This window comes from Streptosporangium sp. NPDC053982 (assembly GCF_055585205.1).
The window spans coordinates 275,103-384,502 of record NZ_JBVJKQ010000005.1; the positions used below are offsets into that span (position 1 = coordinate 275,103).

Sequence of the window (109,400 nt, forward strand, 5' to 3'; positions counted from 1 at the left end):
GCGGCCTGCTGGCCCGCACCGCGGCCGGCACGGTCTCCGCACTCGGCGGCTGGCGGACGATCTACTGGCTCAACGCGGTCCTCGTCGCGATCGCCGCCGCCCTGCTGTGGCGGTTCCTGCCCCGCCTGCACACCCCCCTCGGGCTGTCGTATCCGGCGCTGCTGCGCTCGACGCTGGCGATGTTCCGCCACGAGCCGCTGCTGCGGTGGCGGGCCGGAATCGGCGCACTGTCGTTCGCCGCGTTCAGCGCGCTGTGGACGGCGCTGACCTTCCTGCTGACCGGCCCGCCGTACGGCTGGCACGAGGCGGCCGTCGGCGCCCTGGGCCTGGCCGGCATCGCCGGAGCGATCGCCACCCCGATCGCGGGCCGGCTGGCCGACCGCGGACGGGTGCAGCAGGTCAGCGGCATCGCCGCCGCGCTGCTGACGCTGTCGTGGCCCCTGATCGCCGCCGGGGCCCTGTCGCCCGTCCCGCTCGTCGCCGGGCTCGTGCTGTTCACCGCGGCCCAGCAGGCGCTGCTGAACGCCGGCCAGAACGTCATCTACGCCCTCGCCCCCGAAAACCGCAACCGGCTCAACTCCGCCCTCATGACCGCGTTCTTCCTCGGCGGCGCCGCCGGCCCGCCCCTGGCCTCACTCGCCTGGACCCACGCCGGCTGGAGCGGCGTCAGCCTGCTCGGCGCCGCCCTGTCGGCCGCGGCCCTCACGCTGTGGGCTCTGGAACGCCTCCGGGCGGCAGCCGGGCGGACAGGCTCCGACCGGCCCCGGGCCTGACCGCGGGGGTGCTGAACGAGATCCAGACGTCAGGAGGCAGGTCCGGCCGGCCTGGTACCCGTCTGCGTTCCTCAGCCCATGCGTCACCGGCGATCTTCGTGGCGACGCGACACCAGAAGTGCACCGCGGCCGTACCAGAAGTGCACCGCGGCCGTGTTGGCGTCCTGAAACGCGACTTCCCACGAACCCGGGTGCCTGGCCACGATCTCCTGGACGGCGTGCAGCCCGATCCCCGCCCGCCGTGCGCCGCGCACCACGAAAAAGCTGTTCAGCACGCGCGTCGGGCCGGTCGAACCGCGGACGAACGCGAAACCGGCAGGGCTGTCACCGCTCGTCAACAGGTACGGCGCCCAGTCGGGCTCGGAGAAGGCCATATGGAGCCGATCGTTGCGGAAGGTTCCGTCGGCGTCGGGCAGCAGACCATGGAACTCCGACATGTCATGGCGGAACATCAGCCACAGCCGCTCCACCACGGGACGGTCGGCGATACCTGCGAGGCGAACGGACACATCCGGCACGAGACTCCTTTGCAGGGGTGGTCAACTTTGCAGGGGTGGTCAACGAGCGAGCGCCGCATGCCCGGATCGGCGATGCCCGGTCCCGGGAGGACACCCGTATGATCAGCGCCGGTCCCGGATGAGCGGCCCCAGAGCATGAAAAAGCCTCCCCGGCGGATGGTCGTATCCGGGCCGGGAAGGCTCACTGCTGACGGAGATCTCAGCAGGTGGGTGCGCGGACCCGCCCTTCACGTGCCCACGGGCACGAGTCCGGGCGCGGGGGAGCTGACGTGAGGCCGCCTGACATGCCCGGCTAAGCGTTGATCGACGCGGCCGACCTGGCGGCCTGCTCGACCTTCGCGCGGTAGGCCGCGCGGGCCTCCTCGTCGATCCGCCCCTCGTGTTCGGGGCGCAGCCCGGTCCGGCCGTCGAGTCCTTCGCGCAGGATGTCGGCGTGCCCGGCGTGCCGGGTGGACTCGACGAGGACATGGACCATGATGGCGAACAGGTTCGTGTGCCGGGCCGGCGTCGACTCCGGCCACCACGGCACGCGGCCGGGGGCGTCGAGGGGAAGGCCGTTGATCGTCGCATCCGAGTGTTCCCAGGTGCGCCGGTAGAACCCGATGATCTGTTCGCGGGTCTCGTCCCCGGCCGCCCACAGATCGCCGCCGTCGGAGTCCTGCCACCGGGGCAGGGGTTCCGGGGACGGGCGGTCGAAGACCTCGCCGAAGTACCTGGCCTCGATGGTGGCCATGTGTTTGACCAGGCCGAGGAGGTTGGTCCCGGTCGCCGTCAGAGGCCGGCGGGCATCGTATTCGGACAAGCCGTCGAGTTTCCACAGCAGCGCCCCGCGGTCCCGCCGCAGTCTCTCGTGCAGGTTGTCCTTCGCGAATTCACCGATCATGCGGCGTGAGCCTACCCTCACCAGGGTTCGATCCCCGGCCGCGCCGCTCGACGACGCCCTGGCGATCCCGGCACGGCGCAAGACCCGCCGCGAGTACGTGAACCGCGTCACCGCCCTCGGAACCCCGGCCTGACCACGATCATCTGCTCGGCGTCAACCGCCGTGCCGACGTTCCCCGAGCCGGCCTCCGCCTCCGCCTACGCCTCTTTCCCCGTCTCCAGCCCCAGCAGCTCCGCCAGGGCCCGCCGCCCGCCGCCGGTGACGCGCAGCGCCCGCCCCGAGCCGATCCGCACCACCCAGCCGCGCTCCAGCAGCGCCGAGCACAACGCCGCCCCCGCGGCGCCGGCCAGGTGGTGACGCCGCTCGGTCCAGTCCAGGCACGGCCGGGCCAGCGGCCGCCGCCCGGACCCCGGCAACCCCACCCCCAGACCGGTGACGAACCACTCCAGCCCCTCCCGGGTCAGGGCGAACCCGGCGTCCTGGCACAGCAGGCCCCGCGCGGTCAGCGCGTCGGTGACCGCCACCCCCAGCCGCCCGGCCAGATGGTCGTAGCAGGTGCGCGCCCCGGCCATCGCCCGCGCCGCGGCCGAGGCCCGCAACGTCACCGGCCGCCCCCCGCCCGGCCCGCCGGCGTGGGCGGCCAGGTCCTCGATGAGCTGGGCCACACCGGGATCGGCCAGCCGCACGTAGCGGTGACGGCCCTGACGCTCCTCGGCCAGCAACCCCGCCTCCACCAGCCGCGACAGGTGCTCACTGGCGGTGGAGGCGGCCACCCCGGCGCCGCGGGCCAGCTCCCCGGCGCTCCAGGCCCGCCCGTCCAGCAGCGCCAGGCAGAACCGCGCCCGGGTGGGATCGGCCAGCAGCGCGGCCAGTGCGGCGAGCGGGACGGGACCGGTGACGGTGACACTCATGCCCCCATCATCGACGGCCGGACGCCGTTACGGCGAACCCGCCCCCGCCGCCCGCCGCGACTTCCCGGCCGCCTCCGCACCGGCGCCGGCCGCGACCGTGACCGTGACCGTGACACGACCATGACACGACGCGGACGAACCGGGGACCCGGCCGCCCGACAGTGGACGGGACCGGCGACGGACGGCGGCGGACGGGGACGGACGGGGACGGGGACGGCGGGTCCCCGGCCGGGCGGCGAAGCCCGGCGGCATGCCGTGCGCGTCGCCGCCCGGCAACGGCCGGCCCCCGAACCGGCCCGGCCCGGCCGCCGCCGTGGCCGTCCGCCGGGCGCAGGACCCCGGCGAAAGCGATCACGAAAAGGAGAATGCCTTGGTCAACGACGGAGGATGGGATCGGCGCTCGGTGCTGCGGGGCGCCGCCGCACTGGCCGGTGCGGCCGCGGCCGTGCCGCTGCTGGGCAGCACGGCCGCGGCCGCCGCGACGACCGGAAGCGGCGACGCGGACGCGCTGTTCAAGGCCGGCAAGTTCGAGCAGGCCGCCCGCGCCTACGAGGAGATCCTGAAACAGGACCCCGCCAACCTGCACGCCGCGCGCCGGCGCGGCCACATCGCACTGCTGTCCAACCGGTTCCCCGACGCCGAGAAACACCTCAAAACCGCCGTCCAGCTGGCGCCCGGTGACAAGGAGGCCAACCGGCTCCTGGCCGACTGCTACATCCGGCAGGACAAGCTCTCCCTGTCGGCGCCGCACTGGCGGGCGGCCGGCGAGGAAAGCTACGCCACCTGGTTCGCGGCCTTCACCGGCGAGCCGTACCGGATCCACGGCGACACCGCGCGCCTGCCCTGGCAGCAGATGGACCCGATACCGCTGGTAGAGGCCTCGGTCAACGGCGGACCGGCGAAACGCTTCACCTTCTACACCGGCGCCCCCTACCTGCATGTCTCAGCGACGGTGGCCCGCGAGGCCGGGCTGAACCCCATCGTCAGCGAGAAGATCGACTACCTGGACGGCGTCGTCTGGGCGCACTACGGAGCGCTGGACTCACTCAGACTGGGCGGCATCGAACTACGCGACGTCCCCGTGAGCTGGTCGTCGACCGAGTCGGGCGCGGACGTCGACACCGACTCCGACGGCATGATCGGCATATGGGTCCTCTACCACCTGCTGACCACCTTCGACTACGCGGGCCGCCAGCTGATCCTGCGCCGCCGGACCCCCGAGACGGCCGCCGAGGCACGCGCCGCCGCCGCACGGGCGGGCGCCGGACCCCTGCCGATGTGGCTGACCCGTGAGAACTCGCTGCACAGCCGGGGCAGCCTCGCCGGCCTCACCGCCTCCGGCCCGCAGGTGGTGGGCACGCTCTTCGGCGGGCAGGGCGAGGTCGCCGCGGTCGTGCTCGGCGATACGTCCGAGCGGCTGCGGATCCGCACCGACCGCGACCGCCCGGTCGAGACCTTCGCCGGCAGCCACCCGGCCGTCGCCTACCCCTGCTACCCCAAGGAGATCCGCCTCGGCGACGCCACCGCCAGGGAGGTCTACTGCTACGCCAACCCGGACGCGCCGCTGGCCCCCAACGGGTTCGACGTGCCGGTCGCCTTCTTCCACTGCTTCCACAAACCCAGCACCGCCACCCTCGACTTCACCGACATGAACCTCTACTACATCGCCCGCGGCAAGGCCGCCTGAGCACCCCGACCGCACGCAGCGGCGCCTCCTGCCGGTTAGCCCCCCCGGGGGGAGGGGGAGGGAGGGCCGGTACGGCCTCCCCCTCGAGGAGGCCGTACCGGCAAAGAGCGGGAGCCACTCCCGATGCCGGCCACTGTCACCCGGCTCCCCGGCCCGGCCACGGCCGGTCCCGGCCCCGGCCCCGGCCCCGCGGCACGCCGGCCACCGCCGCCGGAGAGCCGGGCGACCCCGGGGCCGAGAGGTCCCTGCCCCCTCGGCCCCGGTGGCGGCTCACCCCGCCGCGGCGCGCCGCTCGTAGCGGGCGCGGGCCAGCCGGTGGGCCTGCGACAGCAGCTCCCGCAGCACCCGCGCGGTACGGGGACCCGGGTTCACCACCGCCAGCCACGACTGGGCCCCGTAGAGCGGGTGGGCGATCACGGTGTCCTCGGCGTCACCGCCACCGCCATCGCCGCCCGGGCCCTCACCCCCGCCGGACCGGGTCCCGCCGCCCGGTCCGGAGTCCGCCCCGGACCGGGCGGCGGGACCCGGCTCGCGCGGCGCGTGACCGCTCCAATGGACGAACGCCTCCCTGCCGGCGGCGACGTTCACCCGGAAGGCGCCCGGCCGCTCCAGGCGGGAGGTCTCGTCCTCGGGGTAGTTCTTCGTCACGATCGTCGCGAAGGGCTGGACGGTCGTCGGCACGACGCCGTCGGGGGAGTAGTAGAAGAACGCATCCCCCCAGACCAGCTCGGGGGTGCCGTCGCCGGGCTGCGGCCTGACGGCCAGGACGCCCTCCAGGCCGCTCACGAAGTCGATGATCTCATCCATGGTCATGCCTTCAAGCGTCACATTAAAGTGCTTGTGGAGACTTCACCGCATGCCACCAGGGGTTCCACGATGCCAAGCCGCGAATCACCCGAAATGCGTACCGTGGACGTCGCGCGGCGCTGCGGCTACTCCGTCCAGCAGGTGCGCAACCTCGAGCGCGACGGCGTGCTGCCCCCGGCGGCCCGCTCGGCCGCCGGCCACCGCCTCTACAGCGGCGTCCACCTCGCCTCGGCACTGGCCTACCGGGCCCTGGCCGCCGGCGCGGGCCCCGCCGAGGCCAGGAGAATCGTCCGGGCCGCCCACCGCTCACCCGCCTCGGAGGCGCTTGCCCTGCTCGACGCGGCGCACGCCCGGCTCGACGCCGAGCGCACCCGGCTGAGGCGGGCCCGCGAGGCCGCCCGGGAGATCTCCGCCGAACCGATCGGCGACGTGCGCGCCGGCGACGCGATGAGCGTCTCCGAACTCGCCGCCGCCCTGGGCGTGCGGGCCTCGACACTGCGGCACTGGGACGCCGAGGGCCTCGTCGTGCCCGACCGCGACCGCGCGGCGCGCCGCTACACCCCCGCCCAGGTCCGCGACGCCCGGATCGTCCACCAGCTGCGCGCCGCCGGATACCGCATCGCGCCGCTGCGGGCCCTGATGCCGCAGCTGCGTGAGCCGGGCGGCCGGCAGGACGTCACCGCCGCGCTGGACGCCCGCGACGCCTCCGTCACCGCCCGCTCCAGGGCCCTGCTCGACGGCGCGGCCGCGCTCGTCACCCTGCTCGCCCCCACCGGGACGCCGCGCACCCTGCCCGCGTGAAGTGCACGCGGACCGAAGGAGCGTGCACTCACGCGTAACGACAGACAGCACCGCGGCAGGCAGCCTTCGAAGGAAGCAGGAGAAACGTTCCGCAAAGGAGAACCGCCCATGTCGCAGCGAACGCAGGCCCGCTCCGCCCGCCGTCTTCCCCGCAACGGGGGAATCCACACGAAGGCCGTCACACCGAGGCGTCTGGCCGCCCTCGGCGCCGCGATCGCGCTGATACCCGTCCTGGCGGCCGGCCCGGCCCAGGCGTCCTCCGCCGGCGCCGCCCGCCACGCGGCGGCGGTCCGTGGCGTCCACGTCTACGACGACACCGGCTTCTCCGGCCCGAACACCTGGCTCAACGGGGACGTCGGCAAGTGCTACTACGTCGGGTCGGGCTGGAACGACAGGATCAACTCCGCCCGCACCGAAAGCAGCCGCCTGGTGGAGCTGTGGGACAACTACGACTGCACCGGGGGAGCGATCGTCGTCGACAGAAGCGGCTACGGATCCATCGGCAACTGGGTCAGCGCCTACCGCATCCGCTAGCCCGGGGATCGGCCGGCCTTCGAGGAGGATCGCACCCGGTCCTCCTCGAAGGCCGCAGAAGGCGCACCGCGCACCGGGGAGCGCGGCCGGGAGGGCGGCGCGGACAGGACGCGGGCCGCACCGCGGCACCGCCGCCGGTCTACCCGCCGGTCAGCCCGGCGGCCCTTCCGCGCGCACCGCGGCGCACCGCTGCCGGAACCGGCGCGGGGACACACCGTAGGCGCCGCGGAAGGCCTGGCTGAAGTGCTGGAGGTTGGTGAACCCCCACCGGGCCGCGATCGCGGTGATCGTGCGCTCGGCCAGCAACGGCTCAGCCAGGTCGCGCCGGCACCGCTCCAGGCGCCGCTCACGGATCCAGCCGGCGACGGTGTGCTCCTCATCGCGGAACAGCTGATGCAGGTAGCTCACCGAGATGTGATGGGCCGCGGCGACCGCGGCCGGGGTCAGACGGGCATCGCCCAGGTTCGCCAGGATGAACGCACGGATCCGGGCGAGCAACACGCGCCGCCGGCCGCCCGGAGGCACCGCGCCGCGGGCCTCCAGGGCGCCGGCCAGCGCGGCGGACACGACGTCGAGGGTCAGGGCGGAGACCCGCATCGCCTCGGCCGGGCTGAACTCCTCCAGGCGCCGGGCCAGCTGCAGCAGGAACTGCGAGGCCAGCGCGCCGACACCCCGATCACCCCGGATGCGCAGCGGGCCGAGCCCCCGCAGGTCCCGCTCGGGCAGCGCCAGCGCCGAACCCGGGAACTGCAGCGACAGCACCTGGCCGCCCGCGGGGCCCTCCGCCCCGAACCCGGTCAGGTAGGGGTGCGAGCTGTCACGGAGCATCAGGTCCCCGACCCGAAGATCCGCCTGCCGGCCGGCCTGCTCGGCGACGGCGTGACCGCGCACGACGCAGGTCACCAGAAAGGTCCCGGGATCGGACCGGCGGATCAGCCGGGGCGTGCGCCGGATCGTCAGCGACGGCGCGGTCAGCACGCTCACCTGAAGGGGCCCGAACCCGCCCAGAGCGACCCGCGCCTGGAACGCCCCTTCCAGACCCGGTTCGCAGTGCGCGTCCAGCGGCATCCACGTCTTCGCGCTCATCTCACGCCAGAAGGCGAACCGCTCCTCCACCGGGACCTCGGCGAAGCCGACCACGTCCATGGTTTCTCCCCATCGAAGCGCCGCTGCGGATCCGACCCAGCATCACCCGGCCAAGCCCCCGCGCACAACACCCGCCTGCGACGCCCGCCACGGCCGTCACGCGGAAAGGCCCGGCCGCGCCCACCCCGCCGGAGCCGATGACACCCGGCCACACGGCCACACCGACAGCCGGCACCGTGGCCCACGACAGCCATCCACGACAGCCGGCCCGGCCGCCCCCCCGGCGGCACCCCGCCGGGGGGCGCTCACACCGGCAGCTCGAAGATGTGATCCAGCGCCGTCACCTGGAACAGATGCCGCAGATACGACGTCAAAGCGACGATCCGCAGACCCGCCTCCTGCTCCCGCGCGACGTTGTAGACGTTGATCAAAGCGGCCAGGCCGGAGGAGTCGATGAAGTCGAGCCCCGACAGATCCAGGTCGAGCCGGCCCACCCCGCCGCCCAGCGCCTCCTGCGCCGCGGCGACCAGCTCGGCCGCGGTGTCGTAGTCCAGGTCGCCGGTGAGCGCCAGCAGCACGGCGCCCGGCTCGCGGCTTCGCACCTCGGTGCGCAGCGGGGTCTTCTCCAGCATCTGGCGTCAGTTCTCCAACTCGCTGTGGCCGCCGTCCGCGGCGGCGATACCGCACCGCAGGATACGGCGGGCCCGGGGAAAGTCTCGCAGCTCATCGTGGAACAGGCGCAAGCCGCCGCTCAGCGCCCGCCCCGGCACCCCCCGCGCCCCCAGCACCCCGGCCGTCCAGGACACGAACCCGGCGAACAACTCATCGTCATCGACGTACAGGGCCGCCCCCAAAAAGTCCAGGATGTGGGCCAGATCGTCGGCGGTGGCCTCCAGCTGCGCCGGATCGTAGGCCGCCATCGGCGGGAAGGCGGCCACCATCTCGCTCATCACCGTCTGCAGCAGCTGCGCCCGCCGCCGCGTCAGATGCGTGTACTCCTCATCGTCCAGGTGGGCCAGCGCCACCGCGGGGGAGGGGAACGACGGCAGGCCCCCCTCGGCCAGCAGGTCGGCCGCGGCGTCGGCACTGGGCGCCCAGGCGTCGGCGCCCAGCAGCCGCGCGAACCGGCCGTCGGCGCCGAACCCCGCCCCGCCGGCCAGCACCGGCACCCCCACCGCCTGGCAGGCGCCGATCATGGCGTGCGCCCGCGGCAGCCGCAGCGCCAGCGCGCACCCCAGCGCCACCGCGTCCGGCCCCGTCTGATGCAGATGGGTGATCAGATGCGGGCCCGGCACCGACGCGCCCAAAAAGTCGACGTGCCAGCCGCGCAGCCGCAGCACCTCCGCCAGCAGCCGCGTGGGCAGCGCGTGGTACTCGCCGTCGGTGCAGGCCACCGTGATGCGCCCCAGGTGCGGCCGGGGCCGCACCCGCGCGGCGACCGCCGCCACCGCCCGCTCGCTGATCGCCGTGGCGGCGTGCTCACGCGCCACCGACCAGTCGTTGGCCGCCCACAGCTCACCCACCCGCCGCTGCGCCGGGGCGATGAGGTCCAGCAGCACCCGCTCGGCCGGCACCCCGGCCTCCAGCAGCTCCAGCACCACATCCACCGCGCCGAACTCGTCGGCGCGGCCGATGTGGCCGAAATAACGCTCACCCGCGGCCCGCAGACCGGGAAAGACGGCAGTGGTGCTCATCGCGGGCCCTCCGCTCGTACGGCCAGCAGAGCCCGGTCGTCCTGGACCCGCCCGGCCAGCCACTCGGTGCTCAGCTGCTCCAGCCGCTCCACCACCGCCGAGGCCGGCATGCCCGCGCACCCGGCCAGCGCCGCCTTCAGCCGCTGCCCGCCGTACATCTCCCGGCCCGACGGGCCGCCGAACGCCTCGGTGATGCCGTCGCTGTACAGCAGGCACACCTCACCCGGCGCCAGCTGCACGGTGACCGGCTCCAGCAGGATCCGGCGCATCGCCCCCAGCATCGAACCGCGGGAGACGACCTCGGTGACCGTGCCGTCGGCGCGCAGCACCAGCGGCGGCGGATGCCCGGCCACCGCCAGCTCCAGCCGCACCCCGCCGTCGCCGTCGGCGGCCAGGGAGCCCAGCACCAGCGTGACGAAGGAGTTCGGCACCGGCGAGGCCAGCAGGCAGCGGTTCAGCAGCTCCACCAGAGGCCCGGGCCGGCGCTCCAGCAGCGCCAGCGCCCGCAGCGACTGACGCACCTGCCCGGCCAGCACCGCCGCCCGCGGCCCCTTGCCGCACACGTCCCCCAGCATCAGCAGCGCCTCACCTCGCGCCGTACCGGCCGGCTCCCCGCCGGGTGCGGCGTCCTCGGGCGGGCAGACGTCGTAGAAGTCACCGCCGACCAGGCTGGTCTGCAGGGCCGCCCGCAGCGACCCCGCCAGCTCCGCCCCGGGCGGCTGCGGCAGATGCGGCGGCAGCAGCCCCCCGGTCAGGATCGCGTTCGTCGCCCCCTGCTCCTGGTACAGCGCCGCCGCCGAGATCGCCGCGCCCGCCCGGGAGGCGAAGACCCGCACCAGCGTCTCGGTCTCCTCATCGAACGGCTCACCGCCTGCGCCGCGGGCCAGGAGCAGTGCCCCGGCCGGGACCCCGTTGCCCGGCAGCGGCGTCACCAGCAGGTGCGCGGCGGCGCCGAACCCCTCCGGCAGCAGCCACTGCGGCACCTGCGCCGGATCCAGCCACCGGCTGGGCACCGGCGGGAAACCCGCCAGCGCCTCGGTCAGGCCCGGCACCTGGGCGACCTCGGCCGCCCCGATGACCCCCTCCTGCAGGACCGGCCGGCCCGGCACCGACCGCAGCCACGGCGCCTGACGCCGCGCCGCGGGCGGCAGCACCACCATGGCGACGTCGGCCAGGAACGGCGAGGCCAGCTCCACCGCGGCGCGGGCGCAGCGGCGCGGATTGAGCGAGGAGGCCAGACGGCGCCCGGCCTCCAGCAGGAAACCGGTGCGCCGCCGCTCGGCCAGCAACGCCTCGGTGCGGTCACGCTCGACGGTGACGTCCCGCAGATACCAGGCGCGGTGGCCCACTCCGAAGGACTCGCGCCGCACCAGCAGCCGCCGCCCGCCGTGCACCGCCTCGCGGCCCTCGCCCTCGGGACATCCGGCATCGAACAGGCCGGCCTCCGTGGAGGCGGCCTCCGTCCCCGGCAGTACGGCCGGCAGCAGCCGCGCCGCCGCGGCGTTGCGCGCCACCACCGTCCCCGCGGCGTCGCACAGGACCACCCCTTCGCCGCAGGCGTCCACGACGGCGCGCAGCAGCGCCTCATCCGGCGCCCGCGCCGCGACGTCGTGGAAACCCCCCGGCGGATCGCCGCACACACCGGTGCGCAGGCCGCCACGGGCATCACCGTGCGCGTCGCCGTACAGGCCGGCGGAGGCCTCACCACCTGCGGCGCCGGCGCCCCGGCCGGCGGACCGAGCTGCGGTCATCACCCAGACCTTCCGACAGACCTTCCGAATCGAGCGGTCAAACCACCCTATCCTCCGCACCGTCCCGGCGGGCCCGCCGGCCACCCTCCGTCACCGACCGCCGCACCACCGCGGGCCCCTGTGCACCCCCGCGCACCGTCTCGGCCCCGTGCCCCCGTCACCGTACGGAGACGCCCGCCGCCCTCCACCGATCTTCTGACGGATCGTCGGCACGATATTGACTCCACGAAGTGACGTAAACGTGACCGAACTCGGCTGAACCAGGCAACCGTACTGCGCATCACCTACTAAAGTTTTGAACGCACCTTGCTGCTATGGGGGAGAAAGTCGTGCTAGACGTGGAACGCCGCAGCCTCCGGACGCCACTGGCCGCCATGGCCATGACGACCGCCGCCCTTCTGGCGACCTCCTGCTCCGGTGGAACGGCGGCGCCCGACCCCGCCGCCGAAGGACAGAAGGCACCCGCCAAAGAGACACCCGCCGGGGCCGCCATAAAGATCACCCCGGGACAGGGCAGCGGCACCGTCGCCCCGAACCGGAAGATCGTCGTCACCGCCGCCGGCGGCCCCCTCGAGGAGGTCACCGCCGAAAGCGACGGAAAACCCGTCGAAGGCACCTTCGACACCGGGCGCACCAAGTGGGTCTCCAAGCGGGCACTGAAGCCCTCCACCGCCTACACCGTCTCGGCCCGCGCCGGCGCCACCACCGCGCAGAGCAGCTTCACCACCCGTAAACCCAAGGTCGAACTGAAGGTCTCCGACGTCACCCCCGCCCTCAAGGGCGAGAAGGTCGGCATCGGCGCCCCCATCATCGTGACGTTCAACAACCCCGTCACCAACAAGGCCGCGGTGGAAAAGGCCCTGCACGTCGAATCCGAGAAACCCTCCCAGGGCGCCTGGCGCTGGACCAGCGACACCACCGTCATCTACCGCACCGCGAAATTCTGGCAGCCCCACCAGAAGGTCACCTTCCGCGCCGACATCACCGGCGTCCAGAGCGGCAAGGACGCCTACGGCGTCGAAGACTTCACCAAGACCATCCGGATCGGCGCCGCCCAGACCGCCGTCGTCAACGCCCGCACCCACAAGATGGTCGTCAAACGCGACGGCAAGGTCGTCAAGACCATGCTCATCAGCGCCGGCAACGGCTCCACCCGCGAATACACCACCACCAGCGGCGTCCACCTGACCATGGGCAAGGCCAACCCCGAACGGATGATCTCCCCGGGCCGCAAGAAGGGCGACCCCGGCTACTACGACCTCATGATCAACCACGCGGTGCGGTTCTCCAACAGCGGCGAATACGTCCACGCCCTCAACAACGTCTGGGCCCAGGGCCGCCAGAACGTCAGCCACGGCTGCATCAACGCCCGCCCCGACCAGGCCAAGTGGTTCTACGACCAGGTCCAGCGCGGAGACGTCATCACCATCACCGGCACCAGCCGCAAACTGGAATGGAACAACGGCTGGGGCTTCTGGCAGATGCCGTTCAGCCAGTGGAAGAAGGGCAGCGCCCTGACCGGCGCCGACAGCTGACCCCCTGCCCCCGCGCCGGCCAGACGACCACCGCAAGGCGCAGGCGGGGGAGAAGGACCCCTCCATCAGGGCCCCGCGCGCCGCACCGGCGCACGGGGCCCCGGCCTTTCTCCGCCCTCCCGAGCCCTCTGTACCCGTGTGCGAGCATCGGACGTACCGGCCGACGCGCCACCACCCCCGGCCCCGGCGCTCTCACCGGACGGGCGACGGGCGGCATACGGCGTGATGCCCGGCAGGGCCGCCCAGATCACCAGAGCAGACCAGGACGCGCCACCGGCGAAGCCGGGGGAGGGGAGGCGACCCCACCCGAGCGCCCGGCACGTTCACCTCCGCCCCGGGGGAGCGCCGCATCTCACAGCAACGGCAGCTGCCGATGACCCGGCAACGCCAGCGGCAAAGGCTGCTCCGGCCGCTCGGCCCCCAGCCCGTAACGCGCCGCCAGCTGCAGCACCTGAGCCGTCACCGCCCGCACATACCCCTCCTCGGCGTCCGCACCCCGCGCGTACAGCTCGCCGTAACGCTCCACCAGCCGCGGATGACGCTCACCCAGCCACGCCAGATACCACTCCCGCGCCCCCCGCGGCAGCCGCAGCACCCGCGGCTCCACACTCACCGCCCCCGCCGCCGCGACCCGCCGCACCGTCGCCGCCAGCTGATCCGCCGAATCGGTCACCAGCGGCAGCACCGGCGCCATCGCCACCCCGCACGCCACCCCCCGCTCACCCAGCTCCGCCACCAGCTCCAGCCGCTTCTGCGCGCTCGGCGCCCCCGGCTCGGCCCACCGCCGCACCTGCTCGTCGACGAACGCGATCGACACCACCACCCCCGCCCCCGGCGCCCCCGCCAGAAGCCCGGCGTCCCGCAGCACCAGCGGGCTCTTGGTGAACACCGTGAACGGCGCCCCCGCCTCCCGCAACGCCGCCACCACCTGCGGCATCAGCCGGTAGACCTCCTCAGCGGGCTGGTAGCAGTCACCCCCCACCCCCACACTCACATGCTCGCCGTCCCACACCGAGGCCAGCTCCGCCCGCAACCGCCGCACGATGTCGGGCCGCACCACCACCGTCGAGTCGAACCCCGCCCCCGCATCCAGCCCCAGCCGCCGATGCGCGCCCCGCGCCGCGCAGTACCGGCACCCCAGCTCACACCCCCGGTACGGGCTCAGCGACCACCCGCCGCCCGAACGCTCCAGCGCCACCCGAGCCGGAGCCTCATAACACGTCAGATCCCCCAGGACACGCCGGACGGCGCTGCGCCCGATCCGCGGCCCGCCCCGCGGCGGCGGCTCCTCCAGCAACGCCGGCGACTCCCATCGCATCCGATCAGTGGAACACGCATTCGACACCACCCGCAAGTCGCCTCCGTCCCCTCCCGCCCCGCCGCCCGCGCAAATCCACTGGCCCGGCATCGCCCGCCACCCCTACGCTGAGCGGATGCTCAACCCCTCCTACCCGCTGCGCACCGAACGCCTCATCCTGCGCCCCTTCACCGAAGACGACCTGCAGGCCCTGCACGCCATCCACCGCCTGCCCGAAGTCGCCCGCCACCTGTACTGGGAACCCCACGACCTGGAGCAGACCCGCACCTCCCTGAAGAAGAAGATCACCTCCTCGGCCCTGACCGACGAGGGCCAGGCCCTCAGCCTGGCGGTGGAGCTGACCGCCACCGGCGAACTCATCGGCGACGCCACCCTGTTCTGGCACAGCCGCACCCACGAAAGCGGCGAGATCGGCTACATCTTCCACCCCGGCCACCACGGCAACGGCTACGCCACCGAAACCGCCCGCATGCTGCTGCACCTGGGCTTCGGCGAACTGGGCCTGCACCGCATCACCGGCCGCCTCGACGGCCGTAACCACGCCTCGGCCCGCGTCCTGGAACGCCTCGGCATGCGCCGCGAAGCCCACCTGGTGGAAAACGAGCTCGTCAAAGGCGAATGGACCGACGAGGTGATCTACGCGATGCTGCGCCGCGAGTGGGACGCCCGGCCCTGAGGCAAGGAGACGCGATGACCATCCTGCACCTGGCCCTGGCCGCCGACTGGGACGCCGCCCGCCAGGCGGGGGAGTACCGCGTCTCCACCCTCGGCCGCACCCTGGAGGAGGAGGGCTTCATCCACGCCTGCGCCGACGAGGCTCAGCTGCACGCCGTCGCCCGCCGCTACTACCGCGACGTCACCGTCCCGCTGCTGCTGCTGACCATCGACCCCACGGGCCTGGACGTCCGCCTGGAGGTCCCCGCCGGCGCCCAGGAGGCCTTCCCCCACCTGTACGGGCCGCTGCCGCTCACCGCGGTCGTCTCCGCCGCCCCCTACAGCCGCCCCTGACCCCTGACCCCTCACCCGCCGCGCGCCGGCGGCCGGAACCGCAGGGCGGGGGCGGCCGGAACCACGATCCCGCCGCCCCCGCCCGCGCCTCGCCCCCGGGGGAGGGGGGGACACGCCCTCCCCCGGCGACGATCCGCCCGCCGTCCATCACCACCAGCCGGTCGCGCAACTACTCGGCCTCGTCCATGTAGTGCGTCGTCAGCACCAGCGTCACCCCCTGCCTCCGCAGGCGGAACAATCGCTCCCACAGCAGGTGACGCGCCTGCGGGTCCGGCCCCGTGGTCGGCTCGTCCAGCAGCACCAGCGCGGATCGCCCACCATTGGGACCCAGGAAACCGAACGCCTCACCCGGCGCCACGTCCAGATCGGTCCCATCGACCGCGGTGAAATCCCCGAAACGTTTGACCAGGCCCCGCGCGTGAATAAGAGACTGCACAGCCACGAACCCGGACCGTAACAAAAACCCCCGACAACCCCGAAAGAACCGAACCCCCGCCCACCGGCCCGCCCCCCGAGCCCCCGAGCCCCCGGCGACCCACCCGCGAAGGACACCCATGTCGGACTCCCTGCTCATCCCTGCCGTGACGATCCTGCTCGCCCTCATCGCCATCGCTCTCATCATCTGGGCCGTCCGCATCACCCAGCGCCCCCGCAACGCCCTGCTGCACGGCGGCCTCAGCCCCGAACTCCTCGCCCGCGCCCTCGAACTCAAAACCACCGGCCACACCGACCAGGCCGTCTTCCTCGTCCGCGGCGAAACCGGCCTCAGCCACCGCGCCGCCACCCGCCTGGTCAGAAGGCTCAAGGCCTGAACGGCGACCCGGCGACCGGCCACGTCGACGAACCCCGCGGACCGATCACCCGCCGCACCCCCGGCGAAGCCCCCCGCGTGAGGTGAAGACCCCTCCACGGCACCAGCCCGCCACCCACCTCCGGGACGGAGAAAGGCACCCCGATCACCCGCCTTCCGGAAGGCGCGTTCGTGGACGTCCTGCTCGGCGGTCCCCTCCGGCGCTCACCGGCGAGCAACGGCGCGAGGTCCCGGCCTTCACCCTCGCCGCCCAGGAGCCGGCCAGGACGGGCTGCGCGGCCACCCCCGCCGCGACGGCCGAGCCCAATGGGCCGGCCGCCAGGTAAGACAGACGTGACATCTCATGCGGGCGGCGCTTCAATGGCTCGATTATGGACGATGCCGAAATGGCGGTGGAGCGGGTGGTCTCGCCCGTCCTCGTCGGCCGGGACGCGGAGATGTGGCGGCTGCGGGCGGCGGTGCGGCGTCCCCCGGCCGTCGTCATGATCGAGGGCGAGGCCGGCATCGGCAAGACGCGGCTGGTCAGCGAACTGGCCGCCGAGCTGCGTGACCGCCCGCCACCCGCCGCCGAGCAGCCTGACCGGCCGCCGCTCGTCGGCGGGTGCCCGCAGATCCGGGAGCCGTTCCCGCTCGGGCCCGTCATCGAGGCGTTGCGCGGCGCGGCCGGGAGGTTGCCCGAGGGCGGACTGTCGCCGGTGACCGGCGCGCTGCGCCCGCTGCTGCCCGAGCTCGCCGCCGTCCTCCCGGCCGAGCCCGGCCCGCTGGACGACCCCGCCGGGCTGCGGCATCGCGTGTTCCGCGGGCTCGCGGAACTGCTCGCCGCACTCGGCCGGGCCGTCCTGGTGCTGGAGGATCTGCACTGGGCCGACGAGCAGACGGTCGAGTTCCTCGGCTACCTGCTCGCCGACTCGCCGCCCGGGCTCGTCCTCGTGCTCACGTTCCGCGGTGAGGAGGCCGGCCCCGGGCTGCGAGCGCTCACCGCGCGGTTACGTCCTGAGCTCGCCCATGCCCACCTCGTGCTGGCCCCGCTGGACGCCGCCCGGACGAACGAGCTGACGGCCTCGATCCTGGGCACCGCGCAGGTGTCGGACGAGTTCGCCGCCTACCTGTGCGAGCGTACGTCGGGCCTGCCGTACGCCATCCAGGAGCTGGTCGCGCTGCTGCGGGCCCGCGGCGTCCTGGTCCAGCGCGGTACCAGGTGGGCGCGCAAGACGCTCGACGCGCTGGGCGTACCGGCCGGGGTACGCGACTCCGTACTGGAACGGGTGCGCGGCCTGAGCGCGAACGCGCAGGCGGTGGCGGAGGCCGCGGCGGTGCTGCGGGTGGCCGTGCCGGTGCCCGATCTCGTGGCCACCTGCCGCGTACCGGAGCAGGACGCCCACGAGGGCCTGGACGAGCTTCTCGACCGCGGCCTGTTCGCCGAGCACGCCGGCATGGCGGGCTTCAGGCATGCGCTGGCCGTCCAGGCGGTGTACGGGAGCATCCCGCTGCCCAGACGCCAGGACCTGCACGTCCGCGCCGCCAAGGCGGTGGCGCGGCAAAATCCCACGCCGCTCGGCCAGATCGCCCACCACCACCGTCACGCCGGCCGGCACGACGCGTGGGTGGACGCCGCGGAGAAGGCGGCCGACCAGGCCGTGGCCCTCGCCAACGACGCGGAGGCCGAACGCCTGCTGGAGGCGGTCCTGCGGCACGCGCCCCTCGACCCGGAACGCGAGGGCAGGCTGGCGGCGAAACTGGGCTGGGCGGGCGGATACGCGCTGGGCGCCGACGAGCTCATCGGCCTGCTGCGCGCCGCCGCCGCCCGCCAGCCGCCCGGACCGGTGCGCGGCGAGCTGAACTACCTCATCGGGCTGAAGCTGGAGGCCGGAGGCGCCGCGCCGGAGCTCACCCGCGGGGCCATGATCGAGGCGGTCGCCGATCTCGCCGACCGCCCGGTGCTGGCCGCGTACGCGATGGTGGGCCTGGGCATGCCGAGAACCCCCGGTGTCCCGCTCGCCGAGCACCTGCGCTGGCTCGACCTGGCGCTCGAACGGCTGCCCGAGATCGCGGAGCCGGAGCGGCGCATCTCCGTGCTCGGCAAGGTCGCCATGGTGCTGACCCTCGTCGGCGACCCGCGCGGGGCGAGCCTGACCGGGCAGGTCGTGGCGCGGACCGGCGGCCGGCCGACGAACCGGTGGGAGGTGGTGGCCTACGACTCGATCGGCGAGGTCGCCTGCCTGGCCGGGCATCACGACACCGCGTACCGCCTGCTGGACGCCGCGCTGGCCGAGGCGGCCGAGCACGACGTCACCGGCCTGATCGAGTCCAGGTGCCGGTTGAACCTGGCGACTCTGGCGTACTGCCGGGGTTCCTGGGACGGCGTGGCGGACGAGCTCGAAGCGTTGCGGGTGCGTTTCGCCGACCTGCCCAGTTTCCGCCTCACCGCGGACACCGTGTCCGGCTGCCTGGCCCTCGCGCGCGGGCGGGCCGACGCCGCGCGGCTCGACGACCTGGTACGCGCGAACCTGGAGACGGGCGCGGCCGACGTGCTCGCGCTGCCGGTGAGCGCGCTGCTGCGGCTGGCCGCCGCACAGGACCGGGCAGGGGAGGCCGTGGCGCGTACCGGCGAGGCGTTCTCGTTGTGGGCGGCCAAGAGATTGTGGCCGGTGGGTGTTCGGGCGGTTCCCGCACTGGTCGAAGCCCTGATGGGGCTGGGCAGGGCCGATGAGGCCGGGGAGCTGGTGTCACGTCTCGAAGGCGAGCTCGCCGCGCTGGACGCGCCGCTCGCGCGGGCGGCGCTCGGCCATGCGCGGGGCCTCCTGTCCGCCGACGCCGTGCGCTTCATGGACGCGGCGGCGTCGTACGACCGGCTGGGGGCACCGTACGAGGCGGCACAGGCGCGCGAGCACGCGGCCGGGCTGCTGCTCACCGCCGGTGACGAGCGGGGGGCGCCGATGCTGGAGGCCGCCCTGCACGCCTACGGCGGGCTCGGCGCCGCCTGGGACCTCGACCGGGCCGGCCGGCTGAGCAGGCGCTGGGGCCTGCCCGTACCGGCCCGGCATCGCGGCGGCCCGCGTGGTTACGGGTCCGCGCTCTCCCCCAGGGAGGACGCGGTGGCCAGGCTGGCCGCCACCGGCCTGACCAACAAGGAGATCGCCAAGGAGCTGTTCCTGTCGGCCAAGACCGTGGACAAGCACCTGGGGTCGGCCATGCGCAAGCTGGGCCTGCGGTCCCGCGCTGGGCTGGCGCACCGCCTCGACGCCTGACTATTGGGGTGTTTGCCCCATAGGTAGCCATCTATCGCTCCTGTGACGCTAGGCGCATGCCCGAAGAACCCGATCCGAAGGACGAGCACGACACCCCTCAGGACACCCCCGAGCCCGAGGCCGAACCCGAGGACGAACTCGAAGAGGGCTGGGTCGACGCATGAGGAAAGAGGCAGAACCCCCGATGCCAACCACCAGAAGGCGGCCGTGGCCGCGCGTGTCAGCGGCCGCGGCCGTAGCGGCACTGGCCTCGGGCCTGCTGACCCCGGCGACGGCCCTCGCCGCGCCCGACGAGGGCGACACCGGCGTCGTCACGCTCCCCGGCACCGCCGGCGGCGCATGGAACCTCACCCTGATCACCGGCGACACCGTCCACCTCACCAGGGACGCAGACGGGCGCTACACCGCGACCCCCGAGGCCGCCCGCCGCCCCGACGGTCACATCCCGCTGTTCCGCAGCGAGGCCGGACCGGAGGGCATCTTCGTGATCCCGGACGACGCCCAGCCCGCCCTCGACGCGGGCCTCCTGGACCTCAAGCTGTTCGACGTCCGCTACCTGGCCGAGAACGGCTACGCCGACGGCACGGCCGACCGCCTGCCGCTGATCGTCCAGTACCAGGGCGCCCGGAAGAGCGCCGCCCGCGCCCTGCCCGACAGCACCGCCACCCGATCCCTGCCGAGCATCCACGGCGCCGCGCTCACGGTCGACAAGGCGAAGGCGGACGACTTCTGGGCCACCCTGCGCGACTCGGCCAACGGCAGGACGAAGCTGGCCGGCGGCGTCGGCAAGGTCTGGCTGGACGCCAAGGTCAAGGCGGACCTGGCCGAGAGCGTGCCGCTGATCGGCGCCCCCGAGGCGTGGAAGGCCGGCTTCGACGGCTCCGGCACGACGGTCGCCGTACTGGACAGCGGCGTCGACGCCACCCACCCCGACCTGGCCGGCCGGATCACCGACAGCCACAGCTTCGTCGAGGGCCAGGAGGTGACCGACCACCACGGCCACGGCACCCACGTCGCCGCGACCGTGGGAGGCTCGGGCGCGGGCTCGGACGGCACACGCAAGGGCGTCGCCCCCGGCGCCAGGCTCGTCATCGGCAAGGTGCTGGACGACTCCGGCTCGGGCGACGCCTCCGACATCATCGCCGGCATGGAGTGGGCCGCCACCGAGGAGAAAGCGAAGATCATCTCGATGAGCCTCGGCGGCAACCCCACCGACGGCACCGACCCGCTGTCCCAGTCCGTCAACGACCTGAGCGCCTCGACGGGCGCGCTGTTCGTCATCGCCGCGAGCAACAGCGGACCCGGCAAGGAGACGATCGGCACACCCGGCGCCGCCACCTCCGCGCTGACGGTCGCCGCCACCGACAAGTCCGACCGGCTCGCGGACTTCTCCAGCCGCGGGCCCAGGGCCGTGGACGGCGCGCTCAAGCCGGACATAACCGCCCCAGGCGTAGGCATCATCGCCGCCCGCGCCGCCGGAACCTCACTGGGCAGCCCGGTCGACACCCTCCACACCAGCCTGAACGGCACCTCGATGGCGACCCCGCACGTCGCGGGCGCGGCCGCACTGCTGGCCCAGGAACATCCCTCCTGGGACGGCCAGCGGCTCAAGGCGGCACTGATGTCGACCGCCAAGGACGCTGGATACTCCGCCTACGAGCAGGGCGCCGGCCGCGTCGACGTGGCCAGGGCCGTCTCCCAGGCCGTCGTCTCCACCACGCCGAACCTGGACTACGGCATCATCCCCGTAGACGTGAACGACACGGTGGACAAGACCGTCACCTACGCCAACGACGGCGCCGCCGAGGTGACGCTGACCCTCACCGCCACCCTGGGCGAAGCCAAGGACGCACTGACGTTCAGCACCCCATCGGTCACCGTCCCGGCGGGCGGCACCGCGTCCGTCACCGTCACCCTCCGCCCGGACGGCCTGCCCAAGGGCGGCTACACCGGCGCCGTGGTCGCCACAGGCCCGTCCGGTACGCACGTCACGACCCCGGTGGGGCTGCGCCGAGGGCCCAAGAAGGTGCCGCTGACCGTGCACCTCATCGACAGATACGGCAACCCGGCCTCACCGACGGTGACCTGGGTGGCCGCGAGCGCGGTCGACGTCCCCGACACCTACGGCATCAGCTCGGGCGACTTCGTCAGCGACGGCGTCTACCGCTTCATGGTCGAGGCGGGCACCTACAGCGTCCAGGTCGGCGTCCAGCACAACACGATCGACAGCGGGCCCGGCCCGGTCGCCCTCCTGTTCAACCCCGAGGTGGCCGTGCCGGACGGGGGAGCCGAGATCACCCTCGACGCGCGCGAAGCCGCGCTGCTGAGCGTCAAAACGCCCAAGCCGATCGACTGGCGCCACGCCAGAGGCACCTTCTCCTTCGTGCGCACGGCCTGGGACGGCACCCCGCTGACGACCGGCCACATGGGCGCCATCGGCATGAACGACTGGTACATCAGCCCCACCAAGAAGGTCACCAAGGGCAAGCTGCTGTACTCGATGCAGGCCACGGCCGCCAACCCGCAACTGGCCGTGCGCGCCGTGTCCCCCCGGAAGTACGCGATCGACGCCAGAACCTATGAGTACTTCGACCGCGGGCTGAGCTTCGACCTCGGCTGGGACATGCCGTTCCCGGCCGGCACCCACCGCTACAACCTCGCCTATGTCGGCGGCGGCGCGAACCCGCAGGGCGACCTGCGCGGCAAACTCGCGCTGATGACGATCGATCCCGATGACACCTGCCTCATCGAACTCGACCGTCTCCAGGCGCTGAAAGCCGCGGGCGCCGCCGGGGTCGTGCTCTTCGCCGACCGCGTGTACCCCGGCTGCTCGATCCCCACCTGGCCCGGCGGGGACGGAAAGCCGGCACTGCCGGTGATCCAGATCTTCAAGGCCGTCGGCGACCAGCTCCGCGCCCAGCTCGCGAACGGCCCGGTCACACTGGAGATCACCAACAACCCGATCGTCGACTACACCTACCAGCTCCAGGAGTACGAGGACGGCCGGATCCCCGACCCCGTCTACCACTTCACCAACGACCGCCTGCGGACCGTGGACACCGCGTACCACACGCCGATGAGCCTCGACGACCAGATGGAGATCTGGCACAGCCGCAAGCCGCTGGAGCGGGTCACGTTCGCGACGGCGTTCCACTTCGCCGCCCCCTCCAGGCGGACCCAGTACTTCAGCCTGTCCTCGGCGGACACGCTGCGGCAGGGCAGCGTCAGCGGCACCGACGGAAAGACCTGGGAACTGGACACGACGATCGACAAGCCCGGCAAGGAGACCAGGCGCTGGGGCACCGGCCCGGCCACCCCGGGCGCCATGGTGATCCCGGAGATCCCCGGCGTCGAGAACAAGGTGCTGTGCGCCATGTGCCGGCGCGGCGACACGTTCCTGCCCGCCTACACCTTCGTGACCGGCGACGGGCGGCCGGCCATGCCCGGCGGCAGCGTCAACACCAACGCCAAGCTGTTCAAGGACGGCAAGGAGATCCCCCGCGTCGCCGGCGCCGCGTTCCCGATGTTCACGCTGACCAAGGAGGAGGGCCTCTACCGGCTCGAACAGAGCGGCTCGGGCTCCGTCAACGCCTGGACCTTCCACTCCAGGGCCCGCGACGAGGACACCGTCCCGCCCACGACCGACTGCCACCCGATCATGGGCTCGTCCGGTTCGTGCAACCCGCAGCCGCTCGTGTTCGTCGGCTACGACCTGGCTGACACCCAGGCCCCGGACACCTCCGTACGGGCCGGTGGCCGGCACACGTTCCAGATCGACGTGACCCACTCCCCGTCGGCCGAGCGGATGCCGGCCGCCGCGGGGCTGAAGCTGGCCTACAGCACCGACGATGGCCAGACCTGGAAGAACGCCAAGGTCCGCCGGATACGTACCGGCGTCTACACCACCACACTCACCTACCCCGCCCTCGCGGATACGAAGGGCGCCGTCACCCTCAAGGCCGAAGCCTGGGACACCGAAGGCAACAAGGCCGAACAGACCACCACCCGCGCCTTCCCCCTGCGCTGACGGAAGCCACCGGGTCGGCCGATCAGGCAGACCCGGTGCCCGGTAGCCACCGGTGAGCGAGCACTTTCGTCCGCCGGACCGATGGTGGAGTCCTGGGGTCAGACCGTGCCCTCACCGGTGGTCAGGAGCCTTGATCACCGATGGGATGTCGTGCCCGCCCTGGCCGGCCAAGGCCCCCGCCCCGGACCCGGAAAACCCCTCAGGGCCTGCGGCCACGGAAGGTACGGCGCAGATCACCCACCCAGGCCTCCGGGTTCTCCCACGGGATGAAATGACCCCCGCGATCATGGGCGCTGACGTTGACATGGTTGAACCAGCCGGCCTGCGGACCGTCCAGGAACGCCCGCACCCGCTCATCGGCGCCACGCACACCGGGCGGATTCTCATACGTCACCAACGTCACACCCACCGGAGCCTGCACGACCGGGACACGGTCATGAGCCGGAACCCACGGATAGCGGTTGGCATTGGCGTAATACCGCATCGACGTGGCGATGGAATTGTTCACCCAGTAGATCGTGGCATGCGTCAGCAGATCATCCCTCGTGAAGACCGACTCGACGTCACCACCGTTGTCACTCCAGGCGTTCCAGCGCTCCAGCAGCCAGGCCAGCAACCCCGCGGGGGAGTCACTCAGCCCGTGCGCCAACGTCGCACCATCGAGCACGTGCACCGCCAGATGAGACGCCGAACGCCGATCCAGCTCCACGATCCGGGCACGCACCTCGGCGGGCTGATCCTCGGTGAGAGGCCGATTCCGCGCGAAATCCCACGCACGGGGACCCGTGAAGAAATCGAGCGGCAACCCCGACCCGATATGAACCCCGTACAGCTCATCGGCGTACTTGTGACCCAGCTGACTGGAGACGATCCCGCCGATGTCACACCCCCCGGCACCGTACCTCTCATACCCCAGAACCTCCGTCATCAGGACATGCCACAGATCGGCGACCTTCCAGAAGTTCACCTCCGGGAAACCGGTCAGCGGCCCCGGGAAACCGAAACCCGGCAGGGACGGCACGATCACATCGAACGCATCGGCCGGATCACCACCGAACGCCCCCGGATCGGCCAGCGGACCGATCACCTTCGACCAGTGCCAGAACGTCCACGGCCACCCATGGGTGAGGATCAACGGAATCGGGCGAGGACCACGGCCGGCCTTGCGCATGAAATGCACCGGAACACCCGCCACACTCACCTCATAATGCTCATGAGCGTTGATCGCCGCCTCGGCCACACGCCAGTCATAGCCATCCCGCCAGTAGGCGACCAGCTCACGAAGATAACCATCCGGAACACCGTAGAACCAGTCCTCATTACCCTCATCCACCGGTGAACGCCGCAACACCAGACGAGCCCGCAGATCATCGAGGACCTCACCGGGCACACGGATCGAAACGGGCTCCAACGGGAACGCATGCGAGACGGTCACGAAGCGGCTCCTTCTGAACAGGGAACGAAACGGGGGAGAAGCGGCGCCCCCGAACAGGGCCGAAGCGATCTCAGCCGGCCGACCGGCGGAACCACGGCACCGACCACGGACGACACCACCGGAACCCGCCGGCCGCACGAGCCGGCCAGGACCGCCCCGGACGACCAGACAACCGGCGCACCCCCTCCGCCACGACCCGGCCACCCCGGCACCGGCCCGGACACCCAACGACTCCGACACGATAGAACAACCCCCGCACCCACCCCCGAACCGGCACCCCCGGATCCCCGCCCCCGAAACCCCCACCCGGGCACCGGCACCGGCCGAAAACCGGGGGAGCGCGGCACAACACCCCGGGTCACACCGGCGGCAGGACCCCGGCCGGCGCGAGCCCCCGGCCGCCCAGGGGAGGGGAGGACCGGCCCCCACCACCCTCACCCCGCCCCGCCGCTACGGCTCCCGCCGCTTTCCACCCTCACCCGTCAGCCGCTCCAGCACCCCGTACGCCGGATTACCCCGCGCCGCCCGCCGCACCTCCCGCGCCGTGGAAGCCACATACGCCTGACCCGTCACGATCGAGGCATGCCCCAGCAACTCCATCAGCTCATGCGCCGAAGCCCCCCGCTCAGCCAGCCGCGTGGCGAACTCATGCCGCAACGCGTGCACCAGCGTCCCCCGCTGCACCCGATCATGCACCCCCGCATACCGGTAACACTGCCGCACCAGATACTGCAGCCCACCCCGCCGCAACGCCTCACCCCGGTTGTCCACCAGCAGCGGCGCCGACCGGGGGAGCGCAGCCAGCCCGAAACGCCGCATCCTGCTCTCCAGATACCGCTCCACCAGCAACTCCACCGGCGCCTCGATCGGCAGCGAACGCGTCCGCCCGCCCTTGCCCACCACCTGCACCCGCCGATCCCCGGCCGAACCACCCACCGACCCCAGCGTCAACCCCAAAAGCTCCGCCGACCGCATCCCCGTCACCAACGCCAGCGCCAGCACCACCAGATCCCGCTCCACCCACGGATCCCGCGCCTTACGCGCCCCCGCGGCGATCCGCTCCAGCAGCAACCCCGACGCCTCCCCGTCACCCAGCAACGGCTTGGGCGCCTTGGCCGGCTGCCGAGGCCGGGGGACCGCCGCCATCGGATTGCCCTCCAGGAGCCCCTCCGCCACACAGAACGTCAGAAACTGGTTCCAGGCGCTCCAGGCCCGGTTGACGCTCGCCGCCGACCGCGGCCCGGCGAACTCGGCGAACGCCGTCCGCACCAGCCGCCCCGACAGGCCGCCCACCGCGAGCTCACCCGGCGCGCACCCCGCCTGAGCGGCCGCCAGCACCGTCACCGCCCGCAGATCCCGGGCGTACCCGGCGATCGTGTGCGCCGACAGCTTCTTGACCCGCAACGAGAACAGGAACTCCTCGGCCGCCCCGGTCACGCTCATCGGCCCACCGGCCTCACCCGCGCCCATCACGCACCTCCCGCCCGCCGACAGGGGACCACCCACAAATGATGCATAAGTGCGATTATGCATCAAAAACCTCGGCAACCACGCCCGACACCCCGGAAGAACCCGCCACCGACCCACCGGTCCGGTACGGCCCGCACCCGCACCACCCGGCCACCGGCACCCGCCCGCCTGTGGCGTACGGCGGACACGAACCCGCCACAGACCCCGGAAACCCGCAGGCAGGCACCGGCAGGCACCGGCAGATGCGGCACCCGGCCACCGCGGCGACGGCCACGGGAAGAACCCGGCGCACCCCGGCCGCCACACCGGACGGACACGACCGATGCGTCCCGGCCGCCACCGCACCGCGCCTCATCGACCGGCCCCCGGACGCAGGCCGCGAAACGATCATCGGATGCGTCCCGGCCGCCTCCCGCCGGCCGGGACGATCTCGCAGGGCGCGGCGCCGGGCCCACCCGGGCTCACCGGCCCGGCGCCGCGACCCCGGGTGATCCGCTCGCGTCCCGGCCGCGCCGTGGCCGTCGCAGGCCGCTGCGGCGTGCGGGACGCCCGCACGCCCATCCGGCCTTCCCCACACTCTCAAAACGGACAATAAATGTCATACCAGACAGAAGCCGAATTCTGTTTGGTATAGATTCGACCATTCTGACCGTATTCCTTAGCTCACGATCACCCATGATCGCCGCGACACGGCCCCCGTACGGCGTCCACGCCGGGCCGCCCCCGGCGTTTCAGTCCGCGCCGGGGCCGAAGCCGCGCAGCATGGCCTCCAGCACGGAGCCGGAGCGGGTCCGCGGCTCGGAAGGCCATCCGGGCCCGGGTGGCCTCGGCCGGCGAAGGGGTCCGGGCGGGGTCCACACCGCGGTGCCGTCCCTTCTCCCCCGGGGCCGCGGCGTCGCCCGCCGCGGCCCCGGGGAGGCGGGCGGAGGGCACGGCGGCACGCCGGGCGTCGCGGTTCCCCCGGAATTGTCGGTGGCGGGTCCTACCATGAGCGGTCTCACCGAAGGGATGCCCGCTGATGCTGGATTCGCTGGTCGTGCCGCTGCTGGTCACCACCGATCTGCCGCCGGAGGCGGACCTGGCGGAGTTCGGCCGGGTGGTGGCCAACGCCGTGCGGGTGCTTCCGCACGGCGAGGGGTCCTGTGCGGGTTTCCTGCGTGGCGGGGTGTTCTGGCTGGACGGGCCGCGGGCGGCGGGCGGTGAGGGTGGTGGCGTGGTCTCGCCGATGGAGGGTGAGCTGCGGTTCGCGGCGTTGCTCGGTCACCTGTGCGCCGCGGGGGCGCCGATGTCGGCCAGGGGTGTGGCCGGCGCCGCCCGGGTGGTGATCGCCGAGGCGGTGGCCGCCCGTTACGGTGAGCTGGGGAGCCCGGCGGCGGTGATGGCGATCAGGTCGCAGGACGTACGGGAGCGCACTCCGGAGTCGGCGGTCGTCGTCGTCACCTCCGGCGCCGATGCCCGGCTGGTGGCGGCGGCTCGCTCCCGCGTCGTGTGACCCGGGGTCCGGGGGCGGGCCGCGCGGGAGGTCTGCGGCGGCCGGGGGCGGCGCGGGGGGTGTCAGGTGAGGGAGTCGACGAATCGCCGGGCGTCGGCGTCGTTCATGCCGGTCTCTCCCCTGACGAGGAGAACGGCCTGCTCGGTGTGGCCGGTGGCTTTGAGGTGGCGGACGCGGCCGGCGAGGTCGGCGGCGGGCTGCGGGGCCGCGGTGTGGCCGGGCGCGGTGGTGTGGCCGGGGTGGGGGAAGGCGGGGTACGGCGGGCGGCCGGCGGCGAGGTCGTCGGTGTAGCGTTTGGCGTCGGCCAGGCCGAGGCCGGTCTGCTCCCGGACGAGTTTGACGGCCTGGATGGTCTTTCCGGCGGTGATCAGGCCGGTGGCCTGGCGGTGCAGTTCGGCGGGGTCGAGCCGTGGCCGGGGCGCGGCGGAGCCCCGGGAGCCGCGGGTGGCCAGGCGGATCACTCCGATGAGGAAGAGGGCCGCCACGGCGAGCAGTACGGCGAGGACGAGAAGTTCGGTGGGTCCGATGTTTCCCATGGCGTGATCGTACGTCCGGGTGCGGGGCCGCAGGCGGGGTGCGGCCGGGTGCCTCTCCCCCGTTTTCGAAGGCCTGCCGCCGCGGGGGAAGCGGCTCTTCCCGACTAGGACATAGCTGTCAGACAGTGCTGCGATATGTCCACATCTCTTCCATTTTTCCGCCTTCCATGCGGATCAGCCAGATCATGCCGAACCGTTGTGCTCCCATCGGCTGATGAGCCCACCCTATGACGGACACGTCCACGATGATCTTCTGACTGTCGTCCGCCCCGCCGGCCGTCCGGGCGCGTCCGTGAGGGCACGACCGGCGGGCCGGGAGGCGCAGGAGCCTTGGGGGGATGCCCGGCGGGCGTCGTCGCCGCCCGGTACGGTCAGAGGTGATCACGGGAAGGGGTGCCGGCGAAGACCATGCGGCCAGCGGAGCTGAATCGTCTCACCGTCCAGGAGTCGGCCGACCGGTATGTGGAGCTGGTCCGGGCCAAGACGTCGACGGGCGCGCTGTCACCGGCGACGGCGGAGGTGTACGCGCGCGACGTCGCCACGTTCGTGCGCCTGGCCGGTGAGGAGGTGGTGCTGGACGACCTGACGGGCGAGGACCTCGACGCGGTGCTGCTGGCCTTCGCCCGTAAACCCGACGGGCGGCGCGCCGAGCCGGACGGCAGGCTGCAGTCGGCCTCCTCCCAGGCGCGGTTCCGCCGGTCGGTGTCGGCGTTCTTCAAACACGCCGCGCTGGCGGGGTGGGTGCAGGTCGACCCGATGACGTCCTCGACGGTGACGGCCCGGGAACGCGGCGGGCTCGCGGCGCAGCGGCGGGCGCTGACGCGTGAGCAGGCCCAGGGGCTGGTCGGCGCGGCCCGGCTGCTGGGCGCACCCGGCGGGCAGGCCGCCGAGCCGTCCACCGGTCCGGGCGGGCGGCGGGTCCGGCGCGACCAGCGCACCGAGCTGCGCGACGCGCTGATCGTGCTGCTTTTGACCGCGGTGGGGCCTCGGGTATCGGAGCTGGTACGCGCCAACGTGGAGGACTTCTACACCAACGACGGCGTGCGGTACTGGCGGATCTTCGGCAAGGGCGGCCGGACGCGGGACGTGCCGCTGCCCGATGATGTGGCCCGGACGCTGGAGGGGTATCTGGCGCACGGCCGGCCCGCGACGCAGGAGAAGGCGCTGCTGCTGTCGTGGCGGGGGCGGCGGCTGGCGCGGGGCGACGTGCAGGCGGTGATCGACCGGGTGCAGCGGCGGGTGGAAGACGACCGGCGCCGGTCGGTGACGCCGCACGGGCTGCGCCACACCACCGCCACGCATCTTCTGGCCGACGCGGTGGACATGGACGCGGTACGGCGGGTGCTGGGGCACAGTGACCTGGCGACGCTGGGCCGCTACCGCGATGAGCTGCCCGGGGAGCTGGAGGTGGCGATGCGTTCCCATCCGCTGCTGCGTCCGCCCGGCCGTGGTGGCGCGGGGTCCTCCCCCGCCGCGGCTCCCCCGTCTCCGGCCGCCGGGCCCCCGGAGGGTCCCGCCGGTGTGGCGGAACAGGATCGGCGGCCCCTTTAGGGTTCTTCCGGAGCCGGTCCGGTGCGGGCGGCGCTGCGGCGGCGGTGCCCGGTGAGCTGCCGCCGGTGGGCGGCGGCCGGGCGGCGTCCGGCCGCGTCACAGGCCCAGGGCGGCCCGGGTCAGTGCCCGGCAGCGGGCCGGGTCAGTGAGCACCTCGGCCGAGCCGGTGAGCTGGTCGACCGATCCGCCGGGCGGCAGCGCCCGTACCCGCGGATCGGTGATCGCGGCGGTGAGCGTCTCGGCGAGCCCTTCGGCCTCCCGCTGCGGTGAGGACCGCCCGGCCGTGGTCGCGGTACCGGTTCCGGCGGCGGCCGTCGTGCTGGGAGGCGGTGCGGCGGGTGAGCGTTCACGCAGGGCGGTCACCCGCCGCCAGGCCCGCTGCAGATGCGCCTGGCGCAGGGACGGGTCTGCGGCGGCCAGCGCCGCCGCCAGGGCGTCGGCGGTCTCGGCCGAGCCGGGCAGCCGGGCGAACGCGCCGCTCAGCCACCTGTCGTACGGGGGCCAGCGCCGCCGCGTCAGCAGCGCCAGGCGCATCAGGTCGCGGGCCAGGCCGGCGGTGAGCGTCGCCGCTCCCAGCTCGTCGCCGACCTCGGCGCAGCGGGCGGCGTGGCCGTAGCCGGCGGCCAGGCGCCGCCACTGGGCGGCCAGCACGTAGCGCTCCACGTCGGGCGGATATCGGCGCAGCGTCTGCCGGGCGCGTTCCAGCAGGCCGGCGTCGTCGTGGAAGACCTCTCCGCCGCAGGTTCCGGCCAGCCGCTGCCAGGGGGTGGCCAGCCAGTCCAGCACACCGGCCGGCTCCAGCGGGTCGAAGCCGAGCCGGGCCTCAAGCCACGTCCTGGTTTCGCTGACCTCCACCCCGTCGGCGCCGAAGGTGACGGGGCGCCCGGCGTGGCGGGGCGGCAGGGTGCGCCGCAGCAGGGCGCGCACCGGTCCGGCCTGGCCGGGGGCGGTGAGCACCAGCAGGCGGACTCCGCACCGCGGGCCGGCGGAGGCGGCGGTGTCGAAGGACAGGACCTCCGAGCCCTCCCCCAGCAGGGCCGCGGCGTGCGGCACGCCCGCCAGTGCGGGACCGGCGACCTGCTCGTAGAAGCCGCGGGAAAGCCGCAACCCGGGAACGAAATCGAACATCATTTCGTCTACTCTGCCTGTTCGCGGCACCGTCCGCACCGGGTTTTCCCCGCCCCCGCCCCCGCCGTCCTGTCCTTCACGCGATGAGAGCTGAGGCGGCCACCGGGCGGCGCCGCAGGCCGAGCCGTTCATAGATGCCGATGGCGACCGGGTTGTCGCTGTCGACCATCAGCGCGGCGCGGCCGCAGCCGGCGGCCAGCTCTTCCAGGACGAACCGGCAGACCCGTTCGGCGTGGCCGCGGCCGCGGTGCGCCGGGGCGGTGGCCACGCCGGCGACGAAACCCACCTGCGGGCAGGACCAGGCGTCGGCGGCGGTGGCGATCAGACGTCCCCGCTCGTCCCGCAGGCCCGCCCAGCGGCGGACACCGGCGACGCCTGGTCTGGCCCACGCCGACGGTGAGGCCTCGTCCAGCAGCGCGGTGACCTCGCCGTCGGCGTCGCCCAGCCACCGCACCGGGCCGTCACCGGTTTCCCCACCGGAGGCGGGCAGGGGCGGCCGGTCGGTGTCCATCCACTCGAAACCCACCGGCTCCACCCCCAGCGGGCCCGCCAGCTCGTCCATCAGCGGCCGCTCCCCCAGCAGCCGCCAGGAGGGCCCCAGCTGCGGCGCCAGGGACCGTACCAGGGAGGCGACCTGCGGCGCCGGGCCCCGCACCGCCATGCGGTCGCGCCGGTTGAGGTCCGGGCACGCCACCGCCAGCGCCTGGCCCCACGTCCAGGCCCGCACCCCCGCCCGTACGCCCTGCGCCGCCCACAGCAGCAGCGCGTCGGAGCCGCAGGCGGCCAGGACGTCGGCGGGGCGGATCAGCTCGGTGGCGGAGCCGGTCTGCCCGGCGGCGCCGGTGAAGGTCACAGGATCGCGCCGGGCCGGTAGGCGGCGGCGTGCGGATACCGGGTGGTGATCTCCTCGATGCGGGTGACGACGGCGCCGGTCTGCCCGGCGGCGGCGCCGGTGAACGCGATCCGCTCCGACAGCAGCCGCCGCAGCTGCGGCGCGTCCAGCGGGAAACGCTCGTCGGCGCCGAGGCGTTCCAGGAGTTCGTTGGCGCGGCCCCGCTCACGCATGGCCAGCGCCGAGGCCACCGCGTGTTCCTTGATGACCTCGTGGGCGCTCTCGCGGCCCATCCCGGCCCGCACCGCCGCCATCAGCATCCTCGTCGTCGCCAGGAACGGCAGGTAGCGGTCCAGCTCGGCGGCGATGACCGCCTCGAACGCGCCGAACTCGCCCAGTACCGTCAGCATCGTCTCGGCCAGGCCGTCGAACGCGAAGAACGCGTCCGGCAGCGCGACCCTGCGCACCACCGAGCAGGAGACGTCGCCCTCGTTCCACTGGTCGCCGGCCAGCTCGGCGGTCATGGAGGCGTAGCCGCGCAGCACGACGGTCAGGCCGTTGACGCGTTCGCAGGAGCGGGTGTTCATCTTGTGCGGCATCGCCGAGGAGCCGACCTGCCCGGGTGCGAAGCCCTCGGTGACCAGCTCGTGGCCGGCCATCAGCCGGATCGTCTTGGCCAGCGACGAGGGTGCGGCGGCCAGCTGCACCAGCGCGGTCAGCACCTCGTAGTCCAGGGACCGCGGATACACCTGCCCCACGCTTGAGAAGCGGCGGGAGAATCCCAGGTGGGAGGCGACGGCGTCCTCCAGGTCCGCCAGCTTCTCCTCATCGCCGCCCAGAAGGTCCAGCATGTCCTGGGCGGTGCCGACCGGTCCCTTGACGCCCCGCAGCGGGTAGCGGGCGATCAGTTCCTCCAGCCGGTCGAACGCCACCAGCAGTTCCTCGGCGGCGGAGGCGAATCGTTTGCCCAGGGTGGTGGCCTGGGCGGCGACGTTGTGGGAGCGGCCCGCCATCACCGTCGTCTCGTGTTCGGCCGCCCGCGCCGCCAGCGCCGCCAGCAGCGCCACGCAGCGGTCGCGCACCAGGAGCAGGCTGTCGCGGATCTGCAGCTGCTCGACGTTCTCGGTCAGGTCGCGGGAGGTCATGCCCTTGTGGACGTGCTCGTGCCCGGCCAGGGCGTTGAACTCCTCGATGCGGGCCTTGACGTCGTGGCGGGTCAGGCGCTCGCGGGCGGCGATGGAGTCCAGGTCCACCCGGTCGAGGACCTTCTCGTAGTCGGCCACGACGCCGGGCGGCACCGTGACGCCGAGGCGGGCCTGCGCCGACAGCACCGCCAGCCACAGGCGCCGTTCGGCCACCACCTTGTACTCGGGGGACCACAGCCGCACCAGTTGCGGTGAGGCGTAACGGGCGGCCAGGACATCGGGAATGGGCGGCTTCACAGTCACGGTGCCTCAGTGTATTGGCCCCCGCCGCGCCGCCCGGCGGCTCCCCCCGCCCCAGCTCCGGCAGGAGTCGACCGGAAAAGCGGAAAAGCAGCGCGGCGGGGCCCCGCCGAAAAAGACGAGGCCCCGCCGCCGGGCCGCCTGGCGGCCCGGCCGCTCTCAGCCCTCCCGCGTGGCCGGCTGCAGACCGGCGGCGTCGTAGACCTTCAGCTCACCCCGGCCCCCGCTCTCACCGCCGCCGCGGCGGCGGCCCAGCCGCTCCTTGGCCCGCTCCAGCATCACATACAGCGTCGGCACCAGCACCAGCGTCAGGATCGTCGACGACACCAGCCCGCCGATCACGACGATCGCCAGCGGCTGGGAGATGAACCCGCCCGACCCGGTCAGCCCCAGCGCCATCGGCACCAGCGCGAACACCGTCGCGACCGCCGTCATCAAAATCGGCCGCAACCTGCGCCGGCCCCCCTCGACGACCGCCTCGACGACACCCAGGCCCTGGGCGCGATACTGGTTGATCAGGTCGATCAGCACGATCGCGTTGGTCACCACGATGCCGATCAGCATCAGCATGCCGATCAGCGCCGGAACGCCCATCGGCGTGCCGGTGGCCACCAGCAGCCCGATCGCGCCGGTCGCGGCGAACGGCACCGACACCAGCAGGATCAGCGGCTGGGCGAAACTCCGGAACGTCGCCACCATGATCATGAAGACGATCGCGATCGCCGCGAGCATCGCCAGGCCCAGCTGCCCGAACGCCTCCTCCTGGTCGGCGCTGACACCGCCCAGGCTCCACTGCGCGCCCGCCGGCAACGTCAGCCTGCCCAGCCGCTCGTTCAGCGCCGCCGTCACCGCGCCGACGTCCTGGCCGGTGGCCGTGCCCGACACCGTCGCGCTGCGCTTGGAATCGATCCGGGTGATCTGCGTCGGCCCCGCCGCCCGCACCACCCGCGCCACGTCGGAGACCTTCACCACCCCCGAAGCGGTCGGCAGCTTCAGCGCCCCGATCTCCTTCAGGTCCTCCGGGGCGTCACCGGAACGCAGGATCACATCCTCGCTGCGGCCCTCCACCGTGACCTGACCCATCGGCGCGCCCCGGAACCGCTGCGCCACCAGCTGGCCGATCTGCGTCTCGCTCAGCCCGCGCGCCGCGGCCTTCTGGCGGTCCACCCGCACCTCGACGCGCTCACCGCCGGCCTGCAGGTTGGACGAGACGTCCCGCAGCCGCCCTAGACCCGCCATCGCGGCGCGGACCTGCTCGGCCGCCGTCCTGAGCGCCTCGGTGTCGGGCGCCTGCACGATCACCTTCAGCTGGTCCGCCGAACCGCCCATTCCGCCCTGGGAGGCGCCGACCGTGACGTCGCCCGCGGCGTCGCCGAGACCGGCCAGCCGCTCACGCAGTGTCTCCTGCACCGCCTCGGCGTCGGCGTCCTCACGCAACGTCAGCGAGTAGGAGGCGCCGTCGCCCGACCCGCCACCGGCCGCACCGCCGAGGAACCCGCCGCCGGAACCCACCGTCACCTGGTACGACTCCACCTGCGGCAGCGATGTGATGACCTTCTCCACCTTCCTGGCCGCCGCGTCCGTGGTCGCCAGATCGGTGCCGGGCGGCATCTTCTGGCTCAGCGACACCGCGTTCCCGCCCGAGGCGCTCAGGAAGTTCGTCTCCAGCCGCCCCGCCAGGCCCATCGTGGCCGCGAACACCAGCAGGCCCACCACCAGCGTGATGAGGCGGTGCCCCGTGGCGAACCGCAGCACCGGCAGATACGCCCGCTGCAAGGGGCTGCGCAGCTCCTTGGCCTCGGCCTCCTCGCGCAGCCGCGCGATCTGCTGCGGATCGGCCTTCGGCGCCTTGAGGAACCAGTAGGCCAGCACCGGCACCGCCGTCAGCGACACCAGCAACGACGCCAGCAACGCCACCGTGACCGTCACCGCGAACGGCGCGAACAGCTGCCCCACCATGCCGCCGACCACCGCGATCGGCACGAACACCGCCACGGTCGTCAGCGTCGAGGCCGTCACCGCGCCGCTGACCTCCCGCACCGCCGCCAGCACCGCCTCCCCCTTGGGCTCGCCGTACTCCAGGTGCCGCTTGATGTTCTCCAGCACCACGATCGAGTCGTCCACCACCCGGCCGACCGCGATCGTCAGCGCGCCCAGCGTCAGAAGGTTCAGCGAGTAGTCCCCCAGCCACAGCGCGATCAGCGCGATCACCACCGACAGCGGGATCGACACCGCCGTCACCAGCGTCGAGCGGACCGACAGCAGGAACACCAGGATCACCAGGACCGCGAACGCCAGCCCCAGCAGGCCCTCGGTCGTCAGATCCTCGATCGAACGCTCCACGAACGGCGCCTGGTCGAACACCACCGTGATGGCCGCGGCGTCACCGACCGCCCGCACCAGCTCCGGGATCCTGTCACGCACCTCATGGGAGATCGCCACCGCGTTGCCGTCGGGCGCCATGGTGACCGACACCCCCAGGCTCGGCTCACCGCCGGTACGCGTCAGCGACGTCGCCGACTCCAGCGCCGGTTCCACCGTCGCCACATCCCCCAGCCGGACCGGCTTCGGCCGCGCCTGCGGAGCCGCCACCGCACCCCGCTGAGCGCCCTGCGCCCCCTGGACGCCCTGCGCGCCGCCCTGCGTGCCCTGCGCCCCAGGGGGGACCGCCGTACGGCCCTGCGGCTGCGCCTGCTGCGGAGCCGCCGCGGCCGGCGCCAGATACAGATCCCGCAGATCCTCGATCGACGACAGGCGCCGGCCCACCTGAACCGTCATCGACCGCCCGTCCGCCACCAGGCTGCCCGCCGGGATCGGCTGGCCGTTGGCCCGCAGCGCGTCGGCGATCGCGGTCGCCGCGACCCCCCGGACCGCCAGCTTCACCGGATCGGGCGTGATGACCACCGTCTCCTTGCGCGTGCCCGTCACCGTCGCCTGCCGCACCCCGGCGATGCCCTGCAGCCGCGGCACCACCAGCCGCTCCAGCTTCTCGGTCATCGCCTGCTCGTCCCCGCCGGTGCCCACCGCCAGCGTCATCACCGGGATGTCGTCGGTGCCGCCCGACAGCACCTGCGGATCGACGCCCTCCGGCAACCGCGCCGAGATCCGCGACAGCGCCTGCTGCATCTTGGCGACCGAGTCGTCGACATCGGTGCCGTAGGCGAACGACACCTGCACCTGCGCCGACCCCTCCCGCGAGGTCGACGTCACCTCCTCCACCCCCGCAAGACCCTGGAAGGCGTCCTCGACGGGCGCGGTGACCTGCTCCTCCACGATCTCCGGGGACGCCCCCGGATAGGAGGCGACCACGAACGCCCCGGGAAACGACAACGACGGCAGCAACTGCTGCTTCAACGACGGGATCGCGAAAGCGCCGAACGCGCTCAGCACGACCGCGATCAGGATCACGAGGCTGCGGTTGGCGAGGCTCAACCTGGCCAGGGCGGTCATGGAGGACGGCTCCTAGGGGAAGATCACGGAGGTCACAGGGGAAATCCCGCCCCACACTAACACTTAGCCTCAGACGAATATTCAGCCCCATCCGATGTTCCTGATAACCTTCTCAGGAACCGAGAGGTGCACGTGAACGACGAACGCGACCAGCTGATCGACCGCATCGGCGCCACCCAGCGCGACCTGGGCCGCCTGATCACCCGGCACCACCACTCCCCCCTGTTCGACTCCAACCTCACCATGCGCCAGCTCAAAGTCGTCCTCATCCTGTCCTGCCAGGACTCCGCCTCCGCCCAGGACCTCGCCCACCACCTCGGCGTCGGCCCGGCCACCGTCACCGGCATCGTCGACCGCCTCGTCACCCACGGCCTGGTCACCCGCGGCGAAGACCCCCACGACCGCCGCGTACGCCGCATCCGGCTCACCCCCAGCGGCCGCGCCCTCACCGAGCAGATCGCCGACACCGGCCTCGCCGACTTCCACCGTCTCCTGCAGCGCCTGGACACCCCCACCCTCCACGACCTGGCCGCCGTCCTGGCCAAACTCCACACCGCCGCCCGCGCCCTGGCCACCGGCCACTGACCCGCCCCCTCCCATCCCGTCCGCCCCCGGAGAAAGAGCCATGCCCGCCTACCTGGAAACCCTCTTCTCCCTCACCGGCCGCACCGCCCTCGTCACCGGCGCCAGCTCCGGCATCGGCCACGCCATCGCCGAAGCCCTCGGCCGCGCCGGCGCCCGCCTCCTCATCACCGCCCGCCGCCCCGCCCCCCTCACCCGCGCCGCCGGCCGCCTCACCGCCCTCGGCATCCCCACCACCGCCATCCCCGCCGACCTCGCCGACCCCGCGGCCATCGACGAACTGTGCCGGCGAGCCACCGAAACCACAGCCGCCACCGCCGGAGACGGAGACGGAGACGGAGACGGAGACGGAGACGGCGGCGTCGACATCCTCGTCAACAACGCCGCCAACAACATCCGCCTCCCCCTCGACGACCTCACCACCGGCGACTACGAACGCACCCTCGCCGTCAACCTCACCGCCCCCTACCTCCTGAGCCGCTTCTTCGGCCCCCGCATGGCCGAACGCGGCTGGGGCCGCATCATCAACATCGGCTCCCAGCAGTCCCTGCGCGCCTTCGGCGACAGCGGCGCCTACGGCATCGCCAAAACCGCCGTCACCGGCCTCACCCGCTCCCAGGCCGAGGCCTGGTCCCCCCGCGGCGTCTGCGTCAACACCCTCATCCCCGGCTTCACCCTGACCCCCCTCACCCGCCCCGCCCAGGCGATCCCCGGCCGCGTCGAAGCCCTCGCCGCCCGCACCATGAACCGCCGCAACGCCGTCCCCGGCGACTACGCCGGCATCGCCGTCCTGCTCGCCTCCCCCGCCGGCGCCCACATCACCGGCCAGGCCATCTGCGTCGACGGCGGCTTCTCCGTCCACTGAGCGCGCGCCCGCCGGGCCGGCCCTCGGCCCTTACTGCTTATCTGTCCTTTTGTGTTGGATTTTTCATCATCCGATTGGCTTTACGAAGTAGATCACTTAATGCCTTCGAGGGAGCACCGGCCGCCCAGGTGTGAGACGCCCGCTGACGGGCAGCCATTCTGCGCAGCTCAGCGCCGCACGGCCGCAACCGCGCCCCCGCCGGGGATGCGGGCGGGACCCCGCGGCGCCGCGCCCCGCCCGCAGACCGCACCGTCCGCGGGCGGCGGGACTCCCCCGCCGCCCGCGGAACCCGCACCAGAAAAGAGGCACGGTGACCCAGCAAGGAAGCATCGACTCATCCGCCCGCCCGGACGCGGCGCCCCGGACGCGGCCCTCCTCCACCCCCGCCGTCCTGCCCGTCGGCGTGGAGGAGGAGTTCTTCCTCATGGATCCCGACACCGGGCAGACCGCGCCGCGCGCCTCGGCCGTCCTGGCGACCGTACGGCCCCGCCAGCGCGAGCTCACCCAGCGGGAGTTCACCACCTGCCAGGTCGAGATCGCCTCCAACCCCCACACCGACCTCGGCCTGCTGCGCGCCGAGCTGACCGACCTGCGCACCGAGCTGGCCCGAGCGGCCCGCGACGCCGGCTGCCGCCTCGTCGCCTCCGGCTCGGCGCCGCTGGAGCACTCCGCCAGCGGCGCCCGCCTCACCGACAACCCCCGCTACAAGTGGATGGCCCACGAGTACGGCGCCATGGCCCGCGGCGAGAACTGCTGCGGCTGCCACGTCCACGTCGAGGTGCCCGACCGCGAGGAGGCCGTCCAGGTCTGCAACCACCTGCGGCCCTGGCTGCCCACCCTGCTGACCCTGACCGTCAACTCCCCCTTCACCGGCGGCGCCGACAGCCACTACGGCAGCTGGCGGGCGATGGCCTTCTCCCGCTGGCCCAGCGCCGAGCTGCCGCCCTACTTCGAGACGGCCGCCGACTACACCGCCACCCTGCAGGCCCTCATCACCTCGGGCGCCATCCTGGACGAGGCGATGGTGTACTGGCTGGCCCGCCCCTCCCACCACCTGCCCACCGTCGAGGTGCGGGTGGGCGACGTGTGCGCCACGGTGGAGGAGTCGGTGGCCTTCGCCGCCCTGGTGCGCGCCCTGGTGACGACCGTGCTGGGCGACATCCGCGCCGGGGTGCCCGCTCCCCGGCCGCACGAGCCGCTCCTGCACGCCGCCTACTGGCGGGCCGCCCGCGACGGCCTGGAGGGCCAGGGGCTGGAGCTGACCTCCGCCACCCTGGTGCCGGCCGGGCGGCTGGCCGAGCAGCTCCTGGAACGCGTCCGCCCGGCCCTGTCGGCCGCCGGCGACACCGACACGGTCGTGGACTACCTCTCCCGGCTGCGCGAGACCGGTTCCGGGGCGGCCCGGCAGCGGGCCGCCTTCGCCGAGCGCGGCAGCTTCGCCGACGTCGTGGCCGCACTGAGCCGGCAGACCGCGCCGCTGGCCGGCTGAGCGCCACCGCCCGGGACGATGACCGGGGGCGATGGCCGGCCGGCCATCGCCCCACCCTGGGCCGGGGCGGCGGCGGGGGTTCACGCGGCCCCGGGGACGACCTCCGATCCCCCGATGATCAGGGCGATGCGGCCTCCCCCGGCCGGGGCCCGCCGCCGGACGCCCCAGGCCGTCCCGCGGGCCGTACAGGCCCGCGGGACGGCCTGGGGGCCGCACCTTCTTTCATTCTCATTATCGATAGTGATAACGTCTTAGGGTGAGATCTTCTACAGAGCGCTGGGCCGAGCTGGCGCTTCACCCCGTGCGCATCCGCATCCTGGGCGCCGTGGCCGGCGGACGCCGCACGGCCACCGATCTGGCCGGCCTGCTGCCCGGCGTGCCGCAGGCCACGCTGTACCGGCAGATCGGCACGCTCGCCAAGGCGGGCCTGCTGCAGGTGGTGGAGGAACGCAAGGTCGGAGGGGCGACGGAGCGGGTGTACGCGGTACCGCAGGACGGGGTGACACTCACCGCCGAAGCACTGGCCTCGGCGACCCCGGAAGATCACGCACGGTACTTCACCGCGTTCGTCAGCAGCCTGCTGTCGGAGTTCTCGCGCTACCTCGCCAGGGAGCACATCGACCTGGCGGCCGACGGCGCCGGCTACCAGCAAATGGTGCTGCACCTGAACGACGAGGAGTTCATCCGCTTCGCACAGGGATTCACCGAGCTGGTCCGGCCCCTGCTCGCGAAAGAGCCGCAACAGGACCGCACGCCCCGGCTGCTGGCGACGATCCTCCTCCCCCTGACGAAAGGCTGACCCATGGCGGCAGTAATGATCACCGACCGTTCGATCACCATCGAGTTCGGCCCGTGGGAGCGGTTGTTCACCGGCCGCGCCCGGCACACGATCCCCGTGACGGCGGTGCGCCGGGCGAGTGCCACGGACCACCCGCTGCGCGTCCCGCGCGGGGCGAGGAAGGGCCTGACCGTCTCGGGCCACACCAAGATCGGCACGTGGGGCCTCTTCGGCGGCCCGCGGCAACTGGTGTCGGTCAGCCGCCGCCTGCCCGGAGTGCACCTGCTGCTGGACCGCGGGAGCTCCGGCGGCGAATTCGACGAGGTCGTCATCTCGGCCCCCGACGCCGCCCATCTCGCCGAGACCATCAGGGCCGTGGCCGCATGAGCGGCATCGAGGTCCGCGACCTGACCAAGCGATACGGCTCGCTCACCGCCGTCGACGACCTCAGCTTCACCGTCAGACCGGGAGCGGTCACCGCCTTCCTCGGCCCCAACGGGGCCGGCAAGACCACGACCATGCGCATGATGATCGGCCACGTCGCGCCCACCCGCGGCGATGTGACGATCGGCGGACGACGCTACCGCGACCTCCCCCGCCCGACCACCGTGGTGGGCGCGGCCTTCGACTCCGCCTCCTTCCACCCGCGGCATTCGGCCAGGGACCACCTGAACATCTACGCCGCGATGGGCGGATATCCCACCGGCCGGGCCGAGGACCTGCTCGGCCTCGTGGGCCTGACCGGATCCGCCGGACGCAGGACGGGCGGCTTCTCCACCGGCATGCGCCAGCGGCTCAACCTGGCCACCGCCCTGCTGGGCGACCCCCGCGTCCTGCTGCTGGACGAGCCGGGCAACGGCCTGGACCCCCAGGGCATGGCGTGGCTGCGCTCGTTCCTGCGCGCCCTGGCCGACGAGGGCCGCACGATCCTGGTCTCCAGCCACGTGCTCAGCGAGGTGCAGCAGGTCACCGACGACGTGGTGGTCATCGGGCGGGGACGGCTGCTGGCCGCCGGCCCCCTGCACGAGCTGTCCGGTACGGCGCAGGACGTCCTGGTGCGCACGCCCGACGCCGCCGAACTGCGCCCGATCCTGTCACGCCAGGCCCACCGGGTGGACACGACCGGCCCGCAGGACCTGCGCGTCCGCGGCCTCGGCCCGGACCGGATCGCCGCACTGGCCGCCGCTCACGGGTTACGCGTCCACGGCCTGACCGTCGAGCACCGCACCCTGGAGGAGATCTTCCTCGACCTGACCGGCGAACGGACGGATGCATGAAACCCCTCATCAACGCCGAGTTCCGCCGGCTGCTCGCCACCCGGCTGTGGGTCGCCACCCTGCTCGCGGCCGCCCTCCTCGGCGGCGGCCTGATCGGCCTGCTCGCGCTCATCGGACCGGAGAACTTCGACCCCCCGATGCCGGGACTGCACACCGAGGCCGGGGTACGGGCCGTCCTCGGCTTCCTGGGGTTCACCACCTTCGTTCCCGCCGCGATCGGCACCCTGGCGCTGACCTCGGAATACCGGCACCGGACCGTCGGCTTCACGTTCCTGTTCGCCCCGGACCGCCGGCGGGTGCTGGCCGCCAAACTCCTCACCCACGGCCTGGCGGGCATGATCTACGGGCTCGTCCTGTCGGGCACCGCCGCTGCGGCGCTGTTCGGCGCGGCCGCCGCCCGCGGCGTCGATCTGGGACTGCCCGCCGGGACCATCGCCGGGCTGCTGGCCCGCCTGGCGGTCGCGATGGCCGCCTACACGCTGCTCGGCGTGGGCATGGGCGCGCTGATCCGCCACCAGGTCGCGGCGTTGTGCGTGGTGATCGGCTATCTGTACGGCGCGGAGCTGCTGCTCATCATGATCCCTGGCGTCCGCGGCCTGTACCCCTGGCTCCCCGGCGGCGCGACCGCGGCCCTGACCGACTTCACCGCCGTGACCGACGCACTGGCCCAGCAGCTGTCCAGCGAGCCCGTCCGGCTGCTGCCCCCCGTGGCCGGTGCGCTGATCCTGCTCGGTTACACCGCGCTGGCGAGCACGGCCGCGCTGCTCAAGCCCTTGCGCCGCGACATCTCCTGAAAGGGGTCGCGCCGGCTCCGCCGCCCCGGTCCCGGGCCGGAGGCGACCGGCGGCCCGGGACACGTCCGCCTCGACGCGGCCCCGGCGAGCCCGGTGGAGGTCCTCCCCGGGACCGCCTGAGTCCCGCCCGGACCCCACCCGGAGACCACACCGCGCATTTTGCACCCTTTGACCGAGAATCTCCGTATGCCTCCGGGGATCTCCCGGTGGACGAGGAGAGTATGACTGATCTACCCTTCCGGTATGACCAAGCGGATCACCATCTCCCTCCCCGACGACCTCGCCGACGAGGCCCAGGGCTCCGGCAACGCCTCCGGCTACATCGCCGGCGCCCTGCGCGAACAGCGCCGCATCCGCGACGGCATGGCCGCCCTGGAACGCCTGTGGGGACCCGGCTGGGCCGACGGCATCAGCGACGCCGACCGCACCCGCGCCAGCCGCCTGTTCGACACCCCGCCCGACCAGCCCCGCACCACAGCCGCACCCCACACCACCCGCCGCCCCTCCCAGGACGTGGCGTGAGCACCGAACCCGAAGGACTCACCGGCCACGTCCTCGACTACGACGCCCTCTGCCACCTCCTGGACGGCAAAAGCGACTACGGCCGCGAGATCGTCCGCCAGTCCGTCCTGCGCAACACCACCCTGCTGCTGCCCGCACTGGCCGCCCAGTGCGCCGCCGCCCTGCGCCCCGCCCAGACCGAGGCACTGCTGGCCGTACCCGTCATCACGATCGGCGCCCTCACCGCCGCCGACGTCGCCGCCACCACCCGCCTCGGCCCCGCCCTCACCGCCCCCTCCCACCGCCGCCCGCCCGCAGGCGAACGCGACGCCGCCCTCGTCGCCGCCCTCACCGCCGTCCACGCCGTACTGCTGGCCGAATCCCGCGGCGGATGGCGCATCGTCACCCCCGCACCCCACCTGTACGACGGCGCCCCCGGCGTCCGCCTGGAGATCCTCCCCTGAACACCACCCCACCCACAGCGCCCGCCGACCCGCCGGGATTCGAGCTGCCCCTGCGGCTCCTCCTCGGCTTCCGCGTCCTCATCGACGACCTGCACGCCGAACTCGCCCGCCAGGGCCACCCCGACCTGCGGCCCATGCACGGCTTCGTCCTGCAGGCCATCGGCCGCGGCCCCACCACCGCCGCCGACCTCGGCCGCATGCTGGGCATCTCCAAACAGGCCGCCGGCAAGACCATCGAGGCCCTGCGCACCCTCGGCTACGTCGAACGCGGCCACGACCCCGGCGACGCCCGCCGCAAAGTCGTCCGGCTCACCCCGCGCGCCATCGACGGCCTGACCCGCTCGGAACGCATCTTCGACGAACTACGCGCCCGCTGGGCCGCCGTCATCGGAGCCGAACGGCTGCGCGCCCTGGAGAGCGACCTGCGCGCCCTGACCCCCGGCGACCTCTTCCGCCTGGACGTCCCCGGCTGGTTCGGCGACCGGCACTGACCCGCACTCACCCGCACCGGCCCCACGGCCGCCGCCACCCACCGCCCCGCCTCCGGCCGCCCCCGGCCGCTCACGCCGCGGCGGCCACCGGGCCGGAACGGTCGACCGCCACCCGCACCGCCACCGCGGCCAGCACCGTCCCCGTCAGATAACGCTGCACCCGCGCCCACACCGGCCGCCGCCCCACGAACCCCGCGATCGACCCCGCCGACACCACGAACAACGCGTTCACCGACACCGCGACGGCGATCTGCACCAGCCCCAGCACCAGGCTCTGCGCCGCCGCCCCACCCCGCGCCGGATCCACGAACTGCGGCAGCAACGACACGTACAACACCGCGATCTTCGGATTGAGGAGATTCGTCACCAACCCCCCGGAGAACAACCGCCCCGCCCCCTCGGCCCGCACCGCCTCCCCCTGCACCACCGCACCGCCCAGCATCGGCGCCGCACCGGGCCGCACCACCCGCCACGCCAGCCACAGCAGATACGCCGCCCCCGCGAACTTCACCGCCGCATACAACGCCGGCACCACCGCGAACACCGCCGCGATCCCCGCCACCGCCGCCACCAGATACACCCCGAACCCCGCCGCGACCCCCGCCAGCGCGATCAGCCCCGCCCGCCGGCCCTGCGCCACCGACCGCGACACCAGATGGACCATGTTCGGCCCCGGCGTCAGCACCATGCCCAACGCGACCCCCGCGACCCCGATCACCGCACCCGTGGAAACCATGACCGCATTCTCCCCCGCCCCCACCACCGGCGAGAACGGCCAATCCCGCCAAGTGGCCCGCCCCGCCGCACCACCCGGCCCCGTCCGGCGGTTTCACCCACGCCCCGCCGTGGCAGGCTCACTGCCATGGACGAGGAATGGGACCTGGTGGTCATCGGAGGCGGCCCCGCCGGCTCGGCCGCGGCCCTGCAGGCCCGCGCACTCCGGCCCCGCGCACGCATCCTGCTGCTGGACCGCGACGACTTCCCCCGCGACAAGGCCTGCGGCGACGGCATCGCCGCCCACGCCCGCGACGAACTCGCCCACCTCGGCCTGGCCGGCCTCATCGACGACTACCGCCCCACCCCCCGCCTGGCCGTCATCTCCCCCGGCGGCGCCCGCGTCGAAGCCACCGCCGCCCGCCCCAACCACGTCGTGCCCCGCACCGTCTTCGACGCCCGCCTCATCGACGCCGCCCGCGCCCGCGACATCGACGTCCGCCGCCACCGCGTCCGCACCCTCACCACCCGAGACGGACTCCCCCTCATCGACGGCGCCATCACCGCCCGCACCGTCATCGCCGCCGACGGCGCCAACTCCACCGTCCGCCGCCTCCTCGGCCTGCCCGCCTCCCCCGACCGGCACACCGCCCTCGCCGTACGCGGCTACGCCGACGTCCCCCCCGACGACGACACCCAGCTCATCGCCATGCAGAAAGACGGCTGGCCCGCCTACGCCTGGTCCTTCCCCATCGGCGACGGCACCGCCAACGTCGGCTTCGGCATGCTCCTGCCCCGCCTGCGCGCCACCGGCCTGCCCGGCCGCCAGGTGCTCCACGGCCGCCTCGCCGAACTCCTGCCTCACCTGCCCGCCCGCGACCTGCGCGCCCACCACCTGCCCCTGTCCCCCGGACGCCCCCGCCCCGGAGCCGGCCGCGTCCTCCTGGCCGGCGACGCCGCCGGCCTGATCAACCCCCTCACCGGCGAAGGCATCTACTACGCCCTCGCCTCCGGCCGCCTGGCCGGACAGGCCGCCGCCCACGCCGGCACCGACCCGCTGACCGCCTACCGCCGAGCCCTGCGCACCACCCTCGGACGGCACCTGCGCACCACCGACGCCCTGTCCCTGGCCGCCCAGTCACCCGCCTTCATCGACGCCGCCGTCACCACCGCCGCCCACCGCCCCGAAGTCTTCGACCTCCTCGTCGAGGTGGGCCTGGGCGCAGGCACCGTACCGGCGCCACTGGCCTGGGCCGTGGCCCGCCGCTGGCTGGCCGCATCCCTGCCCCTGCCGGGGCGGCGCCACCGCGCCTCCTGACCGGCCCGCACCCGGCACGGACGACCCTCCCCCACGGCCCACCCGGCCGTCACCGGGAAAACCACGGCCCGTACAGGACCTCCCGCGCCGGAGGCTCACAGCAGGCGCACCTCACGCGACACCGCCGCCGGGGCCAGGAAATCCAGCATCCGCATCCCCTCCCCCTCCAGCTCCGCCCGCGCCGCCGCCGGCACCGGCCCGAACAGCTCCACCTCCAGCACCGCCGCACCCCGCGACCGCCGCACCGCCCACATCCCCCGCACGAACCCGTCCACCAGCACCGTCGCCCTGATGATGCCGTTGACGGTGAACACCCGCCCCCGATGATCCTCGGCCATCATCCGCGTGCGCGTCCGCTCGGCGAACGACAGCAACGTGTTGTCGAACTCCGCCAGATAACGCACCGGCGCCACCACGTCCGGATCGGGCCGCGGCGCCTCCGGCAGGTCCACCAGCCGCGCCCCGTCCACGGTCACGAACGACCGCAGCCCCATCCCCTCCACCACCTCGCCCAGCCGGGTCAGGCCCGACCACTGCTGCAGGTCCATCACCGTGGCCGGGCCGTAGGCGGCGAGATACCGCCGCACCATCCCCGCCAGGGCCTCCCGCCCGCCGGCGCCCTCCAGCGGGCGGCCCAGCCACGCCTCGGCACTGGTGTGCGCGGGCTTGCCGCCCACCCCCCAGATCCCCCGCGGCGGCACCTGCACCAGCGCCACCCTCGCCCGCACCAGATGCACCAGATCCGCCGCGGCCACCTGCGGCCACCGCTCCCGCAACAGCGACCCCAGCTCGGCGAAGGTCAGCGGCCGCTCCTCCACCAGAGCCCGCCCCGCCTCCTCCGCCTCCGCGACCTCCAGCCCGGCCAGCCTCCTGCCCACCGGGCCGCGCAGCACCCGGTCCAGCACCGGCTGCAGCAGCGGACGCAACGCCAGGCAGTCCTCGGCGGCGACCAGATGAATGGTCGAGCGCATCAGCGCCAGCCGCACCACCCGCCGCTCCCGCAGCAGATCCGACAGCTCCTCATGGGTGAACCCCGCAAGCCGCGACCACAGACCCACGTACGGCGGATCCGGCGCCTGCGCCTGCATGCCGTACAGGTGCCGCACCGCCTCCAGCGCCGTCAGCGGCGAGCGGCGCAGCAGCAGCTGCCGCTCCAGCGTGGCCCGGTTCAACGCGCGGACGCCGAGCACCTCGGGCATGGAAGGCCCCTTCTCCGTCGGAGGACACGAAACCCGCACCCTACCAGAACGGAATAATTCGTTCCAATATGGGCGCCTCACCCCTCACACCGGCCCCAACGCCCGATACAGCGGCGGCGACTCCACCACCACCCGATCACCGGCCCGCACCAGCCCACCGGCCACCACCACACCCATCACCCCCGCCCGCCGCACCACCCGGCCCTCCCCGTCCCGCCCCACCACCCGCGCCAGCAACCCCGGCCTAAACGCCTCGATCTGCGCACACGGATTACGCAACCCCGTCACCCGCACCACCGCCTCCTCCCCCAGCCGCAGCAACGCCCCCTGCGGCAACCCCAGCAGATCCACCCCGCGCGTGGTGACGTTCTCCCCCAGCTCACCCGCCCCCACCGAGAACCCCGCCGCCCGCAACTCCTCGTGCAACTCCGCGTGGATCAGATGAACCTGACGCAGATTCGGCCGGGAGGGATCCCGCGCCACCCGGGAGCGATGCCTGACCGTCACCCCCAGATGCGCGTCCCCCTCCACCCCCAGACCCTCCAGCAGCCGGATCGCCGGCTCACACCCTTTGCTGAAGGTGTGCTCCGGACCACGGCTCACCGCGGTCACGCACGCCTCGCCCATCGCCCGCTCCTCTCGTGGAGGGTCTTTCCGCTTTTCATGATCATTTTTACACGGAAGCCGCTGCCTTTACGATGTAGATCAGAAAGAGTCGCGGCCGATCCGGTACAGCACATGGCGGCGCAGCGGGCTGCCGGCGGGGACGTTCGGATGGTCGAAGTCGTCGGCCGCGTCCCGCCTCATGCCCAGCCGCTCCATCACCGCCCGCGACCGCAGGTTCCCCTCCGCCGTCATCGACACGATCTCCCGCCGCCCCGCCGGGCCGAACCCGTACGCGAGCGCCGCCCGCGCCGCCTCGGTGGCGTAGCCGTGCCCCCAGGCCCGGCGTGCCAGCCGCCAGCCCACCTCCAGCGCCGGGGTGAAGTGCGCCTCGAACCGCTGCCACGCCAGCCCGGTGAACCCGATGAACTCCCCCGTCGCCCGCACCTCCAGCGCCCACAGGCCGTAGCCGTGCTCGTCGAACGCCGCCTCGATCCGGCCGACCATCGCGTCGGACCGCTCACGCGTCAGCGGCGCGGCAAACCACCGCATCACCTCGGGGTCGGCGTTCAGCTCCGCGAACGGCTCCAGATCCGCCTCCCGCCACCTGCGCATGACCAGCCGTTCCGTCTCCACGTGCCCCTCCCCCGCTCCGGCGGCGTCCTCGCGGCCGCACAGCGCAGGAGCATACGCACGCCCGCCCGCACCGGTCGGCGCGCGCTTTTCACGGACCGCCGCACGCACCCCGCCGGCCCGCCGGCACCGTGCCGACCTGCGGACACGGGGCGGACACGCGGCGGACGGCGATCCGGCCCCGACACGCCACCGCATCATCGCGGAATAACCTCCGCCGGACGTCGGTTACAGTAATCGTGCCGATGTGGTTTGTGTCCCCCGGGCCGCAAATTACCGCCTTCACGGAATACCGTTCGGCTGGAGCCGTGTTGTGCCTCTCGCCGAGGAGGCGACCGCCACATCGGCACCAAACGTCCCGCCCCGCGAGCGCTCCGGCGCCGCGGGGCGGTTCCTTTTCCCCTCACCCCCGCGTTCCCGGACCACACGCGGCCCTCCTCCCATCCGCGACGCGCGGCGGAGAAGGACGGATGGCTTTGCCTGCGCCCTTGGAGAAGGGCTACAAACATGGGGACCCCGCTTGTGCGGGTGCGCACAGCCGCCGGCCGCCGGGACACCGCCTAGGGTGGTGAAACCCGTCCTGCAAGAGGAGAGCCCGTGCTCTACCGCCTGACCAAGATCGTCAGCGCCCCCTTCCTGCACCTGCTGTGGCCGACCACGGTCACCGGGGCAGAGCACGTACCCGCCTCCGGGCCGGCCATCCTGGCCTCCAACCACCTGTCGGTCCTCGACTCCACCTTCCTGCCCCTGGTGCTGCCCCGGCAGGTGCGCTTCGTCGCCAAGGCCGAGTACTTCACCGGCAACCCCGTCACCGCCGCCTGGATGCGCGCCACCGGGCAGATCAGCATCGACCGCCAGAGCCCCACCGCCGCCCAGGACATGCTCGACGCCGCCGCCCGGGTGCTGCGTGACGGCGAGCTGTTCGGCATCTACCCCGAGGGCACCCGCTCGCCCGACGGCCGCCTGTACCGCGGCAAGGTCGGGGTGGCCTGGCTGGCCCTGGAGACCGGCGCGCCGGTGGTCCCGGTGGGCATGACCGGCACCGACAAGGTGCTGCCCATCGGCGCCTCGGTGCCCAAGCTCGGCCGGATCGGCATCCGCATCGGCAAGCCGCTGACGTTCACCGGCTCGGCCGCCAGCGCCCGCGACCGGCGCCGGGTGACCGACGACGTCATGGCGGCCGTCCAGGAGCTGTCCGGGCAGGAGTACGCCGGCGGCTACGCGCCCAGCCGCAGCGCCGGCTGACCGGCCCCGCCCGCCGCCGCACCCCTCCCGCTCCGCCGTACCTCCGCCGCGCCCGCGGCGGCGATCTCCGGGGCGGGGCCCGTTCACGGCCGGGCCCGCCCGCGCCGGACGATAGGCTGTGGCCCCCAGGAAACCGGATCCGACGGGGGGTGGCCGAAGGTGCCACGCGGCAGGACGATCGCGATCACATCGGCGGCGGCGGTTCTGGTGGCCGCGGGCGGCGGTGCGGGCGCCTGGTGGCTGCTGCACACCCGCGGCACCCCGCAGGAGACCGCGCAGCGCTTCACCCGGGCCTGGCAGGGCGGTGACCTGGCCGCCATGCGCGCCGAGCTCGGCAAGGCCGACCCCGCCTTCGAGGCGACCTACCGCGCCATGGCCGACAAGCTCGGCGCCGAACGCACCGAGGTACGGCTCGGCCAGGTCAGCCGGACCGGCGACGAGACCGGCCGGGCCGGCTACACCGCCACCGTCACGCTGAAGAGCGGCGGCCGGTGGAGCTACTCCGGCGCCCTGGAGCTGGCGGTCGTCGACCGCAACTGGCGGGTGGCGTGGTCGCCCGCCGCCGTCCACCCCGATCTGGCCTCGGGCCGGTCGTTCGCCCTGGCGGCCCGCTGGCCGAAGCGGGCCGGGATCACCGCCGCGGGCGGTGAGCGCATCGACGACGGCTCGGCGGGCGGCTCGGTGCAGCAGCTCGTCGGCTACCTCGACAAGGCCACCGCCAAGGAGGCCAAGGCCCTCGGCGCGCCGTACGCCGCCGGGGACACCGTCGGCAAGGACGGTCTGCAGCTCGCCTTCCAGCGGCGCCTGGCCGGCGTTCCCGCCACCGAGATCCGGATCGTCGACTCCGGCGGCAAGACCGTCAAGAAGGCCGGTGAGATCGCCGGCCGCGACGGCGAGCCGCTGCACACCAGCCTGGACCTGCGCGTGCAGCGCGCCGCCGCCGACGCGGTGCGCGACCTGAAGAAGACCGCCTCCCTGGTGGCGGTCAAACCCTCCTCGGGGGAGATCCTCGCCGTCGTCAACAACCAGGGCGGCTTCAACCGCGCCCTGATGGGCAACTATCCGCCCGGCTCCACCCTCAAGGCGGTCACCGCGGTGGCGCTCCTGGCCGAGGGCATGAACCCGGGCGACCGCACCACCTGCCCCAAGGACGTCAAGGTCGGCGGCCTGCCGATCCGCAACTCCCACCACGCCGGCTACGGCTCGGTGACCCTGTCGGACGCCTTCGCCTACTCCTGCAACACCACCTTCGCCCCGCTGGCCGCCCAGCGGCTGGGCGCGGCCAAGCTGCTCAAGACCGCCGAGCTGTTCGGCTTCAACACCCCCCTCGACATCGGCGTCCCGGCCGCCAAGGGCTCCTTCCCCCGGGCGGCGAGCGACGCCGAGCTGGCCGCCGAGTCCTTCGGCCAGGGCCGCGTCACCTCCAGCCCGCTCATGGTCGCCTCGGTCGCCGCGGCCCTGGCCGACGGCTCCTGGCGTCCGCCGACGCTGGTGCCCTCCGTCAAGCAGGAGGCCGCGCCGCGCGAACTGCCCGACGGGGTCGTCCCCGGCATGCACAAGATGATGTCGGCGGTGGTCACCAAGGGCACCGCCAAGGACGCCCGGCTGCCCGCCGGCACCCGCGGCAAGACCGGCACCGCCGAGTACGGCCCGCAGGACGACCTGAAGACCCACGCCTGGTTCATGGGTTTCCGCGGTGACCTGGCCTTCGCGGTGATCGTCGAGGAGGGCAGCGGCGGCGGGACCGTCGCCGCCCCGGTGGCGGCCCGCTTCCTGCGCGCCCTGGACTGAGCCCATCTGAACCCGGCATGGAGCCGCTGGAGCCGCCGCCCCTTCCCCTGCCCAACGCCATGGCCGGGCGGATGACCGCACGACGGCCCGGCACCGTCCCCGGGGTTGAGGAACCCAGGAACAGCCATTGGCGCCGAGAATGATCTTGCTCGAAGTGTGACGTCCGGCTTCGGTGTGTGATCGGGCCAGCTTCGAGATCCGGGCATCTGGCGCGATCGTCGCTTTGACGGTGATCAGTGACATGTCTACTGTTGTCGCCCATGCCGGTGGGGTTTTTGTCTGATGACCAGGTCAGGGCGTATACGGCGCTCGATGAGCTGCCGTCACTGTCGGACCTGGAGAAGTTCTTCTTCCTAGACGCGTTCGATCGGGACGTGATCGCGAAGTCACGCCAGGACTCGCATCGCCTGGGCGTGGCCGTTCAGATCGGGACGGTCCGGTACAAGGGGCTGTTCCTAGAGGATCCGCTGGCGGTGCCGTGACCGGTGGTGGACTATCTGGCCGCGCAGTTGGGAATCGGCGATCCGTCGCAGGTGAAGAGGTACGGGGAGCGGCTGAAGACGGCGTATGAGCACGCGTGGATGATCCGGGACGCTTACGGTTACCGCGACTTTGATGATCACGAGCCGTGGGAGGGGCGGGTGCTGGCGAGGCGGTTCCGGACGTTCCTGCATGGTCGGGCGTGGACGCATGCCGAGGGGCCGACGGCGTTGTTCGATCAGTCGGTGGCGTGGCTGCGCAGGCACCGGGTGTTGCTGCCGGGGGTGACGGTGCTGGAACGCCTGGTAGCCAGCGTCCGTGAGCAGGCCGATGAGCGTTTGTATGCCACGGTGGCGCGTCAGGTAGACCGCGCTGATGCGGCGTTGCGGCGGGAGCTGTCAGGGCTGCTGGTGGTTCCTCCCGGGGCGCGGATGTCGGAGCTGGAGCGGCTGCGGCAGGCGCCCAAGAGGCAGTCGGGCACGGAGATGGCGCGGGCGCTGCAGCGGGTGGACGACATCGCCCGGTTCCGGCTGGGGCGGGTGCGCATCGACAAGGTGCCGGTCCGGCGACTGAAGACGCTCGCCAAGTACGGGGCAGGCAGCAAAGCGCCGCTGCTGGCCCGTCTGCATGAGCCGAGGAAGACCGCGACGATGCTGGCGGTGACCCGGTCACTGGAGGCCGAGGCGATCGACGACGCCCTCGATCTGTTCGCGCTGCTAATAGCCTCGCGGCTGATCTCGCCGGCGCGCCGCAAGTCCTCGGGTGACCGGCTGGCGATGCTGCCGAAGCTGGAGAAAGCCTCCAGGCTCCTGTCCCGGGCGGGCCGGGTGCTGGTTGAGCAGCTCGACCTGGTCGCCGAGGCGGGCGCCGACCTGGACCCAGCGGCGCTGTGGACGGCTGTCATCGCCGAAGCCGGGGCGAGCAAGGAGCAGGTCCTGGCCGCGCTGGAACAGGTCGACCAGCTCGTCCCCGACGACGACGGCGCGGCCGAGGCGGCCCTGCGCGCGGCGCTGGTCGACAAGTACAACACCGTCCGGCCGTTCTTGAAGCCGCTGGGGAGTCCAAGGCCCTGGGCGCGGCGGCCGGAGGCCGCAAGGTCCTGGCCGCGGTGCGCGCTCTGCCGGAGCTGACGCGCCGGCACGTCTCCCGCAAGCCCCTCATCCCGAAGGAGATCGACGCGTCCCTGGTGACCGCGGCCTGGAAGCGGCCGGTGTTCGCCAACCCCGACCTGCCCGAAGGCGCGGTGGATCGCGACGCCTATGTGGTCTGTGTCCTCGAGGGGCTGTTTCGGGCACTCCAGGTGCGCGACGTGTTCGCCGCGCCGTCGCTGCGGTGGGCCGACCCGCGCGCCCACCTGCTGGACGGCAAGGCGTGGGAGGCGATCAGCGAGGACGTGCTCGCCTCCCTGTCGCTCACCGACCCCGTCGAGACCCACCTCGATGCCAAGCTGCTGGCGCTGGACGCGGCGTGGCGGCAGATGGCCGGCCGACTCGAAGAAGCCGGCGACGACGCCCTGGTCCGTGTGGTCACCCCGTCTGACGGACACGCCCGCTTGTCGGTGGAGAAGCTCGGCGTGCTGGGCGAGAGCCCGTCGTTGAAGTGGCTACGTGCGGCCTGCCAGGCGATGCTGCCCCGCATCGACCTGCCCGAACTGCTGCTGGAGGTGCACTCCTGGACCGGGTTCCTGGACGCCTATGTGCACCTGGCCGACATCTCCACGCGCATGCACGACCTGCCCCGATCCCTGGCCGCTCTGCTGATCAGCGAGGCCTGCAACGTCGGCCTCACCCCGGTGATCAAGGACGGGGACGAGGCGCTGACCCGCGGCCGGCTCTCGCACGTCGACCAGAACTACGTGCGGGCCGAGACGCACGCCGCGGCGAACGCGATCCTGATCGAGGCCCAGCGCGGCGTGCCGATCGTGGCGCTGTGGGGCGGCGGGCTGCTGGCCTCGGTCGACGGGCTGCGGTTCGTCGTCCCGGTCCAGACGATCAACGCCGCCCCCTCGCCGAAGTACTTCGGCTACAAACGCGGCCTGACGCTCTTGAACGCAGTCAATGATCAAGTGATGGGGATCGGGCAGATGGTCGTGCCCGGGACGCCGCGCGATTCGCTGTACATCCTCGACACCCTGATCAACATCGACGCCGGTCCGCAGCCCGAGGTCGTCACGACCGACCAGGCGTCCGATTCGGACACAGTATTCGGCATCTTCTCCATGCTCGGCTACCGGTTCGCGCCCCGCTTCGCCGACCTGGGCGATCAGCGGTTCTGGCGCTCGGAGGTGCCCGGCAGCAACACCCCGGGCGACTACGGGCCGTTGGAGGCGATCGCCCGTAACAAGATCACCCGGCAGAAGATCTGCACCCAGTGGTCGGATATGACCCGGGTTGCCGGGTCGCTGGTGACCAACCAGGTCCGCGCCTACGACCTGCTGCGCATGTTCGCCCGCAGCGGGCGTCCGACGCCGCTGGGGCAGGCGTTCGCCGAGTACGGCCGGATCGACAAGACGTTGCACCTGCTTTCCATCTTGGACCCGATCGACGACACCTACCGCCGCAAGCTGAACAAGCAGCTCACCGTCCAGGAGTCCCGGCACCGGCTCGCCCGTAAGATCTGCCACGGCAGCAACGGGCAGATCCGCAAGGCGTACCGTGAAGGACAAGAAGACCAACTAGCCGCGTTGGGGCTGGTCGTCAACGCGGTCGCGCTGTGGAACTCGAAGTATCTGTCGGCCGCGGTGGACCGGCTGCACGCCGAAGGCGTCCCGGTCAAGGATGAGGACGCTGCCCGGCTGTCCCCGCTGGGCCACGCCCACCTCAACGTCCTGGGCCGCTACTCCATCTCCTCCTCCGCCCCGGCCGAAGGGCTGCGGCAGCTCGGCGAGATCCCGGACCTCCCCGATGGTGGCGGCGTGAACGAGGAGGGGGTGTAGATGCCCGGGCTCGCGGGCCACGACATGCGTCCTGGTCCCGATGCCTTCCTCGCATGCCCGGTGTGCGGGCCGGCGTGGTGGAGCGCTGACGCCGCCGGCGGTCACGGCGCGCGGCCGGCTAACGCGGCGTGACCAGGCGGGCCTCGTAGGCGGCGATGACGAGCTGGGCGCGGTCGCGGGCGTTGAGCTTGGCCAGCAGACGGCCGATATGCGTCTTGACGGTCCCGGGACTCACCTGGAGCTGCACGCTGAGCTCGGCGTTGGACAGTCCGTGGGCCACGAGGGTGAGCACTTCGCGCTCCCGGTCCGTCAATGTGTCGAGCCCGTGAAAGGGCTGCTGGGGCGGCCGCTGTACGAACTCCGTGATCAGTCGGGTGGTGACGGTCGGCGCGAGCAGCGTCTCACCCGAGGCCACCACTCGGATCCCCTTCAGGAGGTCGTCCGGAGGCGCGTCCTTGAGCAGGAACCCGCTGGCGCCCGCGCGCAGCGCCGAATAGACGTATTCATCGAGGTCGAACGTGGTCAGGATGAGGACCCGAGTGTCCGCGGCGATCTGCCCGGTCGCGGTGATGCCGTCCATCTCGGGCATTCTGACGTCCATGAGCACCACGTCGGGTGACTCTGTACGCGCGAGCGCCACCGCCTCCCGCCCGTCGGCCGCCTCTCCGACCACGGTGAGATCGTCCTCCGAGTCGATCAGCAGGCGGAAACTGCCGCGCAGGAGCGCCTGATCGTCGGCGATGAGCACCCGAATCACGAGCCTCCCCCTGCCGCACCCACCCGGAGCAGGCCCGGCCCGGTCCGCGGACGTCCTGTCCGGACCCGCCGACTCCGCTTTCTCCGGCTCATGCTCGTGATCCTCGTCATCACGTCCATCATGACCGATCCGCGCCTACCGCTCGCACCACGTCGATGCTTTCTCGGAACGCCGGCCGTACGTACATCCATCATCCATGCGCCACTGCGGCGCTCTGTCGGATGGACCTGCCGTTCGCGCACGCACGCGCTCGCCGGAAGGTGTCCGGCGCCGCACCCCCTCCCTCCGTCGAGAGAGAGTGGAACTCCCAGGCGGGTCACGGGATCTCCCATGACGCGTGCACGCCGAACCCCCGTCCCGGGAGCGGGCCGGCCTCGAAGGTGCCGCCGTACAGCAGCGCCCGTTCGCGCATTCCGGCCAGCCCGTGCCCACCCGGCCGCTCCGGCAGCACCCTCTGCCCAGGCCCATCGTCGAGCACGGAGATCCGCAACCTTCCATCGGCGACCGACACGCTGGCCCGGCAGTGGGCGGGAGCGGCGTGCTTGACGACGTTGGTGATCGCCTCCTGGACGATGCGGTAAACGGCCAGCGCCATGCTGTCGGGCACGGCTCCGTCCACCGACAGATCGACTTGCACGCGGGCCTCCGCCGCCTGGCGCGCCAGGGACGGCAGGTCGGCGAGCCGGGGGAGCGGTGTGCTGTCGGGCGCGCTGCCGGGTGCGCGCAGCACGCCGAGAAAATGGCGCATCTCCGCGAGCGAGCTACGCCCGATCTCCTCGATGGCCCGCAACGCCTTGCGCTCTTCCTCTGGGTGCTTGTCCAGGACCTTGGCCGCCACCCCCGCCTTGACGGTGATCATGCTCATCGAATGGGCGACGACGTCGTGCAGCTCGCGCGCGATCCGCAGGCGTTCGTCGGCCGCCGCCTTCTCGGCCTGCATCCTGGCCTCGCGGGCGGCGAACTCGCGGCGGGTGCGCGCCGCCGTGCCAAGACTCCAGCTCGCTGCGAGGAGCAGCCAAGCCGTACCGAGGATGAAGACGGGGTCGGGCCAGCCGTTCGAATATCGTGCTGGGCCCGGCATCGAGACCAGCAGCGACCCTCCGTTGACGAGCAGGCCCGACACCAGGGCGATCGCCGATCGCCACACCGGCCGGCCGGCCGCCACCGGGTAGATGGCCAGGGCCATCACGGCCGTCGCCATCAGCCGGTTGCTCTGCAGCGCCAGCACGGCAAGGCCGATCAGGAGCGCACCGTAGTAGGCGGGCTCCGGCCATACCCGCCGCACCGCCACGGGCACCGCGAGCAGCCAGCAGAGCACGGTGGTCACGGCGTTCGTGGTCAGTTCCGGCGGACTCGCCGTGGACGCCAGCGCGAGCAGCACCGCGACCACGGTGTCGGCCAGGATGAGCAGCCAGGGCGGAGGCCGTCGGGCGAGCAGATTCACAGCCCGACGTTATCGAGGAACGGCCGGGGGCGAATCGGAGCACGGTCCGTCAGACCAGGGTCATACTCCGCCCACATACGCCCGCACCGTATGACCCTGGTCCAATCCCAAAGATCGGATCTGGCTCCGATGTGCGGCCCACCGCCGTACAGCATCGTTGTCGCCATGAACCGACGCAGACTCATCGCCCTGTGCCTGGCGGCCTGTCTCGCCGTGCCGCTCGGTGGTGTCGCGCTGGCCTCGGCGCAGGCCCACGGCCTCGTGTGGAAAGACTGTGGTGACGGCCTGCGATGCGCCGAATTGGTCGTTCCCGTGGACTGGGCCGATCCTGGCGGGCCCAGAACCTCGGTGCACGTGGCCAAACTGCCCGCGACGGGCAAGAGCATCGGGCCGCTGATCGTCAACTTCGGAGGGCCCGGCACCAGCACGTCGATGCTCAGGCGGAAAAGCCAGCCCGATGCTCCGGCGGAGCTGCCGAACCTGCTTGATGAGTTGCAGAGGAGCTTCGACGTCATCGCCATCGATCCGCGCGGGATGTCGGAGCCCGCGGGCGGCAAGAGAGTGAGCTGCGCGGAGCCCGGGGCCTCCATCTTCGGACTGCTCCTGGCCAGGACGAAGCAGGACTGGGACGCCCACGCCGCAAAGAACGCGGCCCACCAGGCAAGTTGCCGCAAAATGGCCAAATCGGCCTGGCGCGGGATAACGGCATGGAACGTGGCGCACGACATCGACGCCCTGCGCGCCGCACTCGGCCAGGACAAGGTCATCTACGCGGGCAACTCCTACGGGACCGTCTACGCCCAAGCCTACCTGGAGCTGTTCCCGCAGCGGGTCGGCCGGATGTACTTCGACGGCACCGCCGATCACACCCAGCAGGACTTCGAGCCCTGGATCCGCAACTACGCGCTCACGCAGGAGCGCCATCTCACTCGCTTCCGCGACTGGTGCGCCCGCCGCACCGACTGCGCCCTGCACGGCAGGGACGCGGGCAAGGCATGGGACGAGCTCGTCGCCAGGGTGCAGCGCGCGCCACTGCCGGCGTCGGCCGGACGGACGGTAACCGAGGGGCAGCTGTACGCCGGCGCGGTCAAAGGCATGAATCCGGCGCTCTGGCCCCAGCTCGCCACTGCCATCCGCAAGGCCCTCGACAGCGACGCCGGCGGCTTCCTGGAGGGGGAACTGCTCCCGGATGAGGGCGGCACGTCCGTGAGCCAAGACTCCTTGTGCAACGACTTCATGCCGAAGCCGCCGACGTACGAAGAGTTCCAGGGCATCGAGGCCAGACTCCATGAGATCGCGCCGAGGTTCGGCTGGCTGGAGGGACGCTTCGAGCTCGGGCGGTGCTGGGGCCGCAGCGGGGGCGCGTCCTGGGCGCCGCACCCGTTGCGTGTGAAGGACGCCCCGCCGATCCTCTTCGCGATCGGGGAGCTCGACAACAACACCAACTATCGCGGGCAGGCGCACGTGGCCGAGCAGATCCCGTCCGCGCGCGTCCTGTGGCACGGCGACGGCCACGCGTCGTGGGCAGCCAACATCTGCCTGCGGCGGCACGTCAATGCTTACCTGACCACGGGGGGGCTGCCCGCGCCGGGCACGCGTTGCCCGGCCGAGCGGATTCAGAAGGTGGGCAAATGATCGAGGTCACAGACCTGACGAAGCTGTACGGCTCCACCCGCGCGGTGTCCGGGCTCACGTTCGACGTCAAACCCGGACAGGTCACCGGCTTCCTCGGGCACAACGGCGCCGGCAAGTCCACCACCATGCGCATGATCCTCGGCCTCCACACGCCCACCTCGGGCAAGGCGTTGATCAACGGCGTCCGCAAACACGACCTGCGCGACCCCATGCGCGAGGTCGGCGCCATGCTCGACACGGCCGAGGTGCAGGGCGGGCGCAGCGCGTTCGCTCACCTCCAGGCGCTGGCGCATGCCGGCGGGATCGGGCGCCGCAGGGTCGTGGAGGTGCTGGAGGAGGTCGGCCTGGCCGGGGCGGCGCGCAAGCGGATCGCCGGGTTCTCTCAGGGGATGCGCCAGCGCCTTGGTATTGCGGCGGCGTTGCTCGGTGACCCGGGCGTGCTCATTCTCGACGAGCCGGTCAACGGTCTCGACCCCGACGGCATTCGCTGGCTCAGGACACTGCTCAGATCCCTGGCCGCCGAGGGGCGCACCGTCCTGCTGTCGAGCCACCTCATGACCGAGATGTCCCTTACCGCCGACCGGCTCATCATCATCGGCCAGGGCCGGCTGATCGAGGACACCTCAACGGCGGACCTGCTGGCCCGTTTCCAGAGCGGCGTACTGGTCCGATCCCCCCACGCGGCCCGCCTGTCCAGGGCACTCGAAGCGGCCGGCGCAACCATACACCCCGCTCAGGACACCGACACCGATGAGGAGCCGGTGCCTGGCCGGCCCGCAGCGGCTGGAGTCGATACGCGCCCCGTGCGGGACGCCCGGGCCGGAGAGGAATTGCTGGTGACCGGCCTGACCGCAGCCGCCATCGGCGACATCGCCCTGGCGAACGGCTGCGCCGTTCACGAGTTGGTGTCGCGCCGGACATCACTAGAGGAAGCCTTCATGGAGATCACCCAATGATCAACGTCGTCGCATCGGAATGGCTCAAGCTACGCTCGCTCCGAGCCACCTACTACGTCCTGGCCTCCACGCTCTCGGCCCTTGCGCTCACCGGCTTCGCCGCCTACTCGATCTCGCGCAACTTCGACACCAACGGCCCCGGCGGCGATCCTGTCGGCACGGGTATCAGCCTCAGCGCCGACATTCCGCCTGTGCTGTTCGGCATGCTGGGCGTGTTCACCATCTCCGGCGAGTACGCCACCGGCATGATCAGACTCACGCTGACCACGATCCGGAGCCGGTGGACGCTCCTTGTGGCCAAGGCCGTTGTGGTGGCCGCCGTGGCCGCTGTCGCGGGCCAGGTGCTGGCGTTCGCCACCTACTTCACCGCACAGGCCGTGGTGGCCGGGCGTCCGATCGGTGCCTCGTTCGCCGAACATGCGGCCCTGGCCGAGGTTCTGACTACCGGCGCCGGCTCCGCCGTCGCCGGAGTGATGGGGCTGGGCCTGGCCACGGTCCTGCGGTCGACACCGGGAGCGCTCATCGTGCTGGTCGTCCTCCCGCTGTCCCCGACCGTGCTCGAGCGCTTCCTCCCGGCTCCGTGGAACGACTGGATCAGCTCCTTGACGATTCCGTCGCTGGCCAGGCAACTGGCCACCGTACCCGACGCAGGAGCCTTCGATCCCTCAACGGCCGCCGTCATCCTGGTGGGTTACGTCGTGGTGTCCCTCCTGCTGGCAACCCTGGCGATCAACCACCGCGACGCCTGACCGGACACTTATGGGCGGCCATGTACGTGGAAGGACAGCTATCACGTACATGGCCGCCCGCCGCTTCGCTACGGGTCGGGGCCGCGCCCGAGGTATGTGGGGTGAGTGCCACCACAGCCGCGCACAAGGGAGATCCAGAACGTGGCCGGGATGAATTGACGTTCCGTAAGAGGATCCTCAACCGGAACACCCACCAGCCGAGACAGACACCCAGGTCGAGGTGTTCCGTATAGGTGTTCCACACACTGCTCCGGTGAAGGCCCCCTATCCGGAACACTTGGGCACGTGAACGGAACCCGCGTCGGCTACGCCCGCTGCTCCACCGACGAACAAGACGTCATCATCCAGACCGAGCAGCTCCTGGCCCTCGGCGTCCCCGAGGATCGCATCTACATCGACCGCGGCTTCTCCGGAACCACCCGACGCAACCGCGCCGGCCTCGACCAGGCCCTCGCCGCCGTCTGGGACGGGACGGTCTTCACCGTCACCAAGTTCGACCGGTTCGCCCGCAACATGGCCGAGGTCAACGAGACCCTGACCGGCCTGTCCGGCCGTGGCGTCCTGTTCGGACTGGGCGCCTCCGTCTACGGCTGGAACGACCCGTTCGGCCGGCTGTTCCTGCAAACCCTCGCCATGGTCGCCGAGTTCGAAGCCAGCCTCGGGCACCTGCGTACCCGCGAGGGCATGGCCCTGGCCAAGAAGAACGGCAAGCTCAAGGGCAAGCAACCCAAACTGCCTGAACCCGCCCGGCGCTCCATCCGCCGGCGCTACGCCGAGGGCGAGGTGTCCCTGGCCGACCTTGCCACCGAGTACAGCGTCGGCCGCTCCACCATCCACCGCATCATCCACGGGCCAGAGACCTCCAGGTAGAGCGATCACGCACCGAAGCTGGACGTCACACTTCACCCAAGATCATTCTCAGCGCCAACGGCTGCTCCTGGGTTCCCCGACCCCGGTCCCGCCGGAGCCGGCGGCCACGTCGATCCCGGCCCCGCGCACGGTGAGAAGTGGCGGCCTCAGGCCGCGCGCAGGCAGAAGGGATGTCCGGCCGGGCTGGCGTAGACGCGGCTGCCGGTGCGGGTTTCCGGGGTGATGTCCCCGCTGGGCCGCAGCCGGGTGGCGCCGGCGCCGGTGGCCACGCGGTCGGCGGCCGCGAGATTCCCGACGCCGAAATCGAGGTGCATCTGCTGGGAGGTGCCGTCCGGCCAGCTCGGGGCGACGTGTTCGGGGGCGGACTGGACGACGATGACCGGGAGGCCGGGAGCCTGGATGAAGTGATGGGTGGGCGTGCGATGGATCGAGCCACCGAGCAGCCGGTGCCAGAAGGCTCCCTCCGTCTCGATCTCAGCGGCGTCGATGATCACGGAACTCAGGGTGATGGACATGGTGACGGTCCTGTTCCTGGTGCTGGTCGGTGCTCAGACGGTGGGGAGGATGCCGCCGTCGACGCGGAACTGGGCTCCGGTTAGCCACTTCGCGCGACTGGAGGCGAGGAAGGCGATCATCTCGGCGACGTCCTCGGGGTCTCCGGGGCGGCCCATGGGGACTTTCAGGTGGTCCACGATCTGGCGCGTGATCTCGTCCGTGGTCACGCCCTGCTGCTCGGCCATGTGCCGCAGGTGGGCGGTGGCGCCGTCGGTGACGACGAAGCCGGGCAGCACGCAGACCACGCGCACCCCGTGCTCGCCGACCTCGGTGGCCAGTTCGCGGCTGTAGGCGTTCAGCGCTGCCTTGGCGGCGGCGTAGGAGGCTTCCGTGCGCTGGGGCAGCCGGCTGGCGATCGAGGAGACGTGCACGACGACGCCGGAGCCCCGCTCGACCATCCCCGGCACCAGGACCCGGTCCAGGCGCACGGCGCTCAGGAGGTTCATCCCCAGGTCCGCCTGCCAGGATTCGTCCGACCGGCTCAGGGTCGGCGTCGGGGGGCTCGCCGCGCCGGCGTTGTTCACGAGGACGTCCACGCCTCCCATGTGGTCAATGACGCGGCGGCCGAGTCCGGCCACCCCCTCCGGCGTGGAGAGGTCCGCCGGTATGAAGGTGGCGCCGGTGTCCTCCTCGGGCCGGCTGCGGGAGGCCGTCAGCACGGTCGCGCCCGCGGCGACGAACCGGCGCGCGGTCGCCGCGCCCAGTCCCCGGCTGCCGCCGGTGACCAGGACCCGCAGGCCCATCAGGCCGTCATCGGTATTCGGCATCGGACATTCCTTCCGTAAGATGAACCTGACTCCGGAAACGATACATGCAAACGGAACCGGACTCACCTTATGGAGGTTCCTTGCCGTCATCACGCCCGCTGCGCGCCGACGCGCGCCGCAACCGCGAGGCACTGCTGTCCGCGGCCCGCCAGGCGTTCCTCGGCGGCGACACCGACGCGCACGTGGAGGACATCGCCCGCAGCGCCGGCGTCGCCGTGGGCACGCTCTACCGGCACTTCGAGACCCGCGAGGCGCTGATCGAGGAGGTCTACCGCAAGGAGGTCGACGACCTGTGCGCCGCGCCCGCCGACCTGCTGACCCGCCACGCCCCGGAAGAGGCCCTGCGGCGCTTCCTGCTGCTGCTCGTGGACCACGCGGCCGTGGGCAAAGGGATGTCCGTCGCGCTGGAGAGCATCATGGCGACGGACTCACCGGTCTTCGACGACGCCCGCACCCGCATGGCGAACGCCCTCACCCGGCTGCTCGACGCCGGCAGCACGGCCGGCACCGTCCGCGGCGACGTCACCGGCCCCACTCTGCTGCGAGCCCTGGGCGGCATCTGCGCCATGCGCGTGTCCGAGGGATGGCTCGACGAGGCCCGGCAGGTCACCGCCCTCCTCCTCGACGGCCTGCGCCACGGGGCCCCGCGCGCGAGCTGAGCCGAAGGACGCGCGTGCCCGGCGCGTTACCCCTGCCCGCTCCCGCCGTCGCTCCCGTCCGATTCCGCGGTGTCCGGATCACGCGGCGTGCGCAGGACCGCGGCGACCGGGGTGGAGACGGTGAGGCCGTAGCGGCCGGGTGCGCGGAGAAGGGCCGCGCTCCCCCGGGCGGTGCGAGGGGCGCGGCCCTTTCCGGCCCCGGCCGGACAGGCCGGGCGGGTCAGGAGGCTGTGACCTTCCTCCCGGCCGCCCCGGCCGCCTCCCCGGCCTGCGCGGGCAGGTCGAGGCTGTCGCGCAGCCGGGCGGGCCGCAGGAACGCCGCGGCGACGAGGCCGACTGCGGCGATGCCCGCCGAGATCAGGAAGATGTGGCCGGTGGCGTCGCCGTAGGCGGCCCGCACGATCGTCCTGACCGGCTCGGGCAGGGCGGCGATGTTGAGGCTGCCGCCGGCCGCCGAGGCGGCGCCGACCGGGACGCCGGCCTCGGCCAGCCCCTCGGTGATGCCGGTGGCGACGCGGCCGGCCAGCACGGCGCCCAGCACCGAGACGCCGACGGTGCCGCCGAGGGAGCGGAAGAAGGTGATCGCGCCGCTGGCGGCGCCGATCTCCCGCAGCGGGACGGTGTTCTGCACGACCAGCACGAGATTCTGCATGGACATGCCGACGCCGACGCCGACGGCGAGCATGTACGCCGAGATCAGCGGCATCGCGGTCCGGTGGTCGATGGTGGCCAGGCCGGAGAAGCCCGCCAGCAGGACGACGAGGCCGATGAGGATGTAGGGCTTCGTGCGGCCGCTGGCCGAGACCATGCGGCCGCTGATGGTCGACGACAGCAGCACGCCGAGCATCATGGGGATGGTCAGCAGGCCGGCGGCGGTGGGACCGTAGCCGCGGCCGATCTGGAAGTACTGGCCGAGGAAGACCGAGCCGCCGAACATGGCCATGCCGACCGCGAGGCTGGCCAGGATGGCCAGCGCCGGGGTGGCGCGCCGCAGGACGTGCAGCGGCACGACCGGCTCGCGGACCTTCGCCTCCACCCAGGTCGCCACCGCCAGCACCAGCACGCCGCCGCCGGCCATGGCCGCGGTCTGCCACGACAGCCAGTCGAAGGAGTTGCCGACGAAGGTGACCCAGATGAGCAGGACGCTGACGCCGGCGGCGATGAGGGTGGCGCCCCAGTAGTCGATGCTGACGTCCGTACGGCGCACGGTCGGCAGGTGCAGGGTCTTGGCCAGCAGCGCGAACGCCGCGACGGTGAACGGCACGGCGATGAAGAAGCACCAGCGCCAGCCGAGCCAGGAGGTGTCGGCGATGACGCCGCCGAGCAGGGGGCCGCCGACCGTGGCCACGGCCATGACCGCCCCGAGGTAGCCGTTGTAGCGGCCGCGCTCCTTGGGGGAGATCATCGCGGCGATGACGACCTGCGCCAGGATCTGCAGGGCGCCCATGCCCAGGCCCTGCACCGCGCGGAAGGCGATGAGCTGCCCGGTGTTCTGGGCGAGACCGCAGGCCAGCGAGCTCACCATGAAGATCACGATGGAGATCTGCAGCAGCAGTTTCTTGTCGAACAGGTCGGCGAGCTTGCCCCAGACGGGGGTGGAGGCGGTCGAGGCCAGCAGGGAGGCGGTGACGACCCAGGTGTACTGCGACTGGCTGCCCTCCAGCGCGCCGATGATCTGCGGCAGCGCCACCGAGACGATGGTGCCGCTGATCATGGCGACGAACAGGACGAGCAGCAGGCCGCTGAGGGCCTCCAGGACTTGGCGGTGGGTCATCGGCTCCGCCGCGGGCGGCGCCGCCGGCTGTGCGCTCACGCGCAACCTCCGATCAGGGGATGAGGGGATGCAACCCGGACACCATACATGCCCAATGGGAAACTTTGCGCATTGGGCACTTATTCCCATTGGGTAAGCTCTTCCGCATCATGGACAGCACACCGGGGTTGCGTGAGCGCAAGAAGGCCGAGACCCGCCAGGCGGTGCACGAGGCCGCGCTGCGGCTCACCGTCGAGCACGGCCTGGACAACGTCACCGTCGAGGCCATCGCCGACGCCGCCGGCATCTCCCGCCGGACGTTCTCCAACTACTTCGACGGCAAGGAGGACGCGCTGCTGTACGGCGACGAGCAGCGCCTGGGCACGCTGGTGCGGCGCGTCCGCGAACAGCCGGCCACCGACTCCGCCTGGCAGGCGCTGCGCGGCGCACTGGAGCGGCTCCACGACGAGACCGGTGAGGACGGCCGCTCCGACCGGGAGCTGCACCTGCGCACCCGCCTGGCCATGCGCCACCCCTCTCTGCTGGCCAGGCAGCTGGCCGGCAGGGTCAGGCTGGAGAGCGAGCTGAGCCGGGCGGTGTCGGCACGGGCGCGGCCGGACGGCGTCGGCCCCGAGGTGGTCACCGCCGCGTTCCTGACCGCGCTGCGCATCGCCATGCAGTGGTGGTGCGCCGAGCAGGAGAGCCGGACGCTGCGCGAGCTGATGGGCAGGGCGCTGGACCAGATGGCCCGCCCGTTCGCCTGACCGTCCCGCGGGACGGCCCCCGCCGGATGGAAGGAGAACCCTCCCGGACGGGGAGCGGCCGGACGGCGCAGGGAACGGTCAGAGCGGCAGCGCGGCCGCCTCGTGACGCAGGACGAGGATGAGCAGCGTGGCGATCAGCGTCGCGATCAGCAGCCAGCTCGTCATGAGGACGACCGTCGAGCGGCGCGGCCGCCGCGACGGGCGCTCGCGCCGCCGCTCACGCCTGCGGCGGCCCTCCTCGTGGCGCCGCACACGCCTGTCGAACGACTCCAGCCGAGCCGCCAGCTTCGGGTCCTCATCGACGAGGTGGCGCTCGATCCGCAGCAGAATCCGCTCCTCCTCCTGCGACCAGGCCATGCCGCACCTCCCCGGAACGCAAGGCGTGTGCGAGTTTCCTGCCCAATCATGATGATCGTTATCCATTCCCGGGGCTGTTGATTTACGGGTTCTTTACACCGGCGGACGGTCCCCGGGGCCGGGCACGGCGTCGGCGCAGCGGGCCAGCCGCCCCGCCAGGGCCCGGACCTCCTCGCGCAGCCCGTCGGGGGTGACGACGGTGAACGGCCGGCCCAGCCCGGCCAGCATCAGCGCCATGCCGTCCAGCCGCTCGGCCCGGGTGCGCAGCAGGACGCCCCGCGGCGCCGGTGTCAGCGTCGCCACCGACGCCGGCACCCGCTCGCGCGCCTCCGCGAGCGGCATCTCCAGCAGCACCTCCACCTCATGCCGGTACGGCACGGCCGCCAGCGAGGCGACCACGTGCGCGACCGGGTCGAACCCGTCGGGCACCTCGAAGGATCTCCCTGCCGGCTCCCCCCGCCCCGGCCGCCCGGCCGGCTCCCCGGACCCGGAGACCGGCGCGGCCGGCTCCACGCGTCCCACCCGGTCCACCCGGAAGGTGCGCACCTGCCCGCTGGCGTGGTCCAGCCCGGTGACGTACCAGCGGCCGGAGTGAAAGACCAGCCCGTAGGGGTCGAGGTCGCGTTCGGAGGACTCCCGCCGCCAGGAGCGGTAGGCCAGCCGTACCGTCCGCCCGTGCCGGGCCGCCTCGGCCAGCGCCAGCAGCGGACCGGCCTTCGGGTGGGCGGCGGCCGGAGCGGCGTCCCGGGTGTGGCCGAGCGTGGCCTGGACCGCCTCGACACGTTCGCGCAGCGCCCGCGGCAGCACCCGCTGGATCTTGGCGAGCGCGCTCTCCGTCGCGGCCTCCCCCACCGCCAGCCCGGTCCGCCGCCCGGCCAGCAGCCCCAGCACCACGGCGGCGGCCTCGTCGTCGGTGAACATCAGCGGCGGCAGCCGGTATCCGGGCAGCAGGCGGTAACCGCCGTAGCGGCCCCGCTCGGCCTGGACCGGCACCCCCAGCTCCGACAGCCGCACCGCGTAGCGGCGCACCGTGCGCTCCTCCACCCCCAGCCGCGCGGCGAGCTCGGGCCCGGTCAGGCCGGGGGCGGCCTGCAGCAGCTCCAGCAGGGCGAGCACCCGGGTGACGGTCATGGAAACTCCCCGCGAATCAGGACCGGTTCTGTCCGGATTCGATCCTACGGTGGAGCCGTTCCGGAGAACGCCCCGGCTAAGGAGAAAACGATGAGCACATACGTCCTGGTACCCGGCTTCTGGCTCGGCGCGTGGGCCTGGGAGGAGGTCGCCGGGCCGCTGCGCGCGGCCGGGCACGACGTCCACCCCCTCACCCTGACCGGCCTGGGCGACCGCTCCCACCTGGCCGGTCCCGGAGTGGACCTGGAGACCCACATCGACGACATCGTCCAGACGATCGTCCACGCCGGTCTGCGGGAGGTGATCCTGGTGGCCCACAGCGGCGCCGGCGCCCCCGTCACCGGCGCGGCCGACCGGATCCCCGAGCGCATCGCCCGCGTCGTCTACCTCGACAGCGGCCCGGTGGCCGACGGCCTGACCCAGCTCGACCTCTGCGACCCGGCCCAGCGGGAGTACATCGAACGCAGCGCCGCCGCCTGCGGCGGAACCGCCTACCCGCCGCCCTCCTGGGAGCACTTCGAGCGCTCCGGCGTCAGCCTGGAGGGGATGGGAGCCGCCGAACGCGCCCGCTTCACCGCCGGCGCCACCGCTCAGCCGTACGGCACGCTCACCCGGCCGCTGAAGCTCGGCGGCGGCGCCGACCGGCTGCCCAAGACGCTCATCACCTGCTCCTACCCCCTGGAGCAGGTCCGCGCGATGATCGAGGCCGGTCACCCCTACTTCGCCGCCCTCGCCGGGCCCGAGTGGAGCTTCGCGGCGGTGCCCACCGGCCACTGGCCGATGTTCTCCGCGCCCGCGGCCACCGCGGCGGCCCTCGCCGGACTCGGCGAGCCGCGCGGCTGACAGCCCGGCACGGCTGACAGCCCGGCGGGGCCGGACAGGAGACGGGGTCCGGAAGGCCGGGCATGGCCGGAAAACGGGCGCGGGGCCGGCGGGGTCCGGAGGGCCGACGCGGAGGGCCGACGGGGCCGGTGGAGCCGGGGATCCGGCACCCCGCCTTTCCTAGGGAAATTAATCCTTTGCCTACAACATTTAGGCAAGGTAGCGTTCCGCGGCATGAAAGCAGTAACCGAACAGGAGATCCGCGGCTCGTTCGTCAACTGTTCCAAGGGGGAGACCAAACGGCTGACGCTCCCGCGGGACCTGTCCGAACGCCCCTGGGACGACCTGGACTTCCTGGGATGGCTCGACCCCTCGGCCCCCGAACGCGGCTACCTCGTCGCCGAACACGGCGGCGAGGTCGTCGGCGTGGCCCTGCGACTGGCGGCCCGGCAGCGCGGCGGCGCGCACCGCGGCATGTGCTCCCTGTGCCTGACCATGCACCCGGGCACCGGCGTCTCCCTGATGACCGCCCGCAGAGCCGGCCCCGCCGGCCGCGACAGCAACTCCGTCGGCCTGTACGCCTGCACCGACCTGGACTGCTCGCTGTACCTGCGCGGCAGGAAGCTGCCCGGCCTCGGCGGCCGGCTGCAGGAGTCACTGACGCTGGAGCAGCAGATCGACCGCACCCGGACCCGGCTCACGGCGTTCCTGGACAAGGTCCTCACATGAAGGGCCCCGCCGGGCCCGCTCAGGCGGCCTGCTCTCCGGCCGGCTCGCGCAGCCAGTCCTCGACCAGCGGGAACGTCAGCTGGGCGATCACCCGCTGCCCGGAGGCGCTGGGGTGGAAGAAGTCCCACTTGCTCAGCTGGTCCCGGGTGAAACGGCACCCGAACAGCGCGCCGCCGTCGAACCGGCAGGCCGGGCCGTAGGCGGCGCACACCTGCGCCAGCGCGGAGTTGTAACCGGCGACCCGGTCCCGCACCCGCTCACGGCGCTCCCGGTCGGCCGGCGCCGTCGAGCGCGGCCGGGCCAGCATGCTCTGGCAGATACGGCCCACCGCCCAGAACGCCCGAGCCGCCACACTGTTCCTGCCCACCTGCCACAGCCGCTTGAGGTCGGGGACGCTGACCAGGAGCACCCGCGCGTCCGGCCGCCCGGCCCGCAACGTCTCCAGCGCCCCGGCCACCCTCCTGCGGTAGACCTCCACCGGAGTCATCCGCCGCTCCTCGGCCACGCACGCGTCCTGCGCGCCCACCAGCACCGTGACGTAGTCGGCGCGCCGGGCCACCGCCCCGGCCATCTGCCGGGCCAGATCGGCGCTGGTCGCCCCGGGCACCGCGAGGTTGACGCCGTGCCCGCCGACCGGGGCGCCATCGCCCAGCAACCGCAGGTAGTGACTGCGCACCCGCTCGTCGTCGCCCGTCGACCAGGACCGCGCCGGACACGGCACATACCAGCCGCAGGCGTTGAACCCCGAACTGATCGAATCCCCCACCGCCGCCATCACCGCCGGCCGCCACCCGGCGACCGGCGCGGCCCCTGCACCCCCTGCCTGCCCCGCCACGCGCGACTCCGCCGGGCGCGACCCCGCCGCCGGGGTCTCCCCGGCCCTCTGCCCGGCCGCCCGCGCCGGCGCCGCCGGGCAGAGGGCCACCAGCGTCACCACGCCTGTGAGCACTGTCACAATCCTGCCGGCCATGACACCTCCGAACGGTCGCACCCCTGCCAAGGGATGTATCACCGCAGGACGGCGCGGCGCCCTTCATTGACCGGGCACCATGGCTTTCTTGACGGAACGTGGCGGAGGCACCGATACCGGGGCCGTCGTCGAACACGTTCAGTTTCCGGCATAGAGTGTTCCGGGTGAGTGTCGCGCTCGGGCTGACCCGCCCCCTCGTGGTGAGAACCACCCTCGTCGGTGACCCCGGCGACCTGCTCGCGCGACTTCCGGAGGCCGCCCCCTACGCCTGGATCAGGCGCGGAGAGGGGCTGGTCGCCTGGGGTGAGGCCGCGCGCGTGGCCGTGCCACCCGGCCCCGGCCGCTTCGACTGGGCCCGCCGATGGCTCTCGGCGATCCTCGGAGAGGCCCACACCGACGACGAAGCCGGCGTCCCCGGCTCCGGACCGGTCGCCTTCGGCTCCTTCACCTTCGACCCCGACGCCCACGGCTCGGTCCTCGTCGTCCCCCGGGTCGTCCTCGCCCGCCGCGACGGCCGCGCCTGGCTCACCACCGTCGGCGACGAACACCTCGACCTCGTCACCCCGCCCGCCGATCCCGGCCGGATCCGCTACGGCGACGGCAGCCTCACCGCCCCGGAGTGGGAGCACGCCGTGGCCCTCGCCGTACGGCAGATCAGATCCGGGCGGCTGGAGAAGGCCGTGCTGGCCCGCGACCTGACCGCCGTCGCCGAACGGCCCATCGACGTCCGGCTGCTGCTGTCACGCCTGGCCTCCCGCTACCCCGAGTGCTACACCTTCTCCTGCGCCGGCCTGGTCGGCGCCACCCCCGAACTGCTGGTCCGCCGCACCGGCGAGACCATCGAGTCGCTGGTGCTGGCCGGCACCGTCTCCCGCGGCACCAGCCAGGCCGACGACGACGCCCGCGGCGCCGGCCTGTTCGCCTCCGACAAGGACCGCTACGAGCACACCTGCGCGGTGGAATCGGTCCGCGAGGCCCTCGCCCCGCTGTGCGCGGAGCTCACCGTGCCCACCGAACCCGAACTGCTCGTCCTGCCCAACGTCCAGCACCTGGCCAGCCCGGTCACCGGCCGCCTCGCCGACGGCGCCTCGGTCCTGGACGTGGTCGCCGCCATGCACCCCACCGCCGCCGTCGGCGGCACCCCCACCCGCACCGCGCTCGACGTCATCCGCGAGCTGGAGGGCATGGACCGCGCCGGATACGCCGGCCCGGTCGGCTGGATCGACGCCCGCGGCGACGGCGAATGGGGCATCGCGCTGCGCTGCGCCCAGATCGAGGGACCCCGGGCCCGGCTGTTCGCCGGCTGCGGCATCATGGGCGACTCCGACCCCGCCTCCGAACTCGCCGAAGCCCAGGCCAAACTACGCGTCATGCAGTACGCCCTGGAAGGCTGAGCGCCCCTTCCGGGACGGCCGCCGGGTCCCGGAAGGGATCACCCCCACGGCAGCCTCGCGGTCACCACCGTCGGCCCGCCCGGCGGGCTCACCACCTCCAGCCGCCCGTCCAGCGCCGCCACCCGCCGGGCCAGGCCGGAAAGCCCCCCGCCCGCCGGATCCGCGCCGCCGCACCCGTCGTCCCTCGTCCGCACGACGACCGCCGCCCCCTCCCGGACGACCTCCACGGTGACCGAGCGCGCCGCCGCGTGCTTGGCCGCGTTGGTGACCGCCTCGCAGACCACGAAGTACGCCGCGGTCTCCACCGGGCCGGGCGGCCGCCCGTCCAGGCCGTAGCGGACCTCCACCGGCACCCCGGCGCGCTCGGCGACGGTGTCCAGTGCCTCCCGCAGCCCCAGGGAGTCCAGGCCCGCCGGATACACCCGCCAGGCCACCTCCCGCAGGTCGCCCAGCGCCTCCTGCGCCTCCCGGTGCGCCTGGCGCAGCAGTTCCTCCAGCATCTCCGGCGATCGGCCCCGCCGGGCACGGCCGATCAGCATGGCCAGCGCCACCAGCCGCTGCTGCACCCCGTCGTGCAGGTCACGCTCGATACGGCGCCGCTCCTGGTCGACCGCCGCCACGATCCCCGACCGGGTCTCGGCCAGCTCGGCGATCCGCCGCTCCAGCCGCTCCGTCGGGCTGGGTCCCAGCGCCGAACGCGCCAGCCGCCGCTCCAGCGCCGCCACCCCCATCAGGCCCGTGACCTCAAGGAACAGCAGCACCACCCCGGCCACCGAGGCGTACGACACCAGAAGGACACTGGGCGTCATGCCGTCGAACGGCTCACCCCGGCTCCAGCTCCAGGCCAGCGGCACCGCCACGGAGACCCCCGCGGCCAGCAGCGTGAGCACCAGTGCGCCCAGCACCCCGACCGGCCAGCGCAACGCCAGATAACGCAGCGCCCGCCGCCCGTCGTGACCGCCGGACCGGCCCCCCGCACCCCCGGCGGCCTCCGCCCCGCCGAGCAGCTCCAGCCGCCAGACCTCGATCCCGGCCAGCCGTACCGCCACCGCCAGCACGCCCTTCCGGGCCCGGGGCACCCACAGCAGCGGCCCCGCCACCAGCAGGAAGAGCAGCTGCACCACCGCCGCCGGGACCCCCAGGGCGATCCCGGCCAGCACCCGCGCCGCCCGGACCACCGCGCCCGCCGCGTCCACCGCCACACTCACCGCCGTGCCGCTCTTCCGCCGACGGCCGGAGGACCGCCGGAGCGACCGGGCCGCGACCCGGCCGCCGCCCCGCCCGCCACGGCGGCCACCTCGGCGCCCACCTCAGCGCTCCGCGTGGTGCCTGCCCCGGCGCCGCACCCGGACCACGACGAACACCACCGCGGCCAGCGCCACCGCGCCCAGCACCACCTTGGACAGAACCCCGGCGTAACCCTCCACCAGATCCCAGTTCTCCCCCAGCAGATACCCTGCCATCACGAAGACCGTGTTCCAGATGAGACTGCCCAGCGTCGTCAGCACCAGGAACACCGGAACCGGCATCCGCTCCACCCCCGCCGGAATGGAGATCAGGCTACGGAAGATCGGGATCATCCGCCCGAAGAACACCGTCTTACGGCCATGCCGGGCGAACCACGCCTCCGTCTTCTCGATGTCGGACACGTCCACCAGCGGCAACCTCCGTGCGATGGCCACCACCCGCGCCCGCCCCAGCAACGCCCCGACCCCGTACAACGCCACCGCCCCGACCACCGACCCCAACGTGGTCCAGAAGATCGCCTCGAACAGCGACATGTCCCCCTTGCTCGCGGTGAACCCCGCCAACGGCAGGATCACCTCGCTCGGCAACGGCGGGAACAGGTTCTCCAGCGCGATCGCCAGCCCCGCCCCCGGGGCTCCCAGGGTCTCCATCAGGCCGATCGCCCAGCCGGCGACTCCATCGACAGTCGTTGAGGTGCTCATGACCCGAACCCTACGAAGCCCCGCGCACCCGCGAGAATGCGGAGACCCACCCGCCCACCGCGGCCCGGCCGCACCCGGAGGCTGCGGAAAACCACAGCCCCGCGCCGACCGGCCCGGCCGCACCTCCACCGGAAAAGTTCCGGCGAACCCTGTGATCCATCCCACATCTTCCAGGTGGCCGAGCCGGTCGACGCCCAGGCCGTCGGCCGGCTGGATCCGCCCGGTGAGGAACAAGCCCGCGAATCCGGCGGTGAGGGCCTCGTTCTCACCGCTCAGAAATCCCCCGCCACGTCGTCAGTTCTGGTGGCCCCTCGCCACCCACGGAAGGATCGACCACCATGACCCACACCAGACTGCCAGGCGACGAGGCCGCGTTCATCGCGGCGGCCCGCTCGAACGACGCGGCACGGTTCGCGCTCATCACCGAGCGCCACCGGCGTGAGCTGCAGGTGCACTGTTACCGGATGCTCGCCAACTATGAGGACGCCCAGGACCTGACGCAGGAGACGTTCCTGCGGGCGTGGAACAAACGGGAGTCTTTCAAGGGCCACGCCGCGCTGCGGACCTGGCTGTACCGGATCGCGACGAACGCCTGCCTCGACTTCCTGGACAAACGCAACGACCGCACACCCGTGCCCGCCGAGCTTCCGGACGCGGACTCGGAAGTGCGCCACCTGCAGCCCTACCCGGACCGGATGCTCCCGGAGGACCCGCAGGAATCGGTGGTGGCGCGGGAGACGATCGAGCTGGCGTTCATCGCCGCCGTCCAGCACCTGCCACCGCGGCAGCGGGCGGTGTTCGTCCTGCGCGACGTCCTCGGCTGGCCTGCGTCGAAGGCCGCCGACGCCCTCGATCTGACCGTCGCATCGGTGACCAGCGCGCTGCAGCGGGCGCGCGTGACGATGCGCGAGCGGTTGCCCGGCCGCCGCCTCGACTGGCGGAGCCCCGCCACGCACGAGCTGTCGGATGACGAGCGCGGCGTGGTGAGGTCGTACATGGACGCCCATGAGCGCAACGACCTCAACGGCCTGATGGCCCTGCTGCGCGACGACCTGCGCTTCGCGATGCTGCCCGAGCCGGGCACCTTGATCCTCACGGCTGAGGACGCGGTGGACGGCTGGATCTCCGGCGGGCTCTTCCAGCGCGGCCACGACGACTGGCGCTGCATCGCCACGACGGTCAACCGCATGCCCGCCGCCGCGCTGTACCTCCGCACCCCCGGCGGCCCGGAACACCGCCTGCTGAACATCGCGGTCCTGCACATCGTCGACGGGAGGATCGCCGAGCTCACCGGATTCGACGCCACCGGCAAACCATGGCTGGGCCTGCCCTCGACGCTGTGATCGGACCCGTCACCGTCGTCCCATCTTCAGCGAGTCGCCGGGCGCGGCGATGTAGCCGTCGAGGGTGACGTTCATGGCGAAAATCAGTTTCCGCATCGTGCAGCCTCTCGTGAGTCGATCTCACACGTACAGACGGGCGCGGCGCGGAAACCTGATCGGTGCGCGATCCGCTCCGCGGGCGGTCCCCACGTCCCGGACCCGGAACAGCGCACCCGGCGGGCTCGGACACCACCGGCCGGATCTCGACCTCACCCTCGCGAACGCCTGGCCACACGGATGCAGCGCCGGGCCCGCTCACCGCGCCACCGCGTCCCCGCCACCCGCGCGTCACCCGGCCCGCAGATGGACCGCCTCCCCCTCCTCGACCTCCGCCCGGCCCGCCGTCAGCGTGGCCACCCAGTCACCGAACACCGGCAGGTCCGCCTCCCGCACCGCGACCGTGAACCGGACCCCCGCCCCGTACCCCACCTCCCGCACCTCGTACGGCGAGCCCCGCAGATCGCTCTCCAGCCGCCCGGCCCGCACATGGTCCACACTCACCGCCACCAGCCGCGCCGGGACCATCTCCACCAGACGGGCCCGATCGAGCGCCTTGCCCACCGACGAGCCGTAGGCCCGCACCAGACCGCCCGCACCCAGCTTCACCCCGCCGAAGTACCGCGTCACCACCGCCACCACGTCCGACAACCCCCGGCGCAGCAGCGTCTCCAGCATGGGCGTGCCGGCGGTGCCGCCGGGCTCGCCGTCGTCGTCGGCCCTCTGGATCCCCCGGTCCCCGCCGATCACGTAGGCCGAGCAGTTGTGGGTGGCGTCGCCGTGGGAGCGCCTGCGCCCGGCGACGAACTCCCGCGCCGCCTCCTCCGAACCCGCTGGGGCGACCGCGCACAGGAACCGCGATCGCTTGACCTCCGTCTCGTGCTCGGCGAGGTCTTCCACGGTCAGGTACGGCTGGGTCATCGGATCAGACTAGTCGCCTTTACAATGTAGATTAATAAAGGGTCTCCGGTGGATTCCCGTCGCCGCCCGGAGATCCGGCGTCCAGGTTGGCCAGCATCCGGCCCAGCAGACCGGTGAGCTGCTCGACCTCATCCGCCGAGAACCCGTCGAGCAGACGGCGGGCGACCCGGCCGAAGACCGGGGCGAGCGCCGGGACGAGTTCACGCCCCTCCGCCGTCACCTCGACGACGACCGCCCGGCGGTCCTCCGGGCTGCGCCGCCGCCGGACGAGGCCCTTGGCCTCCAGCCGGTCCAGCAGCCTCGTCATCCCGGCGGTGTCGGTGCCCAGTTCGGCGGCGAGCCGGCCCGGACCCGCCTCCCCCCGGGCCGCGTGCAGCAGGAGCGCCGCCTGCTGGGCGGTCACACCGAACGGCGCGAGCCGGGCCTCGACGGCCGCGCGCAACTCGCGGCCCACCTGGTTGACCAGCGAGCCGCCACCGAGGACGAGCCGCAGATGCCGGGGATCCATGCCGACATGCTACTGGTAACTGTCCAGCCATTTACTGTCATGACAGCTATCTGTTAGCGTCCCGGCATGGACCACATCCGCCCCGAACCGCCGAGGAGACCCCCGCACGTCCTGATCATCGGCGCCGGGCTCGGCGGCCTGTGCCTGGCCCAGGGCCTGACGACGGCCGGGATCGGCGTCACCGTCTTCGAACGCGACGACTCCCCCCGCACCACCGGGCAGGGCTACCGCATCTCCCTCAAACCGGACGGCACCCGTGCCCTGCGCGAATGCCTGCCCGAGCACCTGTTCGGCCTGTGCCTGGCCGCCTCCCTGCGGCAGGCCACCCGCCTGACCGCCCTGGACCACCGGCTGAACCCCCTGTTCGGCAAGCCCCTCCCCCGCCTCGACGAGACGGCGTACTTCGGGATCAACCGGCTCACCCTCCGCGAGATCCTGCTGACCGGCCTGGACGGCGCCGTACGCTTCGGCGCGGCCTTCCAGCGCCTGGAACGGCTGGGCGACGGCCGGATCCGCGCCCGCTTCGCCGACGGCACCCACGCCGACGGCGACCTGCTGGTCGGCGCCGACGGCACCGGCTCGGCGGTCCGCCCGTTCGTGGCGCCCGGCGCGGCCTTCGACGAGCTCGGCACCCTGCTGTACGGCAGGACCCTCGTCGGCGAGGACGTCCCGGGGTGGGTCCCGGAGGCCCTCGTGGACGCCTTCGCCACGCTGACCGGCCCGGACGGCGTCTCAATGACCGTGGCGACCTGCCGCACCCGCGGCCCGCTCCCCGCGGGCCTGACGGAGATCCCCGGCTACCTCGCCTGGACGATCTCCACCGGCTCCGCGGGATCGACGGGCCCGGCGGGTTCGGCGGATTCGGCGGGTTCCATGGGAGAGCGGCCCGGCGGCACGCGCCCGCCGGACGGCTCCGGCGGCGCGGACCGGCCGGAGCGCCTGGACCCGGCCGGCCTGCGCCGGCTCGCCCTGGACCTGATCCGCGACCGGCCCGCCGCCGTCCGGCGCCTCGTCGAGGAGGGCGAGGCGCCCTTCCCGGTACGGCTGCGTTCCGCCCGGCCCGTCGAGCCGTGGCACGTGCCCGGCGTGACCCTGCTGGGCGACGCGATCCACACCATGTCCCCCGGCCGGGGCGAGGGCGCCAACGTCGCGCTACGCGACGCCGGGCTCCTGCGCCACGCGCTGGTCTTCACCGCCCGGCACGGCGTGCCGCTGGAGACGGCCGTCGCCGAGTACGAGTCGGCCATGCTCCGCCACGGCTTCGCGGCGGTGGCCGCCTCCAGGGAACGGCCGTTCCTGCGCCGCCCCCGAACTCCCTGACCGTCACCGGGCTCCGGGAGAGGCCCGGTCCCGGGAGGGGTCCCCGGAAAGGGGGACGGCCGTTCCCGCGCCGGGCCTACGCCGTCGGCGCGGGGCGGCACACCTCGGCCATGACCGAGCCGGCCAGGTCGAACCCGCCGACGTGGGCGAGGTAGCCGCCGGGGGCGAACAGGGACTCCCCCAGCGGCAGGTAGACGCCGCCGGCCTGCCGGATCAGCAGCACCCCCGCCGCGACGTCCCACGGCTTGACCCCCGAGCCGTAGGCCACGTCCGCCCAGCCCGCGGCGACGTGCGCGAGGTTCAGCGCGGCGCTGCCCGGCCGGCGCACCGAGGCGAACGCCTCCAGCATCCGGCCGAACGCCTCCAGCGACCCCTGGCGGTCGGCGGCCACGTCACCGGCGGTGGGGAAGCCGCTCAGCAGCATCGCCTCCCGATCCCCCGCCGCGCCCCGGCTGCGCAGCCGTACGCCGTTGCACCAGGCGCCGCCCAGGTCGGCGCGGAACTCGTCGTCGCGCACCGGGTCGTAGATCACCCCCGCCACCGGCTCCTCCCCCACGGCGGCCGCCACCGACACGCAGAAGAACGGCAGCCCGGCGGCGAAGTTGGCCGTCCCGTCGATCGGGTCGACGTACCAGCGCAGCTCGCCCGACCCGGTGGTGCCGCCCTCCTCCCCGATGATCGTGCTGTCCGGGAAACGCCGGGAGATGACCTCCCGGATGGTCTCCTCGGCGGCGCGGTCGTGCTCGGTCACCGGGTCGTGGAAGTCGCGCTTGGTCTCGACCTCGGGCCGGGACCGGAACGCCTTGCGGAGCCGCTCGCCGACCGCGCGGGCGGCCTCCGCCGCGACGTCGCACAGTTCGCGCGAGGTGCTCAGGTCCATCGAATCCTCCAGCGGCGTCTGCGGGCCGCGCCGGCCTTCGGCACCCGCGGTGGTCATCCCATTTTCCCTGATATGCCGCTTTCACTCCGCACGGACTCCCCCGAGGCCCCGGAGGCGGAATTGGTCATGACATCCTGATGTCCACCACCCCGATCAGGAAGACGTCCACGGGAGGGCGGCATGAGCGCCGAGCTCGGCATCGAGCTGGACCGATCCAGCCCGGTCCCGCTGTACTTCCAGGTCGCCCAGCAGATCTCCGACGCCATCGGGCGCGGCGACCTGGCGCCGGGGACGCGCCTGGACAACGAGATCGTCCTCGCCGGCCGCCTGGGCCTGTCGCGGCCGACGGTCCGCCAGGCGATCCAGTACCTCGTGGACAAGGGCCTGCTGGTGCGCAAGCGCGGCGTGGGCACCCAGGTCGTGCACGGCCGGGTCAACCGTACGGTGGAGCTCACCGGCCTCTACGACGACCTGCGCCAGGCCGGTCAGGAGCCCGCCACCCGGGTCCTGGCCCTGGAGGCGGTCCCGGCCGGCGCGGACGTCGCCGCGGCCCTCGGCCTCCCGGCCGGCGCCGAGGTGCTGCGCCTGGAGCGCATCCGTTACGCCGCCGGGGCGCCGCTGGCGCTGTTGCGCAACTGGCTGCCCGCCGGGGTCGCCCCGCTGACCGCCGAGCGGCTCGCCGAGCGCGGCCTGTACGAGCTGCTGCGCGCGGCGGGGGTGCGGATGCGCGTTGCCGACCAGCGGATGGGGGCGCGGGCGGCCACCGCGGCCGAGGCCAGGCTGCTGGACGAGCGGCGCGGCGCCCCGCTGCTGACGATGCTGCGCACCACCTACGACGACCAGGGCCGGGCGGTGGAGCACGGCTCCCACGTCTACCGCGCCTCGCGCTACTCCCTGGAGGTCACGCTCATCGAGCGCTGACGGCCCGGTCCTGTTCCGGCAAAAAGACCATTGATCTGGGTATTCATCCATCTAAATGGGTTTTTCCGGATGGTCCGGGGCGCAGGAACCGGTTCATGGGAGAGCGGCCGCGTGCCGCGAGGTGATCTCGAGGTGACCTGCGATTCCGGAGACGCTGGGAACGCCGATGCGCGGCCGGGAGCCCGAGCGGGCGGAGGTGCTCCGCCTGCTGGAGGGCGTCGCCGGTCCGGGGACGCACGTGCTCCTGGTGGAGGGCGAACCGGGGATCGGCAAGAGCCTCCTGCTGGCCGAGGCGGCGGCAGCGGCGGCCGCCCGCGGGACGGACGTCGCCGCCGGCCGGGCCGACGAGCTGGAACGCATGATGCCCCTGGCGCCACTGCTGTCGGCGCTGGAGGAGGCCACCACCCGCGCCGCGGTCGCGCGGAGCGCCTTCCCCGGGGAGCCGGGCCTGCTGATGTGGCTGGCCGAACGGGTGCGCACCACGCTGGAACGGCGCGCCGCCGCCGGGCCGCTGCTGGTGGCCCTCGACGACCTGCAGTGGGCCGATCCCGTCACGCTCATGGCGTTGCGGACGCTGCCGGCGCGGCTGGCCGGCCGCCCGCTGGCGTGGCTGCTGGCACGCCGCGCCACCGGCGACGACGACGGCGCGCGGCTGTTCGGCCTGCTGGAGCAGGAGGGGGCCGCCCGGATCGCGCTGCGCCCGCTGGACGGGGTCTCCGCGGCGCGGGTGTCCGCCGACGCGCTGGGCGCCGCGCCGGACGCGGAGCTGACGGCGCTGACGGCCCAGGCCGCCGGAAACCCGGCGCTGCTGCTGGCGCTGCTGACCGGGCTGCGTGAGGAGGGCGCCGTCCTGGTGGACGCCGGCGTGGCCGGCTCCGTGGGAACGGCGGAGTCCCGAAGGACGGCGGAGCCCGGGGGGACCGCGCGCCTCAGAGGAACGACGGGGTCTGCGGGGTCTTCGGAGCTTTCGTGGGCCGCCGGGTGCGGCCCGGCGGCGGGGGTGCTGCCCCGGAGGCTGCACACCGCGGTCCGGCGGCGCCTGGACGAGGTGAGCCCCCGGACGCGCCACCTGCTGGAGGCCGTCGCGGTGCTCGGGCGGTCCTTCTGCCCGTCCTACGCCGCCGAGCTGCTCGGCGAGTCCCCGGCCGCGCTGCTTCCCGCCCTGGACGAGGCCCTGGCCGCCGGGCTGCTGGTGGCAACGCCCGAGGAGCTGGCCTTCCGCCACGAGCTGCTGTGGCGGTCGGTCCTGGAGACGGTCCCGCCCCCGGTACGGCAGGCACTGCGCCGGCAGGCCGAGCGCCTCGCGGCACCCGCCGCGCCGGTGACCGCGCTGCTCGCCTGGGACGAGGGCCGCCTCTCACGCGGCCTGGAACTGGCCCGCGAGGCCGCCGAGGCGCCCCCCCGGACCCCCGGCCCCCGGGATCCCCAGCCGCGGGCCGTACTGGCCGCGATGCTCATCGACCTGGGGCTGCTCGACGAGGCGGAGAAAACCGCCACGAACGCCGCGGCCGAGGCGGCGGACCGGCCCGCGTGGGCCGCCGCGGTCCTGGTGCTACGTGCCCGGCTCGACCTCGCCGCAGGCCGGCCCGGCGAAGCGGCCGAGCGGGCCGAGGCGGCGCTGGCGGCCGCCGTCGGCCTGGACGTCCCCGACCTGGCCTGCCTGGCGCTGTCGGCGCTCGGCACCGCGGCGCTGCGCGCGGGCGACCTGCCGCGGGCGGCGCGGGCCCTCGCCTCCGGCCGGGCCACGCGGGCGCCGGGCACGCCGTACGGGCGGCTGCGCGCCGAGCTCGCGGCCGGGCGGATCATCGAGGCGCGGGACGGGGCGGAGGCCGCGATGGCGCCGCTCGGCGGGCTCTACGACGGCCTGGCCGGGCACACCGGGGTGCTGACCGATGAGCCCGCGGCGGCGGCGTGGCTGGTGCGCACCGCCCTGACCGCCGGGGACGGCCGGCGGGCCGACGCGGTGGCGGCCGCCGCCGAGGACCTGGCCGGGCGCAACCCCTGCCTGCCCGGCCCGCCGGTGGCGGCCGTCCACGCCCGCGGCCTGCGCGACCGCGATCCCGCGGCGCTGGGCCGGGCCGCCGCCGGGTACGCCGACCCGTGGGCCAGGGCCTCGGCCGCCGAGGACCTAGGCGTGCTGCTGGGCGCCGTCCCCGGCGACCGCGACGCGGCCGTGGCGACCCTGAACGGCGCCCTTTCCGGCTACGACGGCGTGTGCGCGCGCCGCGACGCGGCCCGGGTGCGGCGCAGGCTGCGCGAGCTGGGCGAGCGGCGGCGCCACTGGGAACGCGTCGACCACCCCGACTCCGGCTGGTCCAGCCTCACCGCCACCGAGCGCGCCGTCTGCGACCTGGTGTCCCAGGGGCTGACCAACCGGCAGGCCGCCGAGCAGATGTTCGTCAGCGAGCACACCGTCGCCTTCCACCTGCGCCAGATCTTCCGCAAGCTCGGCGTCCGCTCCAGGGTCGAGCTGGCCAGGCTGGCCGCCCTGTCCGCCGCGGGTCCGGACGGGCGCTGACCCGGCGGCTCCCGGTCGCCGGCCGGCTCCGCGGCCGCCGCCGGAGACCGGGCACGAGCCGGGTCAGCCGAAGGAGACGGCCAGCTCCCCGCCGGACAGGCCGACCCGCACCACCGTGCCCTCGCCCACGTCCCCGGTCAGCAGCGCCCGCCCGATGCGGGTCTCCACCTCCCGGGAGATGAACCGGCGCAGCGGCCGCGCGCCGTACACCGGGTCGTAGCCGCGCTCGGCGATGTGGCGGCGCGCCTCGGCGGTCAGCTCCAGCCGGATGCCGCGCTCGCCGAGGCGCACCCGCAGCTCGGTGAACATCAGGTCGACGATGTGCTCGATCTCCTCCATGGTGAGCGGCTTGAAGACCACGATGTCGTCGACGCGGTTGAGGAACTCCGGGCGGAAGTGCCCGCGCAGCTCCCCCATGACCCGTTCCTTCACGTCCTGCTTGATCTCCCCCTGGGGCGTGACGCCCTCCAGCAGGTGCATCGAGCCGATGTTGGACGTCATGATCAGCACGGTGTTGCGGAAGTCGACGGTCCGGCCCTGGGCGTCGGTGAGCCGCCCGTCGTCCAGGACCTGCAGCAGGGTGTTGAAGACGTCGGGGTGGGCCTTCTCCACCTCGTCGAACAGCACCACCGAGTACGGCTTGCGCCGCACCGCCTCGGTGAGCTGCCCGCCCTCCTCGAAGCCGACGTATCCCGGCGGCGCGCCGACCAGGCGGCTGACGGTGTGGCGCTCCTGGTACTCGCTCATGTCGACGCGGACCATGTTGTCCTCGGTGTCGAACAGGGCCTCCGCCAGCGCCTTGGCCAGCTCGGTCTTGCCGACGCCGGTCGGCCCCAGGAAGATGAACGACCCGATCGGCCGGCGCGGGTCCTTGATGCCGGAGCGGGCCCGGATGACGGCGTCGGCCACCAGCCGCACCGCCTCGTCCTGGCCGACGACCCGCTCGTGCAGCACCTGGTCCAGGTGCAGCAGCTTCTCGCGCTCGCCCTCCTTGAGCCGGCTCACCGGGATGCCCGTCCACCGGGCGACGATCATGGAGATCTCGTCCTCGGTGACGACCTCGCGCAGCAGCCGCCCGGCGTCCTGCTTGGCGCGCAGGCTCTCCTCCTCGGCGCGCAGCCGGCGTTCCAGCTCGGGCAGCCGGCCGTGGCGCAGCTCGGCGGCGCGGTTGAGGTCGTAGTCGCGCTCGGCCCGCTCGGCCTCGGTGCGGACCCGCTCGATCTCCTCGCGCAGCGCCTGCACCCGGCGCAGCGCCTGCCGTTCGGCCTCCCATCGGGCGCGCATCGCATCGGCCTCGGCGCGCAGGCCGGACAGCTCCCCGCGCAGTTCCGCGAGGCGGGCGGCGCTGGCGGCGTCCTCCTCCTTGCTCAGCGCGGCCTCCTCGATCTCCAGCCGCGTCACCCTGCGGGTCAGCTCGTCCAGCTCGGCGGGCATCGAGTCGATCTCCGTACGGAGCATCGCGCACGCCTCGTCCACCAGGTCGATGGCCTTGTCGGGCAGGAACCGGTCGGAGATGTAGCGGTGGCTCAGCACGACGGCGGCCACCAGCGCGGCGTCCTGGATGGTCACCCCGTGGAAGACCTCCAGCCGCTCGCGAAGGCCCCGCAGGATCGAGATGGCGTCCTCCACCGACGGCTCGTCGACCATCACCGGCTGGAAGCGCCGCTCCAGGGCGGCGTCCTTCTCGATGTGCCTGCGGTACTCGTCGAGGGTGGTCGCGCCGATCAGGTGCAGCTCGCCGCGGGCCAGCATGGGCTTGAGCATGTTCCCGGCGTCCATCGCGCCCTCGGCGGCTCCGGCGCCGACGACCGTGTGCAGCTCGTCGACGAACAGCAGGATCCGCCCCTCGGCCGCGGCGACCTCGGTGAGCACCGCCTTGAGGCGTTCTTCGAACTCGCCCCGGTACTTCGCCCCGGCGACCAGAGCCCCCATGTCGAGACTGAAGATCGTCTTGTCCCGCAGTCCCTCGGGCACGTCGCCGTCGGCGATCCGCTGGGCCAGTCCCTCGACGATCGCCGTCTTGCCGACGCCGGGGTCGCCGACCAGCACCGGGTTGTTCTTGGTCTTGCGCGACAGGATCTGGACGACGCGGCGGATCTCGGTGTCGCGGCCGACGACGGGGTCCAGCCGCCCGGAGGCGGCGGCGGCCACCAGGTCCTGCCCGTACTTGGCCAGCGCCTCGTAGGCGGCCTCCGGCATGGCGGAGGTGACCCGCTGGTGGCCGCGGATCTCGGTGAGCGCCCGCAGGAGACGTTCCCGATCGAGCCTCTGGGCGGCCAGCAGCCGCCCGACGGAGGTCTCCGGCCCCTCCTCCAGCAGGGCGGCCAGGAGGTGCTCGACCGAGACGTACTCGTCCTTCAGCCGGTCGGACTCCCGCCTGGCCGTCTCCAGCAGGCGCGACAGCCGCTGCGTCACCCGGATCTGGCCCGGCTCGACGCCGGGCCCGGCGACCCGGGGGCGGCGGAGGAGCTCGGCCTCCACCTCCTCCCGCAGCCGCGCGGGGTCGGCTCCGGCGCGTGAGACCAGCCGGGGCACCAGCCCGTCGGACTGGTCCAGCAGCGCCAGCAGCAGGTGCTCGCCGTCGACGTCCTGGTGGCCGTGGCGCAAGGCGGCGGTCTGCGCGTCGTGCAGCGCCTCCTGCGACTTCTGCGTCAGCCGGTTGAGATCCACGGCGTGCCTCCTACGGGCCGGGAACGGGTGCGGGCGGCGGCCTCCAGCTCGGCGATCCGGTCGAGCAGGTCGATCACCAGGCCGAGGGCGGCGTAGTTGAGGGTGAATCCGGCGCGCAGCCGCTGGATCCGCGCCATGGCCCGCAGCTGGGACTCCTCGAACCACAGGGTCCCCGACGGGTCGGTGCGGGCCTGCAGCACGCCGAGGACGACCAGGCGGCGCGGCAGATCGGGGTGGACGCCCGCGGCGCGGGCGAAGGTCTCCAGGTCCAGCCGCCGGGGACGGGCCAGGGCGTAGGTCACCGCCGCCTCCTCGGGTCGTAGGACGAGGAGGCGGCCAGCCGCTCGAACAGCTCGCGCTCCTCATCCGACAGGTGCGGCGGGACCATGATCCGCACTTCGGCGAACAGGTCTCCCGGCGTGCCGCGGGGGTCGGGCATCCCCCGGCCGCGCAGTCGCAGCCGCCGCCCGCTGGAGGTGCCCGCCGGCACCTTGACCTTGGCCTCGCCGCCGGGGGTGTCGACGGCGACGGCCGCGCCGAGCGCCGCCTCCCACGGGGCCACCGGCAGCCGGACGTGGAGGTCGCGCCCCTCGACCCGGTAGCGGGGGTGCGGCGCGATGGAGACGGCCAGGTAGAGGTCGCCCGGCGGCGCGCCGCCGGTGCCCCGGCCGCCCTGCCCGGCCAGCCGTACGCGCTGCCCGTCGGTCACCCCGGGCGGGATGTCCACCTGGAGGGTACGGCCGCCCACGGCGATGGACCGGCGGCCGCCGCGGTAGGCGTCCTCGACGGTCAGCTCGATCCCGGCCTCCTGGTCGGCGCCCGGGATCGGCCCCCAGCCCCGGCCGGCCCGGCCGGCCTGGCCCGTGCGGCCCGCCCGCCCGGCGCGGCCCGCCCGCCCGGAGAACAGCCCCTGCAGCAGGTCGTCGAGGTCGATGTCCTCGCCGAACTCCACGCCGGGACCGAAGCCCTCCGGTCCGAAGCCACCGGCGCCCGCCCGGGTGCCCCGCCCGGCGCGGGCCGCCCTGGCGCGCGCCCAGGTCTCCGGGTCCACGTCCTCGGGCACCTGGCGGAACTCCGGTCCGAAGGCGTCGTAGCGGCGGCGGGTCGCCGGATCCGACAGCACGCTGTAGGCCTCGGCGATGTCCTTGAACCGGTCCTCGGCCGCGGGGTCCTTGTTGACGTCGGGGTGGTTCTCCCGGGCCAGCCTGCGGTAGGCGCGCTGGATCTCCTCCTGCCCCGCTCCCCTGGGGAGGCCGAGGATCTCGTAGAAGTCGCGGGCGGGCGGCATCATTCCGCCTTGGAGACCACGACCTGGGCGGGCCGCAGCTGCCGCTCGCCGTCGCCGTAGGCGGGCAGCACGACCGCGAGGACCGTCCCGGCGGGCACGTCATCACGCGGGACCACCGCCACCGCCTCGTGCCGGGCCGGGTCGAACGTCTCCCCGGTGTCGTCCCGGCGTGGGAACCCCAGATCTGTGAGGACGGTCAGGCCCTGCTGCAGCACCGCCCGCAGGCCCGCGGCGAGGGAGGCGGGGTCGCCCTCGGTGTGTTCCAGGGCCCGTTCCAGGTTGTCCAGCACGGGCAGCCACTCCCCGGCCGCCCTCGCCCGCTCCTCCAGCCGGACCCGCCCGGCGTCGCGGCTGACGCGTTTGCGGAGGTTGTCGAGGTCGGCCAGGGCGCGTTTCCAGAGGTCCTCCAGCTCGGCGACCCGGGCCCGCAGCCCGGCCGCCTCCGCCTCCGCCCCGGTCTCCGCTCCGGCGGCCGGCCCTCCGGCCCGCTCCCCGGCCCGGACCGCGTCCTGATCAGCACTCTGACCGGCGTTGTGACCGGCGTTGTGACCGGCGTCCTGACCCGCCGCCCGGTCCGCGGACGGCCCCGCGGCGGTCCTCTCCCACTCCGGCGGGTCACTCATCGGTCGTGAACTCCGCGTCGATGACGTCCTCGTCCCCGCCCGCACCCGTGCCCGCACCGGCGCCCGCAGCCGCGCCGGCCCCGGCGGTGCCCGTGCCGGCCCCCGGCCCCGCCCCGGCCCCGGCCGTGCTCAGGCCCTGGTAGACCTGCCGCAGGTCCTCGGCCAGCGACCGCAGCCGCTCCAGCGGGGTGTCCTGCCGTTCGATCGCCTCGCGGGCCTCGGTGACGAGCATGTCGGCCCGCGCCTTCTCGTGCACCGGGGCGGCGTCCCCCAGCTCCCGCAGGCGGCGCTCCACCTGGTAGGCGGCGCTGTCGACGGCGTTGCGGGCGTCGACCGCCTCGCGCAGCCGCCGGTCCTCGTCGCGGTGCTGCTCGGCGTCGCGCACCATCCGCTCGATCTCGCCCTGGTCGAGGGTCGAGCTCTCGCTGATCGTGATGCGCTGCTCGGCGCCGGTGTCCTTGTCGCGGGCGGAGACGTTCAGGATGCCGTTGGCGTCGATGTCGTAGGTCACCTCGATCTGCGGCTCACCGCGCGGCGCGGGCCTGATGTTCTCCAGCCGGAACCGGCCCAGCACCCGGTTGTCGGCGGCGCGCTCGCGCTCCCCCTGCAGCACCACCACGTCCACCGCGCTCTGGCCGTCCTCGGCGGTGCTGAACACCTCGGTACGGCGGGCCGGGATCGTCGTGTTGCGGTCGATGACCTTCGTCATGATCCCGCCGAGGGTCTCGATGCCCAGCGACAGCGGGGTCACGTCGAGCAGGACGACGTCCTTCAGCTCGCCCTTGATGACGGCCGCCTGGACCGCGGCGCCCAGCGCCACGACCTCGTCGGGGTTGACCGTCATGTTGGGCTCCTTACCGCCGGTCATGCGGCGCACCAGCTCCTGCACGGCGGGCATCCGGGTCGAGCCGCCGACCAGGATCACCTCGTCGACGTCGGCCGCGGTGAGCCTGGCGTCGGACATGGCCCGCTCCACCGGCCCCCGGCACCGTTCCAGCAGGTCGGCGGTGATCTCCTCGAACGTCGCCCGCCGCAGCGTGGTGTTCAGGTGCTTGGGCCCGCTCGCGTCCGCGGTGATGAACGGCAGGCTGATCTGCGTCTGGGTGACGGCCGACAGCTCCACCTTCGCCTTCTCCGCCGCCTCGAACAGCCGTTGCAGCGCCTGGGGGTCCTCCCGCAGGTCGATGCCGGTGTCGCGCTGGAACTCGTCGGCCAGGTGGTCGACGATGCGCCGGTCGAAGTCGTCGCCGCCCAGGTGGGTGTCACCGGCGGTCGCCCGTACCTCGACGACGCCCTCGCCGACGGTCAGCACGCTGACGTCGAACGTGCCGCCGCCCAGGTCGAAAACCAGCACGGTCTCGTTCTCCTTGCGGTCCAGGCCGTAGGCGAGCGCCGCCGCGGTGGGCTCGTTGATGATCCGCAGCACCTCCAGGCCCGCGATCCTCCCCGCGTCCTTGGTCGCCTGGCGCTGGGAGTCGTTGAAGTAGGCCGGGACGGTGATGACCGCCTCGGTGACCTTCTCCCCCAGGAACTTCGAGGCGTCGTCGACGAGCTTGCGCAGGATCTGGGCGGCGATCTCCTCGGGCGCGTACAGCTTGCCGCGCACGTCGAAGCGGACCGCGCCGTCCGGGCCGGACACCACGTCGAAGGAGACGGCGTTGATCTCGCTGGAGACCTCGTCGTAGCGGCGGCCGATGAACCGCTTGGCGGAGGAGATCGTCCCCTTGGGGTTGAGGATCGCCTGCCGCCGGGCCAGCTGCCCGACCAGGCGCTCGCCCTCGGGGGTGAAGGCCACGACCGACGGCGTCGTCCGTGACCCTTCGGCGTTGGGGATGACCGTGGGCGTGTCGCCCTCCATCGTGGCGATCACCGAGTTGGTGGTCCCCAGGTCGATCCCGACTGCTTTGGCCATGCTGACCTCCGACGAGTGCGCTCTGACCTCCGGCGGGCGCCCCACGGGCCGCCGCGGGGCCGGGTCTCACCCCATGCGGCCCACGTTCGCCCCGTACGGCCCGCCGCCACATCCTCAGACCTGACGGTTCCGGCGGTTCCGCCGCCGGCCTGTCACGGGGACGCCGCCCCGGAGAGGCCGTCCGTGGGGGCGCGATCCCGGGAACGCCCTCTCGTGCCCCGTCCCGGGCCCCTCGCCTCCGGGCCCCTCTCAGGACCTCTGTCTCAAGGACTCCGTCTCAATGGCTCCGTCTCAGGGGCGCGGCGGGACGGCGCCGGGCGGCATCGTCCCCGGAGCCCCGGGCGACGCCGGGGGCATCCCCCCGGACACCGGAGGGGAAGCACTCCCGCCGGGCGTGGCCGAACCGGGCGGCATCGTCCCGACCGACGCCCCGCCCGGGGACATCGTCTCCAGGACCCTGCGCGCCTCGACGACGTGCGGCGCCGTGGCCAGCACCTCATAGTGGTCGGCGATCAGCTCGCTGGAGGAGACGAAGTCGCGCTTGCCTCCGGTGAGCGCGTGACCGACCAGGCCGAAGATCACGCCGGCGATCACACCCCATATCAGGCCCCACAAGATCAGCAGGAGGCCGGACCGCCCGGGAACGAAGATCGCCAGGAACAGTCCGACCAGCAGCCCGATCCAGGCGCCCGACGCCGCGCCCATCCCGGCCGCGCGCAAGTAGGTCAGCCGTCCGAGCACCTTCTCCACGAGCCGCAGGTCCACCCCGACGATCGAGGTGTTCTCGACCGGGAACTTCTGGTCCGACAGGTAGTCCACGGCACGCTGGGCCTCCGCGTAGGTGCGGTAGTTCGCCACCGGCTCGCGGGCGGCGGGCGGCGTCTCGGCGGGTCGCATGTGGCCCTCCTCAGATAGGTCGTACACCCACCGTGACCGGGCCGCGACGACGCCACATCCCCAGACCTGGTAGTCGGACGCCGGGTACGGCCCGCAAGCGGCGAGACGGCGGGCGGACCCCCACTACCCGGAGCCGGCAGCCCACCGTTCGCGGCTCACGGCCCGCGACCTGTGGCCTGCGGCCTGTGGGCGGGCGGGTCCGGAGGCGGCCGGCCCGTCCCGGGGGCTACGGCCGGAGGCCGCGCAGCAGGATCTCCAGGTAGCGGTCGGTCACGACGCCGTCCTCGTCCTCGCCGCCGCGGATCGCGTGCTGCAGCCCGCACGTCAGCCGGCGCACGTCGTCCGGGACGACGTCGGCGCGGACGACCCCGGCCGCGCGGGCGCGGTCGAGCACGCGCGCCGACAGCGCCTGGAGTTCGCCGGCCAGGGCCAGGGTCTCCGCGCCCCGGCACTCGGGCGTCGACAGGGCCTCGGCGAGTGCGGGGTCGGTGAGCTGGTGGCGCAGGGCGGCGCGCAGCAGGTCGCGCAGGCCGCCCGCGATGTCCGGATCGGCGGCGGCCGCGGCGGCCGCCGCGACGAGTTCCCGGTAGCCGTCCGCCGCCAGCGCCTCCAGCAGCGCCTGGCGGCCGGTGAAGTGCCGGTACACCGTTCCGACGCCGACGCCGGCGTCCTTGGCGATGGCGTTGAGCGGCAGTTCGAGGTCACCGGCGGCGACGCGTGCGCGCGCGGCGGCCAGCATCCGTGCCCGTACGCGGGCGGAGTCGGCACGCATTGTCACACCAAGAGGATAAACCATCCGCTAGCGTGGTACCTTGAAACGGATAATCTATCCCCTAACTCGAACCCGGGACGGCGAACATGGCATTGACCTGGTCCTTCGACGACATCCCCGACCAGAGCGGCCGGACGACACTGATCACCGGCGCGAGCAGCGGACTCGGCCTCGTGGTCGCCGACCGGCTCGCCCGCCGCGGCGCGAGCGTCATCATGGCCGTACGCGACCCCGCCAAGGGCGAGCGCGTCCGCGCCGGCCTGCGGGGCGACATCGAGGTCCGCCAGGTCGACCTGGCCGACCTGGACTCGGTGCGGCGCCTCGCCGACCGCATGCACGCCGACGGACGCCGCATCGACGTGCTGCTCAACAACGCGGGCATCGGCGTACGGACGCCCGCCCCGACACCCCAGGGGTACGAGAACGTCTTCGCCGTCAACCACCTGGGCCCGTTCGCCCTCACCGGCCTGCTGCTGGAGCTGTTCCGCCCGGACCACGACCCGCGCGTGGTCACCGTCGGCTCGAACCTCTACCGCCGCGTGCGCCCCCGCACGGACTTCGAGGACCTCACCGCCGAACGCCCGATCTCCTCCGGCGTCGCCTACGTGAAGTCCAAGACCGCGAACCTGCTCTTCGGCGCCGAGCTGGACCGCAGGCTGCGACGGGCGGGCAGCCCCGTGCGCAGCTTCCTCGCCCACCCGGGCATGGCCTCCACTCCGATGCAGGACAACGCCCGGGGCTTCGCCCAGAAGGCGGTGCTCGCGGTCGTCAAGCCGCTGTTCAGCCGTCCGGCGGAACAGGGCGCGCTGCCGCTGGCGTTCGCCGCCACGAGCCCGGAGGCACGGACCGGGCGCTTCCTCGGCTTCTCCAGCCGCCGCACGGACCCCCGCATCCACTTCGAGGCGCTCGTCCCGCCCGCCGACGACCCCGCCCTGGCCGAGCGCCTCTGGCGGCTGTCCGAGGACGCGACCGGCGTCCGCTACCTGAACGGCGACCTCGCCGGACGCCCCTGACCGCCGGGATCACCCCGTGAGACCCGGGAAAGGCCGATGCGACGCGGCGTCCGCGCCGCACCGGCCCCGGAGAACCGAAAGCCCCGGGAAATCCGGAAGACGTCCCCGGCCGGTCCGGCTCAGGAGGCGCCGACCGCCTTGCCGTGCTCCCCCTCGGCCGCCTCCGCGGCCGCCCTGGTGGCCCGCCGCTTGATGAAAACCGTGGTGGCCAGGCCGAACAGCACCGCCACGGCCAGCCCCACCCAGGAGAAGCCCTTGAGCCACTGCTCGGCGACCCGGCCCACCGAGTAGACCGCGGCGGTGGTGCCGCCCGCCCACACGATCCCGCCCAGCACGTTGGCGATCAGAAACCGCCAGTACGGCATGCGCAGCGCGCCCGCCAGCGGCCCGGCCAGGATGCGCAGCAACGCGATGAACCGGCCGAAGAACACCGTCCACATGCCGTAGCGGTGGAAGTAGTGCGCCGCCCTGGAGATGTGCTCCGGACCGAAGTGCTTGGGGAACCTGCGTCCCAGCCGGTCGAACAGGGGCTGGCCCCCCTTGCGGCCGATGGCGTAGCCGATCGAGTCGCCGACGATCGCCCCGGCACTGGCGCAGACGCCGACCCACACCGGGTCGACGACCCCCTTGGCCGCCAGCAGCGCGGCGCTGACCAAGACGATCTCCCCCGGAAGCGGGATGCCCAGGCTCTCCACCCCGATCACCAGCCCGACGATCAGGCAGACCCACAGCGGCGGAATCGACTGGAGCAACGCGTCGACATGCATGGATGCCACCCTATTGGTCCGATGCCGCGATCTTCGCCATCCGGACCGTCCGGGCACGGCACAGCCGGACGCGCCGGTCAGGGCCTGAAGACAGGCGGGCCGCCCCGGCCGGACGAGCGGAGCCGGGCACGCCGTACCGCACCGCCGTACCCGGATCCCCCGGCACGGATCGCCGGCGCCGGGAGCGTCAGACGGCCCCGCGGATCGCGGTGTGGGCCGCCTCGCGCATCGCGGCGTGCAGCGCCGCGTTGGGCTCCCGCTCGGTGCGGGCCTCCACGATCCGGACCCCCTCCCCTCGCAGCGCCTTGGGCAGCTGCCCCGCCTCGTCCACGAAGGTGTACGGCGTGCCGGTCGCCGCGGCCACGTGCGCCAGATCCACCCCGTGCGCGGTGCCGAAGAGCCGCTCGAACGGCTCGCGCAGCGCGGCCTGGGGCAGCAGCGAGAAGATCCCGCCGCCGTCGTTGTTCACCACGACCAGGCACAGGTCGGGGCGGGGCTCACGGGGCCCCAGGATCAGGCCGTTCTGGTCGTGCAGGAACGTCAGGTCACCTAGCAGCGCGTAGGCGGGGCCGTTGTGGGCCAGCGCCGCGCCGATCGCGCTGGAGACCACGCCGTCGATCCCGGCCGCACCCCGGTTGGCCATGACCCGCAGACCCCGGCGGGGCCGCATCGCCTGGTCCAGGTCACGGATCGGCATGGAGGAGCCGGAGAACAGCAGCGACCCGTTGGGCAGCGCCTCGGCCAGGTCGCGGGCCAGGAGCGGCTCGCTGAACCCGGAGCCGTCCAGCACCTCGTCGACCGCGGCGCGGGCCGCGGCGTCGGCGCGCCGCCAGGAACGCAGCCAGTCGTCGTCGCCCGCCGCGACCGGGATCTCCACCGCCTGCGCCACCTGGGTGGCCGAACGGGTCGGATCCGGCCAGCGGGTCAGGTCGCCGGTGACCACGATGTGCTCGGCGGCCTGCCCCAGCCACCCCAGCAGCGGCCGCGACAGGCTCGGCCGGCCCAGGGTGACCACCACGTCGGGCCGGTGCCCCTCGGTGAACTCCGGGGCGCCGAGCAGGAAGTGGTACGCCGGCATCGCGTGGTCGCCGTAGCGGGCGTTGCCGTGCGGCTCCGACAGCACCGGCCAGCCGGCCATGCCCGCCGCCGCGACGTACCGCCGCACGTTGGCCGCGCCGTCTCCGACGACGAGCACCCCGCGCCGGGTCGGCGGCAGGTGCAGCGCCGACGCCGGGGGCGCCACCCGGGCACGGACCCACGGCCCGGCGGAGCCGCCGCCGTCCAGGGGCTCACACCAGGAGGCGTCGCCGTCGGGGACGAGCGGCTCACGGAAGGGGACGTTCAGATGGACCGGGCCGGGGTCGTAGGGGCCCAGGGCGCGCTGGTAGGCGCGGCAGGCCAGCGAACGCCAGTAGGCGACCTGACCGGGGCGGTTCTCCGGCACGCCGACCTCGCCGAACCAGCGGACCGCCGTGCCGTACATCTTGATCTGGTCGACGGTCTGGCTGGCGCCGGTGTCGCGCAGCTCGGGCGGCCGGTCGGCGGTGAGCACCAGCAGCGGCGCCCCCGACTCGTGCGCCTCGATCACCGCGGGGTGGAAGTTGGCCGCGGCGGTGCCGGAGGTGCAGACCAGCGCCACCGGCCGCTCCCCGCGGCGGGCCAGGCCCACCGCCAGGTAGGACGCCGACCGCTCATCGACGCGCACGTGCAGCCGCAGCCGGCTGTCGGCGTGCACGGCCAGCGCGAGCGGGGTAGAGCGGGAGCCGGGCGCGAGCACCACGTCGGTCAGGCCGCAGCGGGCCAGCTCGTCCACCAGCACGGTCGCGAGCGCGGTGGCCGGGTTCACCGCGCCACCCGCCACGACCCGCGGGCGCGGCGCCCCGCCGTGCCCGCGGCCCGGCCCACCGGGTCCCGCGGCAGCGTCTCCCCCATTACGGCCGGCGCGGGAACTGGCCGAAGTCGGGGCTGCGCTTCTCCTTGAAGGCGTCGCGGCCCTCCTGCGCCTCCTCGCTCATGTAGAACAGCAGGGTGGCGTCCCCGGCGAACTGCTGCATGCCGGCGGCGCCGTCGCTGACGGCGTTCAGCGCGCCCTTGAGCATGCGCAGCGCCAGCGGTGACTTCTCCAGCATCTCCCTGGCCCACTTGACGGTCTCGGTCTCAAGCTCGGCCAGCGGGACGACGGCGTTGACCAGACCCCAGTCCAGGGCGGTCTTCGCGTCGTACTGGCGGCACAGGTACCAGATCTCACGGGCCCGCTTCAGGCCGACGGTCTCGGCCAGCAGCCAGGAGCCGTAGCCGCCGTCGAAGGAGCCGACCTTCGGGCCGGTCTGGCCGAAGACGGCGTTGTCGGCGGCGATGGACAGGTCGCAGCAGACGTGCAGCACGTGGCCGCCGCCGATGGCGTAACCGGCGATCATCGCGATGACCGGCTTGGGGCAGCGGCGGATCTGCACCTGGAGGTCCAGCACGTTCAGCCGGCCGACGTGCGGGGTGGACTTGTCGACGTAGCCGTCGTCGCCGCGGATCTTCTGGTCGCCGCCGGAGCAGAAGGCCCGGTCGCCGGCGCCGGTGAGAATGATCACACCGACCTCGCCGTCCTCCTGGGCGACGTCGAAGGCCCGGCGCAGCTCGAACAGCGTGGTCGGGCGGAAGGCGTTGTGCCGCTCGGGCCGGTTGATCGTGATCTTCGCGATGCCCTCGCCGGTCTCGTAGACGATGTCCTCGTAGTCGCCCGACCGCTTCCAGTCGACCGCGCGCTTCTGGACGCTCTCCGGCAGGGGACGCCCCTCGCCCGCCGCCGCCTCGTTGCCGCCCGGCTCGGCCCGCTCGGTGCTCACGATCGTCTCGCCCCTTCCTCACCGGGGTCTCCCCCGGTCCTCACTCGGCATTCGGCACTAACCTTACGACCGTGACGACCGGACCCGCACACCTGGAGCCCCCTCCCGGGGGGCGGGAACTGCACGCCCTGACGCTGCCCCCCGGCCCCCGGCTGACCGCCGCCGTCGCCACCGCGCTCGGCGGGGACGGCCCCGCGGTCCTGCCCCTGCCGCCCGCCCTGCCCGCCCCCGCGTTGCGGGCGACGCTCACGGCGCTGCGCCCCACCCACCTCGACGGCGCGCCGTACGCCGGCGGCGTCCCGGTGGCGGCGGAGACGGCCGTGGTCATCGCCACCAGCGGTTCCACCGGCGTCCCCAAGGGGGTGCGGCTCACGGCCGCCGCGCTGCGGGCCTCGGCCGCCGCCTCGCTGCGCCGGCTGGGCGCCCGTCCCGGCGAGCGCTGGCTGTGCTGCCTGCCGCCCTCCCACGTGTCGGGCCTGCAGGTGCTGGTGAGGTCGCTGCTCGGCGGGACCGAGCCGATCGTGCACGAGGGCTTCTCCCCGGAGGCGGTGCTGGCCTCCGGGGCCGAGCACGTCTCGCTGGTGCCGACCCAGCTGCGCCGCCTGCTGGCCGCCGACCCGGCCGGTCCGGCGGCCTTCCGGACGATCCTGCTGGGCGGCGCCGCCGCCCCCGCGGCCCTGCTCGCCGACGCCCGCGCCGCCGGCGCCCGCGTCGTCACCACCTACGGCATGAGCGAGACCTGCGGCGGATGTGTCTACGACGGCGAGCCCCTTGACAATGTAGATCTCAAAATCGGCGGCGACGGGCGGATCCGCCTCGCCGGGCCCGTGCTGTTCTCCGGTTACCGCCTGCGCCCCGACCTCACCGCCGCCGCCCGCGACGGCGACTGGTTCCTGACCTCCGACCTCGGCGAGGTGACCGGCGGCCGGCTGCGGGTGCTCGGCCGGGCCGACGACATGATCAACACCGGCGGCGAGAAGGTCGTCGCGGCGCAGGTCGCGGCGGTCGTGGCCGCGCACCCCGCGGTGGCCGACGCCGCGGTCGTCGGCCGCCCCGACCCCGAATGGGGCGAGCGGGTGGTCGCCGTCGTGGTCTCCCCCGCCCCGCCGTCCCTGGCCGAGCTGCGCGACTTCGTCAAGGAGCGCCTTCCGGCCCACGCGGCCCCGGCCGAGCTCGTCGTGCTGCCGGAGATGCCTCTTCTGCCCAACGGGAAGCCGGATCTCACCGCCCTCCGTTATGGTCGTCATCCGGAACCCTGACGGTCCGGCGTCACGGCCGTGGCCCGGAACCGTTACGGGGCGGCGCGCGTCAATAGGGAAGAAACCGGCATCCGCCGGGTGCCCCGGGCGGACATCGGCGGGCCGGTGCGCGTCACCGGAGACGACCGGCACGGCCGATACGGAAGGGACGATAACCATGAGGATCGACCGCAGGACACTGGTCTCGGCGGCGGTCGTCGGCGTGGTCCTGGCCGGCGGCGCGTCCGTCGCGGCGGCCGCCTCGGCGGGCAGGCTCGGCGGCGGCACCGGGCCCGCGAGGACCGGCGAGCCCGTGGAGACCCTGGATCCGGGCGATGTGGCTCCGGCGGATCCCCTGAAGCCGGGCGAGACCGCCCGGCCCCTCCCCTCCCCCACGGAGGCGGCGCCCTCCCCGGAGGACTACGTGGTCTCCCGCCGGGTCAACCCCGACCCGCGCAAGGCCGCGGAGTACTGGACCGAGAGCCGCCTGGAGCAGGCGGAGCCGTTCCCCATGCCCGCGGCCGAGGGCCCGGTGAACGTGACGGAGTAGGCCTGGAGCGGGCCGGGAGGAGGCCGTCGCCTCGCGGGCCGCCGGCCCGCCGACGGGCCTCGATCCGGCCGGGAACGGGCCGCCGTACGGGCGCCCGGGACCGCGCGCCACGACGGGCCGTGAACTGCCCATCATATTTTCCCCGTCAAGTCGGGAACAGAAAGTTCTTGGACGGGGTTATTGGTACTGGTGCGCTGAGCGGCCCCCACGCCGCCCCACCCAATAGACAATCCGTATTGCAGACGACTCCGTGATGGAGGAGGTGTCCTCATGCCCCCAACCGCCGCCGCGACCTCTCCTGAGGCCCCGACGACCCTCGACCAGCTCCTCGACCGAGGGCGAGTCCAGGGTCACCTCTCCCTCGCGGAGCTGCGCCACGCGTTCGCCGAGACAGGGGTCAGCCCGACCGAGGGAAGGGCCATCCTGCGGGAGCTCACCGAGGCGGGCGTCAGCCTGTCGGCCGAGGACGAGCCCACGCTCGCCAAGGCCACGGCCAGGCCCACCCGCAAGACCGGCGCGCGTAAGACCAGGGCGGCGGCGAAGACGACCGCCGAGCCGGCCGCGGATCGCGCGGAGCCGGCGTCCGGGGACGACCCCGAGGCGGCCGCCCCCAGGCCCAGGGTGACCCGCGCCTCGAAGACCACCAGGGCGCCGAAGGGCGTCAGGGCGAAGACCGCCGCCAAGGACACGTCCCAGGCCGGCGCCGGGGAGTCCGACGAGGACGAGTGGACCGCCCCGGACGACGCCGAGCTGGAGGCCGAGGCCGAGCAGGCGCTCGACCTGGACGACCAGTCCTCGGTCATGGGCGACTCGGTGCACACGTACCTCAAGTCCATCGGCCGCCGCACGCTGCTGACCGCCGCCCAGGAGGTCGAGCTGGCCAAGCGGATCGAGGCGGGCCTGTACGCCGAGGCCAAGCTGGAGGCCGAGCCGGGCATGTCCGCCGCCATGCGGGACGATCTGGAGTGGGTCGCCGAGGACGGCCGCCGGGCCAAGGACCACATGCTGGAGGCCAACCTCCGCCTGGTGGTCTCGGTCGCCAAGAAGTACACCGACCGCGGCATGGCCCTGCTGGACGTGGTCCAGGAGGGCAACCTCGGCCTGATCCGCGCGGTGGAGAAGTTCGACTACACCAAGGGCTACAAGTTCTCCACCTACGCCATGTGGTGGATCCGGCAGGCCATCCAGCGCGGTTTCGCCGACTCCGCCCGCACCATCCGCCTGCCGGTGCACGTGCTGGAGATGCTGTCCAAGCTGTCGCGCGTCGAGCGTGACATGCACCAGCGTCTCGGCCGCGAGCCCACCCCCGAGGAGCTGGCGGTGGAGCTGGACAGGTCCCCCGACCAGATCGAGGAGCTGCTGCGCACCAGCCGCCAGCCGATCAGCCTGAACGCCACGATCGGCGAGGACGGCGAGACCACCATCGGCGACCTCATCGAGGACGTCGACTCCCCCGAGGCCTCGGAGGTCGTCGATCGGCAGCTTCTCGGCGAGCAGCTGCGCGGCGTGCTGGGCAACCTCTCCCCCAGGGAGGCGAAGATCATGGCCCTGCGCTTCGGCCTCGTCGACGGCAAGCCCCACACCCTCGACGAGATCGGCAAGCACCTCGGCCTGACCCGTGAGCGCATCCGGCAGCTGGAGAAGGAGTCGCTGTCCAAGCTGCGCCACCCCAGCAACACCCGGCCCCTGCTCGACTGGGCCAGCTGACCGCACGGACCGAAAGACGCCGCCCCCGGATCCTCCGGGGGCGGCGTCTTTCGGTTCTCCGGCTTCGTCCTCGTCGCCGCCCGGGTGCTCCGGCCGCCTCAGGGGGCGGTGTCCAGGAGCCGCTTGGCGAGGTCGGCGATGTGGGACCGCCAGGCGGTGAGGGCCGCAATGCGGGCCCCGGGCAGGTCGTGCGGGCCGGTCTGGGTGACGACGAGGCGGGCGCCGTGGCCGGTGCCGGGCCCGAGCTCCCAGCGGACGGTCCCGGCGGGCCGGTCGCCGCGGTGCCAGCCGTACTCCAGCAGGGCGGGGACGCGGGCCTCGGTGACGGTCCCCGGGGCGAACTCCGGGACGGTGAAGCCGGGCGGCACGGCGTCGCCGGGCGCGGGGACGGCGTCCGGGTGCAGCTCGGCCCAGACCCGTTCGGCCGGGCGGACGAGCTGGCGCTCGAACCGCACCCGCCAGCCCCCGGGAACGTCCTCGCTCGTCCCCTCGTCCAGCCCGAACCTCGCGACCAGCGCCTCGTGCAGGTCGTCGGCGCGGCCCGGCGCGGTGGCGGGCCCGCCGCCGAGGATCTGGGTCAGCGTGCCGGTGCACATCCGCCAGCCCGCGGCGAAGCTGGCCGCGCCGAAGCGGTCGGCGAAGGTGTGGGTGAGGACCAGCAGGCTGCCGTCGCCCCGGGGCCGCACCTCCCAGCGCAGCAGGTCGTCGCCCCAGGTGTAGGCGATGGCCCGTGGCGGGTCGAACTCGGTGACCACGCCGTCCACCGGCGGGTGCCCGCCGCCGAGGTCGAAGCCGATCCTCCCGCCGGCCCGCAGGTCCGCCTCGACACGGGCGGGGAACCACTCGGCGAGGTGCGCGGGGTCGGTGACGGCCCGCCAGACCTTCTCCGGCGGGTGTCCGAGGCGGCGCTCCATCCGCAGGACGGTCCGGTCGCCGTCCGCGGCCAGGGTCTCGCTCACCGGAGATCCCGGGGACTCGGAGAGCTCCGAGGACTCCGGGGATGTGGGGGGCGTCCAGGGTGTCTGGGATTCGTTCACGGGGACTCCTTCGGGCGGTGCTCGCCGTCCTCGTCCGGCATCGCGTCGAGGTGGCCTTCCAGCGCGTCCAGACGACCGGCCCACAGCCGCCGGTACGGCGCGAGCCAGGCGTCGAGCTCGCTCAGCGGCTCGGGTCGCAGCTCGTACCACCGGCGCTGGGCGTCCCTGCGCACCGTCACCAGTCCGGCCTCCCGCAGCACCCGCAGGTGCTTGGAGGTGCCCGGCTGGGTCAGGCCCAGCTCATCGGTCAGCTCCCCCACCAGTCGGGGGCGCTCCAGGAGCAGGTCGAGGATGCGGCGCCGGACGGGTTCGGCGAGCACGTCGAGTGGTGATGACACCTCCTCAACATACTCTTTCAGCTATATAACCGCAATGGAATTAAAGGGTTTCCCGGAACGACCCGGCACACGAAGGCACCCGCCGCGGAGAACGCGACGGGTGCGGGAGGCGGCGGGCCGTACCGGGGAACGGACGGCCTTCGCAGGGCCGTACGGCCGCACGGGAGACGGGCGGCCGCACGCACGACGCCCGGCCGCACGGAAGGAGGCCGGGCGCGCGGGCGTCAGCCCACCCAGCCGGCCGGCCGGGGGACGCGGATGAGACCGGTGAGGCGGTTGCGCTCGCGCAGGGTGCGCAACCGGTTGACCTCGTCGGTCCACACGGAGCCCTTGGGGGTCGCCTTGGCCTTGCGGCGGCGGATCCGGTCGTCGTAGGCCCGGACGCCGAACGTCGCCCGCTGGTTGGCCTCGGCGGCCCGCAGCGCCTCGGTGAGCGCCATGTCGAAGGAACGGGCCGCGACCCGCAGCTCCTCGGTGGAGGCCCCGGCGGCCTGGACGCGCCGCAGCTCGGCCTCGGCGGCCCGCGCCTTCCCCAGGAGCTCGGGGAAGCTCTTCCCGACCTCCTGGTCAGCGTGGTAGCGAACCTCCGCCTCCCGGCTCACGCCCGGTCGGAAAAACGCCATCGTCTGCCCTCTCTCTACCGCCGGGCGTTCCCCGGCTGATCACGGCTCGTAGCCTACGCGGTTCACGTCCGCCCCACACATCCAGGGACCGGCGTCACGGCGCGCCTGCCTTTACGCAGTAAGGTCACGGCTGGCAGGATGGCCGCCATGCCAGCGAAACGACCGCCCATTCCCCTGTCCCGCGAACGCATCATCGACGCCGCCCTGCACATCGCCGACACCCAGGGCCTGCGGCGGCTGACGATGCGCCGGCTGGGGGACGCCCTGCAGGTGGAGGCTATGGCCATCTACCACCACCTGCCCCGCGGCAAGGACGCCCTCATGGACGCCCTGGCCGAGCACGTCACCGCCGTCCACGTGGACCCCTCCCCCGACTGGCGCGAGGGCGCCCGGCAGTGGTGCCGGACGAGCCGGGCCCTGCTGCGGGAGCATCCGGGGGTGCTGGCGCTGGCGCTCACCAGGCCCCCCAAGGGGCGGGCGGCGATGGCGCTGCGCGAGCAGACCGACCAGCTCGCCGAAGCGGGGCTGCCGGACGCGCCGCGAGCCGTCCGGGCGCTGCGCGCCTACGTCTTCGGGGCGGTGGCGGTGGAGGTGCAGCAGTCGGGCTGGGCCGAGCCGATGGGCGAGGACGACGAGCCCTGGCGCCCGCCGTCGGCGGGGGGAGGCGACCCGGCGTCCGACGCCGACTTCGAGACCGGTCTGGAGGCGCTCCTGACCGGGCTGGCCGCCCGCTGACGCCGCCCGGCCGGAGACGCGCGGCCGGGCGGAAGGACGGCGTGCACGTCCGGCCACCGGGCCCGGTCACCGCCCTCCGGACGGCCGGGGACGAAGACCGTGTCAAGGCGGCGTCAAGGCGGCACGGCGCCCGCAGGCCGTTCCGTCTCCCGGGCGGCCCGGGGATTTTACCCGGCATCGGGCGTGTCGAGGTTGGCCGGGTATCTTCCTATAAGGCATGCTGTGTCATAGAACACACCCTCAACATGCTGGCGGGGCCCACTCCTGTTCAGGGTGCAAACAGTCCTAACGGGCTATGTCGCCTGGGGCGTGCGGATCGCACACTTGATCTGCCTGATGTGCGCACCTCAGCGCCGAGACGCGCACGACCATACATGTCCACCAGAAGCTCGCCCCGCATGCGCGGGGATCGGGCCCGACGCCGGTCGCCCGGCGGAACGGTCCCGGCGAGCCGAAGAGAGAGATCCGGAGGCACGCCGATGTGCCCGCATGAGCCGTCCTGTCCGTCCGCCGACGCGCAGAACCGCGAGGCCGCCCGCACGCTGGCCTCGCACCCCGAGCAGGGCTGGTCCCTGCTGTGCAACGGTGTGGTGCTGTTCGAGGACACCGGCGAGCTCCTTCCCGACGGCGCCGTCATCGAGCCGCATCGGCCGCTGGCCGGGGTGTCCTGATCGTCCGGGCTCCCGCATCGGGAGTCACACCGGGGCCGGCCGCATCCTCGCGCCGAGCCACTCCGCGACGACCTCGCCCACCCGGCCGGGATCCTTCCTGAACTCGTGCCCCTCACCCGGCAGCACCACCAGCCGGGCGGTGTCGGCCGCCTCCGGCACACCGAACGGGTCGCGGTCGCCGCTGACCGCGAGGACGTCCACCCCGGCGGCACGCAGCTCCTCCGCGCGGGAGCGTTCCGGCCTGCCCGGCGGGTGCAGGGGGAACGCCAGCGCGACGACCGCCTCGGCCCCGGCCTGCCGCGCCGTACGACAGGCGACCCGGGCGCCGTTGCTCCGCCCGCCCTGCACGAGCGGCAGGCCCGGATGACGGGCGCGGAGCGCGGCCACCAGCGCCGTCCACGCCTCGTCCTGCTTGACGGCCGAACCCGGCGCGCGGCCGCCCCGCACCCGGAACGGCTGCGTCACCCGGACGACCAGGCCGCCGATCGGCGTCACGGCGTCCCGTACGGCCAGCAGGTCGGGAGCCTCCACCCCGCCGCCCGCGCCGTGCGTGAGCACCAGCAGGAAGCGCGGACGGGCGACCTCGCCGATCTCGGCCAGGGCCGGGCCGTGCGGGGTCGGGATCTCCAGGGCGGTCGCTTGACGCGGGGACACAGATGTCGTCCTAAAGGCCGATCCCGGGAGCCGGGATCAGGTAGAGAATCAGGGTGTGCAGGAGCATCACGATATCCGACAGGACATGCGCGCCACCCTGGAGGCCCGCCGCGATCTGGGCCCCGAGTACGAGGCCGCGCTGGTGGAGTCTTTCGTCGACCGGATCGACGCCACCATCACCGCCCGCGTCCGGGCCGAGCTACGCGCCGCGGACGCCGGCCCTCAACCTCCCGGGAACCGGCGCAGGGGCGACGGCTCGGTGTCGATCGCACTGGGCTCCCTGGGCATCGGCGTCCCGCTGACCGCGATCGCCGCGGGCGAGGCGGGGACGGCGGGCCTGCTGCTCGCCTGGGGCGGCATCATCGCGGTGAACCTCGCCCACGCCCTGGGCCGCCGCCGCCCCCACACCTGACCTATATATCGCGGTCGTGACGGAGGCGGACCTCGTCGGCGAGGTCGGCGTCGCCGTCCAGGCCGTAGCGCCACACCCGCTCGGCGTCCTCGTCGCGGCCGCGGAGCGGGAGCGTGCGGGCCAGCAGCTCGATGGCCAGCGCGCCGGTCTCCACGTCGCCCTCCTCCTCGACGGCGGCGGCGAACTCCGCGCACGCCAGGTCGAGGTGCGCCATGCCGAGCAGCACCCGCAGCCGGGCGGCGTCTGCGACGTCGGGTACGGCCAGCGCGGTGAGGACCGCGTCGGCGGCCTGCCCCGCCTCACCCTCCTGGAGGAAGAACTCCGCCAGCCGCTGGGCCGCCCGGGAGGCGATCTCCGGGTCCCCGGTGGCCAGGGCGGCGCGCAGCGCCTCCTCGGCCTCCTCCTCCCCCGTGGCCAGCCGGGCCAGGGCCATGTGCGCCAACGGCACGTAGGCCGGGTTGCCGATGCCCAGGGCGGCCTGCCAGGCGGCCCGTGCCTGGTCCGGCAGCTCCTCGCGCTCGAAGCTGCGGGCGAGCAGGCAGGCGGCCTGGGCGGCGAACTCCGGATGCCCGGTCGCCAGCGCGGTGCGCGCGGCCGATCGGGCGCCGGCCACGTCGCCGCGTTCCTCCAGCACCACCGCGAGTCCCACCGCCGCCTGGGCGCGATCGGGCCCCGCGGAGTCGGCGGCGAGATCCGCGAAGATCGCCGCAGCGGCGTCCAGGTCGCCGTCCTCGGCCAGTCTGCGGGCCGTTTCCAAGGGACGCGTGTCCACCTCTGGCATGCGGGGTCCTCTCCGGGTGAGGGAAACGCCCCGAGCCTAACGACTCGGGGCGCCCCGCGGTGTTCATTGCGATGCTTCGCTTCGCAATGAGCATGCTCGGGGGCGCCGGTGTCTGGACTGAGGAACGCAGCCGCGAAGCGGCGGAGCGACGAGGGAAGACACCGGCTCAAGAGCCCCCGAGCCGCGACACGCAGTGTCGCAATGAGCAGGTCAGTCCTCGTAGGCCGACAGCGGCGGGCAGGAGCACACCAGGTTGCGGTCGCCGTAGGCCTGGTCGACGCGGCGGACCGGCGACCAGTACTTGTCCTCGCGCAGCGACGACACCGGGTAGGCCGCCTCAACCCTGCCGTAGGGGTGGTCCCAGTCGTCGGTGACCAGGCAGTCGGCGGTGTGCGGGGCGTTGCGCAGCGGGTTGTCCTTCTTGTCGTACTCGCCGGAGGCGACCTTGGCGATCTCGCCGCGGATCGCGATCATGGCGTCGCAGAATCGGTCGAGCTCGGCCAGGTCCTCGCTCTCGGTGGGCTCGATCATCAGCGTGCCGGCCACCGGGAAGGACATCGTCGGCGCGTGGAAGCCGTAGTCGATGAGGCGCTTGGCCACGTCGTCCACGGTCACACCGGTCTCCTTGGTGATCTGGCGCAGGTCCACGATGCACTCGTGGGCAACCAGGCCCTCGCGGCCGGTGTAGAGGACCGGGTAGTGCGGTGCCAGGCGGCGGGCGAGGTAGTTGGCCGACAGGATGGCCTGCTCGGTGGCCGCCCGGAGCCCCTCGGCGCCCATCATCCGGATGTAGGCCCAGGAGATCGGCAGGATGCCCGCCGAGCCGTACGGCGCGGCCGAGACCGGGCCGACCGGCGAGCCGTCGCGCAGCGGGTGCCCGGGGAGGTACTCGGCGAGGTGGGCGCGGACCGCGACGGGCCCGACGCCGGGACCGCCGCCGCCGTGCGGGATGCAGAAGGTCTTGTGCAGGTTCAGGTGGGAGACGTCCGCCCCGAACTCGCCCGGCTTGGCCAGGCCGACCAGCGCGTTGAGGTTGGCGCCGTCGACGTAGACCTGGCCGCCGGCCTCGTGCACCAGCTCGCAGATCCGGGTGATGCCCTCCTCGTAGACGCCGTGCGTGGACGGGTAGGTCACCATGATCGCAGCGAGCCGGTCGCGGTTCTTCTCGATCTTGGCGGCGAGGTCGCCGAGGTCGACGTTGCCGTCGTCGTCGCAGGCCACCACGACGACCCGCATGCCGGCCATGACGGCGCTGGCGGCGTTGGTCCCGTGCGCGGAGGAGGGGATGAGGCAGACGTCGCGGCCGGATTCGCCGCGCGCCCGGTGGTAGGCGCGGATGGCGAGCAGGCCGGCGAACTCGCCCTGGGAACCGGCGTTGGGCTGGATCGACACGGCGTCGTAGCCGGTGACCTCGGCGAGCCAGCCCTCCAGCTGCCCGATCAGCTCGGTGTAGCCGGTGCCCTGCTCGGCGGGGGCGTAGGGGTGCAGGCCGGCGAACTCCGGCCAGGTGATCGGCTCCATCTCGGTGGTCGCGTTGAGCTTCATGGTGCACGAGCCCAGCGGGATCATCGACCGGTCGAGTGCGATGTCCCTGTCCTGCAGCCTGCGCAGGTAGCGGAGCATGGCGGTCTCGGAGCGGTGGCTGTGGAAGACCGGGTGGGTCAGGAAGTCGCTCGTCCGGGTCAGGGTTGCGGGCAGCGCGTCGTGGGCGGAGGCGTCCAGGTCGGCCAGGACCGCGCCGCCGGCGCCGAAGGCGGCCAGCACCCGCTCGATGTGCGGCAGCTCGGTCCTCTCGTCGCAGGAGACGCCGACGTGGTCGTCGTCGGCGAGCCGCAGGTTGACTCCGTTGTCGCGGGCCGCGGCGACGACCTCGGCGGCCCGGCCCGGGACGCGGGCCAGCACGGTGTCGAAGAAGGCGTCGTGGACGACCTCGACGCCGCCCTGGCGCAGGCCCTCGGCGAGGACGACGGCGTGGCGGTGGACGCGGCGGCCGATCCTGCGCAGCCCCTCGGGGCCGTGGTAGACGGCGTACATCCCGGCGATCACCGCGAGCAGCACCTGCGCGGTGCAGATGTTGCTCGTGGCCTTCTCCCGGCGGATGTGCTGCTCGCGGGTCTGGAGCGCGAGGCGGTAGGCGGGGCGGCCGTCGGCGTCCTGGGAGACGCCCACCAGGCGGCCGGGCATCTGCCGCTGCAGGCCGTCGCGGACCGCCATGTAGGCGGCGTGCGGGCCGCCGAAGCCCATCGGCACACCGAACCGCTGGGTGGAGCCGACCGCGATGTCGGCGCCCATCTCACCGGGGGCGGTCAGCACGGTGAGGGCCAGCAGGTCGGCGGCGGCGACGACCTGGGCGCCGCGGGCGTGGGCGGCGTCGGCGACGGAGCGGAAGTCCCTGATCCGGCCGCTCGCGCCCGGGTACTGCACGAGCACGCCGAAGCAGTCGGGCAGCTCGGCGGTGAAGTCGCTCTCGACCAGCTCGATGCCGAGCGGCTCGGCGCGGGTGGCGAGCACGGCCTTGGTCTGCGGCAGGGCGTCGGCGTCGACGACGAACACGTTGGAGGCGGCCTTGCCGGCGCGGCGGGCCAGGGTCATCGCCTCGGCGACGGCGGTGGCCTCGTCGAGCAGGGAGGCCCCGGCGACGTCGAGGGCGGTCAGGTCGGCCACGACCGTCTGGAAGTTGAGCAGGGCCTCCAGGCGGCCCTGGGAGATCTCCGGCTGGTAGGGCGTGTAGGCGGTGTACCAGCCCGGGTTCTCCAGGAGATTGCGGCGGATGACGGCCGGGGTGATCGTGTCGTGGTAACCCAGGCCGATCATCGAGGTGAGCACGGTGTTGCGGGAGGCGAGGGCGCGCAGCTCGGCGATGGCCTCCGGCTCGCTCGCCGCCGGAGGGAGGTCGAGCCGGTCGGCGATACGGATCGCCTCCGGCACGGCCACCGCGAGGAGGTCGGCGGCGGAGGCGAAGCCGACCGTCTCCAGCATGCGGGCCTGGTCTGCGTCGGCCGGGCCGATGTGACGGGTGGAGAAAGGCGGGGAGCTGAGCTCACCGAGCGGTGACAGGTCGGTCATGGAAAGCCTCCCGAGGCTGGTGGAGACCGGCGCTGAGCGCGGGCGTATGCCGGGTCTCCCCCTCTGTCATCTCCACCTGAGAGCTTCACCTTCCCCGCCGGGGAGGGCTTTCACCGTCGGTGAGACACGCCTGGCGGGCGCACCTGCTTTCCAGAGTCGCCTCGTCCGTGCGGTACAGGGTGCCTGAGAGATTCCGGGGAGGTTTGCTCCTTCGGCGCCCCGGTCGAGCCGGGGTCTCTCCCGCACGGTGTCTGCGGCCAGACCAACTTTACCCGGTTCGCCGGGCTCTGCGACGGCGGGCCAGCTCATCCGCCTGATGATCTCCTAAAGGGCTGTGGGACGCCTCCGCCCGCTCGCCGGGCAGATCGGCCAGGGAACCCTCCACCTCCTGCCAGACGCGGCCCAGCGCGATGCCGAAGACGCCCTGGCCGCCCTGGAGGAGGTCGATGACCTCGTCGGGCGAGGTGCACTCGTAGACGCTCACGCCGTCGCTCATCAGGGTGATCTGGGCGAGGTCGCTGACCCCGCGGTCACGGAGGTGCTGTACGGCGATGCGGATCTGCTGGAGGGAGACGCCGGTGTCGAGGAGGCGTTTGACGACTTTGAGGACGAGGATGTCGCGGAAGCCGTACAGTCGCTGGGAACCTGAGCCCTGGGCGGCCCTGACCGTGGGCTCGACGAGCCCGGTGCGGGCCCAGTAGTCGAGCTGGCGGTAGGTGATGTCGGCGGCGGCGCAGGCGGTGGGGCCGCGGTAACCGACGTCGGCGGGCGGGCTCACCGGCGCCCCGTCGAACAGCAGACCCTCTTCGCCCGCGCGCTGACAGGCCTCCCCGCGCCGTTTCGGGTCATCCTGATCGGCGTTTCTACCCTCGCCGCTGCTGACCGCCACGCGGACCTCCGGCTTTCTCTCATCCCGCGGCCTGATCTGGGGGTTTACGCGCGGCCCCGGGGTTCACTTGCACCGTAGGCTCGGGGCCAAGCCCAGTCAACGACCCCACCCGGCGCGTCGTGAAGCGTAAATGCACCGAAATACCTACCCCGCGCGACCGAAGTCCTCGGGCGTGATTGTGTCAAGGAACTCCCTGAACTTCTCCACCTCGTCCTCCTGGTCATCGGGGATGATCACCCCGGCCTCGGCGACCACGTCCTCGCTGGCGAAGATGCGGGCTCCGGTGCGCAACGCGAGGGCGATCGAGTCCGACGGGCGGGCGCTGACCTCCGTCCCGTTGGAGAACACGAGATCGGCGAAGAAGATGCCGTCCCGGAGGGCGACGATGTTGACGGTGGTCAACTGGACGTCCAAGGCGTCGAGCACGTCGCGGAAGAGGTCATGGGTGAGCGGCCGCGGTGGCGGCTCGTCGGCCTGGGCCATGGCGATCGCCGTGGCCTCGGTCATGCCGATCCAGATCGGCAGATAGCGCTCCCCATGTGCCTCCTTGAGCAGAACAATGGGCTGGTTGGAAGGCATCTCAACCCGAACGCCCACGACCTCCATCTGCAACACGGGCTGCTCCATCTTCGCTGGATTTCGACCGGTTCGTTCAACGTAACATCCGGGGGACTTCGGCCGTCCGGCCAGGGCTCACCGGCCCAGGGCCCCTCGAACGCCGGAACGCAGCAACGAGGCGTGTAATTCCAGCAGGAGCCCGGATATCTCCCGGGCCGTCTCATCGGCCTCGGCGATCGCTCCGGGGCCGCGGCGGCGCAGCAGGGGGGCGATGGCCTGCTCCACCAGGCCGGCCTCGCGCTCGGCGGCGGCCTTGACCGCCCGCAGGTGGCGGGCGTGCAGGCCGAAGGCGGCCAGGGCGCCGACGCTGCGGGCCACCGCCAGGGCCTCGGCGTCGTAGTGGCGGGCCACGGCCTCCACCAGGCCGAAGTCCTCCAGCTCGGTCAGGGCCTCCTCGGAGAGCGAGGCGGCGGTCAGCAGCTCCGCGCGGGTGAGGCGGACCTCCCTGACCGGCTCGTCGGGCAGGGCCCGGGGCGGGGCGACCGGCCGCTCCTCGCGGTCGGCCGCCTCCAGCCGGTCCTTGATCACGCGCAACGGGAGGTAGCGGTCACGCTGCTCGCTGAGGATGTAGCGGAGCCGCTCGACGTCGGAGTAGGTGAACTTGCGGTAGCCGGAGGGGCTGCGCTCCGGCTCGATCAGCCCCTCGCCCTCCAGGAAGCGAATCTTGGAGATGCTGACGTCGGGGAACTCGCCCTGCAGCAGGGCGAGCACCTCCCCGATGCTCATGTGCGCACGAGCGGCCTGCGAGCTCATCATCCTCCAGAGGCGCCGCGGGTGAGGAAGACCAGCCGGAACTTGCCGATCTGTACCTCGTCCCCGCCGTAGAGCGGCACCTCCTCGATCCGCTCACGGTTGACGTAGGTGCCGTTCAGGCTGCCGACGTCACGGACGGTGAACATGCCGCCGCCGCGCCGGTAGAACTCCACGTGACGGCGCGAGACGGTGATGTCGTCCAGGAAGATGTCGCTCTCGGGGTGACGCCCCACGGTGGTCAGGTCGCTGTCCAGCAGGAAGCGGCTGCCGGCGTTGGGACCGCGCATGGCGACCAGCAGGGCCGTGCCCGGGGGCAACTGCTCGACGGCCTGCCGCTCGGCGAGAAGCGTCTCTCCGGTCTCCGCCTCGTACGCCTCGATCCCGGAGAGGGAGATGGTGGACGTGCTGTCTCCGGGTGACTCGTACTTGGTCAGCGGCGAACCGCATTGGGAGCAGAAACGGGCGTCCTCAGGGTTGGGGTGCCCGCACTGCGTGCAGTAGACGCTCGGCATCGATCGGCTCGGCCTCCTACCGCGAAGACGCGGCAACGGTGCTCAGGGATGCGCGCCTCGCTTCTTCGCTTCTCAAGTATTTTCTCTGACTGCGAATGCCGCAACATACACCAATGAGACGCAAAGATCAAGGCCGACGCTCGACCGCGGGTTCGGTCGGGACAAAGTTACCGCCGGGTGGCACTCCCGGTCCATGCCGCCGCGCCGAAGTTCTCACGGCGACGCTGGCGCGTCGCGGCTCGCGGGCTCTTGATCCGGTGTCTTCCCTCGTCACTCCGCCGCTCCGCTCCTCCGCTCCTCAGTCCAGACACCGGCGCCCCCGAGCAGGCTCATGGCGACGCTGCGCGTCGCGGCTCGCGGGCTCTTGATCCGGTGTCTTCCCTCGTCACTCCGCCGCTCCGCTCCTCCGCTCCTCAGTCCAGACACCGGCGCCCCCGAG

100 protein-coding genes, 1 pseudogene and 1 riboswitch (1 of these 102 only partly in view) are annotated in these 109,400 nt (G+C 73.2%); of the genes and pseudogenes, 47 read left to right on the plus strand and 54 right to left on the minus strand.

Annotated elements, in window-relative coordinates; genetic code table 11:
- A protein-coding gene (locus ACZ6W9_RS10920) for an MFS transporter (protein WP_389967821.1) crosses the window boundary here: on the plus strand, window positions 1-773 show its 3' portion. It extends 475 nt beyond the left edge of the window; the window shows 773 of its 1,248 coding nt (coding positions 476-1,248); its start codon lies beyond the left edge, outside the window; the stop codon is at window positions 771-773.
- 83 nt (window positions 774-856) lie between these two features.
- On the opposite strand, the gene ACZ6W9_RS10925 is transcribed toward ACZ6W9_RS10920, so the two are convergent.
- Both ACZ6W9_RS10925 and ACZ6W9_RS10930 read right to left on the minus strand, forming a co-directional pair.
- Window positions 857-1,291 (minus strand): GNAT family N-acetyltransferase, encoded by a 435-nt coding sequence (locus ACZ6W9_RS10925; protein WP_470117451.1) that lies wholly within the window; start codon window positions 1,289-1,291, stop codon window positions 857-859.
- Window positions 1,292-1,583: 292 nt separating this feature from the next.
- A complete protein-coding gene (locus tag ACZ6W9_RS10930; RefSeq protein ID WP_389967819.1) occupies window positions 1,584-2,174 on the minus strand; it encodes a DinB family protein in 591 nt (196 codons plus the stop codon).
- Between ACZ6W9_RS10930 and ACZ6W9_RS10935 the strand changes: the two genes are divergently transcribed.
- The gene (locus ACZ6W9_RS10935) at window positions 2,173-2,307 is read left to right on the plus strand and encodes a hypothetical protein (protein ID WP_389967817.1); all 135 of its coding nucleotides are present in this window, start codon (window positions 2,173-2,175) and stop codon (window positions 2,305-2,307) included. The two genes, ACZ6W9_RS10930 and ACZ6W9_RS10935, sit on opposite strands and share 2 nt — an antisense overlap.
- Before the next feature lie 64 nt (window positions 2,308-2,371).
- On the opposite strand, the gene ACZ6W9_RS10940 is transcribed toward ACZ6W9_RS10935, so the two are convergent.
- Window positions 2,372-3,085: an ArsR/SmtB family transcription factor gene (locus tag ACZ6W9_RS10940; RefSeq protein WP_389967815.1), complete on the minus strand. Its 714-nt coding sequence runs from the start codon at window positions 3,083-3,085 to the stop codon at window positions 2,372-2,374.
- 370 nt (window positions 3,086-3,455) lie between these two features.
- Between ACZ6W9_RS10940 and ACZ6W9_RS10945 the strand changes: the two genes are divergently transcribed.
- Entirely contained in the window at window positions 3,456-4,772 is a 1,317-nt protein-coding gene (locus tag ACZ6W9_RS10945; RefSeq protein ID WP_389967813.1) for a tetratricopeptide repeat protein, read from the plus strand.
- A 270-nt stretch (window positions 4,773-5,042) separates the two neighbouring features.
- Here the strand turns inward: ACZ6W9_RS10945 and ACZ6W9_RS10950 are convergent, their stop codons facing one another.
- Complete coding sequence (locus tag ACZ6W9_RS10950) at window positions 5,043-5,585, minus strand: DUF6194 family protein (RefSeq protein WP_389967811.1); 543 nt, start codon at window positions 5,583-5,585, stop codon at window positions 5,043-5,045.
- An 87-nt stretch (window positions 5,586-5,672) separates the two neighbouring features.
- Between ACZ6W9_RS10950 and ACZ6W9_RS10955 the strand changes: the two genes are divergently transcribed.
- Both ACZ6W9_RS10955 and ACZ6W9_RS10960 read left to right on the plus strand, forming a co-directional pair.
- Complete coding sequence (locus ACZ6W9_RS10955) at window positions 5,673-6,380, plus strand: MerR family transcriptional regulator (protein WP_470117454.1); 708 nt, start codon at window positions 5,673-5,675, stop codon at window positions 6,378-6,380.
- A gap of 108 nt (window positions 6,381-6,488) precedes the next feature.
- Window positions 6,489-6,914 carry a peptidase inhibitor family I36 protein gene (locus tag ACZ6W9_RS10960; protein WP_389967807.1) on the plus strand — a complete coding sequence of 142 codons (426 nt, stop codon included), beginning with the start codon at window positions 6,489-6,491 and terminating at the stop codon, window positions 6,912-6,914.
- 150 nt (window positions 6,915-7,064) lie between these two features.
- Here the strand turns inward: ACZ6W9_RS10960 and ACZ6W9_RS10965 are convergent, their stop codons facing one another.
- The 4 genes from ACZ6W9_RS10965 to ACZ6W9_RS10980 all read right to left on the minus strand — a co-directional run bounded on the left by ACZ6W9_RS10965 (window position 7,065) and on the right by ACZ6W9_RS10980 (window position 11,445).
- Complete coding sequence (locus ACZ6W9_RS10965; protein ID WP_389967805.1) at window positions 7,065-8,060, minus strand: AraC-like ligand-binding domain-containing protein; 996 nt, start codon at window positions 8,058-8,060, stop codon at window positions 7,065-7,067.
- 245 nt (window positions 8,061-8,305) lie between these two features.
- Window positions 8,306-8,632 carry an STAS domain-containing protein gene (locus ACZ6W9_RS10970; protein ID WP_389967803.1) on the minus strand — a complete coding sequence of 109 codons (327 nt, stop codon included), beginning with the start codon at window positions 8,630-8,632 and terminating at the stop codon, window positions 8,306-8,308.
- Between the two features lie 6 nt (window positions 8,633-8,638).
- Window positions 8,639-9,694, minus strand: a complete 1,056-nt coding sequence (locus ACZ6W9_RS10975; protein WP_470117457.1) for a cobalamin B12-binding domain-containing protein — start codon at window positions 9,692-9,694, stop codon at window positions 8,639-8,641.
- Window positions 9,691-11,445, minus strand: coding sequence for a PP2C family protein-serine/threonine phosphatase (locus ACZ6W9_RS10980; RefSeq protein WP_470117459.1), 1,755 nt, complete (start codon window positions 11,443-11,445; stop codon window positions 9,691-9,693). Before ACZ6W9_RS10980 ends, ACZ6W9_RS10975 begins: the two co-directional genes overlap by 4 nt.
- 314 nt (window positions 11,446-11,759) lie before the next feature.
- Here ACZ6W9_RS10980 and ACZ6W9_RS10985 point away from each other — a divergent pair, with 314 nt between their 5' ends.
- The gene (locus tag ACZ6W9_RS10985; RefSeq protein ID WP_389967797.1) at window positions 11,760-12,980 is read left to right on the plus strand and encodes a L,D-transpeptidase; all 1,221 of its coding nucleotides are present in this window, start codon (window positions 11,760-11,762) and stop codon (window positions 12,978-12,980) included.
- Window positions 12,981-13,332: 352 nt separating this feature from the next.
- On the opposite strand, the gene ACZ6W9_RS10990 is transcribed toward ACZ6W9_RS10985, so the two are convergent.
- On the minus strand, window positions 13,333-14,298 hold the full coding sequence (locus ACZ6W9_RS10990) for a radical SAM protein (protein ID WP_470117461.1): 966 nt from the start codon (window positions 14,296-14,298) through the stop codon (window positions 13,333-13,335).
- Between the two features lie 7 nt (window positions 14,299-14,305).
- Between ACZ6W9_RS10990 and ACZ6W9_RS10995 the strand changes: the two genes are divergently transcribed.
- Window positions 14,306-14,974, plus strand: coding sequence for a GNAT family N-acetyltransferase (locus ACZ6W9_RS10995; protein WP_470117463.1), 669 nt, complete (start codon window positions 14,306-14,308; stop codon window positions 14,972-14,974).
- A 14-nt stretch (window positions 14,975-14,988) separates the two neighbouring features.
- Complete coding sequence (locus ACZ6W9_RS11000) at window positions 14,989-15,306, plus strand: DUF952 domain-containing protein (protein WP_470117465.1); 318 nt, start codon at window positions 14,989-14,991, stop codon at window positions 15,304-15,306.
- A gap of 169 nt (window positions 15,307-15,475) precedes the next feature.
- Here ACZ6W9_RS11000 and ACZ6W9_RS11005 read toward each other — a convergent pair whose 3' ends face one another.
- Window positions 15,476-15,748: a P-loop NTPase family protein gene (locus ACZ6W9_RS11005; RefSeq protein WP_389967789.1), complete on the minus strand. Its 273-nt coding sequence runs from the start codon at window positions 15,746-15,748 to the stop codon at window positions 15,476-15,478.
- A gap of 112 nt (window positions 15,749-15,860) precedes the next feature.
- On the opposite strand from ACZ6W9_RS11005, the gene ACZ6W9_RS11010 reads away from it, so the two are divergent.
- From ACZ6W9_RS11010 to ACZ6W9_RS11020, 3 genes are all read left to right on the plus strand, one after another.
- A complete protein-coding gene (locus tag ACZ6W9_RS11010) occupies window positions 15,861-16,118 on the plus strand; it encodes a hypothetical protein (protein WP_362937959.1) in 258 nt (85 codons plus the stop codon).
- Window positions 16,119-16,488: 370 nt separating this feature from the next.
- Window positions 16,489-19,365, plus strand: a complete 2,877-nt coding sequence (locus tag ACZ6W9_RS11015; RefSeq protein ID WP_470117467.1) for an ATP-binding protein — start codon at window positions 16,489-16,491, stop codon at window positions 19,363-19,365.
- 217 nt (window positions 19,366-19,582) lie between these two features.
- Window positions 19,583-23,392, plus strand: coding sequence for a S8 family peptidase (locus tag ACZ6W9_RS11020; protein WP_470117469.1), 3,810 nt, complete (start codon window positions 19,583-19,585; stop codon window positions 23,390-23,392).
- 199 nt (window positions 23,393-23,591) lie between these two features.
- Here ACZ6W9_RS11020 and ACZ6W9_RS11025 read toward each other — a convergent pair whose 3' ends face one another.
- Together ACZ6W9_RS11025 and ACZ6W9_RS11030 are read right to left on the minus strand one after the other, a co-directional pair.
- Window positions 23,592-24,827, minus strand: a complete 1,236-nt coding sequence (locus ACZ6W9_RS11025) for an epoxide hydrolase family protein (protein WP_470117471.1) — start codon at window positions 24,825-24,827, stop codon at window positions 23,592-23,594.
- 450 nt (window positions 24,828-25,277) lie between these two features.
- Window positions 25,278-26,297, minus strand: a complete 1,020-nt coding sequence (locus tag ACZ6W9_RS11030; RefSeq protein WP_389967782.1) for a tyrosine-type recombinase/integrase — start codon at window positions 26,295-26,297, stop codon at window positions 25,278-25,280.
- A 1,018-nt stretch (window positions 26,298-27,315) separates the two neighbouring features.
- Between ACZ6W9_RS11030 and ACZ6W9_RS11035 the strand changes: the two genes are divergently transcribed.
- Window positions 27,316-27,789, plus strand: a complete 474-nt coding sequence (locus ACZ6W9_RS11035) for a hypothetical protein (protein WP_470117472.1) — start codon at window positions 27,316-27,318, stop codon at window positions 27,787-27,789.
- Window positions 27,790-27,851: 62 nt separating this feature from the next.
- On the opposite strand, the gene ACZ6W9_RS11040 is transcribed toward ACZ6W9_RS11035, so the two are convergent.
- Window positions 27,852-28,325, minus strand: a complete 474-nt coding sequence (locus tag ACZ6W9_RS11040; protein ID WP_470117474.1) for a hypothetical protein — start codon at window positions 28,323-28,325, stop codon at window positions 27,852-27,854.
- Window positions 28,326-28,733: 408 nt separating this feature from the next.
- Here ACZ6W9_RS11040 and ACZ6W9_RS11045 point away from each other — a divergent pair, with 408 nt between their 5' ends.
- A complete protein-coding gene (locus tag ACZ6W9_RS11045; RefSeq protein ID WP_389967776.1) occupies window positions 28,734-29,876 on the plus strand; it encodes a tyrosine-type recombinase/integrase in 1,143 nt (380 codons plus the stop codon).
- A 96-nt stretch (window positions 29,877-29,972) separates the two neighbouring features.
- On the opposite strand, the gene ACZ6W9_RS11050 is transcribed toward ACZ6W9_RS11045, so the two are convergent.
- The 4 genes from ACZ6W9_RS11050 to ACZ6W9_RS11065 form a co-directional block, all read right to left on the minus strand.
- Complete coding sequence (locus ACZ6W9_RS11050) at window positions 29,973-31,007, minus strand: DUF4037 domain-containing protein (RefSeq protein ID WP_389967774.1); 1,035 nt, start codon at window positions 31,005-31,007, stop codon at window positions 29,973-29,975.
- A gap of 73 nt (window positions 31,008-31,080) precedes the next feature.
- Window positions 31,081-31,857: a GNAT family N-acetyltransferase gene (locus ACZ6W9_RS11055; protein WP_389967772.1), complete on the minus strand. Its 777-nt coding sequence runs from the start codon at window positions 31,855-31,857 to the stop codon at window positions 31,081-31,083.
- On the minus strand, window positions 31,854-33,284 hold the full coding sequence (gene purB / locus ACZ6W9_RS11060) for an adenylosuccinate lyase (RefSeq protein ID WP_389967770.1): 1,431 nt from the start codon (window positions 33,282-33,284) through the stop codon (window positions 31,854-31,856). Before purB ends, ACZ6W9_RS11055 begins: the two co-directional genes overlap by 4 nt.
- Before the next feature lie 156 nt (window positions 33,285-33,440).
- Entirely contained in the window at window positions 33,441-36,731 is a 3,291-nt protein-coding gene (locus ACZ6W9_RS11065) for an efflux RND transporter permease subunit (protein WP_470117477.1), read from the minus strand.
- 126 nt (window positions 36,732-36,857) lie between these two features.
- Between ACZ6W9_RS11065 and ACZ6W9_RS11070 the strand changes: the two genes are divergently transcribed.
- From ACZ6W9_RS11070 to ACZ6W9_RS11115, 10 genes are all read left to right on the plus strand, one after another.
- Entirely contained in the window at window positions 36,858-37,316 is a 459-nt protein-coding gene (locus ACZ6W9_RS11070) for a MarR family winged helix-turn-helix transcriptional regulator (protein ID WP_389967767.1), read from the plus strand.
- 40 nt (window positions 37,317-37,356) lie between these two features.
- The gene (locus ACZ6W9_RS11075) at window positions 37,357-38,178 is read left to right on the plus strand and encodes an SDR family NAD(P)-dependent oxidoreductase (RefSeq protein ID WP_470117479.1); all 822 of its coding nucleotides are present in this window, start codon (window positions 37,357-37,359) and stop codon (window positions 38,176-38,178) included.
- A 310-nt stretch (window positions 38,179-38,488) separates the two neighbouring features.
- Window positions 38,489-39,667, plus strand: coding sequence for a carboxylate-amine ligase (locus ACZ6W9_RS11080; RefSeq protein WP_389967763.1), 1,179 nt, complete (start codon window positions 38,489-38,491; stop codon window positions 39,665-39,667).
- A 256-nt stretch (window positions 39,668-39,923) separates the two neighbouring features.
- On the plus strand, window positions 39,924-40,466 hold the full coding sequence (locus ACZ6W9_RS11085; RefSeq protein ID WP_389967761.1) for a helix-turn-helix domain-containing protein: 543 nt from the start codon (window positions 39,924-39,926) through the stop codon (window positions 40,464-40,466).
- 3 nt (window positions 40,467-40,469) lie between these two features.
- Complete coding sequence (locus ACZ6W9_RS11090; protein WP_389967759.1) at window positions 40,470-40,832, plus strand: hypothetical protein; 363 nt, start codon at window positions 40,470-40,472, stop codon at window positions 40,830-40,832.
- Entirely contained in the window at window positions 40,829-41,722 is an 894-nt protein-coding gene (locus ACZ6W9_RS11095; RefSeq protein WP_389967757.1) for an ABC transporter ATP-binding protein, read from the plus strand. The genes ACZ6W9_RS11090 and ACZ6W9_RS11095 overlap by 4 nt, the downstream gene beginning before the upstream one ends.
- On the plus strand, window positions 41,719-42,516 hold the full coding sequence (locus ACZ6W9_RS11100; RefSeq protein WP_389967755.1) for an ABC transporter permease: 798 nt from the start codon (window positions 41,719-41,721) through the stop codon (window positions 42,514-42,516). The genes ACZ6W9_RS11095 and ACZ6W9_RS11100 overlap by 4 nt, the downstream gene beginning before the upstream one ends.
- A 243-nt stretch (window positions 42,517-42,759) precedes the next feature.
- Entirely contained in the window at window positions 42,760-43,038 is a 279-nt protein-coding gene (locus ACZ6W9_RS11105; protein ID WP_362938005.1) for a hypothetical protein, read from the plus strand.
- Window positions 43,035-43,481 (plus strand): hypothetical protein, encoded by a 447-nt coding sequence (locus ACZ6W9_RS11110; protein ID WP_362938008.1) that lies wholly within the window; start codon window positions 43,035-43,037, stop codon window positions 43,479-43,481. The genes ACZ6W9_RS11105 and ACZ6W9_RS11110 overlap by 4 nt, the downstream gene beginning before the upstream one ends.
- On the plus strand, window positions 43,409-43,972 hold the full coding sequence (locus ACZ6W9_RS11115; RefSeq protein WP_389967752.1) for a MarR family winged helix-turn-helix transcriptional regulator: 564 nt from the start codon (window positions 43,409-43,411) through the stop codon (window positions 43,970-43,972). The genes ACZ6W9_RS11110 and ACZ6W9_RS11115 overlap by 73 nt, the downstream gene beginning before the upstream one ends.
- Before the next feature lie 70 nt (window positions 43,973-44,042).
- Here ACZ6W9_RS11115 and ACZ6W9_RS11120 read toward each other — a convergent pair whose 3' ends face one another.
- Window positions 44,043-44,708, minus strand: a complete 666-nt coding sequence (locus ACZ6W9_RS11120; RefSeq protein WP_470117482.1) for a LysE family translocator — start codon at window positions 44,706-44,708, stop codon at window positions 44,043-44,045.
- 126 nt (window positions 44,709-44,834) lie between these two features.
- Between ACZ6W9_RS11120 and ACZ6W9_RS11125 the strand changes: the two genes are divergently transcribed.
- On the plus strand, window positions 44,835-46,004 hold the full coding sequence (locus ACZ6W9_RS11125; RefSeq protein WP_389967749.1) for an NAD(P)/FAD-dependent oxidoreductase: 1,170 nt from the start codon (window positions 44,835-44,837) through the stop codon (window positions 46,002-46,004).
- A 95-nt stretch (window positions 46,005-46,099) separates the two neighbouring features.
- On the opposite strand, the gene ACZ6W9_RS11130 is transcribed toward ACZ6W9_RS11125, so the two are convergent.
- The 3 genes from ACZ6W9_RS11130 to ACZ6W9_RS11140 all read right to left on the minus strand — a co-directional run bounded on the left by ACZ6W9_RS11130 (window position 46,100) and on the right by ACZ6W9_RS11140 (window position 48,442).
- Entirely contained in the window at window positions 46,100-47,203 is a 1,104-nt protein-coding gene (locus tag ACZ6W9_RS11130) for a winged helix DNA-binding domain-containing protein (protein ID WP_389967747.1), read from the minus strand.
- 84 nt (window positions 47,204-47,287) lie between these two features.
- A complete protein-coding gene (locus ACZ6W9_RS11135; protein ID WP_470117483.1) occupies window positions 47,288-47,830 on the minus strand; it encodes an MOSC domain-containing protein in 543 nt (180 codons plus the stop codon).
- A gap of 78 nt (window positions 47,831-47,908) precedes the next feature.
- Window positions 47,909-48,442, minus strand: coding sequence for a GNAT family N-acetyltransferase (locus ACZ6W9_RS11140; protein ID WP_389967744.1), 534 nt, complete (start codon window positions 48,440-48,442; stop codon window positions 47,909-47,911).
- A 594-nt stretch (window positions 48,443-49,036) separates the two neighbouring features.
- On the opposite strand from ACZ6W9_RS11140, the gene ACZ6W9_RS11145 reads away from it, so the two are divergent.
- From ACZ6W9_RS11145 to ACZ6W9_RS11155, 3 genes and pseudogenes are all read left to right on the plus strand, one after another.
- On the plus strand, window positions 49,037-49,684 hold the full coding sequence (locus ACZ6W9_RS11145; protein ID WP_389967743.1) for a lysophospholipid acyltransferase family protein: 648 nt from the start codon (window positions 49,037-49,039) through the stop codon (window positions 49,682-49,684).
- Window positions 49,685-49,843: 159 nt separating this feature from the next.
- Window positions 49,844-51,475 (plus strand): penicillin-binding transpeptidase domain-containing protein, encoded by a 1,632-nt coding sequence (locus ACZ6W9_RS11150; protein ID WP_389967742.1) that lies wholly within the window; start codon window positions 49,844-49,846, stop codon window positions 51,473-51,475.
- A 260-nt stretch (window positions 51,476-51,735) separates the two neighbouring features.
- A pseudogene (locus ACZ6W9_RS11155) lies at window positions 51,736-54,890 on the plus strand (Tn3 family transposase).
- Between the two features lie 118 nt (window positions 54,891-55,008).
- Here ACZ6W9_RS11155 and ACZ6W9_RS11160 read toward each other — a convergent pair.
- Both ACZ6W9_RS11160 and ACZ6W9_RS11165 read right to left on the minus strand, forming a co-directional pair.
- The gene (locus ACZ6W9_RS11160; RefSeq protein WP_357705956.1) at window positions 55,009-55,647 is read right to left on the minus strand and encodes a response regulator transcription factor; all 639 of its coding nucleotides are present in this window, start codon (window positions 55,645-55,647) and stop codon (window positions 55,009-55,011) included.
- Window positions 55,648-55,963: 316 nt separating this feature from the next.
- A complete protein-coding gene (locus ACZ6W9_RS11165) occupies window positions 55,964-57,091 on the minus strand; it encodes a sensor histidine kinase (protein WP_470117485.1) in 1,128 nt (375 codons plus the stop codon).
- Window positions 57,092-57,256: 165 nt separating this feature from the next.
- Here ACZ6W9_RS11165 and ACZ6W9_RS11170 point away from each other — a divergent pair, with 165 nt between their 5' ends.
- The 4 genes from ACZ6W9_RS11170 to ACZ6W9_RS11185 all read left to right on the plus strand — a co-directional run bounded on the left by ACZ6W9_RS11170 (window position 57,257) and on the right by ACZ6W9_RS11185 (window position 61,301).
- Entirely contained in the window at window positions 57,257-58,726 is a 1,470-nt protein-coding gene (locus ACZ6W9_RS11170; RefSeq protein WP_389967738.1) for an alpha/beta fold hydrolase, read from the plus strand.
- Complete coding sequence (locus tag ACZ6W9_RS11175; RefSeq protein ID WP_362931951.1) at window positions 58,723-59,682, plus strand: ATP-binding cassette domain-containing protein; 960 nt, start codon at window positions 58,723-58,725, stop codon at window positions 59,680-59,682. The genes ACZ6W9_RS11170 and ACZ6W9_RS11175 overlap by 4 nt, the downstream gene beginning before the upstream one ends.
- Window positions 59,679-60,431, plus strand: a complete 753-nt coding sequence (locus ACZ6W9_RS11180) for an ABC transporter permease subunit (protein WP_357705952.1) — start codon at window positions 59,679-59,681, stop codon at window positions 60,429-60,431. The genes ACZ6W9_RS11175 and ACZ6W9_RS11180 overlap by 4 nt, the downstream gene beginning before the upstream one ends.
- A 285-nt stretch (window positions 60,432-60,716) precedes the next feature.
- Window positions 60,717-61,301, plus strand: coding sequence for a recombinase family protein (locus ACZ6W9_RS11185; RefSeq protein ID WP_470117488.1), 585 nt, complete (start codon window positions 60,717-60,719; stop codon window positions 61,299-61,301).
- 146 nt (window positions 61,302-61,447) lie between these two features.
- Here the strand turns inward: ACZ6W9_RS11185 and ACZ6W9_RS11190 are convergent, their stop codons facing one another.
- Together ACZ6W9_RS11190 and ACZ6W9_RS11195 are read right to left on the minus strand one after the other, a co-directional pair.
- On the minus strand, window positions 61,448-61,816 hold the full coding sequence (locus tag ACZ6W9_RS11190; protein WP_389967732.1) for a VOC family protein: 369 nt from the start codon (window positions 61,814-61,816) through the stop codon (window positions 61,448-61,450).
- Between the two features lie 33 nt (window positions 61,817-61,849).
- Window positions 61,850-62,623, minus strand: a complete 774-nt coding sequence (locus ACZ6W9_RS11195) for an oxidoreductase (protein WP_470117490.1) — start codon at window positions 62,621-62,623, stop codon at window positions 61,850-61,852.
- Between the two features lie 80 nt (window positions 62,624-62,703).
- Between ACZ6W9_RS11195 and ACZ6W9_RS11200 the strand changes: the two genes are divergently transcribed.
- The gene (locus tag ACZ6W9_RS11200; protein WP_389967728.1) at window positions 62,704-63,282 is read left to right on the plus strand and encodes a TetR/AcrR family transcriptional regulator; all 579 of its coding nucleotides are present in this window, start codon (window positions 62,704-62,706) and stop codon (window positions 63,280-63,282) included.
- A 220-nt stretch (window positions 63,283-63,502) separates the two neighbouring features.
- On the opposite strand, the gene ACZ6W9_RS11205 is transcribed toward ACZ6W9_RS11200, so the two are convergent.
- Complete coding sequence (locus tag ACZ6W9_RS11205; RefSeq protein WP_470117577.1) at window positions 63,503-65,056, minus strand: MDR family MFS transporter; 1,554 nt, start codon at window positions 65,054-65,056, stop codon at window positions 63,503-63,505.
- A 149-nt stretch (window positions 65,057-65,205) separates the two neighbouring features.
- On the opposite strand from ACZ6W9_RS11205, the gene ACZ6W9_RS11210 reads away from it, so the two are divergent.
- Complete coding sequence (locus ACZ6W9_RS11210) at window positions 65,206-65,799, plus strand: TetR/AcrR family transcriptional regulator (protein WP_389967726.1); 594 nt, start codon at window positions 65,206-65,208, stop codon at window positions 65,797-65,799.
- 78 nt (window positions 65,800-65,877) lie between these two features.
- Here the strand turns inward: ACZ6W9_RS11210 and ACZ6W9_RS11215 are convergent, their stop codons facing one another.
- Both ACZ6W9_RS11215 and ACZ6W9_RS11220 read right to left on the minus strand, forming a co-directional pair.
- Window positions 65,878-66,156 (minus strand): DUF3040 domain-containing protein, encoded by a 279-nt coding sequence (locus tag ACZ6W9_RS11215; RefSeq protein ID WP_389967724.1) that lies wholly within the window; start codon window positions 66,154-66,156, stop codon window positions 65,878-65,880.
- Between the two features lie 93 nt (window positions 66,157-66,249).
- Entirely contained in the window at window positions 66,250-67,287 is a 1,038-nt protein-coding gene (locus tag ACZ6W9_RS11220; RefSeq protein ID WP_389967722.1) for a helix-turn-helix transcriptional regulator, read from the minus strand.
- A gap of 90 nt (window positions 67,288-67,377) precedes the next feature.
- On the opposite strand from ACZ6W9_RS11220, the gene ACZ6W9_RS11225 reads away from it, so the two are divergent.
- Both ACZ6W9_RS11225 and ACZ6W9_RS11230 read left to right on the plus strand, forming a co-directional pair.
- Entirely contained in the window at window positions 67,378-68,130 is a 753-nt protein-coding gene (locus ACZ6W9_RS11225; RefSeq protein ID WP_389967720.1) for an alpha/beta fold hydrolase, read from the plus strand.
- Between the two features lie 213 nt (window positions 68,131-68,343).
- Window positions 68,344-68,838, plus strand: a complete 495-nt coding sequence (locus ACZ6W9_RS11230) for an FBP domain-containing protein (protein WP_389967718.1) — start codon at window positions 68,344-68,346, stop codon at window positions 68,836-68,838.
- A 19-nt stretch (window positions 68,839-68,857) separates the two neighbouring features.
- Here ACZ6W9_RS11230 and ACZ6W9_RS11235 read toward each other — a convergent pair whose 3' ends face one another.
- Window positions 68,858-69,793: a GDSL-type esterase/lipase family protein gene (locus ACZ6W9_RS11235; protein ID WP_389967716.1), complete on the minus strand. Its 936-nt coding sequence runs from the start codon at window positions 69,791-69,793 to the stop codon at window positions 68,858-68,860.
- 179 nt (window positions 69,794-69,972) lie between these two features.
- On the opposite strand from ACZ6W9_RS11235, the gene ACZ6W9_RS11240 reads away from it, so the two are divergent.
- Complete coding sequence (locus ACZ6W9_RS11240) at window positions 69,973-71,202, plus strand: isochorismate synthase (RefSeq protein WP_470117492.1); 1,230 nt, start codon at window positions 69,973-69,975, stop codon at window positions 71,200-71,202.
- A 38-nt stretch (window positions 71,203-71,240) separates the two neighbouring features.
- On the opposite strand, the gene ACZ6W9_RS11245 is transcribed toward ACZ6W9_RS11240, so the two are convergent.
- Both ACZ6W9_RS11245 and ACZ6W9_RS11250 read right to left on the minus strand, forming a co-directional pair.
- Window positions 71,241-72,410 (minus strand): sensor histidine kinase, encoded by a 1,170-nt coding sequence (locus ACZ6W9_RS11245; RefSeq protein WP_389967712.1) that lies wholly within the window; start codon window positions 72,408-72,410, stop codon window positions 71,241-71,243.
- 102 nt (window positions 72,411-72,512) lie between these two features.
- Window positions 72,513-73,151: a DedA family protein gene (locus ACZ6W9_RS11250; RefSeq protein WP_389967709.1), complete on the minus strand. Its 639-nt coding sequence runs from the start codon at window positions 73,149-73,151 to the stop codon at window positions 72,513-72,515.
- A 338-nt stretch (window positions 73,152-73,489) separates the two neighbouring features.
- Between ACZ6W9_RS11250 and ACZ6W9_RS11255 the strand changes: the two genes are divergently transcribed.
- The gene (locus ACZ6W9_RS11255; RefSeq protein WP_389967707.1) at window positions 73,490-74,494 is read left to right on the plus strand and encodes an RNA polymerase subunit sigma-70; all 1,005 of its coding nucleotides are present in this window, start codon (window positions 73,490-73,492) and stop codon (window positions 74,492-74,494) included.
- A 327-nt stretch (window positions 74,495-74,821) separates the two neighbouring features.
- Here the strand turns inward: ACZ6W9_RS11255 and ACZ6W9_RS11260 are convergent, their stop codons facing one another.
- Together ACZ6W9_RS11260 and ACZ6W9_RS11265 are read right to left on the minus strand one after the other, a co-directional pair.
- The gene (locus ACZ6W9_RS11260) at window positions 74,822-75,451 is read right to left on the minus strand and encodes a YigZ family protein (RefSeq protein ID WP_470117495.1); all 630 of its coding nucleotides are present in this window, start codon (window positions 75,449-75,451) and stop codon (window positions 74,822-74,824) included.
- A gap of 31 nt (window positions 75,452-75,482) precedes the next feature.
- The gene (locus tag ACZ6W9_RS11265; protein WP_470117497.1) at window positions 75,483-75,959 is read right to left on the minus strand and encodes a MarR family winged helix-turn-helix transcriptional regulator; all 477 of its coding nucleotides are present in this window, start codon (window positions 75,957-75,959) and stop codon (window positions 75,483-75,485) included.
- Window positions 75,960-76,025: 66 nt separating this feature from the next.
- Between ACZ6W9_RS11265 and ACZ6W9_RS11270 the strand changes: the two genes are divergently transcribed.
- A complete protein-coding gene (locus tag ACZ6W9_RS11270) occupies window positions 76,026-77,279 on the plus strand; it encodes an FAD-dependent oxidoreductase (RefSeq protein WP_470117498.1) in 1,254 nt (417 codons plus the stop codon).
- A 76-nt stretch (window positions 77,280-77,355) separates the two neighbouring features.
- Here ACZ6W9_RS11270 and ACZ6W9_RS11275 read toward each other — a convergent pair whose 3' ends face one another.
- Complete coding sequence (locus ACZ6W9_RS11275) at window positions 77,356-78,216, minus strand: inositol monophosphatase family protein (protein WP_470117500.1); 861 nt, start codon at window positions 78,214-78,216, stop codon at window positions 77,356-77,358.
- A 123-nt stretch (window positions 78,217-78,339) separates the two neighbouring features.
- Here ACZ6W9_RS11275 and ACZ6W9_RS11280 point away from each other — a divergent pair, with 123 nt between their 5' ends.
- The gene (locus tag ACZ6W9_RS11280; RefSeq protein ID WP_389967697.1) at window positions 78,340-79,080 is read left to right on the plus strand and encodes a GntR family transcriptional regulator; all 741 of its coding nucleotides are present in this window, start codon (window positions 78,340-78,342) and stop codon (window positions 79,078-79,080) included.
- 166 nt (window positions 79,081-79,246) lie between these two features.
- Window positions 79,247-81,598 (plus strand): helix-turn-helix transcriptional regulator, encoded by a 2,352-nt coding sequence (locus tag ACZ6W9_RS11285; protein ID WP_389967695.1) that lies wholly within the window; start codon window positions 79,247-79,249, stop codon window positions 81,596-81,598.
- A 63-nt stretch (window positions 81,599-81,661) separates the two neighbouring features.
- Here the strand turns inward: ACZ6W9_RS11285 and clpB are convergent, their stop codons facing one another.
- The 7 genes from clpB to ACZ6W9_RS11320 all read right to left on the minus strand — a co-directional run bounded on the left by clpB (window position 81,662) and on the right by ACZ6W9_RS11320 (window position 89,760).
- A complete protein-coding gene (clpB, locus tag ACZ6W9_RS11290; RefSeq protein WP_389967693.1) occupies window positions 81,662-84,268 on the minus strand; it encodes an ATP-dependent chaperone ClpB in 2,607 nt (868 codons plus the stop codon).
- Window positions 84,250-84,570: a chaperone modulator CbpM gene (locus ACZ6W9_RS11295; protein ID WP_362944719.1), complete on the minus strand. Its 321-nt coding sequence runs from the start codon at window positions 84,568-84,570 to the stop codon at window positions 84,250-84,252. Before ACZ6W9_RS11295 ends, clpB begins: the two co-directional genes overlap by 19 nt.
- Window positions 84,567-85,559 (minus strand): DnaJ C-terminal domain-containing protein, encoded by a 993-nt coding sequence (locus tag ACZ6W9_RS11300; protein ID WP_362944717.1) that lies wholly within the window; start codon window positions 85,557-85,559, stop codon window positions 84,567-84,569. Before ACZ6W9_RS11300 ends, ACZ6W9_RS11295 begins: the two co-directional genes overlap by 4 nt.
- The gene (locus ACZ6W9_RS11305; RefSeq protein WP_362944715.1) at window positions 85,556-86,179 is read right to left on the minus strand and encodes a nucleotide exchange factor GrpE; all 624 of its coding nucleotides are present in this window, start codon (window positions 86,177-86,179) and stop codon (window positions 85,556-85,558) included. Before ACZ6W9_RS11305 ends, ACZ6W9_RS11300 begins: the two co-directional genes overlap by 4 nt.
- Window positions 86,172-88,091 (minus strand): molecular chaperone DnaK, encoded by a 1,920-nt coding sequence (gene dnaK / locus ACZ6W9_RS11310; protein ID WP_362944713.1) that lies wholly within the window; start codon window positions 88,089-88,091, stop codon window positions 86,172-86,174. The genes ACZ6W9_RS11305 and dnaK overlap by 8 nt, the downstream gene beginning before the upstream one ends.
- A gap of 291 nt (window positions 88,092-88,382) precedes the next feature.
- Window positions 88,383-88,988, minus strand: a complete 606-nt coding sequence (locus ACZ6W9_RS11315) for a YflT domain-containing protein (RefSeq protein ID WP_362944711.1) — start codon at window positions 88,986-88,988, stop codon at window positions 88,383-88,385.
- Between the two features lie 226 nt (window positions 88,989-89,214).
- A complete protein-coding gene (locus ACZ6W9_RS11320) occupies window positions 89,215-89,760 on the minus strand; it encodes a TetR/AcrR family transcriptional regulator (RefSeq protein WP_362944764.1) in 546 nt (181 codons plus the stop codon).
- 86 nt (window positions 89,761-89,846) lie between these two features.
- On the opposite strand from ACZ6W9_RS11320, the gene ACZ6W9_RS11325 reads away from it, so the two are divergent.
- Complete coding sequence (locus ACZ6W9_RS11325) at window positions 89,847-90,773, plus strand: SDR family NAD(P)-dependent oxidoreductase (protein ID WP_389967689.1); 927 nt, start codon at window positions 89,847-89,849, stop codon at window positions 90,771-90,773.
- Between the two features lie 119 nt (window positions 90,774-90,892).
- On the opposite strand, the gene ACZ6W9_RS11330 is transcribed toward ACZ6W9_RS11325, so the two are convergent.
- The 3 genes from ACZ6W9_RS11330 to menB form a co-directional block, all read right to left on the minus strand.
- Complete coding sequence (locus ACZ6W9_RS11330; protein WP_389967687.1) at window positions 90,893-91,540, minus strand: DedA family protein; 648 nt, start codon at window positions 91,538-91,540, stop codon at window positions 90,893-90,895.
- 187 nt (window positions 91,541-91,727) lie between these two features.
- Window positions 91,728-93,386, minus strand: coding sequence for a 2-succinyl-5-enolpyruvyl-6-hydroxy-3-cyclohexene-1-carboxylic-acid synthase (menD, locus tag ACZ6W9_RS11335; RefSeq protein ID WP_389967685.1), 1,659 nt, complete (start codon window positions 93,384-93,386; stop codon window positions 91,728-91,730).
- 85 nt (window positions 93,387-93,471) lie between these two features.
- Window positions 93,472-94,317 carry a 1,4-dihydroxy-2-naphthoyl-CoA synthase gene (menB, locus tag ACZ6W9_RS11340; protein ID WP_362944758.1) on the minus strand — a complete coding sequence of 282 codons (846 nt, stop codon included), beginning with the start codon at window positions 94,315-94,317 and terminating at the stop codon, window positions 93,472-93,474.
- A 131-nt stretch (window positions 94,318-94,448) separates the two neighbouring features.
- On the opposite strand from menB, the gene ACZ6W9_RS11345 reads away from it, so the two are divergent.
- The 3 genes from ACZ6W9_RS11345 (at window position 94,449) to ACZ6W9_RS11355 (ending at window position 97,872) form a co-directional block, all read left to right on the plus strand.
- Window positions 94,449-95,636: an AMP-binding protein gene (locus ACZ6W9_RS11345; RefSeq protein ID WP_470117506.1), complete on the plus strand. Its 1,188-nt coding sequence runs from the start codon at window positions 94,449-94,451 to the stop codon at window positions 95,634-95,636.
- A 157-nt stretch (window positions 95,637-95,793) separates the two neighbouring features.
- On the plus strand, window positions 95,794-96,165 hold the full coding sequence (locus ACZ6W9_RS11350) for a hypothetical protein (RefSeq protein WP_389967681.1): 372 nt from the start codon (window positions 95,794-95,796) through the stop codon (window positions 96,163-96,165).
- A 270-nt stretch (window positions 96,166-96,435) separates the two neighbouring features.
- Window positions 96,436-97,872 carry an RNA polymerase sigma factor gene (locus ACZ6W9_RS11355; RefSeq protein WP_389967679.1) on the plus strand — a complete coding sequence of 479 codons (1,437 nt, stop codon included), beginning with the start codon at window positions 96,436-96,438 and terminating at the stop codon, window positions 97,870-97,872.
- Window positions 97,873-97,970: 98 nt separating this feature from the next.
- Here ACZ6W9_RS11355 and ACZ6W9_RS11360 read toward each other — a convergent pair whose 3' ends face one another.
- The 3 genes from ACZ6W9_RS11360 to ACZ6W9_RS11370 all read right to left on the minus strand — a co-directional run bounded on the left by ACZ6W9_RS11360 (window position 97,971) and on the right by ACZ6W9_RS11370 (window position 99,870).
- Window positions 97,971-98,831: an SRPBCC family protein gene (locus ACZ6W9_RS11360; RefSeq protein WP_470117508.1), complete on the minus strand. Its 861-nt coding sequence runs from the start codon at window positions 98,829-98,831 to the stop codon at window positions 97,971-97,973.
- A 74-nt stretch (window positions 98,832-98,905) separates the two neighbouring features.
- Window positions 98,906-99,247 (minus strand): ArsR/SmtB family transcription factor, encoded by a 342-nt coding sequence (locus ACZ6W9_RS11365; RefSeq protein ID WP_362944683.1) that lies wholly within the window; start codon window positions 99,245-99,247, stop codon window positions 98,906-98,908.
- A gap of 224 nt (window positions 99,248-99,471) precedes the next feature.
- Window positions 99,472-99,870: a hypothetical protein gene (locus ACZ6W9_RS11370; protein WP_362944681.1), complete on the minus strand. Its 399-nt coding sequence runs from the start codon at window positions 99,868-99,870 to the stop codon at window positions 99,472-99,474.
- A gap of 147 nt (window positions 99,871-100,017) precedes the next feature.
- Here ACZ6W9_RS11370 and ACZ6W9_RS11375 point away from each other — a divergent pair, with 147 nt between their 5' ends.
- Together ACZ6W9_RS11375 and ACZ6W9_RS11380 are read left to right on the plus strand one after the other, a co-directional pair.
- A complete protein-coding gene (locus ACZ6W9_RS11375) occupies window positions 100,018-100,605 on the plus strand; it encodes a TetR/AcrR family transcriptional regulator C-terminal domain-containing protein (RefSeq protein WP_389967674.1) in 588 nt (195 codons plus the stop codon).
- A 479-nt stretch (window positions 100,606-101,084) separates the two neighbouring features.
- Entirely contained in the window at window positions 101,085-101,276 is a 192-nt protein-coding gene (locus tag ACZ6W9_RS11380) for a DUF5999 family protein (protein WP_179823793.1), read from the plus strand.
- Between the two features lie 24 nt (window positions 101,277-101,300).
- On the opposite strand, the gene ACZ6W9_RS11385 is transcribed toward ACZ6W9_RS11380, so the two are convergent.
- Window positions 101,301-101,906 (minus strand): alpha/beta hydrolase family protein, encoded by a 606-nt coding sequence (locus ACZ6W9_RS11385; protein WP_362944754.1) that lies wholly within the window; start codon window positions 101,904-101,906, stop codon window positions 101,301-101,303.
- A 109-nt stretch (window positions 101,907-102,015) separates the two neighbouring features.
- Between ACZ6W9_RS11385 and ACZ6W9_RS11390 the strand changes: the two genes are divergently transcribed.
- Window positions 102,016-102,342 (plus strand): hypothetical protein, encoded by a 327-nt coding sequence (locus ACZ6W9_RS11390; RefSeq protein WP_389967672.1) that lies wholly within the window; start codon window positions 102,016-102,018, stop codon window positions 102,340-102,342.
- Window position 102,343: 1 nt separating this feature from the next.
- On the opposite strand, the gene ACZ6W9_RS11395 is transcribed toward ACZ6W9_RS11390, so the two are convergent.
- From ACZ6W9_RS11395 to ACZ6W9_RS11420, 6 genes are all read right to left on the minus strand, one after another.
- Window positions 102,344-103,123: a tetratricopeptide repeat protein gene (locus ACZ6W9_RS11395; protein ID WP_389967670.1), complete on the minus strand. Its 780-nt coding sequence runs from the start codon at window positions 103,121-103,123 to the stop codon at window positions 102,344-102,346.
- Between the two features lie 210 nt (window positions 103,124-103,333).
- A complete protein-coding gene (gcvP, locus tag ACZ6W9_RS11400) occupies window positions 103,334-106,189 on the minus strand; it encodes an aminomethyl-transferring glycine dehydrogenase (RefSeq protein ID WP_389967668.1) in 2,856 nt (951 codons plus the stop codon).
- A gap of 160 nt (window positions 106,190-106,349) precedes the next feature.
- A riboswitch (glycine riboswitch) is annotated at window positions 106,350-106,442 on the minus strand.
- Between the two features lie 15 nt (window positions 106,443-106,457).
- Entirely contained in the window at window positions 106,458-107,078 is a 621-nt protein-coding gene (locus tag ACZ6W9_RS11405; protein ID WP_389967666.1) for a MerR family transcriptional regulator, read from the minus strand.
- A gap of 144 nt (window positions 107,079-107,222) precedes the next feature.
- Entirely contained in the window at window positions 107,223-107,693 is a 471-nt protein-coding gene (locus ACZ6W9_RS11410) for a bifunctional nuclease family protein (protein ID WP_362946398.1), read from the minus strand.
- Between the two features lie 78 nt (window positions 107,694-107,771).
- Window positions 107,772-108,422 (minus strand): transcriptional regulator FtsR, encoded by a 651-nt coding sequence (gene ftsR / locus ACZ6W9_RS11415; protein WP_470117513.1) that lies wholly within the window; start codon window positions 108,420-108,422, stop codon window positions 107,772-107,774.
- 26 nt (window positions 108,423-108,448) lie between these two features.
- Window positions 108,449-108,961 (minus strand): FHA domain-containing protein, encoded by a 513-nt coding sequence (locus tag ACZ6W9_RS11420; RefSeq protein ID WP_362946393.1) that lies wholly within the window; start codon window positions 108,959-108,961, stop codon window positions 108,449-108,451.
- Window positions 108,962-109,400 lie beyond the last annotated feature (439 nt).

Coding starts and splice junctions, on each gene's coding strand:
- ACZ6W9_RS10935 (WP_389967817.1), top strand. CDS start 2,173: ATGCGGCGTGAGCCTACCCTCACCAGGGTTCGATCCCCGGCCGCGCCG.
- ACZ6W9_RS10930 (WP_389967819.1), bottom strand. CDS start 2,174: ATGATCGGTGAATTCGCGAAGGACAACCTGCACGAGAGACTGCGGCGG.
- ACZ6W9_RS10940 (WP_389967815.1), bottom strand. CDS start 3,085: ATGAGTGTCACCGTCACCGGTCCCGTCCCGCTCGCCGCACTGGCCGCG.
- ACZ6W9_RS10950 (WP_389967811.1), bottom strand. CDS start 5,585: ATGACCATGGATGAGATCATCGACTTCGTGAGCGGCCTGGAGGGCGTC.
- ACZ6W9_RS10955 (WP_470117454.1), top strand. CDS start 5,673: ATGCGTACCGTGGACGTCGCGCGGCGCTGCGGCTACTCCGTCCAGCAG.
- ACZ6W9_RS10960 (WP_389967807.1), top strand. CDS start 6,489: ATGTCGCAGCGAACGCAGGCCCGCTCCGCCCGCCGTCTTCCCCGCAAC.
- ACZ6W9_RS10965 (WP_389967805.1), bottom strand. CDS start 8,060: ATGGACGTGGTCGGCTTCGCCGAGGTCCCGGTGGAGGAGCGGTTCGCC.
- ACZ6W9_RS10970 (WP_389967803.1), bottom strand. CDS start 8,632: ATGCTGGAGAAGACCCCGCTGCGCACCGAGGTGCGAAGCCGCGAGCCG.
- ACZ6W9_RS10975 (WP_470117457.1), bottom strand. CDS start 9,694: ATGAGCACCACTGCCGTCTTTCCCGGTCTGCGGGCCGCGGGTGAGCGT.
- ACZ6W9_RS10980 (WP_470117459.1), bottom strand. CDS start 11,445: ATGACCGCAGCTCGGTCCGCCGGCCGGGGCGCCGGCGCCGCAGGTGGT.
- ACZ6W9_RS10985 (WP_389967797.1), top strand. CDS start 11,760: ATGGGGGAGAAAGTCGTGCTAGACGTGGAACGCCGCAGCCTCCGGACG.
- ACZ6W9_RS10990 (WP_470117461.1), bottom strand. CDS start 14,298: ATGCGATGGGAGTCGCCGGCGTTGCTGGAGGAGCCGCCGCCGCGGGGC.
- ACZ6W9_RS11000 (WP_470117465.1), top strand. CDS start 14,989: ATGACCATCCTGCACCTGGCCCTGGCCGCCGACTGGGACGCCGCCCGC.
- ACZ6W9_RS11010 (WP_362937959.1), top strand. CDS start 15,861: ATGTCGGACTCCCTGCTCATCCCTGCCGTGACGATCCTGCTCGCCCTC.
- ACZ6W9_RS11015 (WP_470117467.1), top strand. CDS start 16,489: ATGGACGATGCCGAAATGGCGGTGGAGCGGGTGGTCTCGCCCGTCCTC.
- ACZ6W9_RS11030 (WP_389967782.1), bottom strand. CDS start 26,297: ATGGGCGCGGGTGAGGCCGGTGGGCCGATGAGCGTGACCGGGGCGGCC.
- ACZ6W9_RS11035 (WP_470117472.1), top strand. CDS start 27,316: ATGCTGGATTCGCTGGTCGTGCCGCTGCTGGTCACCACCGATCTGCCG.
- ACZ6W9_RS11040 (WP_470117474.1), bottom strand. CDS start 28,325: ATGGGAAACATCGGACCCACCGAACTTCTCGTCCTCGCCGTACTGCTC.
- ACZ6W9_RS11045 (WP_389967776.1), top strand. CDS start 28,734: ATGCGGCCAGCGGAGCTGAATCGTCTCACCGTCCAGGAGTCGGCCGAC.
- ACZ6W9_RS11050 (WP_389967774.1), bottom strand. CDS start 31,007: ATGATGTTCGATTTCGTTCCCGGGTTGCGGCTTTCCCGCGGCTTCTAC.
- ACZ6W9_RS11065 (WP_470117477.1), bottom strand. CDS start 36,731: ATGACCGCCCTGGCCAGGTTGAGCCTCGCCAACCGCAGCCTCGTGATC.
- ACZ6W9_RS11075 (WP_470117479.1), top strand. CDS start 37,357: ATGCCCGCCTACCTGGAAACCCTCTTCTCCCTCACCGGCCGCACCGCC.
- ACZ6W9_RS11090 (WP_389967759.1), top strand. CDS start 40,470: ATGGCGGCAGTAATGATCACCGACCGTTCGATCACCATCGAGTTCGGC.
- ACZ6W9_RS11095 (WP_389967757.1), top strand. CDS start 40,829: ATGAGCGGCATCGAGGTCCGCGACCTGACCAAGCGATACGGCTCGCTC.
- ACZ6W9_RS11100 (WP_389967755.1), top strand. CDS start 41,719: ATGAAACCCCTCATCAACGCCGAGTTCCGCCGGCTGCTCGCCACCCGG.
- ACZ6W9_RS11105 (WP_362938005.1), top strand. CDS start 42,760: ATGACCAAGCGGATCACCATCTCCCTCCCCGACGACCTCGCCGACGAG.
- ACZ6W9_RS11115 (WP_389967752.1), top strand. CDS start 43,409: ATGGCGCATCGTCACCCCCGCACCCCACCTGTACGACGGCGCCCCCGG.
- ACZ6W9_RS11120 (WP_470117482.1), bottom strand. CDS start 44,708: ATGGTTTCCACGGGTGCGGTGATCGGGGTCGCGGGGGTCGCGTTGGGC.
- ACZ6W9_RS11125 (WP_389967749.1), top strand. CDS start 44,835: ATGGACGAGGAATGGGACCTGGTGGTCATCGGAGGCGGCCCCGCCGGC.
- ACZ6W9_RS11130 (WP_389967747.1), bottom strand. CDS start 47,203: ATGCCCGAGGTGCTCGGCGTCCGCGCGTTGAACCGGGCCACGCTGGAG.
- ACZ6W9_RS11135 (WP_470117483.1), bottom strand. CDS start 47,830: ATGGGCGAGGCGTGCGTGACCGCGGTGAGCCGTGGTCCGGAGCACACC.
- ACZ6W9_RS11170 (WP_389967738.1), top strand. CDS start 57,257: ATGAACCGACGCAGACTCATCGCCCTGTGCCTGGCGGCCTGTCTCGCC.
- ACZ6W9_RS11175 (WP_362931951.1), top strand. CDS start 58,723: ATGATCGAGGTCACAGACCTGACGAAGCTGTACGGCTCCACCCGCGCG.
- ACZ6W9_RS11180 (WP_357705952.1), top strand. CDS start 59,679: ATGATCAACGTCGTCGCATCGGAATGGCTCAAGCTACGCTCGCTCCGA.
- ACZ6W9_RS11190 (WP_389967732.1), bottom strand. CDS start 61,816: ATGTCCATCACCCTGAGTTCCGTGATCATCGACGCCGCTGAGATCGAG.
- ACZ6W9_RS11195 (WP_470117490.1), bottom strand. CDS start 62,623: ATGCCGAATACCGATGACGGCCTGATGGGCCTGCGGGTCCTGGTCACC.
- ACZ6W9_RS11205 (WP_470117577.1), bottom strand. CDS start 65,056: ATGACCCACCGCCAAGTCCTGGAGGCCCTCAGCGGCCTGCTGCTCGTC.
- ACZ6W9_RS11210 (WP_389967726.1), top strand. CDS start 65,206: ATGGACAGCACACCGGGGTTGCGTGAGCGCAAGAAGGCCGAGACCCGC.
- ACZ6W9_RS11215 (WP_389967724.1), bottom strand. CDS start 66,156: ATGGCCTGGTCGCAGGAGGAGGAGCGGATTCTGCTGCGGATCGAGCGC.
- ACZ6W9_RS11220 (WP_389967722.1), bottom strand. CDS start 67,287: ATGACCGTCACCCGGGTGCTCGCCCTGCTGGAGCTGCTGCAGGCCGCC.
- ACZ6W9_RS11225 (WP_389967720.1), top strand. CDS start 67,378: ATGAGCACATACGTCCTGGTACCCGGCTTCTGGCTCGGCGCGTGGGCC.
- ACZ6W9_RS11230 (WP_389967718.1), top strand. CDS start 68,344: ATGAAAGCAGTAACCGAACAGGAGATCCGCGGCTCGTTCGTCAACTGT.
- ACZ6W9_RS11250 (WP_389967709.1), bottom strand. CDS start 73,151: ATGAGCACCTCAACGACTGTCGATGGAGTCGCCGGCTGGGCGATCGGC.
- ACZ6W9_RS11255 (WP_389967707.1), top strand. CDS start 73,490: ATGACCCACACCAGACTGCCAGGCGACGAGGCCGCGTTCATCGCGGCG.
- ACZ6W9_RS11260 (WP_470117495.1), bottom strand. CDS start 75,451: ATGACCCAGCCGTACCTGACCGTGGAAGACCTCGCCGAGCACGAGACG.
- ACZ6W9_RS11265 (WP_470117497.1), bottom strand. CDS start 75,959: ATGGATCCCCGGCATCTGCGGCTCGTCCTCGGTGGCGGCTCGCTGGTC.
- ACZ6W9_RS11270 (WP_470117498.1), top strand. CDS start 76,026: ATGGACCACATCCGCCCCGAACCGCCGAGGAGACCCCCGCACGTCCTG.
- ACZ6W9_RS11275 (WP_470117500.1), bottom strand. CDS start 78,216: ATGACCACCGCGGGTGCCGAAGGCCGGCGCGGCCCGCAGACGCCGCTG.
- ACZ6W9_RS11280 (WP_389967697.1), top strand. CDS start 78,340: ATGAGCGCCGAGCTCGGCATCGAGCTGGACCGATCCAGCCCGGTCCCG.
- ACZ6W9_RS11285 (WP_389967695.1), top strand. CDS start 79,247: ATGCGCGGCCGGGAGCCCGAGCGGGCGGAGGTGCTCCGCCTGCTGGAG.
- ACZ6W9_RS11300 (WP_362944717.1), bottom strand. CDS start 85,559: ATGATGCCGCCCGCCCGCGACTTCTACGAGATCCTCGGCCTCCCCAGG.
- ACZ6W9_RS11305 (WP_362944715.1), bottom strand. CDS start 86,179: ATGAGTGACCCGCCGGAGTGGGAGAGGACCGCCGCGGGGCCGTCCGCG.
- dnaK (WP_362944713.1), bottom strand. CDS start 88,091: ATGGCCAAAGCAGTCGGGATCGACCTGGGGACCACCAACTCGGTGATC.
- ACZ6W9_RS11315 (WP_362944711.1), bottom strand. CDS start 88,988: ATGCGACCCGCCGAGACGCCGCCCGCCGCCCGCGAGCCGGTGGCGAAC.
- ACZ6W9_RS11320 (WP_362944764.1), bottom strand. CDS start 89,760: ATGCGTGCCGACTCCGCCCGCGTACGGGCACGGATGCTGGCCGCCGCG.
- ACZ6W9_RS11325 (WP_389967689.1), top strand. CDS start 89,847: ATGGCATTGACCTGGTCCTTCGACGACATCCCCGACCAGAGCGGCCGG.
- ACZ6W9_RS11330 (WP_389967687.1), bottom strand. CDS start 91,540: ATGCATGTCGACGCGTTGCTCCAGTCGATTCCGCCGCTGTGGGTCTGC.
- ACZ6W9_RS11350 (WP_389967681.1), top strand. CDS start 95,794: ATGAGGATCGACCGCAGGACACTGGTCTCGGCGGCGGTCGTCGGCGTG.
- ACZ6W9_RS11355 (WP_389967679.1), top strand. CDS start 96,436: ATGCCCCCAACCGCCGCCGCGACCTCTCCTGAGGCCCCGACGACCCTC.
- ACZ6W9_RS11370 (WP_362944681.1), bottom strand. CDS start 99,870: ATGGCGTTTTTCCGACCGGGCGTGAGCCGGGAGGCGGAGGTTCGCTAC.
- ACZ6W9_RS11375 (WP_389967674.1), top strand. CDS start 100,018: ATGCCAGCGAAACGACCGCCCATTCCCCTGTCCCGCGAACGCATCATC.
- ACZ6W9_RS11380 (WP_179823793.1), top strand. CDS start 101,085: ATGTGCCCGCATGAGCCGTCCTGTCCGTCCGCCGACGCGCAGAACCGC.
- ACZ6W9_RS11390 (WP_389967672.1), top strand. CDS start 102,016: ATGCGCGCCACCCTGGAGGCCCGCCGCGATCTGGGCCCCGAGTACGAG.
- ACZ6W9_RS11395 (WP_389967670.1), bottom strand. CDS start 103,123: ATGCCAGAGGTGGACACGCGTCCCTTGGAAACGGCCCGCAGACTGGCC.
- gcvP (WP_389967668.1), bottom strand. CDS start 106,189: ATGACCGACCTGTCACCGCTCGGTGAGCTCAGCTCCCCGCCTTTCTCC.
- ftsR (WP_470117513.1), bottom strand. CDS start 108,422: ATGAGCATCGGGGAGGTGCTCGCCCTGCTGCAGGGCGAGTTCCCCGAC.
- ACZ6W9_RS11420 (WP_362946393.1), bottom strand. CDS start 108,961: ATGCCGAGCGTCTACTGCACGCAGTGCGGGCACCCCAACCCTGAGGAC.